Genomic DNA, 112974 nt, shown 5'->3' with positions numbered 1-112974 from the left:
CCTGTGGAGGAAGGCCGGGCGCAGGGGACCCGTGCGGCGGGCGGGGCCCGGCCGGAGGCCGCCATGGCCGCCCTCGCCGACCTGGCCCGCTTCGTCGCCGCCCGGCCCTCCACGACCGCCACCGACACGGTCGAGGGCGTCCACCTCTCCGCGTACGCCCTCGGCGGTGCCCAGGACGGCTTCGTCCTCGGCGTCGCCGCCCCGCACCGGGAGTCCGGGGACCACACGATCGCCTCGGTCGCCGCCGTGCTGCTCACCCTCCTCACCGGGGAGCAGCAGAGCGGCACCGGCGCGGCACGCTCCTCGGCCCTCGTCCGCCTCCTCCTGGGCGCGGCCCCGGAGGAGGCCGCACCGCTGCTCGGGGACGCCGGGCACTGGCACGTCGTGCACGCCCGCCCGAACCGCCCCACGGGCGCCCCCAGCGCCCTCCGCACCGACGGCACCGACGGCACCGAGCCCCCTCCCCCCGACCCCGTAGCCGCCTCCGCCCTGGGCGCCGCGCTCGGGTCGCCGCTGGTGGATGCCGCCGGGGACGTCGTGCGGGTGGTGCTGCCCGCCGGGCGGGAACCGGTGGCGCAGCCGGGGTGGACGCTGGGCGTCAGCGCCCCCGTCGCCCCGCGCGACTGGCCGGCCGCCGACGCGCAGGCGGCCCGTGCGCTGGCCCGCGCCCGCGCCACCCGCACCCCGCTGGTCCGCCACGCCGACCGGCCCGCCCTCGCCGACCTGCTCCCGGACGCGGAGGCCGAGGCGCACGCGCGGGCCCTGCTCGCGCCCCTCGCGGCCGTCCCGGCCCTCCCCGAGACGCTGCGCACCTGGCTCTCCCTGCACGGCAGCTGGGACCGCACCGCCGTCGCCCTGTCCGTGCACCGCAACACCGTCCGGCAGCGCATCACCCGCTGCGCGGCGCTGCTCGGCGCCGACCTGGACGACCCGGACGTCCGGATGGAGCTGTGGTTCGCGCTGCGGCGCGGCTGAGCGGGCGGCGCGGCTGAGCGGGCGGTGCGGGTGAGCGGGCGGTGCGGGTGAGCCGGCGGTGCGGCGCCGGCCGGGAGTGACGAGCGTTACCCGTCGCCCTCCCTGGACGCCCCTCCCTACCGGCGGGTACGGTGCAATCTGAGCAAGCGCTTAGACAGACGTACCGGTGGAGGTGGCGCTGTGCGCCGTACGGTGTTCAACGAGGATCACGAGGCGTTCCGGGAGACCCTGCGCGCCTTCATCGAGGCCGAGGTCGTCCCGGTCTACGACGAGTGGTTCGCCGCGGGCCAGGCGCCGCGCGAGTTCTACTACAAGCTGGCCGAGCTGGGCCTGTTCGGCATCAACGTCCCGGAGGAGTTCGGCGGCGCCGGCCTGGAGAGCCACAAGTTCGAGGCGATCCAGTACGAGGAGACCGCCCGCGCGGGCGTCAGCTTCGGCGGCTCCGGCGTGCACGTCCTGCTCGCCCTGCCCTACATCAAGATGCTCGCCAACGACGAGCAGAAGAAGCGCTACCTGCCGAAGTTCGTCTCCGGCGAGGAGATGTGGGCCATCGCGATGACCGAGCCGGGCACCGGCTCCGACCTCGCGGGCATGAAGTCCACCGCCAAGCTGAGCGAGGACGGCACGCACTACGTCCTCAACGGCGCCAAGACCTTCATCACCGGCGGCGTCCACGCCGACAAGGTCATCGTCTGCGCCCGCACCGCGCCGCCCACCGCCGAGGACCGCCGCCACGGCATCTCCCTGTTCGCCGTGGACACCAAGTCCGAGGGCTACTCGGTCGGCCGCAAGCTCGACAAGCTGGGCCTGCGCACCTCCGACACCGCCGAGCTGGCGTTCGTCGACGTCAAGGTGCCCGTCGAGGACCTGCTCGGCGAGGAGAACAAGGGCTTCTACTACCTGGGCGCCAACCTGCCCTCCGAGCGCTGGGGCATCGCCTACGGCGCCTACGCGCAGGCCAAGGCCGCCGTCCGGTTCGCCAAGCAGTACGTCCAGGACCGCACCGTCTTCGGCAAGCCGGTCGCCGCGTTCCAGAACACCAAGTTCGAGCTGGCCGCCTGCCAGGCCGAGGTGGACGCCGCCGAGGCGGTCGCCGACCGCGCCCTGGAGGCCCTCGACGCCGGTGAGCTGACGCCCGCCGAGGCCGCCAGCGCCAAGCTGTTCTGCACCGAGGTCGCCCACCGCGTCATCGACCGCTGCCTCCAGCTGCACGGCGGCTACGGCTACATGAACGAGTACCCGATCGCCCGCCTGTACGCGGACAACCGCGTCAACCGCATCTACGGCGGCACCAGCGAGGTCATGAAGATGATCATCGCCAAGGACATGGGTCTGTGAGGAGCCGGAAATAACTGGCCGGTACGACTGACCTCATGAGCGAGGCATTGCAGTCCCTGCTCGATCTGCTCGACCTGGAGCGGATCGAGCAGGACATCTTCCGCGGGCGGTCCCGGTCGGCCGTCGTCCCCCGCGTCTTCGGCGGGCAGGTGGCGGCCCAGGCCCTGGTGGCCGCCGGGCGGACGGTCCCCGGGGACCGGCACGCCCACTCCCTGCACGCGTACTTCCTGCGGCCCGGCGACCCGGACGCGCCGATCGTGTACGAGGTGGACCGGCTGCGCGACGGGCGGTCGTTCACCACCCGCCGCGTGGTCGCCGTCCAGCACGGCAAGCCGGTCTTCGGCCTGTCGGCGTCCTTCCAGACGTACGAGGAGGGCCTGGAGCACCAGGCCCCGATGCCGTCGGCGCCGGACCCGGCCACGCTGCCCACCGGCGAGGAGCGGTTGCGCGGCTACCCGCATCTGCCGGCCGAGACCGTCGAGCGGTTCATCGAGGCACGCGCGGCGGTCGACCTGCGCTACGTCGACGACCCGCCCTTCGGCAGCTTCGGCGAGGCGCGCGAACCGCACTCGCAGGTGTGGTTCCGCACCGACGGCAAGCTGTCCGACGACCCCCTCCTGCACGTCGTCCTCGCCACGTACGTCTCCGACATGACGCTGCTCGACTCGGTGCTGCTCGCGCACGGCCGGGGCGGCTGGGCCGTCGGGGACGTCGTCGGGGCGTCGCTGGACCACGCGATGTGGTTCCACCGGCCGTTCCGCGCCGACGAGTGGCTGCTGTACGACCAGCAGTCCCCGTCGGCGTCCGGCGGCCGGGGCCTGGGCCAGGCCCGGATCTACACACAGGACGGGCGGCTCGCCGTCTCGGTGATCCAGGAAGGCGTGGTGCGCGTCCCCCGGGAGCGCTGACCCCGGGAGCGCCGACCCCGGGAGCGCCGACCCCGGCAGACCTGGCCGGGGTCCGGTAAGGCCCGGTCAGGCCAGTCCCGCCTCCGCCAGCAGGTACGCCGTCATCGGGTCGTAGTGGCGGGGGCTGACCACGTGGTCGTCCAGCGGCACCGTGACCTGGACGGTGCCCTCGGACTCGGCGAGGAAGAGCGCCGGGTCGTTGCAGTCGGCGTAGCCGACGGAGTCGACGCCGTGCTGTCCGGCGTACCCGGCCCAGCCGTGGTCGGCGACGACCAGGTCGGGCAGCGGGCGGCCCTCGCGCTCCAGGCCGGTGAGGATCGCCTTCATCGGCTCGCCGGAGTGGGTGTGCCACAGCGTGGCGCCGTGTTCCAGCACCGCCACGTCCGCGAACTGCATCACATAGCCCTCGTCCGTCGACAGTCCCTCCGGGATGACGACGATCTCGCAGCCGGCGGCGCGCAGCGCGGCGGCCGTGGCCCGGTGCACGTCGAGCAGTCCGCCCGGGTGGCCGGTGGCGAACAGCACCCGCTGCCCGCCGTCGGCCGCCTTGCGCAGCCGCCCGGCCATGCGCTCCAGGGCGGCGACGGTCAGCTCCGGGTCGATGGTGTCCTGGCCGTACCGGTACTCCGGGTCGTCGTTGACGCCGACCCGTTCCGCCATCACCGCGAGGACGTCCTGCTCGTCGGTCCAGCGGTCGCCCAGCTCCAGGCCGAGCCAGTAGTTGCGGTCGCCGTTCGCGAGTTTGCGGTAGTGGGAGAGGTTGTTCTCGCGGGGTGTGGCCACGTCGCCCGCGATGCGGGTCCTGACCAGGTGTTCGACGAGTTCGGCGCGGCTGGGTGTCCCGGGTATCGGCATGCGTCCATTGTGAGGCAGCGTCCCGCGCGGGTCTTGGCCGTATCGCCCGCTGGGACGCGGGTCACGTCCTGCGCCCGGAACGCGCCCCCGCCCACGGCGGCCGGTTCCCCGCGCCCACCGCGGCCGGTCCCCCGTCCCTACGGCGCCCCGTCCGCCCCCGCCGCCGCGAACGCGCCCCGCGCCATCCGGTGCAGCAGCGCGGCCGTCGCGGCGCGGCCCGGCAGGGAGCCGGGGCGGCCCAGGTGGGGGGTGGAGTTCAGCAGGCCGAAGACGGAGTGGACGGCCGAGCGGGCGCTGGGCTCGCTCAGCTCCGGGTAGACCCGGCGGACCACCGACACCCACAGCTCGACGTACTGCCGCTGGAGCTGGCGGACCATCTTGCGGTCGCTGTCCCGGAGGCGGTCCAGCTCGCGGTCGTGCAGGGTGATGAGCGGGCGGTCGTCGAGCGCGAAGTCGATGTGCCCCTCGATCAGCGAGTCGAGGACCGCCCCGGGGGCCGCCCCGTCGGCGCCGTCCGCACGCTCGGCCTCCGCCAGGCGCCGCTTCGCACCTGTCAGGAGCTGACCGCTGATGCCCACCAGCAGCTCGGCGAGCATCGCGTCCTTGCCGGCGAAGTGCCGGTACAGGCCGGGCCCGCTGATGCCCACCGCCGCGCCTATCTCGTCCACGCCGACGCCATGGAAGCCGCGCTCGGCGAAGAGCCGGGCGGCCTCCTTGAGGATCTGCTCGCGGCGGGTGGGGGCGTCGGTTCTGGTGGCCATGGAGACGATTCTAGACAGGGAGGTTAGCGCTCGTTAACCTGAGGGGACATGCGTTAACGCTCATTAACAGGCACCACTGGGTGAGGGGACCGCAGGATGCATGAGGCACCGGAGCTGACGAGCGCGGCGGATCCCGCGTCGGAGGCCTTTCGGGCCAACGAGGAGGCGCACCGCGCCCTCGTCGAGGAGCTGCGCGCCAAGCTGGCCGCGGCCCGGCTCGGCGGCGGCGAGAAGGCCAGGGCCCGGCACACCGCGCGCGGCAAGCTGCTGCCGCGGGACCGGGTGGACGGACTGCTCGATCCGGGCTCGCCGTTCCTGGAGCTGGCGCCGCTCGCGGCCGACGGGATGTACGACGGGCAGGCCCCGGCCGCCGGAGTGATCGCCGGCATCGGCCGGGTCGCCGGCCGGGAGTGCGTGATCGTCGCCAACGACGCCACCGTCAAGGGCGGCACGTACTACCCGATGACGGTGAAGAAGCACCTCCGCGCCCAGGAGGTGGCGCTGGACAACCGGCTGCCCTGCCTCTATCTGGTCGACTCCGGCGGGGCGTTCCTGCCGATGCAGGACGAGGTCTTCCCCGACCGGGACCACTTCGGGCGGATCTTCTACAACCAGGCCCGGATGTCCGGCGCCGGCATCCCGCAGATCGCCGCCGTCCTCGGGTCCTGCACGGCCGGCGGCGCGTACGTGCCCGCGATGAGCGACGAGGCCGTGATCGTCCGCAACCAGGGCACGATCTTCCTGGGCGGCCCGCCGCTGGTGAAGGCCGCCACCGGCGAGGTGGTGACCGCCGAGGAGCTGGGCGGCGGCGAGGTGCACGCGCGGGTGTCGGGCGTGACCGACCACCTCGCGGAGAGCGACGCGCACGCCCTGCGGATCGTGCGGAACATCGTCGCCACGCTGCCCGGGCGCGGTCCGCTGCCCTGGTCGGTCACCCAGGCCGTCGAGCCGAAGGTCGACCCGTCCGGGCTGTACGGCGCGGTGCCGGTCGACTCCCGCACCCCCTACGACGTCCGCGAGGTCATCGCGCGCGTGGTGGACGGTTCCCGCTTCGCCGAGTTCAAGTCGGAGTTCGGGCAGACCCTGGTCACCGGCTTCGCCCGGATCCACGGCCACCCGGTGGGGATCGTCGCCAACAACGGCATCCTGTTCGCCGAGTCCGCCCAGAAGGGCGCCCACTTCATCGAGCTGTGCGACCAGCGCGGCATCCCGCTGGTGTTCCTCCAGAACATCTCCGGCTTCATGGTCGGCAAGGACTACGAGGCCGGCGGCATCGCCAAGCACGGCGCCAAGATGGTCACGGCGGTGGCCTGCACGCGCGTGCCGAAGCTGACGGTGGTGGTCGGCGGCTCCTACGGCGCCGGGAACTACTCGATGTGCGGCCGGGCCTACTCCCCCCGTTTCCTGTGGATGTGGCCGAACGCCAAGATCTCCGTGATGGGCGGCGAGCAGGCCGCCTCCGTGCTGGCCACGGTCAAGCGGGACCAGCTGGAGGCCCGCGGCGAGGACTGGCCGGCGCAGGAGGAAGAGGCGTTCAAGGCGCCGGTCCGCGCCCAGTACGAGCGGCAGGGAAACGCCTACTACGCGACCGCCCGCCTGTGGGACGACGGTGTGATCGACCCGCTGGAGACCCGTCAGGTGCTGGGCCTGGCCCTGACCGCCTGTGCCAACGCGCCCCTGGGTGACCCCCAGTTCGGCGTCTTCCGGATGTGAGGGGGAGTACGACGATGTTCGATACGGTTCTGGTGGCCAACCGCGGCGAGATCGCCGTCCGTGTCATCCGGACGCTGCGCAGGCTCGGGGTGCGCTCGGTGGCCGTCTTCTCCGACGCCGACGCCGACGCCCGGCACGTGCGGGAGGCCGACACGGCGGTGCGGATCGGGCCGCCGCCGGCCGCGGAGAGCTACCTGTCGGCGGAGCGGCTGCTGGAGGCCGCCGCCCGCACCGGCGCGCAGGCCGTCCACCCCGGGTACGGCTTCCTCGCGGAGAACGCGGAGTTCGCGCGGGCGTGCGAGGGGGCCGGGCTGGTCTTCATCGGGCCGCCCGCGGACGCCATCGCGCTGATGGGCGACAAGATCCGGGCCAAGGAGACGGTGAAGGCGGCGGGCGTCCCCGTGGTGCCCGGCTCCAGCGGCAGCGGGCTGACGGACGAGCAGCTCGTGGCCGCCGCCCGGGAGATCGGCACGCCGGTGCTGCTGAAGCCGTCGGCCGGCGGTGGCGGCAAGGGCATGCGGCTGGTGCGGGACGAGGCGGTGCTCGCCGACGAGATCGCCGCCGCCCGCCGCGAGGCCCGCGCCTCCTTCGGCGACGACACGCTCCTGGTGGAGCGGTGGGTCGACCGGCCCCGGCACATCGAGATCCAGGTCCTGGCCGACGGGCACGGAGGCGTGGTGCACCTGGGCGAACGCGAGTGCTCGCTCCAGCGCCGGCACCAGAAGATCATCGAGGAGGCGCCGAGCGTGCTCCTCGACGAGGCCACGCGGGCCGCGATGGGCGAGGCGGCCGTGCAGGCGGCCCGCTCCTGCGGCTACCGGGGCGCGGGCACGGTGGAGTTCATCGTCCCCGGCACCGACCCGTCCTCGTACTACTTCATGGAGATGAACACCCGCCTCCAGGTCGAGCATCCCGTCACCGAGCTGGTCACGGGCCTGGACCTGGTGGAGTGGCAGCTGCGCGTGGCGGCGGGCGAGCCGCTGGGGTTCGGGCAGGACGACGTGACGCTCACCGGGCACGCGGTCGAGGCCCGGCTGTGCGCCGAGGACCCGGCCCGCGGCTTCCTGCCCTCCGGCGGCACGGTGCTGCGGCTGCGCGAGCCCGAGGGCGACGGCGTGCGCACCGACTCGGGGCTGACCGAGGGCACGGAGGTCGGCAGCCTCTACGACCCCATGCTGTCCAAGGTGATCGCCTACGGCCCCGACCGCGCCTCGGCTCTGCGCAGGCTGCGGGCGGCGCTCGCGGAGACGGTGACGCTGGGCGTGCAGACCAACGCCGGGTTCCTGCGGCGGCTGCTCGCCCATCCGGCGGTCGTCTCCGGCGAGATGGACACCGGGCTGGTCGAGCGCGAGGTCGACTCCCTGGTCACGACGGACGTGCCCGAGGAGGTGTACGAGGCGGCGGCGGCCGTCCGCCTTCAGGCGCTGCGGCCGAAGGGCACCGGCTGGACGGACCCGTTCTCGGTGCCGAGCGGCTGGCGCCTGGGCGGCCGGCCCGAGCCCGTCGCCTTCCCCCTGAAGGCCGGCGCCGACGTCGTCGAGCACGCCCCGCGCGGCACCCACACCGTCACCGACGACACGGTCTCCGTCACCCTCGACGGCGTCCGGCACACCTTCCACCGCGCCGGGGACTGGCTGGGCCGCGACGGCGACGCCTGGCAGGTGCGCGACCACGACCCGGTCGCCGCCTCCCTCACCCGCGCGGCGCACGCGGGCGCCGACTCGCTCACCGCCCCGATGCCGGGCACGGTCACGGTGGTGAAGGTCGCCGTCGGCGACGAGGTGGCCGCCGGGCAGAGCCTGCTGGTGGTGGAGGCGATGAAGATGGAGCACGTCATCTCCGCCCCGCACGCCGGCACGGTCGCCGAACTCGACGTCACCCCCGGCACGGCGGTCGCCATGGACCAGGTCCTGGCGGTCATCGCGCCGGTGGAAGACCCGGCGCAGCGGACCACGGCCGCACAGGACAAGGCCCCACAGGACACGGCCCCACAGGACACGGCCTCACAGGACACGGCGGCGCAAGCCGCGGCGCCGGAAGCCACGGCCAGGGAGGCGACGGCATGACCGACGGACTGCCCATGACCGTCCCGGCCCCGGGACTGCCCGCCCGCGTCCGCATCCACGAGGTCGGCGCCCGCGACGGGCTCCAGAACGAGCAGACCACCGTCCCGACGGAGGTCAAGGCCGAGTTCGTCCGCCGGCTCGCCGGGGCGGGCCTGACCACCATCGAGGCGACCAGCTTCGTCCACCCCAAGTGGGTGCCGCAGCTCGCCGACGCCGAAGAGTTGTACCCGAGGGTCGCGGACCTTCCCGTGGACCTGCCCGTCCTGGTCCCCAACGAGCGCGGCCTGGACCGCGCGCTGGCCCTCGGCGCCCGGCGGGTCGCCGTCTTCGCCAGCGCGACGGAGTCCTTCGCCAAGGCCAACCTCAACCGCACGGTGGACGAGGCGCTGGCCATGTTCGAGCCGGTGGTCGCCCGCGCCAAGGCGGCCGACGGCCATGTCCGCGGCTATCTGTCGATGTGCTTCGGCGACCCCTGGGAGGGCCCGGTCCCCGTCGGGCAGGTGGTCCGGGTCTGCCGCGCCCTTCTCGGCATGGGCTGCGACGAGCTGAGCCTCGGCGACACCATCGGCGTGGCCACCCCGGGCCATGTCACCGCGCTGCTCACCGCCCTCGGCGAGGCCGGCATCGGCACCGAGGTGCTGGGCGTGCACTTCCACGACACCTACGGCCAGGCGCTCGCCAACACCCTCGCCGCCCTCCAGTACGGGGTCACGACCGTGGACGCCTCGGCGGGCGGCCTGGGCGGCTGCCCGTACGCCAAGTCCGCCACCGGCAACCTCGCCACCGAAGACCTCGTGTGGATGCTGCACGGCCTCGGCATCGACACCGGGGTCGACCTCGGCCGTCTCGTCGCCACAAGCGTCTGGATGGCCGGCCGGCTGGGCCGCCCCAGCCCGTCCCGCACCGTACGAGCCCTGGGGGGCTCCGACGCCGCCTCCCACAAGGAGCAGTGACAACCATGGACCACAAGCTCTCCCCCGAACTCGAGGAACTCCGCCGCACGGTGGAGGAGTTCGCGCACGACGTCGTGGCGCCCAAGATCGGCGACTTCTACGAGCGGCACGAGTTCCCGTACGAGATCGTCCGCGAGATGGGCCGCATGGGCCTGTTCGGGCTGCCGTTCCCGGAGGAGTACGGCGGCATGGGCGGCGACTACCTCGCCCTCGGCATCGCGCTGGAGGAACTGGCCCGCGTCGACTCCTCCGTCGCCATCACGCTGGAGGCGGGCGTCTCGCTGGGCGCGATGCCGCTGCACCTGTTCGGCACCGAGGAGCAGAAGCGCACCTGGCTGCCGAAGCTGTGCTCCGGCGAGATGCTCGGCGCCTTCGGCCTGACCGAGCCCGACGGCGGCTCGGACGCGGGCGCGACGCGGACCACGGCCCGGCTGGACGAGACGACGGACGAGTGGGTGATCAACGGCACCAAGTGCTTCATCACCAACTCCGGCACGGACATCACCGGCCTGGTCACCGTCACGGCGGTCACCGGCCGCAAGCCGGACGGCAGGCCGCTGATCTCGGCGATCATCGTGCCCTCCGGCACGCCCGGCTTCTCGGTCGCCCCGGCCTACTCCAAGGTCGGCTGGAACGCCTCCGACACCCGCGAGCTGTCCTTCGACGACGTACGGGTCCCGGCCGCCAACCTGCTGGGTGAACAGGGCCGCGGCTACGCCCAGTTCCTGCGCATCCTCGACGAGGGCCGCATCGCCATCGCGGCGCTGGCCACGGGCCTGGCGCAGGGCTGTGTGGACGAGTCGGTCAAGTACGCGAAGGAACGGCACGCCTTCGGCAAGCCGATCGGCGCCAACCAGGCGATCCAGTTCAAGATCGCCGACATGGAGATGAAGGCGCACACCGCCCGGCTCGCCTGGCGCGACGCGGCCTCCCGGCTGGTGACGGGCGAGCCGTTCAAGAAGGAGGCGGCGCTCGCGAAGCTGTACTCCTCGACCGTCGCGGTCGACAACGCCCGGGACGCCACGCAGATCCACGGCGGCTACGGCTTCATGAACGAGTACCCGGTGGCCCGGATGTGGCGGGACTCGAAGATCCTGGAGATCGGCGAGGGCACCAGCGAGGTCCAGCGGATGCTCATCGCACGGGAGTTGGGGCTGGTGAGCTGAGCCCACCGGCTCGGCCGGGCTGCGGACGGGCGGCGGAGCGCCCCCGCCCACTGGACAAGATCTGAGGTTAGGCTAACCTACCTTCGAACTGTCCCAGCGGACGCTCCGCCCCGTTCGAAAGCAGCCACGCCATGCCCAACGCCAGAGCTACCCTCCTGACCCGCCGCGGAATCCTCGCCGCGGGCGGCGCCCTCGGCCTCGGCGCCGTGCTCACGGCCTGCGGTGACGACGACGCGAAAAGCGGTGGCTCGGACAAGGACTCCGGTGCCGCCAAGTCCGGGCCCTGGTCCTTCAAGGACGACCGCGGCACGACCGTGAAGCTCGACAAGGTCCCCGCGAACATCGTCGCCTTCACCGGTGTCGCCGCCGCCCTGTGGGACTACGGCGTCCAGGTCAAGGGCGTCTTCGGCCCGACCACCACCAAGGACGGCAAGCCCGACGTCCAGGCCGGTGACATGGACGTCAGCAAGGTCACCGTCCTCGGCAACGAGTGGGGCAAGCTCAACGTCGAGAAGTACGCGGCCCTCTCCCCGGAGGTGCTGGTCACCACCACGTTCGACGACGCGGGCACCCTCTGGTCGGTCCCCGAGGAGTCCAAGGACAAGATCGCCCAGCTGGCACCCAGCGTCGCCATCTCCGTCTTCGACCGCCAGCTGACCCAGCCGCTCCAGCGCATGTGGGACCTGGCCGAGTCGCTCGGCGCGGACATGAAGGCCGACAAGGTCCTCCAGGCCAAGAAGGACTTCGAGGCCGCCGCCGAGCGGCTGCGCAAGGCCGCCAAGGCCCGCCCCGAGATCAAGGTGCTCGCCGGTTCCGCCAGCGACCAGCTCTTCTACGTCTCCGGCACCAACCTCTCGGTGGACCTGGAGTACTACAAGGCCCTCGGCGTGAACTTCGTGGAGCCCTCGGAGGAGGCCAAGAAGGCCACCGGCGGCTGGTTCGAGAGCCTGAGCTGGGAGAACGTCGACAAGTACCCGGCGGACGTCATCATCATGGACGACCGCTCCTCGACCATCCAGCCCGCCGACATCACCGAGGGCACGTGGAAGAAGCTGCCCGCGGTCAAGGCCGGGCAGGTCATCGCCCGCTCGCCCGAGCCGATCCTGTCGTACGACAAGTGCACGCCGCTTCTCGACAACCTCGCCGAGGCCATCGAGAAGGCGAAGAAGGTCAGCTGATCCCGGCCCACCCCGACTCGCAGGAGCCTTGAGTGACGACTGCCGTAGCCGCCCCGTTCCGTTTCTTCTCCCTCCAGGTCGTACGGACGAGGCGGCTCGGCCCGTCTCTGACGCGTGTCACCTTCGCGGGGCCCGACCTGGACGCCTTCCACTCCGACGGGCACGACCAGTCCCTGTCGCTGTTCCTGCCGCAGCCCGGCCAGAGCGAGCCCCGCGTTCCCCTGGAGCTGGGCGACGGCTGGTGGCAGGGGTGGCGGGAACTCCCGGACGACGTACGCGCGGTGATGCGCTCGTACACCCTCAGGTCGCTGCGCCGTGACGACCTGGGCCGCACCACCGAGATCGACATCGACTTCGTGCTGCACGGCGTCGAGCCCGGTGCCGACTTCGAGGCCGGGCCCGCCTCCCGCTGGGCCGCGCGCGCCTCGGCCGGCGACCGGGTGCTGGTGCTCGGCCCGGCGATCGCGGACAACCGGGCGATCCGCTTCCGGCCGCCCGAGGACACCGACCTGGTGGTGATGTGGGGCGACGAGACCGCCGTCCCCGCCGCCGCGGCCGTCGTCGAGGCGCTGCCGCCCGGCACCCGCGCCCGAGTCTGGCTGGAGGTGCCGCACGCCGAGGACGTCCAGGAGCTCACGACCGCGGCGGACGCCGAGATCACCTGGCTGGTCCGGGACGACCGCGAGGACTCCCCGGCGGCCCTCGACGCCGTCCGCGCCGCCGGACTCCCCGCCGCGCAGCGCCCGTACGTCTGGATCGCGGGCGAGTCCGGCCGTGTGAAGCAGTTGCGCCGGCACTTCGTGGGCGAGCGCGGCATCGACCGCCGGCGGGTCACCTTCGTCGGCTACTGGCGCCGTGGACTGACGGAGGAGCAGCTGCGCGAGCAGGGGTGAACTCCCGTGCCCGCGGGGGTGGTTGAGGGCACGTGACGCTAGTCACGCACGGCCCGCGTTTGCCCCCACTCTAGTTAGGTTAGGCTTGCCTAAGTTGAGCCCGCCGGGTCCGGCCGGAACTCCGCCCGGGCTCCGCCTTCTTCTCGTCCCTCACGGACCGTCCCCACCGGAGGACCCCCACATGCGCTCGCACCTGCTCAACGACACCACCGCGGAGCAGTACCGCCGCTCCGTGACCGAAGGAGTCGAGCGGGTGGCCGCCAAACTCGCCACCACCGACCGTCCGTTCACCGGCGTCACGGTCGACGCCCTGTCCCCCCGCATCGACGAGATCGACCTCGACGAGCCGCTGTACGACACGGCCGCCGTCCTCGACGAACTGGAGGAGGTCTACCTCCGGGACGCGATCTACTTCCACCACCCCCGCTACCTGGCGCACCTCAACTGCCCGGTCGTCATCCCGGCCGTGCTCGGCGAGGCGGTGCTGTCCGCCGTCAACTCCTCCCTGGACACCTGGGACCAGTCGGCCGGCGGCACGCTCATCGAGCGGAAACTGATCGACTGGACGGCCGCCCGCATCGGCCTCGGCCCCGCCGCCGACGGCGTCTTCACCTCCGGCGGCACGCAGTCCAACCTCCAGGCGCTGCTGCTGGCCCGCGAGGAGTCCAAGACCGACAGCCTGGCCAAGCTGCGGATCTTCGCCTCGGAGGTCAGCCACTTCAGCGTGAAGAAGTCGGCGAAGCTGCTCGGTCTCGGCCCGGACGCCGTCGTCCCGATCCCGGTCGACCACGACAAGCGGATGCAGACCGTGGCGCTCGCCCGGGAGCTCCAGCGGTGCGCGCAGGACGGCCTCGTCCCCATGGCCGTCGTCGCCACCGCCGGCACCACCGACTTCGGCTCCATCGACCCGCTGCCGGAGATCGCCGAGCTGTGCGGCCAGTACGGGGTGTGGCTGCACGTCGACGCCGCCTACGGCTGCGGGCTGCTGACCTCCCTGAAGTACCGGGACCGGCTCACCGGCATCGAGCGGGCCGACTCGGTCACCGTCGACTACCACAAGTCCTTCTTCCAGCCGGTGAGTTCCTCCGCGGTGCTGATCCGGGACGCCTCGACGCTGCGCCACGCCACCTACCACGCGGAGTACCTCAACCCGCGCCGCATGGTGCAGGAACGCATCCCCAACCAGGTGGACAAGTCCCTCCAGACCACCCGCCGCTTCGACGCCCTCAAGCTGTGGATGACGCTGCGCGTCATGGGCGCCGACGGCATCGGCGAGCTGTTCGACGAGGTCTGCGACCTCGCGGCCGAGGGCTGGAAGCTGCTCGCCGCCGACCCGCGCTTCGACGTGGTGGTCCAGCCGAGCCTGTCCACGCTGGTCTTCCGCTACATCCCGGCGGCCGTCACCGACCCCGCCGAGATCGACCGCGCCAACCTCTACGCCCGCAAGGCCCTGTTCGTCTCCGGCGACGCGGTGGTCGCCGGCACCAAGGTGGCCGGACGCCACTACCTGAAGTTCACCCTGCTCAACCCCGAGACGACGACGGCCGACATCGCCGCCGTCCTCGACCTGATCGCCGGCCACGCCGAGCAGTACCTGGGAGAGTCCCTTGACCGCGCTTGCTGAGTCCTCGATGAAGACCTACGACTTCGTGGGGATCGGGCTCGGGCCCTTCAACCTCGGCCTCGCCTGCCTCACCGAGCCCATCGCCGAGCTCGACGGTGTCTTCCTGGAGTCCAAGCCGGACTTCGAGTGGCACGCCGGGATGTTCCTGGACGGCGCCCACCTCCAGACCCCGTTCATGTCGGACCTGGTGACCCTCGCCGACCCCACCTCCCCCTACTCCTTCCTCAACTACCTGAAGGAGAAGGGCCGACTGTACTCGTTCTACATCCGCGAGAACTTCTACCCGCTGCGCGTCGAGTACGACGACTACTGCCGCTGGGCCGCGAACAAACTGACCAGCGTCCGCTTCGGCACGACGGTCACCGAGGTGACGTACGACGAGGGCGCCGAGCTGTACGCCGTGGAGACCACGACCGGTGCCACCTACCGCGCCCGCCACCTGGTCCTCGGCACCGGCACCCCGCCGCACATACCCGAGGCCTGCCAGGGCCTGGCCGGCGACTTCCTCCACAACTCCCGCTATGTGCAGCACCGCGCGGAACTGGTGCAGAAGGAGTCGATCACCCTGGTCGGCAGCGGCCAGTCCGCCGCCGAGATCTACTACGACCTGCTCGGCGAGATCGACGTCCACGGCTACCGGCTCAACTGGGTCACCCGCTCCCCGCGCTTCTTCCCGCTGGAGTACACCAAACTCACGCTGGAGATGACCTCCCCGGAGTACGTGGACTACTACCACGCGCTGCCCGAGGACACCCGCTACCGCCTCACCGCCCAGCAGAAGGGCCTCTTCAAGGGCATCGACGGCGACCTGATCAACGAGATCTTCGACCTGCTCTACCAGAAGCGGCTCGGCGGCCCGGTCCCCACCCGGCTGCTCACCAACTCCGCGCTCACCGAGGCCCGGTACACCGACGGCACCTACACCCTCACCTTCCACCAGGAGGAGCAGGGCAAGGACTTCGAGCTGCGCTCGGACGGCCTGGTCCTGGCCACCGGCTACCGGTACGCCGAGCCGGAGTTCCTCAAGCCCGTCCGCGACCGGCTGCGCTACGACGCCCACGGCAACTTCGACGTCGCCCGCAACTACGCCATCGACGTCACCGGCAAGGGCGTCTTCCTCCAGAACGCGGGCGTGCACACGCACAGCATCACCAGCCCCGACCTGGGCATGGGCGCCTACCGCAACAGCTACATCATCCGAGAGCTGCTCGGCACCGAGTACTACCCGGTCGAGAAGACCATCGCGTTCCAGGAGTTCGCCGTATGAACACCAGTCCCCCCGCCGTCGGCGCCCTCACCCTCCGCCCGCTCGACCCGACGAAGGACGCCGAGCTGCTGCACGGCTGGGTGACCCACCCCAAGGCCGCGTTCTGGATGATGCAGGACGCCACGCTGGTGGACGTCGAGCGCGCCTACATGGAGATCGCCGCCGACGAGCACCACCACGCCTACCTCGGCCTGCACGACGGCGCACCCGCCTTCCTGATGGAGAAGTACGACCCGGCCCACCGCGAGCTGGCCGGGCTGTACGAGCCGGAGCCGGGCGACGTCGGCATGCACTTCCTGGTCGCTCCCACCGACCGGCCCGTGCACGGCTTCACCCGCGCCGTGATCACCGCCGTGATGCGCCACCTCTTCGCGGACCCGGCGACCCGGCGCGTGGTCGTCGAGCCGGACGTGGCCAACAAGGCGGTGCACGCCCTGAACGAGGCCGTCGGGTTCGTCCCCGAACGCGAGATCCAGAAGCCGGAGAAGAAGGCGTTGCTGAGTTTCTGCACGCGCGAGCAGTTCGAGAGGGCGGTGGGAGCATGAGCCTCGCCGACGCCGTGGCCCACCTGACCCCCGAGCACTGGGACGAGGCCAACCGCCTGCTGATCCGCAAGGCGCTCGCCGAGTTCACCCACGAGCGGCTGCTCACCCCCGAGCGCGACGGTGCGCAGTACGTCGTCCGCAGCGACGACGGCCAGACCGCCTACCGCTTCACCGCCACCCTCCGCGCCCTGGACCACTGGCAGGTGGACGCCGGCTCCATCACCCGCCACCGCGACGGGGGCGAACTGCCGCTCGCCGCCCTGGACTTCTTCATCGAGCTGAAGGACTCCCTGGGCCTGAGCGACGAGATCCTGCCCGTCTACCTGGAGGAGATCTCCTCCACCCTCTCCGGCACCTGCTACAAGCTCACCAAACCGCGGGTCCCGGCCGCCGAGCTGGCCCGCGCCGGCTTCCAGGCGATCGAGACCGGGATGACCGAGGGCCACCCCTGCTTCGTCGCCAACAACGGACGCCTCGGCTTCGGCATCCACGAGTACCTGTCGTACGCGCCGGAGACCGCGAGCCCCGTCCGCCTGGTGTGGCTGGCCGCGCACCGCTCCCGCGCCGCGTTCACCGCGGGCGTCGGCATCGACTACGAGTCCTTCTTCCGGCAGGAGCTGGGCGAGGAGACCGTCGACCGCTTCCACGGCGTCCTGCGCGAGCGGGGCCTGGACCCGGCCGACTACCTGCTCATCCCCGTCCACCCCTGGCAGTGGTGGAACAAGCTGACCGTGACCTTCGCCGCCGAAGTGGCCCGGGGGCACCTGGTGTGCCTGGGCGAGGGCGACGACGAGTACCTGGCCCAGCAGTCCATCCGGACCTTCTTCAATACCTCCCACCCCGAGAAGCACTACGTGAAGACGGCCCTGTCCGTCATCAACATGGGCTTCATGCGCGGCCTGTCCGCCGCGTACATGGAGGCCACGCCCGCGATCAACGACTGGCTCGCCCAGCTCATCGAGGGCGACCCGGTGCTGAAGTCGACGGGCCTGACGATCATCCGGGAGCGGGCCGCCGTCGGCTACCGGCACCTGGAGTACGAGAAGGCCACCGACCGCTACTCGCCGTACCGCAAGATGCTGGCGGCCCTCTGGCGGGAGAGCCCGGTGGCGTCCCTCCGGGACGGCGAGTCCCTGGCCACGATGGCCTCCCTCCTGCACGTCGACCACGCGGGCGCGTCCTTCGCCGGCGCGCTGATCGAGCAGTCGGGCCTGGCGCCCACCGAGTGGCTGCGGCACTACCTGCGGGCGTACTTCACCCCGCTGCTGCACAGCTTCTACGCCTACGACCTGGTCTTCATGCCGCACGGCGAGAACGTCATCCTGGTGCTGAAGGACGGCGTCGTGCAGCGGGCGGTCTACAAGGACATCGCCGAGGAGATCGCGGTCATGGACCCGGACGCGGTGCTGCCGCCGGAGGTGTCCAGGATCGCGGTGGAGGTCCCCGAGGACAAGAAGCTGCTGTCCGTCTTCACGGACGTCTTCGACTGCTTCTTCCGCTTCCTCGCGGCCAACCTGGCCACCGAGGGCATCCTGGAGGAGGAGGACTTCTGGCGCACGGTCGCCGAGGTCACCCGCGAGTACCAGGCGTCCGTGCCGGAGCTGTCCGACAAGTTCGCCCAGTACGACATGTTCGCCCCCGAGTTCGCGCTGTCCTGCCTCAACCGGCTCCAGCTGCGCGACAACAGGCAGATGGTGGACCTGGCGGACCCGTCCGGCGCACTCCAGCTGGTGGGCAGCCTCAAGAACCCCATCGCGGGCCTGTAGGCCCACCCACGACGGACGGGCACCCCGCGGTACGGTCCTGCGGGGTGCCCGTCGAGCACGTCAGCCGTCGGTGGGCCAGGGCACCTGCGGCGACCGGTGGTAGCCGATGCCCATCGCCTCCCACCGCGGGCCCTGCGCGGCGAGCCGCACTTTGTAGTCGTCCCAGTCGTGGGCCGACGCCGGGGACCAGCCCAGCTCGGCGGCGCCGGGCAGGCGGGGGAAGGCCATGTAGTCGATGTGCGCGGAGTTCTCGACGGTCTCCGTCCACAGCGGCGCCTCGACACCCCGGATCGCGGACTCGGGGACCCCGGGCAGGTAGGCGCCCGGGTCCCAGTCGTAGGAGCGCCGCACCTCGACGTAGCCGGCCCAGGACAGACCCAGCGGGGTGTTCCGGTCGTACTTCATGTCGAGGTAGACCCGGTCCGCCGGGGACAGGATCAGCCCGGTGCCGTTGCGCGCGGCGGCGGCGACCTGTTCCTTCTCCCGGGCGCCGGTGGAGTCCAGCCCCCAGTACTGGGCGAGCGCTCCCTCGGCGGGGGTGGCGCCGGTGAGCTGGTGCCAGCCGACGACGGTCTTGCCGTACTTCGCGACGATCGGCTGGACGCGTTCCATGAACGCCACGTAGTCCTCGTGGCTGGTGGAGTGCGCCTCGTCGCCGCCGATGTGGAGGTACCGGCCGGGGGTGAGCGCGGCGATCTCGCGCACCACGTCGTCGACGAAGTCGTACGTGATCTCCTTGCCGACGCACAGCGAGCTGAAGCCGACCTCGGTGCCGGTGTAGAGCGGGGGCGCGACGCCGTCGCAGTTGAGCTCGGCGTAGGAGGCGAGGGCCGCGTTGGTGTGGCCCGGCATGTCGATCTCGGGGACGACCTCCAGGTGGCGGGAGCCGGCGTAGCGGACCAGTTCTTTGTACTCGGCCTTGGTGTAGTGGCCGCCGGGGCCGCCGCCGACCTCCGTGGACCCGCCGTGGGCGGCCAGGCGCGGCCAGGAGTCGATGGCGATGCGCCAGCCCTGGTCGTCGCTGAGGTGGAGGTGCAACTTGTTGATCTTGTACAGGGCGAGCTGGTCGATGTACCGCTTGACCTCGTCCACGGTCAGGAAGTGCCGGGCGACGTCCAGCATGGCGCCGCGCCAGCCGAAGCGCGGGGTGTCCTCGATGGTCCCGCCGGCCACCAGCCAGGGGCCGCGCTGCACGGAGTCCTCCTCGACGGCCGCGGGCAGGAGCTGGCGCAGGGTCTGCACGCCGTGGAAGAGGCCGGCGGGTGCGGCGGCGGTGAGGGTGACGCCCGAACGGCCGCTGTCCAGCCGGTAGCCCTCGGCGCCGTACGGTCCCTCGGAGAGCCGGAGCCGGATGCCGCCGCTGCCGTGGGAGACGACGGGGAGGCGGTAGCCGGTGGCGGGCCGCAGGACGTCCGCGAGGTACGCGCCGACCTCGCGGGCCCCGGGTGAGCCGTCGACCCGGATGCGGGTGCCGGGGGTGATGCGGTACGGGGGGCCGCCCGGGTCGGCCGAGGCGGGCGCCGGGACGATCCGGTCGAGCGGCGTGGGGGTGGTGCGGGTGTCGTCCCCTGCGGGGGCGGCGCCGGTGACGGAGGCGCCCAGGGCGGCGACGAGGAGCAGTGAACCGAGAAGACGGAGCGTTCTGTGGTGCTGTCTCACAACACGCTTCCTTCCGTGAGCCGTTGGAGCTCCAAGAGGTCTGAACCACTCTCAACCCGAACTGATGAAACAATCCCCCTCATGGCGGAAATCATCCAGAAGGACGGCACGTGGACGTTCGACGGCGACGCCCTGCGGCTGACTCCCGGACGGGACAAGAACGTCGGCCTGCTCCGCAGGGAACTGGGTGAACTCGTCGTCCCGCTGGCCGCGTTGGCGGGTGTGTCGTTCGAGCAGGGCAAGAAGTCCGGGCGGCTCAGGCTGCGCCTGCGCGACGGCGCCGACCCCCTGCTGCACGCCACCGGCGGCCGGCTGACCGAGCCCCACGACCCCTACCAGCTGGTGGTGGAGCCCGACCGGTACGGCGTCGCCGAGTACGTCGTGGAAGAGGTGCGCAACGCCCTTCTCCTGGAGCAGATCCCGTCCGACCCGGTCGACGGCTACCTGCTGCCGGGCCCGTCCGTGCCGCTGTCGGTGTCGGCCGGGGACGGCACGGCGAGCTTCGACGGCGAGCGGGTGCGCCTGGACTGGAACTGGAAGACGGAGGACGCCAAGGTCGCCGCCGGCACCCGCACCCTGGCCGTGGGCGACATCGCCGCCGTGGAGTGGCACCCGGCGGTCGGCCTGGACAACGGCTACCTCCGCTTCACGGTGAAGAACGCGCCGACCAAGGCCCCGCCGAAGTACGACCCGAACGCGGTGGAGCTGTGGGGATTCAAGAAGGACCCGCTGATGGCGCTGGTCGCCGCCGCCGTACAGGCCCGCCTGCCGCACCCGTCCGGCCCCGCCGCCGAGGGCGCCGCAGTCCCCGCCCCTCAGGCGCGGCCGGCCGCCGAGGACGGCCACGACGCCCTGCTGCGCCGCCTGCGCGAGCTGGGCGAACTGCACCGGACGGGCGTGCTGACGGACGACGAGTTCGCCCTGGCCAAGCAGGCGATCCTCAAGGGGATGTAACCTGCCCGGACCGGTTCCGCCGGCGAATGTGAGCAGAGTCCTGCCCGAAATCGGGCAGGCTCCTTGCGAAAGCGGCACCCTTACCCCAGGATCTACCGGGTGCACGACGAACTCGTTGATCATCTGACGCGGACCACCCCGCTGAGCCGGGGCGAGGCGCTGCGCGTGATCCAGGACGTGCTCGCCTACTTCGACGAGACGACCGAGGAGTACGTCCGTCGCCGCCACCGCGAGCTCCAGGCCCAGGGTCTGGTGAACGCGACGATCTTCGAGCGGATCGGGGCGGACCTGAAATACCGGGCGGTGGCACCGCCGGAGCTGACGCTCCGCCAGTTGCGCCGCATCGTCTACGGCTGAGGAACACCCATTCATGTGCGGAATCGTCGGATACATCGGCAAGCGTGACGTCGCCCCGCTGCTGCTCGAGGGCCTCCAGCGGCTGGAGTACCGCGGCTACGACTCGGCGGGCGTCGTCGTGACCTCCCCCAAGGCCTCCGGCCTGAAGATGGTCAAGGCCAAGGGCCGGGTCCGCGACCTGGAGGCCAAGGTCCCGGCGCGCTTCAAGGGGACCACCGGCATCGCCCACACCCGCTGGGCCACCCACGGCGCCCCCTCCGATGTGAACGCCCACCCGCACATGTCGGCCGACAACAAGGTCGCCGTCGTGCACAACGGCATCATCGACAACGCCTCCGACCTGCGCCGCAAGCTGGAGGCGGACGGCGTGGAGTTCCTCTCCGAGACCGACACCGAGGTCCTCACCCACCTCATCGCCCGCTCGGCGGCCGAGAAGCTGGAGGACAAGGTCCGCGAGACCCTCCGGCTGATCGAGGGCACCTACGGCATCGCCGTCATGCACGCCGACTTCCCCGACCGGATCGTCGTCGCCCGCAACGGCTCCCCGGTCGTCCTCGGCATCGGCGAGAAGGAGATGTTCGTCGCCTCGGACATCGCCGCGCTGGTCGCCCACACCCGCCAGATAGTCACGCTCGACGACGGCGAGATGGCCACCCTCAAGGCCGACGACTTCCGCACCTACACCACCGAGGGCACCCGCACCACCGCCGAGCCGACCACCGTGGAGTGGGAGGCGGCCTCCTACGACATGGGCGGCCACGACACCTACATGCACAAGGAGATCCACGAGCAGGCCGAGGCCGTGGACCGCGTCCTGCGCGGCCGGATCGACGACCGCTTCTCCACCGTGCACCTCGGCGGCCTCAACCTGGACGCCCGCGAGGCGCGCCGGATCCGCCGGGTGAAGATCCTCGGCTGCGGCACCTCCTACCACGCGGGCATGATCGGCGCCCAGATGATCGAGGAGCTGGCCCGCATCCCCGCCGACGCCGAGCCGGCCTCGGAGTTCCGCTACCGCAACGCCGTGGTGGACCCCGACACCCTCTACATCGCCGTCTCGCAGTCCGGTGAGACCTACGACGTGCTGGCCGCCGTCCAGGAGCTGAAGCGCAAGGGCGCGCGGGTCCTCGGCGTGGTCAACGTGGTCGGCTCCGCCATCGCCCGCGAGGCCGACGGCGGCATCTACGTGCACGCGGGCCCGGAGGTCTGCGTGGTGTCGACCAAGTGCTTCACCAACACCACGGTCGCCTTCGCCCTGCTCGCCCTCCACCTCGGCCGCACCCGCGACCTCTCCGTCCGCGACGGCAAGCGGATCATCGCGGGCCTGCGCAGGCTGCCCGAGCAGATCTCCGAGATCATGGAGCAGGAGGAGGAGATCAAGAAGCTGGCCCTGGAGTACGCCGAGGCCCGCTCGATGCTCTTCATCGGCCGCGTCCGGGGCTACCCCGTCGCCCGCGAGGCCTCCCTGAAGCTCAAGGAGGTCTCCTACATCCACGCCGAGGCCTACCCGGCCTCCGAGCTGAAGCACGGCCCGCTGGCCCTGATCGAGCCGGCCCTGCCGACGGTCGCGATCGTCCCGGACGACGACCTGCTGGAGAAGAACCGCGCCGCGATGGAGGAGATCAAGGCCCGCAGCGGCCGGATCCTCGCCGTGGCCCACCAGGACGAGGCGAAGGCCGACCACACCGTCGTCGTACCGAAGAACGAGGACGAACTCGACCCCATCCTCATGGGCATCCCCCTCCAGCTCCTCGCCTACCACACGGCCCTGGCCCTGGGCCGCGACATCGACAAGCCGAGGAACCTCGCGAAGTCGGTCACGGTCGAGTAGCGCCGCCCAGGGGGCGCGCGGAACTGCGCGCCGGGCCGGACCGCACCCGCAGCGGCCGGACAGCCGAACGGACCCCCACGTGTCGCCACCGGACACAGGGGGTCCGTTCTCATCGCCGGGGGCCGCCCAACCCCCGGCCGGCGGCAGCTAACCGGTGGCCGTCACACCCCGGCCCGCCCCGCGTCGCGCCACGGACGTCGGCCAGTGGGCCAGTGCCGCGGTCGCCGCGTACCAGGCCACCGCGCCCGCGGCGACCGCGAACCAGCCGCCCGCCTTGGCCAGCGCCCCGGCGTCGGCGAAGCGCGCGATGGCGATGAGCAGCAGGGAGACGAAGAGCAGCCCGTACGTGCCCTGCCCGAGCATGTCGCCACCGGCGACGGTCAGCGTCAGGGCCACGAGGGCGAACAGCAGCAGGAAGAGTCCGGCGGCGTTGGCTGAGGCCTGGCCGCCCGCCCCGACGGCCCAGGTGAACCAGAGGGCACCGAGCGCGGTGAACGCCGTCCCCGTGGCCGTGTCGCGGTCGCGGAACGCCATCAGGCCGGCGACGAAGAGCGCGACCCCGCCGACGTACTGGGCGACGGTCGTCGCGTCGGCCGCCGTCACGCCGTCGATGACGCCGGTGTGGCCGAGGCCGAAGGCCAACAGGGTGATGCCGAGGGCGAGTCGGCCGACGACGGAGGTCGTGGTGGTGCTTCCCGCGGAGACGTCGTTGTCCACGGCGGGCTCCCTTCTTGCATGTGCAGTGGTGCGGTGGTCCGTATATGCCCTTCACAAGGGCACAAACACCTCTACGGACCGGTATTTTCCGGGAGTTCGCAAGGGAGCCGGCCGTGCGTCGGCCGAAGAAGGGGAAAGCGGCGAACGGGTCAGGGAATGACCACGACGGGGCGCTGCGCCCGCTTGGCGAGGCGTCCGGCGACGGAGCCGAAGATCCGGCCCACGATGCCGTGCGTGGAGCCGACGACGATCGCGTCGGCCTCGTACTCCCGCCCCACCTCTTCGAGTTCGTGGCAGATGTCGCCGCCGCGCTCGACCAGGATCCACGGCACCTCGGCGAGGTAGTCCGCGCAGGCCAGCTCCAGCCCCAGGACCTCGGTGCGGTGGTCCGGCACGTCGACGAAGACCGGCGGCTCACAGCCCGCCCACACCGTGGTGGGCAGCCGGTTGGCCACGTGGACGATGATCAGGCCGGAGGCCAGGCGCCGTGCCATGCCGATGGCGTACGCCAGGGCGCGCTCACTGGACGTGGAGCCGTCGAAGCCGACGACGACCCCGTGCTTGAACGCGGGGTCGCACGCATGGCGTGGCTCCTCGGCCGCCAGAGGCTCGGCCGCCGTGTGGTCGGCGACGGGCCGCTTGCGGTCCGCGGGTTCGAAGAATTCGTGACCGGCCATGGCTGTCTCGGCGTTGTGATCCTTATACGGGTGGGACACGGTGAGCGGAGGAGCTGTGTCCGGGAATCGTCTTCCCAACCCCATACCCCCAAGGGTACGGCGACACTCCTCCTTCGCCCAGATCCCGCGGCCCTCCGGCGCGGGGTTCACCGGAGCATGCACGAGGGTGCGTCCGTAACGCAATGGTTGCTGCGCTGTACAGGCGGTTTAGACAGGATTCAACCTTCGGCCCACCGCTCGTGACCGACGGACCGGCACGGCGTTGTACCGCGTGACCCACCCCAGGGAGCACGCATGCCCGGACCCCGCCGCACCGCCGCCCGAGACGCCCGAGACGTCCGGGTCCGCAGGGGTGCCCGGGACCGGAGGGGCGACCGGCGCCACGGGGGCTCCCGGGACGAGGTCACCGATCTGCTCCGCTGGGCCGCCTTCAGCTGTCTGCTGGTCCCGGCCGTACTGCTGCTGTGCGGCGCCCCCCTGGCCGGCACGGCCGGCACCGCCCTCGGCCTGGCCGCCGTCACCGCCGCCTGCCGCCTGCTGCTCCGCCGGTCCGAGCGCAACGCCGCCCGGGCGCGCGCCCACCGGGGCGGCCGTCACGCCGAGGGAAGGACACCGGGCGGCTGACCGGTTTCTGCGCACGATCCCGTCTCTTTTCAGCCAACTTCTCGAAGGCGGGTATCACGGGCCCCAAGGACCCCCCAACCCCCGTTCCACCTGCACGGAAAGGGTCTCCGGGACCCTGCGCACCCTACGTGGATTGGCCACCGCCGCCAGGCGCACTTCCCTGTGACGCCCCGGAGTGCAACGCTTCGTGATCGAATGCTTTACGCCAAGTTGCCATGTCGACAATGTCCCAAGTGCCGAACCGGCCACCGGGGCGCGACACGACACAGTAGATTCGATCTTGACTGTCTACGGCGGGGGACTCGTGCAGGACCGAGGGGAAACGTGCAGGAGCGACACAACCGAGGAGCCGCGACCACCGAGGGGGGCTTAGCAGCCATGAGCCACGACTCCACCGCCGCGCCGGAAGCAGCGGCCCGGAAGCTCTCCGGGCGCCGCCGCAAGGAGATCGTCGCGGTGCTGCTGTTCAGCGGCGGCCCCATCTTCGAGAGCTCCATACCGCTGTCGGTGTTCGGGATCGACCGCCAGGACGCCGGCGTGCCGCGCTACCGACTGCTGGTGTGCGCCGGCGAGGAAGGCCCGCTGCGGACCACGGGGGGCCTCGAACTCACCGCGCCGCACGGGCTGGAGGCGATCTCCCGCGCGGGCACGGTCGTCGTGCCGGCCTGGCGCTCGATCACCTCGCCACCGCCCCAGGAGGCGCTCGACGCGCTGCGCCGGGCGCACGAGGAGGGCGCCCGCATCGTCGGGCTGTGCACCGGCGCCTTCGTGCTCGCCGCCGCGGGCCTGCTGGACGGCCGCCCGGCGACCACCCACTGGATGTACGCGCCGACGCTGGCCAAGCGCTACCCGTCGGTGCACGTCGACCCGCGGGAGCTGTTCGTCGACGACGGCGACGTGCTGACCTCGGCGGGCACCGCGGCAGGCATCGACCTGTGCCTGCACATCGTGCGCACCGACCACGGCAACGAGGCGGCCGGTGCGCTCGCCCGCCGCCTGGTGGTCCCGCCGCGCCGCAGCGGCGGTCAGGAGCGCTACCTCGACAGGTCTTTACCGGAGGAGATCGGCGCCGACCCGCTCGCCGAGGTCGTCGCCTGGGCGCTGGAGCACCTCCACGAGCAGTTCGACGTGGAGACGCTGGCGGCACGGGCGTACATGAGCCGCCGCACCTTCGACCGCCGCTTCCGCTCGCTGACGGGCTCGGCCCCCCTCCAGTGGCTGATCACCCAGCGGGTGCTCCAGGCGCAGCGGCTGCTGGAGACGTCGGACTACTCGGTGGACGAGGTCGCGGGCCGCTGCGGCTTCCGCTCGCCGGTGGCGCTGCGCGGCCACTTCCGGCGCCAGCTGGGTTCGTCCCCGGCGGCGTACCGGGCGGCCTACCGCGCCCGCCGGCCGCAGGGCGAGCGCCAGACGGAGCCGGCCGAGGCCGGTCCGGCGTCCGCCGCCCGGGCCGGGGCCCCGTCCGAGGGCCAGCAGTCCGTCGCGCTGCCGCCCGACCCGGCGGTCCCCTACCAGGCCCGCCGTGCGGCACCCGTGGTGCCGGCCTCGGCGGCGTCGGACCACGGGCGTGACGCCCGTGACGCCCGTGACGCCTACGTCCCGAGCCGGGCGAGCCTGCCGGGGCAGCGCAGCGGAGCATGATCGGACGGCGCCGGACGGGACACCCTCCCGTCCGGCGTCCCCGTCTTTGCTCGCCCCCGCCGCCCCTACCCGGTCCCGTCCCCGGGGGCTCCGCCCCCGGACCCCCGCTCCTCGAACGCCGGAGGGGCTGGAAATCCAGCCCGTCCGGCGTTTGAGGACGAGGCCGGCCAGGCCGAAGGGGGGGTCTGGGAGCGGCAGCGCCCAGCGAGGCCGGCACCGGCGCCGGAACCCGGTGGAGGGACCCCGGCATAAAGTGTTCGCATGAACGATCGCATGGTGTGGATCGACTGCGAGATGACCGGCCTCTCGCTGTCGGACGACGCGCTCATCGAGGTGGCCGCCCTCGTCACCGACTCCGAGCTGAACGTGCTCGGCGACGGCGTGGACATCGTCATCCGCCCGCCGGAGCGGGCCCTGGAGACGATGCCGGAGGTGGTGCGTCAGATGCACACCGCGTCCGGCCTGCTCGCCGAGCTGCCGAACGGCACGACCCTGGCGGACGCCGAGGAACGGGTCCTGTCGTACATCAAGGAGTACGTGAAGGAGCCCGGCAAGGCCCCGCTGTGCGGCAACTCCGTCGGCACCGACCGCGGCTTCCTCCTGCGGGACATGCCCACCCTCGAGGACTATCTGCACTACCGCATCGTCGACGTGTCCTCCGTCAAGGAGCTGGCCCGCCGCTGGTACCCGCGGGCGTACTTCAACAGCCCCGAGAAGAACGGCAACCACCGCGCGCTCGCCGACATCCGCGAGTCCATCGCCGAACTGCGCTACTACCGCGAGGCCGTCTTCGTGCCGCAGCCCGGACCCGACTCCGAGACCGCGAAGGCCATCGCCGCCAAGCACGTCCTGCCCGCCCAGTAGACGCCCCCGGACGGGGCGCCGCGCAAGACGTGCGCGAGCACCCCTTCGGACCCTGTACACTTTTTCTCGGCCGGTCAGGGAGATCCCGCGGATCACCTCGTCAGAGGTTCCGGAGACCGGTCGTGGTGGGTGTAGCTCAGCTGGTAGAGCACCTGGTTGTGGTCCAGGAAGTCGCGGGTTCAAGTCCCGTCACTCACCCTGAGCAGTCAGCCGGTGGCCTTGTGAAAGGTCACCGGCTGATCTGCGTTCAGCCCCGGGCGGCACCCTCAGGCGGCGCCCCTCCGCCGACCCCTCAGGCGGCATCTCCGGGCGGCCGTCGGAGCCGTGCGGACCCTCACCTCCGAATCGGCCCGCGCGTCACGACGACGTACGCGCCACCAGCTCCGTGGCCAGCACCACGTGCTGCCGCTCCAGCCCCCGGGACGCCGCCGGGCGGCGGTCCGCGATCTCCGTCAGCAGCAGGTCGATCATCGCCCGGCCCATCTCCTCTATGGGCTGGCGCACACTCGTCAGCGGCGGGTCCAGATGGCGGGCGATGGCCGAGTCGTCGTACCCGACCAGCGCCACGTCGTCCGGGATGCGCCGGCCCGCCTCCCGCAGGACCTGGCGGGCGCCCGCCGCGGTGACGTCCGAGGCGGCGAAGACCGCGTCCAGGTCGGGGCAGCGCTGGAGCAGCGCCGCCATCGCGCGCCGTCCGCCGTTTTCGGTGAAGTCCCCCGGCTCGACCAGGTCCTCGTCCACGCCCCGGCCCGCGTCCTCGAGGGCGTCGCGGTAGCCGTCGATGCGCCGCTGGGCGCCGTAGACGTCGAGCCGTCCGGTGATGTGGGCTATCCGGCGCCGCCCCCGGGCCATCAGGTGCTCGACGGCCGAGCGGGCGCCGCCGTAGTTGTCGGAGTCCACCGACGCCAGCGTCTCCCCGGCCGACCGCGGACCGCTGATCACCGCCGGTATCTCCAGCTGGGACAGCAGGTCGGGCAGCGGATCGTCGGCGTGCACCGAGACCAGCAGCACGCCGTCCACCCGGTGCGCGGCCAGGTACTGGGCGAGCCGCTGCCGCTCCCGGTCGCTGCCCGCGAAGATCAGCAGCAGCTGCATCTCGGTGTCGGACAGCTCCGAGCCGACGCCCTTGAGCATGTCGGAGAAGTACGGCTCGGCGAAGAACCGGGTCTCCGGCTCGGGGACCACGAGCGCGATGGCGTCCGTGCGGTTGGCGGCCAGGGCGCGGGCCGCCGTGTTCGGGACGTAACCCAGTTCCGCGACGGCCGCCTCGACCGCCGCCCGCGTCGCCTCACTGACCCGCGGCGAGCCGTTGATCACCCGGGAGACCGTCCCCCGGCCCACGCCGGCGCGTGCCGCCACCTCTTCGAGGGTGGGCCGGCCACCGCTCCGCCCGCGCCCTGTGTGGCTTGCCATGGGCTCCGCCTCCCGTCGAGACCCGCACTCTGCGGCCTGGCCTGGAATTTAACAGGCCGGTCGGGTCCCATGACCGGCCCCGGGCCACCACCACGGCACCGGGTGCCGCCCGCCCGGCCCCCTTGGGCCGCCAGTTAACAGGCAGATAACTGAACGCATCTCTCCGCGTCAGCTCCCTTGACACCCCCGCCCAGAGCTAGGACTCTTCAACACATCACCTGTGGGAGCGCTCCCACACTACTCGGCACGTACACATCCCGCACGTTCCCCGCCCGAGCCGCAGCGACGAACGATGATGAAGCAACGGGCCCAACCATGCAGTTGGCCGGGGGGTCGGCACGTCAGGGCAACAGGAGGACGCAATGCGAGCAGCACGTACCCTCCCCCTCTCTCGACTTCGTTCGAGCGGGGGGACCCCCATCGCCCGCAAGGCGGTGGTCATCGCGGCCGTCGCATCGCTGGGCGCCGGGCTGCTGGCCGGCTGTGCAGACGACGGCGGCGACGAGTCCGGCTCGTCGTCGGGCGGCGGTGAGGGCAAGACCACGATCACGATGGGCCTGTTCGGCACCATGGGCTTCAAGGAGGCCGGGCTCTACGAGGAGTACGAGAAGCTCAACCCCGATATCAACATCGAGGAAAACGTCATCGAGCGGAACGAGAACTACTACCCCGCTCTGGTCAACCACCTCACCACCGAGAGCGGCCTCCAGGACGTCCAGGCCATCGAAGTCGGCAACATCGCCGAGGTCGTGCAGACCCAGGCGGACAAGTTCGTGGACCTGGCCAAGGTCGAGGGCGTGAAGCCGGAGAACTGGCTGGACTGGAAGTGGAAGCAGGGCGTGACCGCGGACGGCAAGGCGGTCGGACTCGGCACCGACATCGGTCCGATGGCCATCTGCTACCGCAAGGACCTCTTCGAGAAGGCCGGGCTGCCCACCGACCGCGAGGAGGTCGGCAAGCTATGGGCGGGCGACTGGAACAAGCTCGTCGAGACCGGTGAGAAGTACAAGGAGAAGGCCCCCGACGGCACCGTCTTCATGGACTCCCCCGGCGGTCTGCTCAACGCCGTCCTCAGCAGCGAGGAGGAGAAGTTCTACAACTCCTCCGGCGAGGTCGTCTACAAGGACAACCCCGCCGTGAAGGACGCGTTCGACCTGACCGCCAAGGCCGCGGAGGCCGGGCTGCTCCAGGCGCAGACGCAGTTCCAGCCGGCCTGGGACACCACGATCTCCCAGGGCAAGTTCGCCACCGTCGCCTGCCCGCCGTGGATGCTCGGCTACATCAAGGGCAAGTCGCAGGCGGACGCGGCCGGCAAGTGGGACGTGGCCCAGGCGCCCAAGGCAGGCAACTGGGGCGGCACCTTCCTGGGCGTGCCGAAGAGCGGCAAGAACGTCGAGGAGGCGCAGAAGTTCGTCGCCTGGCTGACCGCGCCGGAGCAGCAGGCCAAGCTGTTCGCCGTGCAGGGCAGCTTCCCGAGCGCGCCGGGTGCGTACACGCTGCCGCAGGTGACGGGCGCCAAGAACGACATGACCGGTGAGGCGCCGATCGGCGAGATCTTCGCCAAGGCCGCCGAGGCCATCCCGGCGCAGGTGATCGGCCCGAAGGACCAGATCATCCAGCAGGGTCTGACGGACAACGGCGTCATCCTCGTCACCCAGGGCAAGTCTCCCGAGGAGGCCTGGGAGAACGCCGTGAAGACCATCGACAACAACCTGGACAAGTGACCGGAATGGCAACCGAGCACGACACCGCCGCGTCCCCCGTCAAGGGGGGCGCGGCCCCGGGCCGCCGGCCTCCGGACGGTGCTCTGTCCCCGGAGGCGGCGAAGAAGCGGGAGAGGCTGTCCCGCCGGTGGCAGCGCGACATGCGCTGGAGTCCGTACGCCTTCGTCACGCCGTTCTTCCTGCTGTTCATCGCGTTCGGGCTGTTCCCCCTGCTGTACACCGGCTGGGCCTCGCTGCACACGGTGGAGCTGACCGCGCCCACCGACATGGAGTGGGCGGGCCTGCACAACTTCACCCGGATCTTCGACGACGAGTTCTTCTGGAACGCGGCGTGGAACACGCTGATCATCGGCGTCATCTCCACGGTGCCGCAGCTGATGATGGCGATGGGCCTGGCGCACATCCTCAACTACCGGCTGCGCGCCTCGACCTTCTACCGCGTGATCATGCTCGCGCCGTACGCGACCTCGATCGCCGCCGCCTCCCTCGTGTTCGTGCTGCTCTTCGGGCGCGACTACGGGATGATCAACTGGGCGCTGGGGTTCGTCGGCATCGACAACATCGACTGGCAGAACGACCACTGGGCCTCGAAGATCGCCGTCTCCTCGATCGTGATCTGGCGCTGGACCGGCTACAACGCGCTGATCTACCTGGCGGCGATGCAGGCCATCCCGCAGGACCTGTACGAGTCGGCGGCGCTGGACGGCGCCAACCGCTGGCAGCAGTTCTTCCACGTCACGCTGCCCTCGCTGCGCCCGACGATCCTGTTCACCGTCGTCGTGTCGACCATCGGCGCCTCGCAGCTGTTCGGTGAACCGCTGCTGTTCGACGCGAACAAGGGTGCCTCGGGCGGTGCCCAGCACCAGTTCCAGACGCTCGGCCTGTATCTGTACGAGCAGGGCTGGGTCAACCAGCACCTGGGCCGCGCCTCCGCGATCGCCTGGACGATGTTCCTGATCCTCATCGTGATCGGCATCGTCAACTACGTCATCTCGCGCCGGCTGCGCGCCAGTAGTTAAGGAGAACCGGCCGTGACGACGACCCTGACGAAACCTCCGGCCGAACCGGCGCCCCCGCCGCCGAAGCGGCCCCGGCGCTCGAAGTCGGCGCGCGCGGGCGGGCAGTTGCACGCCGGTCCGATCGCCTACGTCATCCTCGCCCTGTTCACCATCGGCTCGCTCTTCCCGCTGGTGTGGACGGCGATCGCCGCGTCCCGCGACAACCAGCGGCTGGCGCAGACCCCGCCGCCGTTCTGGTTCGGCTCCAACCTGTTCGACAAGCTGGAGGTCGCCTGGACGGACGCCAACCTGGGCGAGGCGTTCCTCAACACCACCATCGTGGCGGGCATCTCGTCGCTCACCATCGTCTTCCTGTCGACGATCGCCGGGTTCGCCTTCGCCAAGCTGAAGTTCAAGGGCCGCGGCGCGCTGATGCTGATCGTGGTCGGCACGATGATGGTGCCGCCGCAGCTCAGCGTCATCCCGCTGTACATGATGGTCGCCAAGCTGGACTGGACCGACCAGCTCCAGGCGGTGATCTTCCCGTCGCTGGTGAGCGCGTTCGGGGTGTTCTTCATGCGGCAGTACCTGCTCCAGGCCCTGCCCGACGAGATCATCGAGGCCGCGCGGGTGGACGGCGCGAGCAGCTGGCGCGTGGTGTGGCACGTCGTCTTCCCGACGGCGCGGCCCGCGATGGCGGTGCTGGGCATGCTGATGTTCGTGCAGGTCTGGAACGACTTCCTGTGGCCGTTCCTGGTGCTGACGCAGAACGGCAACCCCACCGTGCAGGTCGCGGTGGCCGGCCTGGGCCGCGGCTACACCCCCGACCAGGCCCTCATCATGGCGGGCGCGCTGCTCGGCACCCTGCCGCTGCTGCTCGTCTTCGCGATCTTCGGCAAGCAGATCGTGGGCGGGATCATGCAGGGCGCCGTCAAGGGCTGACGCCCCGGTCACCCGGGGGCCGGGCCGCTGTCGCCCCGGCCCCCTCACGTCCCACTCTCCTCCCCCACTCCTTCCCCCCTCCTGTGCCGCCGGTGCCCCCGTGGCCCGTCGGTCTTCACGAACCTCCATTGGGAGCGCTTCCATGCCTGAGTCCGCAACGCCGGTGTCCCCGGTGACCTTCCCTCCCGCCTTCCTGTGGGGCGCCGCGACCTCGGCGTACCAGATCGAGGGCGCGGTGCGGGAGGACGGCCGCACCCCGTCGATCTGGGACACCTTCAGCCACACGCCGGGCAAGACGGCCGGCGGCGACACCGGTGACATCGCTGTCGACCACTACCACCGCTACCGCGACGACGTGGCGCTGATGGCGGAGCTGGGCCTGAACGCCTACCGCTTCTCCGTCTCCTGGCCCCGGGTGCAGCCGACCGGCCGGGGGCCCGCGGTCCAGCGCGGTCTGGACTTCTACCGGCGGCTGGTGGACGAGCTGCTCGCGCACGGCATCAAGCCGGCCGTCACCCTCTACCACTGGGACCTGCCGCAGGAGCTGGAGGACGCGGGCGGCTGGCCGGAGCGGGACACCGCGTACCGGTTCGCCGAGTACGCGCAGATCGTCGGCGAGGCGCTCGGTGACCGCGTGGAGCAGTGGATCACGCTCAACGAGCCGTGGTGCAGCGCGTTCCTGGGCTACGGCTCCGGGGTGCACGCCCCCGGCCGTACGGACCCGGTGGCGGCGCTGCGCGCGGCCCATCATCTGAACCTGGCGCACGGGCTGGGCGCGACGTCCCTGCGCGCGGCGATGCCGGCCCGCAACTCCGTGGCGCTCAGTCTCAACTCCTCGGTGGTGCGCCCGCTCTCGCAGCGGCCGGAGGACCTGGCGGCGGCGCAGCGCATCGACGACCTGGCCAACGGCGTCTTCCACGGGCCGCTGCTGCACGGCGCCTACCCGGAGTCGCTGCTGTCGGCGACGGCCTCGCTCACCGACTGGGCGTACGTCCAGGACGGCGATCTGGCGGCGATCCACCAGCCGCTGGACGCGCTCGGCCTCAACTACTACACGCCGGCCCTGGTCTCGGCGGCCGACACCGACGCGCGTGCTCCGCGCGCCGACGGCCACGGGGCCAGCGATCACTCGCCGTGGCCGGGGGCGGACGACGTGGCGTTCCATCAGACGCCGGGCGAGCGCACCGAGATGGGCTGGACGATCGATCCGACCGGCCTGCACGAGCTGATCATGCGCTACACCCGGGAGGCCCCGGGCCTGCCGCTGTACATCACGGAGAACGGCGCCGCCTACGACGACAAGCCCGACCCCGACGGCAGGGTCCACGATCCCGAGCGCATCGCCTACCTGCACGGCCATCTGTCCGCGGTCCGCCGGGCCATCGCCGACGGCGCGGACGTGCGCGGCTACTACCTGTGGTCCCTGATGGACAACTTCGAGTGGGCGTACGGCTACGACAAGCGGTTCGGCGCGGTCTACGTCGACTACGTCACCCTCGAACGCACCCCGAAGTCGAGCGCCCGGTGGTACGGGGAGGCGGCCCGGACGGGGACACTGCCTGCGGTGGAGACGGCGGAGTAGGAGACGACGGCGGGGTGGGCGACGGTGGGGGGACCTGCGTCCGGCCCCCGCCTCGCCGGTCCCCATGCCCCGGCCCCCGGGTCACGGTGCGCTCAGGGAAGCGACCGGGAGCGATTGAGCGTGGGCATCAGGCGGGGCTGCCGGCGGCGCACCGGGCCCCGGTGGCCGCGCCGGGCCGGGGCGGACCGGCCGTCGAGCTGGATCCAGATGCGCACCTCGGTGCCGCCCAGCACGGACGAGCCGATGCGCACGTCCCCGCCGGTCGACTCCGCGAGCCGGCGCACGATGTCCAGGCCGAGGCCGGTCGAGCCGTCGCTGCCCGAGCCCCGGCCGCGCGCCATCGCCGCCTCGGGGTCGGGGATGCCGGGTCCGGCGTCGGAGACGAGGACGATCACGGCGTCCTCGCCGTTGTGCAGGTCGACGGCGAAGGCGGTGCCCTCGGGGGTGTGCCGGAAGACGTTGCCGAGGAGGGCGTCCAGGGCCGCCGCCAGGTCCGCGCGGGCCACGGGTATGCGCACCGGCCGGTCGGCGCCGGCCACCCGCCACTTGCGGCCCTCGTCCTCGGCGAGCGCCGACCAGAACGCCATCCGCTCGCGGACGACCTCGGCCGCGTCGCACCCGGCGCCGGGTCCGGCCGCGGCCGTCCGCGGCTTGGCGTCCCGCGCCGTGCGGATGATGGTGTCGACCTCGCGCTCCAGCTGCTCGACGGCGGCCCGGGTCTGGTCGGCGGCCGGGCCGTCGCCGAGCGAGGCCGCGTTCAGCCGGAGGACGGTCAGCGGAGTGCGCAGCCGGTGCGACAGGTCCGCGGCCAGTTCCCGTTCGTTGGCCAGGAGCTGGACCACCTGGTCGGCCATGGAGTTGAACGCCACGGCGGCGAGCCGCAGTTCGGTCGGCCCCTGCTCGGGCACCCGGGCGCCGAGCCTGCCCTCCCCCAGTTCCCGCGCGCCCTTCACCAGGCGCTGGGCGGGCTGCACCATGCGCACCCCCAGCCGGTCGGCGACCGCGACGGAGCCGACGATCAGCGCGGCGCCGACCGCGGCGAGCACCGCCCAGGCCGTGCCGACGCCGTTGGTGACCTCGGACTCGGGGACGTAGACCTCGACCACGGCGATCTCGCCGGTGCTGAGGGCGACCGGCTGGAGCAGCGTGGACCCGCCGGCGACCTCCGTGGTGGAGGCGCGGCCCATGGCGCGGACGGCCGCGATGTCCTCGTCGGTGGCGCGCTGCCGCCCGATGTCGACCCGGTCGCCGTCCTGGCCGGAGGCGGGTATGTGCACGGCGAGGCCGGCGGCGCCGGAACCGGCGGCGGCGACGACCCGCTCCAGCTGGTCCCGGTCGGTGGTGATGGACAGGGCGGGAGCGACCGCCGCCGCCTCCCGCTCGGCGCTGGAGAACGCGCGGTCGCGGGCCATCTCGCGGATGACGAGCCCGAGCGGGACCGCGAAGGCCACGACGACCATCGCGGTGACCGCCAGCGACACCTTGACCAGGGCCCACCTCATCGCGGCGGCTCCAGCTTCACCCCGACCCCGCGCAAGGTGTGCAGATAGCGGGGGCGCGCGGCGGTCTCGCCCAGTTTCCGGCGCAGCCAGGACAGATGGACGTCGATGGTCTGGTCGTCGCCGTACGACTGCTGCCACACCTCCGCGAGCAGCTCCCGGCGGGGGACGACGACGCCGGGGCGGCGGGCCAGGAAGGCGAGCAGGTCGAACTCGCGGCGGGTCAGGTCCAGCCGGACGCCGTCCAGCTCGGCCTGGCGGCGCAGCGGGTCGACGGTGAGGCCGCCCACCCGGAGCACCGTCGCCGGCGGTGCCTCGCCGGTGCCGGACCGGGCGCGGCGCAGCACGGCCGCCATCCGGGCGGACAGGTGCTCCACGGAGAACGGCTTGGTGAGGTAGTCGTCCGCCCCGGCGTTCAGCAGCCGGACGATCTCCGTCTCGTCGTCCCGGGCCGTGGCGACGATCACCGGCACGTCGGTGATGCCGCGCAGCATCTTCAGGGCCTCGGAGCCGTCGAGGTCGGGCAGCCCGAGGTCCAGGACGACGACGTCGAACGGGAAATGGGCGACCTCGCGCAGCGCCTCCAGCGCCGTCCCGACACTGCGCACCGTGTGCGCGGCGTCGGTCAGGTGCCGGATGAGCGCCGAACGTACGAACTGGTCGTCCTCGACCACGAGAACACTTGCCATGGGCCGCACCGTACGCCATGCGGGCGAGCCCGGTGCGGGCCTGTGGACAACTCCGGGCCGCCCGCCCCGGCGTACCCACGCGGGCGACACGCGAGGGACGGGTGGGGCAGTATGGCGGGCGATGCGCAGAGGACTCGTACACGTACTGGCCTGGCTGCTCGCCACGGGCGCGGCGGTCACGCTGTCGTGGTGGGGCGTCCACACGGTCATGGCGGGCACGGCCTACGACCCGCCCCGCGCCCTGCCCATCAGGGCCGCCGAGGCCACCGCGCAGGGCTCGCAGCCGCCGTCCGCCACGGCCCGTCCGTCGGCCGGGCGGTCGCCGTCGCCGTCGCCGTCACCGAGCGGGACGCCCCGGCGCGAGCCCGCCCCGACGCCGTCCCGTACGCCGGGCACCACCGCGCCCGGGACCCCCGGCCCGACCGCCGCCGCCTCGGGCCGGGTCGAGGGCTACGACACCGACGGCGGACGCGCGGTCTTCGACCTCGGCAGGGCCTCCGCGACCCTGGTGTCCGCCTCGCCGGCGGCCGGCTGGTCGATGCAGCTGTGGAAGACGGAGTCGTGGATCCGGGTGGAGTTCACCTCGGGCGCGGACCGGGTGTCGGTGTTCTGCACCTGGCACGACGGACCACCACGGGTGGAGATCGGGAGCTACTGATCCTTCGGCGGCCGGCCGTGGCCCAGCAGAGCCGACCCGGCCGCGGCGTCCTACTCGAAGACGGAGGCCGGCGCCGCCGGTGAGGCCACCGCGACGGCGTCCGTCACGGGTGCCGCGCCGCCGGTGAAGTCGGTCAGCGCCCGGCCGTGCTCCACACGCGCCGGGTGCGGGTCGGAGGCGGCCCGGCGGGTGAGCTCGGCGACCGGCAGGGGGTGGCCGGAGGCGACGAGGACGGCGTTGCCGAAGCGTTTGCCGCGCAGCACGGCCGGGTCGGCGATCACGGCCAGTTCCGGGAAGCGGGCGGCGGCGGTGGCGATCTGGCCGCGCAGGTGGGCGAGAGGCGGTCCGTCGGCGTGGTTGGCGGCGAAGACCCCGCCGGGGGCGAGCGCCCGGCGGACCTCGTCGAGGAACTCGGCCGACGTCAGATGGGCCGGGGTGCGGGTGCCGCTGAACACGTCCGCGACGACGAGGTCGGCCCAGCCGTCCGGCACCTTGGCGAGCCCGGCGCGCGCGTCGGTGGCCCGCACCCGGACGCGGGCGCCCGCGTCCAGCGGCAGTTCCCGGCGGACCAGCTCGACGAGGGCGGCGTCCCGCTCCATGACCTGCTGGGTGGAGCGGGGGCGGGTGGCGGCGACGTAGCGGGCGAGGGTGAAGGCACCGCCGCCCAGGTGCACGGCGCGGACGGGCCTGCCCGGCGGCGCGGCCAGGTCGATGACGTGGCCGATGCGGCGCTGGTACTCGAAAGAGAGGTGGGTGGGGTCGTCGAGGTCGACGTGCGACTGCGGGGCGCCGTCGATCAGCAGGGTCCAGGCGCGGGCCCGGTCCCGGTCGGGCACCAGCTCGGCCCGCCCGCCGTCGACGTCCGCGACGACGGCCGCCGCGGCGCTGCGCCCGCGCCGTGAGCGACCGGTCCCCGCCTGGCCGGTCTTCCTGGACTTTCCCATCGGTCCATTATCAAGGGCCGCCACGGCCGTGGAGCCGCGGCGGTGGAGAGGCGGAAGCGGACCGCGGGCGGGACGGCGCCGCGGGTGCCGGCCGGGGTGACGATCCTCAGCGGCAGTTGTCCGCGGCCTTCAGCAGCCGGGCCGCCTCGCCGAGCGCGGCCCGCAGCACCGCCGGGTCGGTCGCCGGGTCGGCCTCGCCGGGCGGCACCAGCCAGTCCGAGCCCTCCACCGGAGGGCTGGGGGCGAGCCTGGTGCCGTGTCCGTCGGTTCTCGTGCACGTGCTCCCCGGCACGTCCCACGCGGCGGCCGTACCCGGCGGGACCAGGAAGCCGAGCGTGTCGCAGCCGTCGTCGTGCAGCACCGGCCCCACCGCGTCGCCGGCTCCGCGTCTGAGGATGTCGACGGCCTCCAGCCCCTGGCGCGTCGGCACGGTCACCACGTCACACGCGTCGCAGGCACTCAGGGAACCACGGGGACTGCTGATCCGTCCGGCATCCATCCCGGCCTCCACCACGACTCCTCCTAGGACGAGCAGCCGGGAGTCGGGGGCCTCCCGGTCCACCCTGTCCAACGCGGTGAACCGTCAACGGCTACGGCGCAAGTGGGCCGCAAAGGATGGCACTTCATGGCAGATCACGGATGAGATATCCGGTTTGTAGCCAAACACCGCGTGGCGGGTCCGTCACAGCAGGTACGTTCTTGCTCGCCGGAAACAGGGCGGCAAACGGGCCGATGATGCCGGTACCCGGACAACTCGCCCCGACTCCGGCATGGTTCGACGGTTCGCACGAGAGGGCCCGGCCATGGCGTCGTCAACGGTGACCTCCTCGCAGCCCGAGCGGCCACCGCAGCCGAACCTCGTCTTCCGGCAGTTGCGCGGACAGCGCTCGCCGGGCGAGTTCGCGGCGGCCGTCCGCCGGGCCGCGCGGGAGATCGGCGAGCGCGTCAGCTGTGACGCGCGCTACATCGGCCGCGTCGAGTCGGGTGAGATCCGCTGCCCCAACTACGCGTACGAACGGGTGTTCCTGCACATGTTCCCCGGCCGCACGCTGACCGATCTGGGGTTCGCGCCCCGCTCGTCGGTACGGGGGCGCCGGGGGCGCGTGAGCGGTGAGACACGCGCGGCGCCCGGGACGTATGACTCGCCGGACCCGTTCATCACGCACGACAACTTCGAGGAGAGCGACGTGCTGCGTCGCGCATTCATGACCGGCGGGGGCGCCACGGTGGCCGCCGCCACACTGGGCCCCCTGGGTCTCGCCAGGGAGGCCACCGCGGTTGCGGGCCAGGTCCGCCGCCCCGGGGCGAGCGACGCGGGCGCCCTGGAGGAAGCCGTCCGCCGGATCCGGCTGCTGGACGACCGGCACGGCGCCGACGGCCTCTACCGGCGCGCGGCGGCCCCGCTGCGCGCCGCGTACGCGCTGCTGGACGCCGGGGCGACCCGGCAGGCGACGGCGGACCGGCTCTACTCCGGCGCCGGTGAACTGGCCATCTCCGTCGGCTGGCTGGCCCACGACTCCGGGCGCTTCGACGACGCCCGCTCGCATTACGCGGAGGCGCTCGCGACCGCCCGGATGAACGGGGACCCGGGCCTGGAGGCGCACGCCTTCTGCAACACGGCGTTCCTCGCGCGGGACGCGGGCCGGCCGCGCGAGGCGGTACGGGCCGCGCAGGCCGCGCAACGCGCCGCGCGCCCGCTGGGGTCGGCCCGTCTGATGTCCCTGCTGGCGCTGCGCGAGGCGGGCGGCTGGGCGGGGCTGGCCGACCGGGCCGGCTGCACGCGGGCGCTGGCCCGGGCGCAGGCCCTCTTCGAGCGAGGCCCCTCGGACGCGGACCCCGAGTGGATGAGCTTCTACGGGCGGGCCGAGCTGGAGGGGCTGGAGGCGCAGTGCTGGTCGACGCTGGGCGACTGGCCGCGGGCGGCGCGGCACGCGCGGCGGGCCGCCGATCTCCAGGACCCGCACTTCACCCGGAACATCGCGCTGTACTCGGCCGAGCTGGCCGACGATCTCGCGCGCGGCGGTCGTCCCGACGAGGCGGCGGCGGCCGGGATGCGGGTGCTGGATCTGTTGGGGGAGGTGCAGTCTTCGCGGGTGCACACGATGTTGGGGGGGACGGCGCGGGTGCTGTTGCCCCACCGGCGGGCTTCGGGGGTGTCGGCGTTCCTGGAGCGCCATGAGGCGCTGCCGCGGCCGGTGTGAGCATGTGAACGTGCGTTCGCTTGAGGCGGGGGGCGTTGCGCAGCCCGGCGGTGCGGGGTGCCTCCCCCAGAGGGGGCGCCCCCAGCGCCCACCAGTGCCGCCCTGGGGGCACCTCCCAGGCCGTTCAGGCACTGGGGAGGCACGACTGCCCGCAGCTGCGGCGGCGCGAGTGCGCGCGGCTGCGGCTGTGGCAGCGCGGGTGTCCGGTGGCTGCGGCTACGCCGGGAGGTGGCCTATGTCGTTCCAGTTTTCGATGGCCGGTTCTCCGTAGGCCCAGCCCAGGACCGACAGTGACGTCGGGTTCAGGCGTATCCGCGCCGCGAAGTCCAGCGGCAGGCCCAGCCAGCGGGCGCCGATGGAGCGCAGGATGTGTCCGTGTGCGAAGACCAGCACGTCGCGGTCGGCGGCACGGGCCCACGCCACCACCTCGTCCGCACGTGCGGTGACGTCCGCCAGGCTCTCCCCCTCCGGGACACCGTCCCGCCAGATCAGCCAGCCCGGCCGGGCGGCCTGGATCTGGGCCGGGGTCATGCCCTCGTACGCCCCGTAGTCCCACTCCATCAGCGTGTCCCAGGTCTCGGCGCGGTCGCCGAACCCGGCGAGTTCGCACGTCTCACGCGCACGTACGAGCGGGCTGGTGCGCACCTCGGCGCCGGGCAGGCCGTCGAGCGGCGCGCGGTGCAGCCGCTCGCCGAGCAGCTTGGCGCCCCGGCGGCCCTCGTCCAGCAGCGGCACATCGGTCCGCCCGGTGTGCTTGCCGGACAGCGACCACTCCGTCTGTCCGTGCCGGGCCAACAGGATGCGCGGTGCCATGGAGGGGGCCTTCCGGAAGAAATGTCGAGCGGAACCCCTCCATCATCGCGCACGCTGTGCAGGAGCAACCCGGGGGGCGATCCCGGCGTCTATCAGGGCCGGGGGCGCACCGAGAGGAGGGCGCCCGTACGCCGTAGAGTGACACGCCCGGCTCCGCCGGGGCCCGGGACGAAGGGGGAGGGCGATCGGATGCGGGACACCGAGATACCGGGCACCGAGGCGACCGCCCCGCGTGCCCGGCCGCGTTGGTGGGCCGAGCTGCCGCTGATCGTCCTCGTCTACGCCTGCTACTCGGCCGGCCGTCTGCTCGTGCGCGGCGACGTCTCCGACGCCGTCGACCACGGCCTGGCGATCCTGCGCATCGAGAAGGCCCTGTACCTCAACGCCGAGCACCCGCTGAACCGTCTCTTCACCCGTGAGCCCTGGCTCGGGATACCCGCCGACTTCTGGTACGCGTCGCTGCACTACCTGCTGACCCCGGCGCTCCTGGTGTGGCTCTTCCGGTCCCGCGCGGTGCGCTACCGCGCCGCCCGCACCTGGCTGATGACCTCCACGTTCATCGGCCTGATCGGCTTCACGCTGCTGCCCACCTGCCCGCCCCGGCTGCTGGACGCCGGCCACGGCTTCGTCGACACCATGGCGTACTACAGCGCGTACGGCTGGTGGGGCGGCGAGGCGAGCGCGCCTCGCGGACTGGGCGGGATGACCAACCAGTACGCGGCCATGCCGAGTCTGCACGTCGGCTGGGCACTGTGGTGCGGCGTGATCCTGTGGCGCTACGGCGGCACGCGCGTGGCGAAGACGGCAGGTGTCGTCTACCCGCTGGTGACCACGATCGTGGTGATGGGCACCGCCAACCACTACTTCCTGGACGCCCTCGCGGGCGCCGTCGTGATGGGCGCGGGTCTGCTGCTGACGCCGTACGTCATGCGGTCCGCGGACCGGCTGTGGGCGGCGGTCGCCGGACTGGCCCGGAAGGAGCGCGGGGGCACGGCCGCCACGCCGGTCGCACCGGCCCCGGCCGACGCCGGTTCCCCGTTTGTCAGTGCCGGATGCCAGACTTCCGCGGGTGAGCGAATTCCACGGCAGCGCGACCAGCGGTTCCCGTCCGGAGCCGAGCCGGACACCGCACCCGCTCAAGCGGGGGACGGCACTCCGGCACCGGCTCGCTGAACTGCGTGGCCCCGACGTACCGGCCAAGGCGCTGGACGCCCGCGCCCTGGCCGCCCTCGCGGCGAACCCGGGTTGCCGACGGCGGGCGATCCTCGACGGCGCGGGGGTGAACAAGGCCGCACTGGCGAGCGCGCTGGGCGCGCCGTCGGTCTTCGGGCAGTCCCAGTTCGCGTTCGTGCGGGGCAACGCGTTCGAGGCCCGGGTCAAGGCGGACGGCGGCGCGGAGCTGCTGCGGCTGGTGCGCGAGAAGCTGGACCGGGGCGCCGGGCCGGCCGAGGGCGCGGCGGTGCCCGACCTGTCCGCGACCGGCCCGGAGGGGCGCGCCGCGCGGACGGCACTGGCGCTGCGGGAGGCGACGGCGTCCGGCGGCTGGACGCTGCTGGACCACCCGATGCTCGCCCTGGACGTCGCGGGCTCGCCCACGTTCCTGGAGCCGGACGCGGTGGTGGTGCACCCCGACGGCAGCTGGACGGTCGTGGAGATCAAGTCGTTCCCGATGCTGGACGGCTCCGCGGACCCGGCGAAGGTCGGCGCCGCGGCCCGGCAGTCGGCGGTGTACGTGCTGGCGCTGGAGGAGGTGGCCCAGAAGCTGGACCCCGCCCCGGCCGTCCGGCAGCGCGTCCTGCTGGTCTGCCCCAAGGACTTCTCCAACCTGCCCGCCGCGTCCGCCGTCGACGTGCGCAAGCAGCGCGCGGTGACCAGGCGCCAGCTGGACCGGCTCACCCGGATCGAGGAGATCGCCGACGCCCTGCCCGAGGGCACGTGCTTCTCCCCCGGCCTGCCCGCCGAGGAGCTGACGGCCGCGGTCGAGGCGGTCCCGGCGACGTACGCGCCGGAGTGCCTGTCGGCGTGCGAGCTGGCCTTCCACTGCCGCGCCCGCTCCCGCGAGGCCGGTGCGGTGACGGGCCTGGGCCGGCCGGTGCGGGCGGAGCTGGGCGGTCTGGCCACGGTGGACGACGTCCTGGCCGCGGCCCACGGCGAGGCCGGCGACCCGGACGACCCGGCGGTGGCGGCGCTCCGCCGGGCGGCGGCCCTGCGGGCGGAGGCGCTCCGGTCGGCGGGGACGGCGGCGTCGGGAGCCGCGGTCACGGAGGGGGCGGCATGTCGCTGATCACCACGCTCGCCCGGCTGGAGGCCGTGCGCGCGGGCCGTGCCCAGCCCGCCGCCACGGTCCGGCACCGGCACCTGTCCGACCGGCCGCTGGTGTTCGTGCCGCTCACCACCGCCGGTGAGGCCGGCGCCCCGCTCGGCGCCCTGGTCGGCACCGACCGGGACGCGCCGCGCCTGCTGGTGGTGCCGCAGCCCCGCGACCGCGACCTCCGGTTCGCGTTCCTGGCCGAGCTGGCGGACGTGGTCCTGCCGTACGTGGAGTCCTGCGCCGAGGCGGTGGAGACCGCCGAGCGCACCGAGACCTACCCGGACACCGGCAAACGGGTCAAGGTCGAGGTCGACCTGTGCGCGGACGCCGCGCAGCTGATCGTGCCGAGCCGGGCCGGCATCGAGTTCGTCCGGCTGCTCGGCCGCTCCATGCGCTTTCGGCGCACAGCGGAGCAGGACCCCGAGGCGCCGCACCCGGCGCCGCCGCGGGTGCCGCTGCTCGGCCGCTGGCTGACCCACTACGGGGAGCGGGCGAGGGTGCCCGGCTCCTCGCTGCTGCTGGCCATGACCGAGCTGCTGGGCCGGCACTGGGCGACCGGCCAGTCGACGCTGGAGGACCAGCACCTCGGGGCGCTGCTCGCCTGGATCGACCCGCCCGAGGGCGCCTCGGGTGCCGAGGAGGCGCTCAGGGCCGAGCTGGCGCGGGACGCCGACGGCCAGTTGCTGTGCCCGCCCGCGGGACCGGCGACCGACCCGGCCTTCGACAACAAGCGGCTGGCTCCGGCCGTCGAGCGCTACGACCGGGCCCGCACCGCGCTGGCCGCCGCCGAGGACGGGCTGGAGGCCGACGAGCGGCTCGGCGCGCTGACCGCCGCCGAGCGGGAGATCCGCACCCTGGTCGCGGAGCACACCCGGCCGGCCTGGGAGGCGGTGTGGCGGGGCCTGGACCTGCTGCGGGCGCTGCCCGAGGGCGCGCACGTCGAGGAGCGCTGGACCCGGGACCGCTGGTCGTTCACCGGGCACCGGGACCGGATCGCCGCGGGCGAGCCGCCGCAGCCCCGCCGTGACGACGCGGTGACGGCGGCGAACAAGCTGGCCACCCGGGAGCGCGAGCAGGCCCGGCTGGAGGCGCAGGAAGCCCTGGACGACCCGCTGGTGATGGCCGGGCGGCGGCTGGCCGGAGAGGCGTTCGCGGGCGAGGTCACGGACGTGGTCATGACGTACACGGAGAGCAGACGGCCCAGCCCGCGCCCGCTGGTCACGGTCCGCACGGACGACCGGCCGCACCTGGCCGAGGGGGCGCGGGTGTACCGGTCGCTGGCCGGCAGGCCGCAGGCCGCGGAGGTCGCCGGGCAGGAGGGCGAAGGGCTGCTGGTCCTGCGGATCGTCGACAGGATGGGCCGCGGCCGGGAACCGGAGGACGGATCGGTGCCGGAGAAGGGCGACCTCGTCTGCTTCACGCTCTTCGAGCACGAGCAGCGCGGTGGCCCGAGGCTCCCCGACCCGGAGCAGACGCCGTGGACCCATGGCGGGCCGCCGGGCGAGGACCCGGTTCCCGAGCCCGCCGACCCGACGACCGAGGAGGACGTCCTGTGACCGCGACCGCCGAGGCCGGCGCTGCCGCCCCGGGAGCCGCCGCCCCGGGAGCCGGCGCCGCGGGTGGCGCCTTCGACCCGGGCGCCGAGGCCGACCGGGCGACCGCCAGGATCCTGCACGACACCCTGCACGGCACCCAGCGCGGCGTCGTCGTCGACTCCCCGCCGGGCGCCGGCAAGTCCACCCTCGTCGTACGGGCGGCGCTGGAGCTGGCCGCGGCGGGGCGCCCGCTGATGGTGGTCGCGCAGACCAACGCGCAGGTCGACGACCTGGTGCTGCGGCTCGCCGAGAAGAACCCCGAGCTGCCGGTGGGCCGGCTGCACAGCAGTGACACGGACGCGTACGACAAGGCGCTGGACGACCTGCCGAACGTACGGAAGTCGGCGAAGGCCGCCGACCTGGCCGGGCTCGACGTGGTGCTGTCCACCGCCGCGAAGTGGGCGCACGTGAAGGTGGACGAGCCGTGGCGGCACGCGATCGTGGACGAGGCCTACCAGATGCGGTCGGACTCGCTGCTGGCCGTGGCCGGGCTGTTCGAGCGGGCGCTGTTCGTGGGCGACCCCGGGCAGCTGGACCCGTTCGCGATCGTGGGCAGCGAGCAGTGGGCGGGCCTGTCGTACGACCCGTCGGCGTCGGCGGTGACCACCCTGCTGGCCCACAACCCCGGCCTGCCGCAGCACCGGCTGCCGGTGTCGTGGCGGCTGCCGGCGTCGGCGGCGCCCCTGGTCTCCGACGCCTTCTACCCGTACACGCCGTTCCGCAGCGGCACGGGTCAGGATGATCGCCGGCTGGCCTTCGCCGTCCCGTCGGACGGGTCCGGGCCGGACCGGGTGATCGACGAGGCGGCCGGCTCCGGCTGGGGTCTGCTGGAGCTGCCCCCGGGACACACCCCGCGGACGGACCCGGAGGCGGTGCGCGCGGTCGCGGCGGTGGTCCGGCGCCTGCTCGACCGGGGCGGCGCGGCCGTCTCCGAGCGCTCGCCCGAACCGGCGCCGCTGACCGCCGGCCGGATCGCGGTCGGCACCGCGCACCGCGACCAGGCGGCGGCGGTGCGCGCGGCGCTGGCCGAGCTGGGGGTCACGGACGTGACGGTCGACACGGCGAACCGGCTCCAGGGCCGCGAGTACGACGTGACGGTCGTCCTGCATCCCCTCTCCGGCCGCCCCGACGCCACCGCGTTCCACCTGGAGACGGGCCGCCTGTGCGTCCTGGCCTCCCGGCACCGGCACGCGTGCGTCGTGGTCTGCCGCGCGGGGGTGGACGCCCTCCTGGACGACTACCCGTCCACGGAGCCGGTCCAGCTCGGCACGGTGGTGAAGTTCCCGGACGGCTGGGAGGCCAACCACGCGGTCCTCGCCCACCTCACCCGCCACCGGGTGAGGTGGGAGCCCTAGGGGCCGGTTGCGGGCGCCGCCCGCGGTCGACGCGCCCTTGCGCGGGCGCGGGACAATGGACGGTGGCCCACTTCACCGGGGCGCCCCCGCTTGAACCACCGCTCGCCGGGGCAGGGTCATGCGCGACGTACGAGTGAGGAGACGACATGGCGGAGCCAACGCCGCATCGGAGCGAACCGCGGCTGCGCCCCGCGCCCCTGCTCTTCGAGCCCGCGGCGGCGGGCGCCGATCCCGAGCACTTCTTCGACCTGGAGTCGATCGACGACCCACGGGCGCTGCTGGAGCGGGCGACGGAGCTGACGCAGGCGTTCCGCGCGGCGGCGGACCGGGCCATGGAGTTCCAGGCGCTGGCCGCGGCGCAGCTCGCCGACCCGCGGCGGTTCGACCGGCTGACGACCGCGGACATCGCCGAGCGGGCCGAGTGGACCGAGGACTACGCCAAGAAGATGGTGGAGTTCGGGCGGGACCTGATGCGCGGCGGCGAGGGCGGCCCGGGGTCCGTCGAGCCGGTCTGACTCCCGGACCAGGACCCGGGCCACGCCGCTCGGCATATGCCAGGCGGGCAAGATACCCCTCCGCTCCCCTTCCTGTCCCGGATTCCGGCAACTCAGCGGAACCGACCGCTCACGGCAGGTAGATGTAAACCCCATGAGCACCACACCGAACGTCTCCCACGTCACCTCGGACGGCGCCGCCTGGCTGGCCTCGGCGGGCCCGTACCCGCGCAGCACGCTCGCCCTCTGGGAGGAGCGGCCCGACGCCCCGGTGGTGCTGCCCTGCGGGTCCAGCTTCGACGTGGTCAGCGCCTCCGCGATGTTCGGCCGCCGGATGCTGGACCGGCTGTGGGCCGACGGCCCGGGTTCGGGCCCGGTGGCCGAGGCCCGGGGCCGGATCCTGCTGTTCGCCGCGCCCGGCACGGCCCAGCGGCTGCCCTCGCTGCTGGAGTGGGAGGAGTGGGGCGGCCGTACGGGCACGGTCCCGTCGCTGCTGTGCCACGGCACCGGGGACGCGGTGACCGTCCCGGCCGTCGCCGGCCGGAGCGAGCGTTCCGGTTCCGCTTCCCGCTGGCTGGTGGCCCCCGACACCCGGCAGCCCTGGCTGCCCGGCCCGGAGGTCCTGCTGTGGGCGGCCGTCCGGGCGGCCCGCGCGGCCGTGCGGATATCGATTTTTCCTCCCGCCGACCAGGATGCTAAGGTCTACGACGTCAGCAGGCGCCGCTAGCTCAGTTGGTTAGAGCAGCTGACTCTTAATCAGCGGGTCCGGGGTTCGAGTCCCTGGCGGCGCACGACACGGAAAGGCCCTCCGCGCAAGCGGGGGGCCTTTCCGCATGGGCCACACACTCCGCAACCGCGCTAGGCCGGCTGTCCGGGCGTGATCGTCACCGTCCACGCCCCCGACGCCGTACGCCCCGCCACCTCCACCCGCACGCCCTCCCCCGGCACCGTGAAGCTCTCCCCGAGCCCGACGGGCGCGTCCGCGAGCGGCGGGTAGACCGAGTCCTCCCAGCACGCCGAGGTGCGCGGATGGGCGTCGATCACCTCGATCGGCCCACCGCCGGACGCGGCCGTGCTCCGCACCCGGTACACCAGCACCCCGGCCCGGCAGGCGCCGATGTCGCTGCCCACCGGCCCGCGCGCCTCGAACGCGAGCGCGGTGTCGGCGCCGGTGCGCACCACCGCGAGCTTGGCGCCCCGGCCGAGTCCGAAGGCGGGCGCCCCCGCGGCCCCCGTCACCGGCACCCCCGGCCCCGCCCCCAGCGGCTCCAGCGTCAGCCGCACCGGCTCCGCGCCCCGCACACAGATCACCTGCCGGGGCTCCAGCCAGCCCAGCTTCCACTTGTGCCAGCCGAACAGGTCGGGAGCGAGCCCGAACTGGCTGCCCATCAGGTCCCAGTCACCGACGTGGGTGTCCCAGTCCCCCTTGCCGTCGGCCGGCCGGTGGTACAGGTCGGGCAGGTCGAGGACGTGCCCGGTCTCGTGGGCCAGCACCAGCCGGTCCGGCGGGTGGTTCTCGAAGACCGTGACGACCCGCCGGATGTCGGTGCCGTCGGCGCGCAGCGGGGTGTCGAGGTTGACGACCTTCGTGGCGTCCGAGTCCACGCCGGGCGCGTCCGGGTCGGCGACGAAGTAGACGATGTCGTAGCGGGAGAAGTCGACGTGCCGGTCCGCCGCGGCCAGCGCGTCGCGCAGGTAGGCGGCACGGTTCCGCGCCTCCCAGTCCCGCTGTATGGCGTACGCCGTCGAGGGGCGCGGCATGCCGATCCAGTGCCGCAGGGGGTGCGGGCGCAGCGTGAACCTGCCGTAGGAGGCCCGCTGGAAGAAGCGGGTGGTGACCGGGAAGTGGTCGGCGGCCAGTTCGGCCGGCGCGGTCAGCGGCTGGGAGTCGGGGAAGGACAGGAACACCATCACCGCGTCCAGCGCGCGGGACGGCCGCGGGTAGGCCGCGTTCCAGGTGTCCAGGCCCTCGGAGTGATGGGCGTCGGTGCGCTCCAGGGCGCAGGGCTCGGGCGAGAACGGCTCGGCGACCGAGGGCGCGGACACCAGCGAGGTCGCGGCGAGCGCCGACATGGTGGTGGCCACGGCCGCGGTGCTGCGCAGCCTGGGCCACGCCAGGCCGCCACCCGCCCGGCGCCCCGCCTCCGCGAGCCCCTTGAGGGCCTCGCGGGGAAGTCGCCTCAGGGGAAGCTGGCGCGGCACAGGGACCTCCGGAGCGGTTCGCGGGACACCGCACCCAGCTTGTGCATATTTGTCGTACTACGCCCTGTCCGGCTGCACCGGTCGGGTGAGTCACCCGGAATTCCCCCGCGGCTCCCCCTGCCGACGCCCCCGCGCCACTCACGGAACGTCACAACTGGTCGGAGGCGTTTAGAACCCGTCCAGGGGCGAGCAGAAACGATCTGGCAGGGTCTTCCGCCCGTCGCGGAGCGCGCGAAGCGGCTGGAAGGGCCTCGGGCCAGCCTCTATGATCGGCACACTTTCCGGCACGGACAGAGATCGAGTGCACTGCGGGAGCGAGCGGTGAGCGGAACGTCCGAAGGGCCGACGCCCGCGGCAGACCTCGACCGGTCGGCCGTCACAGAGAGTAACATCGACTTGGCGGCTCGTACCGGCCTCCCCGGCCGCGCGGAGGAGCCCGCCCCCTACCGGTCCGTGTTCACGGCGGCCCCGCTCGCCATGGCCGTCGTCGACCCGGAAGGCCTGGTCGTCAGCGCCAACGACACGCTCGGCGCGCTGCTCGGCACCACGCCCGAGGAGCTGGCGGGCCGCCCGGCGGCCGACCTGGTGGACCTCGCCTCCGACGCCCGCACCTGGGGCACGTACCGCGAGGTGCTGCGCGGCGACCGCCCCCGGCTGCGCTGCACCCGGCGCCTGAAACGCCCCGACGGGCACTCCCTGTGGGCGCAGGTCACGGTGGCGCCGCTGGCCGGGGACGCGCCCGGGCTGCTGCTGTCCGTCGCCGACATCAGCGCCCGTCGCGAACTCCAGGCCCGGCTGCGCCACTTGCAGATGCACGACCCGGTGACCCGGCTGCCCAACCGCTCCCTGTTCTTCGAGCGCCTCACGGCCGCCCTGGACCCGGAGTCGTACGAGCACGGCGGCAGCGGCCGGATCGGCCTGTGCTACCTGGACCTCGACGGTTTCAAGGCCGTCAACGACACCCTGGGCCACCGCGTCGGCGACCGGCTGCTGACCGCCGTCGCCGAGCGCCTCACCCGCTGCGCCGAGGAGGCCGCCCAGGTCCGGTCCGGCACCCCGCTGGTGGCCCGGCTCGGCGGCGACGAGTTCGCGCTGCTCGTCCAGGACTCCACCGGCACCGACCAGCTCGCCGACCTCGCCGAGTCCGTCCTCGCCGCCCTCCAGGAACCCTTCGACCTCTCCGGCCGCAGCCTGTCGGTCACGGCGTCGATCGGCGTCGTCGAGCGCCACGCCGCCGGCACCACCCCCACCGCCCTGATGCAGGCCGCCGACACCACGCTGTACTGGGCGAAGGCGGACGGCAAGGCCCGCTGGACGCTGTTCGACCCCGAGCGCAACGCCCACCGGATGACCCGCCAGGCCCTCGCCTCCACGCTCCGCCCGGCCATCGAACGCGGCGAGTTCGCCCTGGAGTACCAGCCGCTCGTCGGCATGGACGACGGCCGGCTGCGCGGCGTCGAGGCGCTCATCCGCTGGAATCATCCTCAGTTCGGCGTACTGGCGCCGAATCGGTTCATCGCACTGGCGGAGGAGGACGGTTCGATCGTTCCCCTGGGCCGCTGGGTGCTGCGCACCGCCTGCCGTCAGGCCCGCCGCTGGCAGCTGGAGCACCCCGGCGAGCCGCCGATCTTCGTCAGCGTCAACGTGGCGGTGCGCCAGGTCTGGGACTCGGACCTGGTGGCGGACGTGGCGGCGACGCTGGCCGAGACGGGCCTGGCACCCGAACTCCTGCAACTGGAACTGACCGAATCGGCGGTCATGGGCTCGGCCGGCCGCCCGCTCCAGGCGCTGAAGGCGCTCAGCGACATGGGCGTGCACATCGCCATCGACGACTTCGGCACGGGCTACTCGAACCTGGCCTACCTCAGCCGCCTGCCCGTCTCGGTCCTGAAGCTCGACGGGTCCTTCGTGCGCGGTTTCCAGTACGACGCCCGCAGCACCGAGCGGGACGCGGAGACGGACGCCGACCGCACCAGCCCGGCGGACGAGGTGATCGTCGAGGCGATGGTCCAGCTCGCCCACCGCCTCGGCCTCACCGTCACCGCGGAGTGCGTGGAGACCTCCGACCAGGCGACCCGGCTGCGCCGGATCGGCTGCGACACCGGCCAGGGCTGGCTCTACTCCCGCCCGGTCCCGCCCGACCGCATCTCCGAACTGCTGCTTCAGCCGGCCGTCGGCAACCCGTAGACGTCCGCGATCAGCTCGTACGACCGCAGCCGTACGTCACCGCTGTGCGCGTTGGCGGTGATCATCAGCTCGTCGGCGCCGGTGCGCTTCTGAAGATCGTCGAGCCCGGCGCGGACCTCGTCCGCCGTGCCGTGCACGACGTTCGCGTTCCAGGAGGCGACGAACTCCCGCTCCATCGGGCTGAAGTCGTACGCCTCGGCCTCCTCGGGCGTCGGCACGAGCCCCGGCCGCCCGGTGCGCAGCCGCACCATGCTCAGCGCGGCGGCGAGCACCTGCCGCCGCGCCTCCCTCTCGTCGTCCGCGGCGAGCGCGGACACGCCGATCAGGGCGTACGGCTCGGCAAGGACGGCGGACGGCCGGAAGGTCTCGCGGTACAGGTCGAGGGCGGGGATGGTGTTCTGCGCCGAGAAGTGATGGGCGAAAGCGAACGGCAGCCCGAGGGAACCGGCGAGGCGGGCGCTGAACCCCGACGACCCCAGCAGCCAGACCGGCGGCCGGTGCGGGGACTGCACCCCACCGGGGCTGGTGGCCTGCACCGGCCCGGGTACGGCGTGGATCCGCCGGTACGGGTGCCCGTCGGGAAAGTCGTCGTCCAGGAACCGGATCAGCTCGGCGAGCTGCTGCGGAAACTCGTCCGCCCCCTCACTGAGCCGCTCGGCCCGGCGCAGCGCGGCGGCGGTGGCCCCGTCCGTGCCGGGCGCGCGGCCCAGGCCCAGGTCGATCCGCCCCGGGGCCATGGCCTCCAGCGTCCCGAACTGCTCGGCGATCACGAGCGGCGCGTGATTGGGCAGCATGACCCCGCCCGACCCGAGCCGAATCCGCTCGGTGTGCGCGGCGAGGTGCGCGAGGATCACCGCCGGCGAGGAGGAGGCGACGCCGGGCATCGAGTGGTGCTCGGCGACCCAGTACCGGTGGAACCCGCGCCGCTCGGCGAGCCGCGCCATGTCGACGCTGGTCCGCAACGCGTCGGTGGCGGTCCGTCCGGCGCCGACGGTGACCAGGTCCAGGACGGAGAGGGGGACGGGGGCGGTGCCGTGGGCTGTGCCCTGGATCTCCTCTGCGGCGTCTTCGGACATGGGGGTGCCTCCTGGTTCACACGGCGCTGAGACGGTTGCGTTCGCGCCGGGGTCAACAGGAGGCGGGGGTGGGTTATTCCTGGTGGGGGGCCTTGAGGGAGGTGAGGAAGGCGACGAAGGCGGGGGCCGGGAAGGTGAGGACGGCCCGGGCGGGGGCCTTGGAGTCGCGGACGGCTATGCGGGGGTGGCGGTGGGCGATCTCCACACAGGCGTTGCCGTCGCCGCTGCCCGAGTAGGACGACTTGTGCCAGCGGAGGGCCTGGAGCGCACCCACGTCAGCCCTCCTGGTCCCGGACTTTGAGGGAGGCGAGGAAAGCGGTGAAAACCGGGGCCGGGAAGGTGAGCACGGCTCGGGCAGGGGCCTTGGAGTCGCGGACGGCTATGCGGGGGTGGCGGTGGGCGATCTCCACACAGGCGTCGCCTTGACCGCCGCCGGAGTAGGACGACTTCTGCCAGCGGACAGCTTGGAGACTCACGCTTCAGTCCTCCTGGTTCTGGGCTTTCAGGGAGGCAATGAACGCGGTGAAGCCGGAGGCCGGGAAGGTGAGGACGGCGCGGGCCGGCGCCTTGGAGTCGCGGATGGCTATGCGGAGGTGGAGGCTCGCGACTTCCACGCAGGTGTTGCCGTCACCCCCACCCGAGTAGGACGACTTGCGCCAGCGGATCGCCTGTGACATGCCGGTGCCCTCACAGTTCCTTCGTCATGCGGTGGATGAAGTCCCGCGTCGCCACGGGTTGCAGTGCTGCCTTCTCCACCTTATTGAGCAAGGCTCGGAACCGTGCCAACTGGGATTGAGCATCGATGAAGGCGGTACCGTGCGGCGCATCCCGCAGCACGGTGTCCAGCTGAGGAAGAGGCCCGCCAACATAGACCATCTCGAGCCCCGCCCCTGCGAATCCCTCCCGGTCAAGAGGGATGACCCTCACTGTTGCGCAACCGCTTTCGATGGCATTCAGGACCTCCTGCAACTGAGCCCGAGCCGCGCGCCGGTCGGCGACCAGGATGCGGAGTGCCGCTTCGTGCACGATGGTCTCGTATGGGGTGGCGACCTCACGTTCGAGGATGGACCGGCGGCGCATGCGGTGCTCGACCCTGGGCTCCAACTCGCTTGGGGGCAGTTCGGGCACCGTGTAGCCGAAGACCGCGCGGGCGTACTCCGGAGTCTGCAGAAGTCCGGGAACGTGGCTGGTTACCACTTCGCGCAGGAACGCCGCATGGTGCTCCGTCTCGGCCACGTCCAGGAACACCGGCGGCAGCACGCCCCGGTACTCCTCCCACCAACCCTGCGTGCGACTGGTGGCCATGGCGACAAGGGCTTCGATCAGTGCCTCGTCGGCGCAGGCGTAGTGGCTCGCGAGGCGGCGCACACGCTCCTCACTCACGCCGGCGAGCCCCGCTTCCACCTGACTCATCTGCGCCGAAGTCGAGTTGAGCAGCCCCGCCACCTCGCGCGCCTTGAGCCCTGCGGCCTCCCGCAGCCTCCGCAGCTCTGTCCCCAGACGAACCTGACGCGCCGTGGGTTGGCTCCGTGGCGCCATGGGTGCCTCCAGCCCTCAACCGTCCTACCGAAGTGGCTCGTTCGGGGGTCAGATTACGCCACTCACTTGCCCGAGCAAAAATTTTTGCTCTACCGTCGGTGACGCGACGCACACGCTGCGCGCACCGGACGTGCCGGAAGCACACCGCTCCGCCCTGCCACGACGGCTGCGGCACCGACACCGGACGCCCGCCCTACTCCAACTCCCCCTCACCGACGAGGAGCCCGCATGCCCGAAAACGAACCGTGGGAGTACTCCCTCTACATCCCCAACGACGTCCGCGCGGTCACGGTCTGCCGCCGCACCCTCCGTTTGATCCTCACGATCCACGGCCTGATCCGCCTCACCGACCTCGCCGAACTCCTGGCCACGGAACTGGTCACCAACGCCGTACGCCACACCAAAGGCCCGGCCGCCCTCCGCGTACGCTGGTCACCCCCGAGCACCCTCCGGATCGGCGCCTGGGACGCCGACCCCGAACCGCCCGTCCCGCCGACGCCCTTCGAGCAGGCGGTGGAACAGGAGGACGGCCGGGGCCTGGCCCTGGTGCGGGCCTGCGCCGACGTATGGGGCTGGCAACCGCTCGCCAGGAACGGCAACCGGGGCAAGTACGTGTGGTGCGAGGTCGGAACCCCGGCGGGGGCACCCTCACCGGCCGCCTGACGACGACGTCACCGTCGGGCCGCGACCGGCGCACCCCGGAGACGCCCCGCGCGCACCGCACCACCCACCACCCGACCGCCGCCAAACCCACCCGGCGTGCTGGCGAGGCGCTGACGCGCACCGCCGACGCCGGGCGCGGACGCAGCTGACGGGGGACCGCGAACCTACCCCGGCCACCCGCCTTTCCGGGCCGCTCGCTCGCTTCTCACCCGTGCTGGAACGGGCCGAGTCAAGGGGCGGCCGCAGGCCGGTCGCCGAAGGCGACGCGACCGCAGGGAGCGCCCTTTACTCGGGTCGTGGAAGCACGACACTGGCAAAGAAGCGGGCGGCCCCGACGGCCACGTCACCATCAAGCGGCACCCGCAACGCGGGTGCCCGGTTGACGCGCCACCGTAACTCGCGGTCAGGCCGCCGTGTCCCACTCGACTTCCCCGCTGTCCGCGTCGGGCGGCTCCTGCCCCCGCTTCTCGTACGCCCTGGCCACGGCCCACGCGAGCGCCGCCGGCGGCACGAGGCACCACGGAATCAGCCACAGGGTCTGCCACCAGGCGAACCGCGGCCCGATGACCGCTTCGGTGGCCGCCGTCACCATTGCGGTAGCCAGGCTCCAGCACAGCAGGCGCCCCGTGTACCGCACGGGACGGGTGGACTTGAGGGGCAGACAGCCGGGGCGGAGGAGACGGGACAAGGGCACGCACAGGCGTCTGCCCGGTCCGTACATCGCGGGAACGTCCTTCACGAGAGGGAGCGAAAGGGTGGCTGCCGCGGGTGGGGCCGGGCGCCGGACGCGGTAAGTGTGCATTCCGTGAAAGCGCGTGCACAGGGATGTCCGGGCGTCACCGAGACCAGCTCGGACAACTTTCCAGGCAGAAAAAACCACCCGCAAACGACCTATACCGCCGCATCACCTGCGGCCTCCTGAGCCCTGCCTCCATACCAACTTGGCCAGAACGCACCACTTGGAAAGGCCATTCATGCGCTATGGAGGCGTCTTCGCGCAATTTCAGTCATTCCGCTGGCACTTGCTGCCCTACTAGGCGTCACTTCCAGGCTGCGCGCATCAATATTGCCCCTCTTTACCCCCTTGGTCCTGCTGAACCGGTGGGGCTGATTCCAGCACGTATGCAACGTCAGTTCGGGGGGACGTCGCGCCGGTTCGTGTGCTTCTTGTGACAGCTTGTGCGTCGCCGGTGACCGCCGTGGTCACTGGCTATGACTGTCTGTCTGCCTTCCTGTGGGGGGAAGCTGATGCACAAGCGTGCTGGAAGCACGCCGTTTCGGCGTGCCCGGAGAACACACAGAACCGCTCTCATCTCGGCGATCACTGCCGCGGCTGTGGTGATGGCGGCGGCGCCCGGTCTCGCGGCGCCGCCTGAGCCGGAGCTGCCGAAGCCGGAGAGCCCGTGGACGAAGCCGACGAAGGTCGAGGCGCCCGCCACGCCGGCTGGGAAGACCAGGCCTGCGAAGTCTCAGCCGGAGGCCGGTCCGTCGGCCGAGGTCGCGGCCTGGAGGGCGGCGCAGAAGGCCCGCACGAGCGGCGGGAAGACCAAGGACTCCGCGTCCGTGGCGGCTGCTGACGCCGCCACCGACTACCTGCCCGAGGGCCAGGGCGAGGTCCCCTGGCACCAGATCCTCGACACCCGCCTCAACGACGCCCTCGTCGCCCGGGTAAACGTCTCCAACGGCAACCTGATGCTCGCCGCCACCGACTTCGACATCGCCGGTGTCGGCCAGAAACTCCAGCTCACCCGCACCTACAACTCCCTCGAAGCACCGTGGGGCAAGGTGTCGCAGCGCTGGTGGCAGGCTTACGAGCGCTATCTCCAGATCACCGACGGCGAGATCGCGGTCTTCGACACCACCGGCGAGCTGCTGCGCTTCACCGCCAACCCGGACGGCACGTACACCACCCCGACGGGTTACTCCAAGGACCTGAAGAAGAACCCGGACGGCACCTACACCCTCACCGACCGCAAGTCCGGCTCCAAGGACACCTACAGCGAGCACGGCACCCTGCTGAAGGTCACGGACAAGAACGACGGCACGATCACCGTCGACCAGCACGACGAGGGCGGTGAGCACAAGGGCTTCAAGCTGACCGAGACCCGCTCGGGCCGCTGGATCGACCTGGTCAAAACGTACGGCAACCAGTGGCAGGCCAAGGACCACACCGGCCGCACCGCCGTCTTCGACCTCGACGCGTCCGGCAACCTGGCCAAGGTCACCGACACCGCGGGCAAGGCCACGGTCTACGAGTACGACTCCTCCCGCCGCCTGACGAAGGTGACCACCCCCGAGGGCACGGTCACCGTCTTCACCTACGACGCCCACAACCGCGTCACCTCCATGCAACGCGCGACGGGCACGTCGTCCGGCGGGCACACGGGCCCGACCTGGCGCTACGACTACACCGCCGCCACCCCGCAGGACGCGGGCACGACGACGGTCACCGACCCCGACGGCGACGCCACGAAGTACGTCCACAACGCCGACGGTGAGGTCACCAAGGTCACCGACCCGCTCGGCCACTCCCGCCACGCCACGTACAAGAACCACCTGACCCAGACCGCGACCGACGCGATGGGCACCGGCTCGGACGGCACCGGCGGCAACACCACCACCTACGGCTGGGACTCCCGCAACAACCCCACCTCGGCGAAGCTGCCGATGGGCGCCACGGCGTCGGTCTCGGCGTACCAGACGATCGCGGGCACCGACCTGCCCAGCGACATGACCGGCGCCAACGGCCGCAAGGACACGTTCGAGTACGACACCAACGGCAACACCCTGTCGGTGACCACGTCGGGTACCGCGGGCGCCACCCGCGAGTTCACCTACAACAAGGACACACCCACCTGCGGCGGGTTCGAGGGCCAGCGCTGCACGGCGAAGGACGGCAACGGCAAGGTCACCTCGTTCACCTACGACGGCAAGGGCAACCTGACCAAGGTCGAGCCGCCCGCCCCGCTGGGGGAGACGACCTACACCTATGACGCGCTGGGCCGGGTGGAGACGGTCGCCGACGGCCGCGGCATCACCACCGTCTACGTCTACGACTCCCGCGACCGCGTCACCAAGGTGTCCTCCACGAACTCCACGGTCACCTACTCCTACGACGGCGACGGCAACGTGAAGTCCCGCACGGACGCCTCCGGCACCACGAAGTGGGACTACGACCAGCTCAACCGCGAAAGCGTGCGCACCCTACAGAACGGCGCACAGACCGCGCTCGCCTACACCCCGGGCGGCGATGTCGACTTCTACACCGACCCGACCGGCAAGACGGACTACACCTGGGACGCCGCGGGCCGCCTCGACTACCTGACAGCCCCCGACGGCAAGAAGACCGACTACACCTACGACAACAACGGCAAGCGCACCAAGACGGTCTACCCCGGCGGCACCACCCAGGCCGTGACGATGGACGACAACGGCCGCCCCCAGCGGATCAAAACGACGTCGGGCACGCAGACGTTCATCGATCTCTCCTACAGCTACGCGCACGCGGGCAAGGACACGACCAAGATCCGCACCCGCACCGACCACCTCACCGACTACACCACCACCTACACCTACGACTCCCAGGACCGCCTCACCTACGCCCGGGAAGCCGACTCCGCCGGCACCCGCAAGGCCTCCTGGCTGTACTGCTTCGACAAGGCAGGCAACCTCACCTCCCGCGACGGCAGCAAGAGCTCCTGCCCGGGCGGCACGACCTACACCTACAACGACGCATCGCAGCTGACCGGCAAGAACGGCTCCACCACCGGCTGGTCCTACGACAAGCTCGGCAACGAGACCGCCGCCGCCGGCAACACCCCCCGCACCGACGAGACCTGGACCGACTACAGCCAGCTGGCCGGCATCACCGCAGGCGGCAAGACCTACGACCTGGTCCACGCCGGCACCACCAACGCCGAGCGCACCAAGCTCGGCTCCACCTGGTTCCACCACACCGCCCTCGGCCTCGCCTCGACAACGACGAACGGCGTCGACACCGGATTCATCCGCGAGCCTTCGGGCACCTTGAATTCCATGACGACTGGGGGGAAGTCCTACTACTACCTCACCGACGCCACCGGCAACGTCCGCGGCCTCGCCGACGACACCGGCAAGCGGACGCACACCTACGCCTACGGCCCCACTGGCCTCCCGCGCACCACACCCACAGAGGCTGTCCCCCAGCCCTACCGCTACGCCGGCACCTACCTGGACCCGACCGGCCTGTACAAGATGGGCCACCGCTATTACGACCCCACCCTCGGCCGCTTCACCCAACCCGACCCCTCCGGCCAGGAAACCAACCCCTACCTCTACGCCGCCGGCGACCCCATCAACAACACCGACCCGACTGGCCTGGCACCTTCTGCTGGCGAGATCACTGTGGTCACTCTGGGCGTCATCAGTATGGCAACGGGGGTGGGAGGTGCCCTGGCGACGGGTGTCGTCGCAGCAGAAGTGCTTGGGGGCATCAGTCTCACGACCGGTATCGCAGGCGGGGTCGGTGGTGTCGCTTGTATGTTCTCGGACGGATGCTAGTCGTGAAGATCGCCAGCTACCTGTTGCTCGCGGTGTCCTTGATCGCCATGGCTGTGGCCAACGGTGTGGTAATAGCCAGTGAGCGAGGATCACCTCGCCGTCGGTCCGCACAGAAGGCGGCCCTGATCACCGCTCCGTTCGTCGCACTCGGTATCGTCGGCGTACTGGTGACCTAGACCTAGCAGGAACAGTCGGCACAGGTGTGCGCCGCCACGGACAACCGCGGCGCACACCTGCCCGTTTCCGCCGCTAACCCACCGCGAGAAGGCAGCGTCTCGCTGTGACGAGACAGCGCGAGACCCCGATGCCTGCGATAAACGTCTCGACCACACCAAGTGGCTGGCCTCTCAAGCAGGTTGGAGACGACTCAACGAGCTGAGGGCCGCCGTGTGGTGCAGTTACCCGAGGGGCGTGAACGGGTCCGAGAACGGGATCAGGTCGCTCACGCGAACCAGGCTGAGCTCGCTGGGTTCGACCTCGGAGCCGGACAGGACCACGTCAGTGCTCTCGACGCATCCCCGTGCGACCCAGTAGCGGTTGCTGCTGTTGCGCCAGAGTTCGAAGGTCGTGGGTTTCCCGTCTGTGGTGATGGTGACGGGTTCGGATGCCGGCAGGCTGGCTGGAGGTTCCTCGCCGGGGCGGTAGTAGATCTCGAAAGCCCGTTCCAGCGCCTCGCTGATCTCTGCATTGCCGGAGGAGGCGCTGAAGACCGTGACATGCTCGCCCTGGGGGTCGAAGTACGGAGAGCCGAACCACAGGTACACATGGATGTCGCCGGTGGCTCGGTTGTAGCCGTGACCCGTGACCTGCCGTGATTCCGGCCAGTTGGCGTCGACAGCGAAGACGCTGAAGCCTTCTGCCGAGCCGGGGATGCCCTGATCGTCCATGGGATCTCCCGCGTGCCCGTCCGTGATCAGGCATCCTGCCACCGCGAGAGAACCGGCGGGAACTCGAGGTCGGCATCCACGATTCGGGCCTGTTGGCTGGTCGGTGCACGCACACACGGTGCAGGACCACCCGCATCACCGGTGTGGTCAAGGCCGTCCTCACCCTTCACCTGACAACGGCAAGCTGAGGTTGGAAAAGGCTCCATGAGCCAACCCCTACCTCTACGCCGCCGGCGACCCCATCAATATCAGCGATCCGACCGGCCTTTACAGCATCGACGACCTGGTGACTGATATCAGCATCATCGGTGGATCTGCCGGTGCCGGAGCCGGTCTTGGGGGAGGCGCGTGCTTCTTCGGCCCTCACGCCTGCGGCGTCGGCGTCGGCGGTTTCATCGGCGGCGTCTTCGGGGTTGGGGTGGTAGTCGGGCGACACGTCGCAGACTGAGAACTTGTGGGGTGGAGGCGGCGCACGATCGCCCCCACCCCGCTGAGTCGTAGACCGTATGGTAAGAGTGAGGGGAAGCAGGTATGCGAAGCTCAGGCGATTTGCGAGAGAGCCGAACCTGGAAAGTCTGCATCTGGACGGTACTAGTTCTGTGCGTGATCTCTTCCGGAACCTCTCTTGCGACTGAACGTTGGGGCTTTCTAATCCTTAGTCTCGTAGGCGTGGCCGCAACAACGTTGGCGCTTGTTCAGTTTCGGCGCGGAAAATAGGCCAAAGCGTACGCCGAACGATTTACGGTTCCGCATCACGCCTCATCAAGACTCAGGGCGCGCGACACAGCCAGACCGATACCGCCAGCGACTGTCAGCGATGCACCGTCTGTCGGGATCGCCGTAACCAGGATGACCGTCGCAAAAGCAGACGCCTCGTCGCCGCCTGCGTCATGGTGACTCTCTACACGGTCCGTCGCCGCAAAAAGTGAAGTCTCCTGCTTTTTCTAGCCCCATCCATCTACGTCGAACTGGTGGTCGGCCCAGACGTAGCTCGCGGGCAGTAGTTCTGTGATGGGGACGGGGCGGGCGCCGGCGCTCGTGGGGACGATGACCGTGAGGGACGGGAAGTAGTCCAGGAGGACCTGGCGGCAGCGGCCGCACGGGGGGACGACGCCGCGGTCGCGGTCGCCCACGGCGACCATCGTGTCCAGGGCGTAGGCGCCCTGGGCCGCTGCCGTACCGATCACGACCAGCTCCGCGCAGGGGCCGCCCGTGAAGTGGTAGGCGTTCACCGCGGTGATGATGCGACCGTCCCGGGCGCGGGCCGCGGCGGCCATGGTGTGGTTGTCGCCCCGGCAGCGGGTGCGGGCGACCTGGGCCGCGGCCTCGATGAGTTCGTGGTCGACCGGTGCGTGGTCGGCGTTGTGGGGCTGCATGGCCATCCGGTTCTGCTGGTTGCGTGTCTCGGGTCGGAGTGCGGTACGATCATCTCGCACTGGTCGACGGGGCAACTCCCGGCAGCCGGTAGTGCGTTGGTGGTCCAAGGAAAGACGCCCCGCTTCCTGCGGGGAGATGCAGGTGCAAGGCCTGCCCGGCGCTCCGAGAGTGAGAACCCCGGTCCCGCATCAGCGGGGCCGGGGTTCTCTGTCGTGGTGGGAGCCGGCCCACGCGACCGGGCCCGCCCCCGGTCTACACCTGCACGACCGGCTCCCGGGTGAACAGCGCGCCCAGTTCCGGTGCGTTCACCCTGCGGTCCGCCAGGCGCAGGCCCTCCCAGACCGTCACCTGGTTGGCCGTCAGGACCGGCTTGCCCAGTTCCTTCTCCAGGGCCGGGATGTGGGCCGCCGTGTGCAGCGCGGTGTCGGGCAGGAGGATCACCTCCGCCTCCGGGTGGTCGGCAGCGCGGGCCAGCGCCAGGACCTCGGTCTCGGTCCAGGTGCCGACCTCCGCCGCCGTGATGATCCCCGAGCTGCGGACGCCGGCCACCTCCAGGCCGGCCGCGCGCAGGAAGTCGGCGAAGATCTGGGCCACGTCCTCCGGGTACGTCGCGCCGATCGCGACCCGGCGGACCTGAAGCTCCCGGACGGCGTGGACGAAGGCGAAGGACGTCGAGGAGGCGGGCATGCCGGCGGTCGCCGCCAGGGTGCGGACCTGCTCGTGGGCGCCGTCCCAGCCGTGCACGAAGCTGCCGCTGGTGCACGCCCACACCACCGCCTCGGCGCCCGCGTGCCGCAGCTCCTGCACGCCTGCCGCGAGCCGCTGCGGGGAGCCCATCTCGAGCAGCGCGTCCACCCGGTGCGCGTCCTCGCCGATGTCGGTGTGCACCAGGTCGACCCGGATGTCGCTGCCCAGGAGCTGCTCGATGCGTGGGTAGTCGTCCTCGCCGGAGTGACCCGGGTACAGGAATCCCAGTGCTGTCATGTCCACCCTTCCTGCTGCTGCTCTTCCTCCGGAAGCCCGGAGATACCCGAGATACCGGAGACGCCGGAGACCTCAGAGACCCCGGAGATACCGGAGACCCCGGAGACACCCGGAACTCCCGGCACACCGGGTACCCCCGGCAGGCCCGGGGCTCCCGGAGCCGCCTCGGGTACCTCCGGCACCACGGAGCCGAACCGTGCCGCCGGGTCGATCAGCGCCTGATACGGCCCCACGGCAGGGGTACCCAGCCGGCGCAGCGCAGCCCACATCGTCACTTGGTTGGCCGAGATCACCGGGATGCGCAGCTCGGCCTCGAGCTGCGGGATCACGTCGTAGGTCGGCAGGTTCGTGCAGGAGATGAACAGGGCGTCGGCCGCCCCGGGGCGGGGCACCGCCTGGTGGGCCATGTCGGCCACCTCCCGGTACCCGACCTTCCAGATGTGCCGGGTCAGCCCCATGAAGGCGCAGCCGGTGACCGTGACGCCGCCCTCGGCGACGTACTCCTCCAGGGACCGGGTGACGGAGACGGTGTACGGGGTGACCAGCGCGACCCGGCGTGCGCCCAGCTCGGCGAGGGCGTCCAGGAGCGCGCCGGAGGTGGTCAGCGACGGCGTCGCGCCGGCCCGGGTCATCGCCGCGCACATCGCGCGCTCGCCGGCGATGCCGCCGACGAAGCTGCCGGAGGTGCAGGCGTACGCGACGACCTCGGGGGCGATCGCGTTCAGGGTCCGGGTGGCCTCCTCCAGCGTCTCGTGCTCGCTGACCAGGCGTGCCAGGTCCAGACTGACCTCGACCGGCACGTACGGCGTTCGGGTCATATGGAGCGACACCTCGTCCGGTACCCAGCGCCACAGCTCGCGGTCGAGAGCGAAATCGAAGGGAGCGACGACACCGACCCCGCGTTGCGGGGAGGGTCCGCCGAGAAAGGAGATGTCCATGGCACGCACCGGCCTCACACTGAGGGAGGAGAGGACAACGCACCGTACGCACGGCCGTGTTGACGACGGTAGGTTCCGGTGCGAGCGTGGTCAATCCGCCCGCGTCACCAGCAGGTCAACAGCTGGTTAATCCGTCGTCAGCCCCGCGCCCCAGCCCTTGTGACCGGTCGGTCACCCCCGTTTGCCGCGGGACCGGCCCACGCCCCCCTCCCGGAGACACGCACCGCCGATGACCTCACCCGGACCCGCCCCCACGGCCACCCCCACCCTCCTCGTCCTCGACGCCGAGCCCCGCCCCCGGCTCGGCCGGCTGACCGGGCGCGCCCGGATCGAGTACGCGGACGAGTCGACGCTCGCCGAGCGGCTGCCCCACGCCGACGTGCTGCTCGTGTGGGACTTCACCTCGCACGCCGTACGGAAGGCCTGGCCCGGCGACGGGCCCCGGCCGCGCTGGGTGCACACCGCCAGTGCCGGGGTGGACCACCTGATGTGTCCGGAGCTGGCCGCCTCCCCGGCGGTGGTGACCAACGCCCGCGGCGTCTTCGACGAACCCATCGCCGAGTACGTCGCCGCGCTGGTGCTGGCGATGGCCAAGGACCTGCCGCTCACGCTGGAGCTCCAGCGGGAGCGGACCTGGCGGCACCGGGAGTCGCAGCGGGTGGGCGGCACCCGCGCGGTGGTCGTCGGCTCCGGGCCGATCGGGCGGGCGATCGAGCGCACCCTCAGGGCGCTCGGCATCACCACCGCGCTGGTCGGCCGCACCCCGCGCACCGGCGTGCACGGGCCCGGGGAGCTGGACCGGCTGCTGGCCCGCGCCGACTGGGTGATCGCGGCGGCCCCGCTGACCGAGGACACCCGCGGGATGTTCGACACCCGCCGGTTCGGCGTGATGCAGCCCTCGGCCCGGTTCGTGAACATCGGGCGGGGTCAGCTCGTGGTCGAGGAGGCGCTCGCCGAGGCGCTGGCCAAGCGCTGGATCGCGGGGGCCGCCCTGGACGTGTTCGAGGACGAGCCGCTGCCCGCGGGCAGCCCGCTGTGGCAGGTCCCGAACCTGATCGTCTCCCCGCACATGAGCGGGGACACCGTCGGCTGGCGGGACGAGCTGGGCCGGCAGTTCGTGGAGTTGTACGAGCGCTGGGCAGCGGGCAGGCCCCTGACGAACGTGGTCGACAAGCAGCGCGGGTACGTACCCGGGCACTGACATCCCTGGGAGGGTGGATGACCGACCTCACCGAGCTGACCGCCGCACAGCTCCTCGACGGCTACCGCAAGGGCGGATTCGGCCCCGTGGAGGCGACCCGGGCCGCGCTGGAGCGGGCCGAGCGCATCCAGCCGGAGGTGAACGCCTTCGTCCTGCTCACCGCCGAGGAGGCGCTCGAGCGGGCGCGGGAGTCGGAGCGGCGGTGGCGGCGCGGCGAGCCGTGCGGGCGGCTCGACGGCGTCCCGGCGACGGTGAAGGACATCCTGCTGATGCGGGGCCGTCCCACGCTGCGGGGGTCGCGGGCCGTCTCCCCGGACGGCCCCTGGGAGGAGGACGCGCCGTCGGTGGCCCGGATGCGGGAGCACGGCGCCGTCTTCATCGGCAAGACGACGACCCCCGAGTACGGCTGGAAGGGCGTGACCGACTCGCCGCTGTCCGGCGTGACCCGCAACCCGCACGATCCCTCCCGCACCGCGGGCGGCTCCAGCGGCGGAGCCGGGGCGGCGGTGGCGCTCGGCGCGGGCCCGCTCGCGCTCGGCACGGACGGCGGCGGCAGCGTGCGCATCCCGGCGTCCTTCTGCGGGATCTTCGGCCTGAAACCGACGTACGGCAGGGTGCCGCTGTACCCGGCGAGCGCCTTCGGCACGCTGGCGCACGTGGGCCCGATGACCCGGGACGCGACGGACGCGGCGCTGCTGCTGGACGTCATCGGGGTGCCCGACGCCCGCGACTGGTCGGCGCTGGGGCCGCCGCCGGGGTCGTACACGGATGCCCTGTCCGGCGGGGTGCGGGGCCTGAAGGTGGCGTACTCGCCGTCGCTGGGCGGGCAGGTGGCGGTGCAGCCGGCGGTGGCGACGGCGGTGCGGCGCGCGGTGGAGCGGCTCGCGGAGCTGGGGGCGTACGTCACCGAGACCGACCCGGACTTCGCCGAGCCGGTGGAGGCCTTCCACACCCTGTGGTTCAGCGGGGCGGCGCGCGTCGTCCAGCACCTCGGCCCCCGGCAGCGGGAGCTGCTCGACCCGGGGCTGCGCGAGGTCGTCGCCGCCGGGGCGCGGTACTCGGCGTTGCAGTACCTGGCCGCCGTGGACGTCCGGATGGAGCTGGGCCGCCGCATGGGCCGCTTCCACGAGGCGTACGACCTGCTGGTCACCCCGACCCTGCCGATCACCGCGTTCGAGGCCGGCGCGGAGGTGCCCAAGGGCTCGGGGCACCGGCGGTGGACGGGGTGGACGCCGTTCACCTATCCGTTCAACCTGACCCAGCAGCCGGCGGCGACGGTCCCGGTGGGGCGGGACGGCGACGGTCTGCCGATCGGCATGCAGCTCGTGGCCGCCCGGCACCGGGACGATCTCGTCCTGCGGGCGGCGCACGCGCTGTACGAGGCCGGGGTCGCCGGCCCGGGGGCTACACCCGGCGGAAGCTGAGCGACTCCCCCGCCGCGCCCGAGCGCCACAGGTCGTTGCAGCCCTCCGCCATGGCGTCCAGCCCCTCGACGACCTGGCCCCAGACGATGCCGGGGACCCAGCCGACATCGGCGTTGAGCAGCAGGTTGTTGCGCTCGTAGAACAGGGCCAGGTCGACGAGGGTGGTGCCCGGGCGGACCTCGCGGTCGTAGCCGTACGCCTTGGTGCCCAGCTCCGTGCCCGCGAAGGCGAAATAGCACAGGTCGCCCGGAATGGGGGTTACGGTCGGATTTTCCAGAGGTGGCTCTTTTTCCGCGAACGGCGGGAAAAGGGCGTAGATCTCATTGCGTGCGTACTTCGCGTGGTAGACGTCCCCGGCGAGCGGCAGTGCGTCCCAGACGGCCGCGCAGGTGAGCGGAGCGCGGTCGTCCAGCAGCCGGGCCGTGCAGCGGATGTCGCGTTTGACCAGCGAGACCTCGATGAAGCGATCAGCCATCCCCCCATGGCAGTGCCCAGGCACCGCGTGGTCAAGGGCGCATCGGCGCGATACCGGTCCGAAAAAGACCGGCATAACTCGAAGGGCTTCGGGTAGCCGCGCGCCCATGGCCTCTCCACCTTTCAGAATTCCGCCATCAGACAGGCGTGACCGCATATCCGGACCCACCCGCCGGTCGCTGCTCGCGGGGGTCGCGGCGCTCGGCGCGCTGGGTGCCGCCGGATGCTCGCGTGTGGCCACCGCCTCGGACACGGAGGGGGGTGAGCTGCTGGACCGGCTCCGGGCCCAGGGCGTCGCCCGGCTCGGTATCGCCGGGGAGATCCCGTTCGGGTACATCGACAAGAACGGCGAGCTGACCGGCGAGGCGCCCGAGCTGGCCAAGGTGATCTTCAAGCGGCTCGGAGTGGACCGGGTGCAGCCGGTGCCGACGGAGTTCGGCTCCCTCATCCCGGGCCTGAACTCGCAGCAGTTCGACATCGTGGCGGCCGGGATGTACATCAACCCCGAGCGCTGCCAGCAGGTCATCTTCTCCGACCCCGACTACCAGATGCTCGACTCGTTCATCGTGCGCAAGGGCAACCCGCTCGGTCTGCACGACTACCAGGACGTCGTGGAGAAGAAGGCGAAGTTCGCGACCGGCACCGGCTACGCGGAGATCGCGTACGCCGTGGAGGCCGGTTACCGGCGGGACGACATCCTGATCGTGCCGGACCAGGTGGCCGGTCTCAACGCCGTCGAGACCGGACGCGCCGATGTCTTCGCCGGCACGGCGCTGACCACCCGCGAGGTGGTGAAGAAGTCCACCAAGGCCGAGGTCACCGAGCCGTTCAAGCCCATCGTCAACGGCGAGCCCCACGTCGACGGCGGCGCCTTCGCGTTCCGCCCGGACGAGACCAACCTCCGTGACGCCTTCAACGTCGAGCTGCACAAGATGAAGAAGAGCGGCGAACTGCTGCGCATCCTGCGGCCGTTCGGCTTCACGGAGGAAGAGATGACCGATCTGACCGCGAAGGAGCTCTGCGGCGGATGACATCCGGACTCTGGGAACTCGTCGTCAGGGGCATCTGGACGACCATCCAGCTGCTGGTCTTCAGCGCGCTGCTGGGCGCCGCGGTGTCGTTCGTCGTCGGTGTCGCCCGCACCCACCAGTCACGCGTGGTCAGGTTCCTCGCGGCCCTGTACACCACGGTGTTCCGCGGGACCTCCGCGCTGATCATGATCTTCTGGATCTACTTCGTGCTCCCGCTCAGCTTCGGCTGGCAGCTGGTGCCGATGTGGGCCGGAACGCTCGCGCTGGGGCTCACGTACGGGGCGTACGGCGCGGAGATCGTGCGCGGTGCGATCGCGGCCGTCGATCCCGCGCAGAAGGAGGGCGGTATCGCCCTGAGCTTCACCCCCTGGCAGCGGATGCGGCTGATCCTGCTGCCGCAGGCGGTGCCGGAGATGATCCCGCCGTTCTCGAACCTGCTCGTCGAACTGCTCAAGGGCACCGCGCTGGTGTCCCTCATGGGCATGGGCGACCTGGCGTTCAGCGGCAACCTGGTGCGTCTCGCGCTTCAGGAGAGCGCGGAGATCTACACGTACATCCTGCTGATCTACTTCGTCATCGCCTTCCTGCTCACCCGGCTCATGCGGGGCCTGGAGAAGAAGCTGAAGGCCGGTGTGGGCAAAGCACCTCGGGCGGGCTCCGGCGCCGTCAAGCAGCCCGAGGTCACCGGTGTGGGAGGTGTCTCGTGAACTGGGACTGGAGCGCGGTGGCCGACTTCATGCCGCACTTCTGGGACGGTCTGCTGGTCACCCTGCAGATCCTGGTCATCGGTTCGGTGATCTCCTTCGTCCTCGGTCTGGTGTGGGCGCTGCTGATGCGGGCGCCCTCGCGCTGGGTGACCTGGCCGGTCGGTGCGATCACCGAGTTCATCCGGAACACCCCGCTGCTGGTGCAGCTGTTCTTCCTGTTCTACGTGCTGCCCGAGTGGGGCGTGACCGCCTCCGCCCTGACCACCGGTGTGGTCGGCATCGGCCTGCACTACTCCACCTACACGATGCAGGTGTACCGGGCCGGTATCGAAGCCGTGCCGGTCGGTCAGTGGGAGGCGGCCACGGCGCTGAACCTCCCCGTGCGCCGGACCTGGGCCGCGGTGATCCTTCCGCAGGCGATCCGCCGTGTCGTGCCCGCGCTCGGCAACTACGTCATCGCCATGCTGAAGGACACCCCGATCCTGATGGCGATCACCGTGCTGGAGATGCTCGGCGAGGCGCAGCTCTTCGCCCGTGAGCACTTCCAGTTCACCGAGCCCCTGACGGTGATCGGCGTGGCCTTCATCGTCATCTCCTACCTGGCCTCCCTTGCCCTGCGAGCCCTGGAGCGACGCCTTGTCCACTGACACCCCTGAGACCGTGCCCGGCCCCGAGAAGAAGGGCGGGGCGGCCACCCCGAGAAGCACCGGCGAGCTGATCCGGTTCGATCAGGTCACCAAGCGGTTCGGGGACAACACCGTCCTCGACCACCTGGACTTCTCCGTGGACGCCGGCAAGCACGTCACCCTGATCGGCCCGTCCGGCTCCGGCAAGACCACGATCCTGCGGCTGCTGATGACGCTGCTCAAGCCCGACGAGGGCACGATCACGGTCGACGGCCAGAAGCTGTTCCCGGCCTCCGACAAGGAGGTCCGCGAGGTCCGCAAGAAGATCGGGATGGTCTTCCAGCAGTTCAACCTGTTCCCGAACATGACGGTGCTGCGGAACATCACCGAGGCACCGGTCACCGTGCTCGGCCTGTCCAAGGACGAGGCGGTGGAGCGGGCCAAGGGGCTGCTGGAGATGGTCGGCCTGAGCGACAAGGCCGACGCGCACCCGGCGCAGCTCTCCGGCGGCCAGCAGCAGCGGGTGGCGATCGCCCGGGCGCTGGCGATGCAGCCCCAGGTGCTGCTGCTGGACGAGGTGACGTCCGCGCTCGACCCGGAGCTGGTCGCGGGCGTGCTGGACGTGCTGCGGGACATCGCGCGCAGCACGGACATCACCATGCTCTGCGTGACCCACGAGATGAACTTCGCCCGGGACATCTCGGACCAGGTCCTGATGTTCGACTCCGGCCGGGTCATCGAGGCCGGCACGCCGGAGAAGATCTTCAGCGAGCCGGAGAACGACCGGACCCGGGAGTTCCTGAGCGCCGTGCTCTGACGGCGAGCGGCGACCGGAAGTCGCGACGCGGGCCGTCCGCCCCGCCCGGCGAGAGCCGTGGCGGAGCGGACGGCCCGGTGCGTTTCAGTGAACGGCGCAGGCGTGAACGGCGCCGGCGTGAACGGGGCCGGTTCGGGGCTCGTTTCCATCGCCTTGTGGCTGACAAAGGCCTTATAGCCGTACAAACAGGGCTATAGCGTCATGTCCATGCAATGACCAGGTGCCTCCGGGCGCGCGCCCCCGCCCGACCGGAGTACCCGCCGGCCGCGGACCAGTCCCCGCCGGCCCGTCACACCCCAGGAGTGAGACACGCAGTGAAATTCACCGCCCCCGTGTTCGTCACCACCGGCGCGTTCGCCCTCGTCGCCTTCCTCGGCGGCTCCGCCTCCGCCGCCACGCTCCACACCGAGCGGGCCTCCGCCACGAGCACCACGCCGACGCTCGACGCGAACTGCAACGAGGTCACCGGCTACGAGAACCCGCGCGCGACGGCCGGACTGGCCTGCTTCCGGCCCTACGGCGACAAGTTCTACGTCCGGGACACGCTGGCCGACGGCCACCACATCGAGGTGCGCGGCACGGTGAACCGGACCGGCGACAACTTCCGCTGCTACGAGCACGGCGGATCGGCGGCGGGCTGGCAGGTGTGCGACGGCTTCCACGACGAGATCCCGGAGAACTCCACGATCTACTGGGAGATCGGCCTGTGGGAGGGCGGCACGCTCCTCGGCACCGGAGGCGACCCGAAGTTCAGCTCCACCTCCTGAGGGAGACCCTCTCCTGACGTGGCCGCACCGCTACCGGCCGTGTCCGCCCCAACGCCCGAGGTCCGGGCGTCGGGGCGTCCCTTTGGCATATGCCGCTGGCCATCGCCCCAGTTGAGGGGGCAACCAATCTCGTCAACGGCCGCTCCCCTGGGGCCTCTTGGCGGCTATCGTGAGAGGGATTCGCCGACCGGACTACGGCCCTACGAGCGAGCGCAGGGAGACCACCGTGGCGCTTCAGCACAAGCCGACCGCTCCGCACCACTCCGCCCAGGACGCCCTGCGAGTCCTGGAGGCCGTGGCACGGCACAGCACCGGCGTCACCGAGGGCGGACTCGCCCGGCACACCGGCCTCGCCCCCGAGCGGCTGACCGGCCTGCTGCGGATGCTGCGCCGGGAGGGCTACGTCGAGCAGATCGGCGAGGGCGCGCACGAGGGGGCGTACGTCACGGGGGAGGCGCTCACCCGGCTGGGCTCGGCGCACGGCCGCGAGGAGGCGGTGCGCGACCAGCTCCAGCGCACCCTGGACCGGCTGCGCGACCGCGTCGGCGCGGCCGTCTACCTCAGCCGGTACGTCGACGGCGAGGTCAGGGTCACCCAGTACGCCGACAGCCCGGCCGCGCCCAAGGTCAACGAGTGGGTCGACTTCCGCTGCTCGGCGCACGCCACGGCGGTCGGCAAGAGCCTGCTCACCCAGCTCGACCACGCCGGGCGCCGGGACCACCTGGCCCGGCACAAGATGGCGCGGCTCACCTCGCGCACGATCACCAGCGACAAGGTGCTGCTCTCCCGGCTGGAGGCCCAGCCGCCCTCGGTGCCCGTCCTCGACCTCCAGGAGTACGCGGTCGGCACGGTCTGCGCCGCCGTCCCGATCACGGCCGGCGCCTCCGCCGGCTGCCTGGCGCTGTCGATGCCGGTCGAGCACGCCCACCGGCTGCGCCGCGCGGCCGACACGCTGAACCGCAACGCGGCGCGGGTGCTGCTGTCGCTGGCGATCTAGGCGGCGCGGGGCCGGTCCCGGGGCGTGGCCGCTCCTCCGGCCGTGGTCGGAAGCACCCCCGCGGACCAGGTACTATTTTCTTCGTCGCCCCCCGCGAGAGACGGACATCGCGCGGTCGGCGGGAGTCATGCGCCGCTAGCTCAGTTGGTTAGAGCAGCTGACTCTTAATCAGCGGGTCCGGGGTTCGAGTCCCTGGCGGCGCACAAACGAAGGGGCCCCTCGGGGAATGCGAGGGGCCCCTTCCTCTGAGCCTCAGAAGGTGACGTCCGAGCACGCGTAGAACGCGTTGCCCGTGTCATGCACGGTCCACACCGCGAGGATGACGTGGTGCCCGCTCAGCCCGGACGGCAGCCGGCCGCTGTGGGAGAGCGTGGACGGCGGGCGCTGCCCGTTGTACGGCACCGTCAGGAACGGTGTGAGGTTGAGGTCCGACCGGGACAGCCTGTGGTTCTGGTTCCAGCCCGGCTTGGTGATGTAGTACCGGAAGTCGGTCGTGGCGTGCATGGCGGTGAACTGCCAGCGGAAGGTGTAGTTCTGCCCGCCGGAGACCCGGGTCGTCGGCCAGGCCCCGCCCGAGGGGGTCTTCGGGCTGTCGAGCTGGGAGAACCGCGTGTTGTTCGCGGAGCAGAGCTGCCCGTCGGCCGGTCCGCCCGCCGGGAAGCCCTTGGGGCCTTCCACGCTCTGCGGCTCCCACTGGATCGAACCGCAGTTGCTGACGGAGCCGTTCTGGCAGAGCTTCTGCCGGCTGATGGGCAGGTCGGTGTAGCCGTGACCGCTGGCACCGCCCGAGGAGAGCACCAGGGCGCCGGTGGTCGCCAGTCCCACCGCCCCGGCGTACAACTTGGTCCTTGTGCGCATACTGCCGCTCCTGTGACGTGGGGAGATTCAGTGAGCCGTGCAGGTCTAGACCAAGTCTCAGACTATTGCCGTTAGTTGAACATGTCCATACCAATCGAAGAACCTGTCCGCCGGGCCCTGGCGACGGCCCGCCCGACGGCCCGCCCGACGGCCTCGGGGGGCCGCCCGGCCCCTCCCGTCAGGGGCAGGTCTCGCCGCGGCCCGCGCAGAAGGCCACCGTCAGGTCCTTCACCAGCGCCTTGCGCTCGTAGTCGTCGAGCGTGACCAGCCCGCGCGTGGTCAGCCGGGTCACCGTGTCCTCCACCGAGTCCACGACCGAGCTGAGCACGCTGGCCCGGTGCCGGGCGTCCAGCGCCGCGATCCGGCGGCGGTGCATCGCCGCGGCGACCTCCGGCGCGTACTCCACCCGGGCCGGCCGCACCGAGAACACCTCCAGACCGACCGCCGCCGCCTCCGCCGCCACCAGCCGGGTCAGCGTCTCGGCCGCCGCGTCCGCCGCGCCCCGCGACCCGCCGGGCATCTCCAGCGGCACCCGGGCCAGCGCCGCCTCCACGCACTCGCGCAGGTACGTCTCGTGGTCCTCGACGCCCAGCGTGGCCCGCGCCGTGTCCCGCACCCGCCACACCACCAGCGTCACGGCCCGCAGCGCGACCCCGCTGCCGTCGGCGGCGGGCATCGGCTCGCTGCGCCAGTGCCGCAGCCGTACGTCCACCCGGCGGCGCAGCACCAGCGGGTTGACCCACATCAGACCGGTGCGCCGCACGGTCCCCCGGTAGCGCCCGAACAGACCGAGCACCCAGGCCTGGCCGGTCCGGCCCCGGGCCAGCCCGCCGAAGCCGAACAGCCCCAGCGCCCCGGCGGCCGCGTACGCCGCCCACTGTGCCGGCCCCAGCCCGGCCCCCGCGTACGCCGGCAGTGCCTGGGCCGCGATCGGCGGCAGGACGCCCGCCCACCAGGTGGTGACCGCACAGCCGAAGGCGCCGCAGGACCCGGCGAGCACGCCGGCCGCGCCGGGCAGCACCCGGGCCGGGCGCTCGACCAGGTCCGGGTCGGCCTGTGGCACGGGCCGGGGCCGGGCCGCCACCGGGCGGCGCAGCCGGGGCTGCTCGCCCGTGCCCTGCCGGCGGCCGACGACCGCCGGCCGCAGCGGCACCGGCGCCGGGTCCGGGTCGTCGCGGAAGAGCAGGTGGACGGGGATCTCGGTGGTGGACTCGTTCTGGATCAGCCGGACGGGCCGGGCCGCGCCCTCCGCGGGTCCGCTCGGCTCGGGGGTGGACGGGGTGGTCGTCGAAGAGGTCGTACTCATGCGTGCTCCAGCCTCCGCGCCAGATGCGTCATGAACGGGGGGTCGGCGAGTGCAGGGGTCCGAGGGGATGGGTGCCGGGCGGCGGGACAGGAGAGGGAGTGCCCGGCGAGGTCAGCAGAAGGAGTGCCCGGCGAGGTCGGGGGAGGAAGTGCCGAGCGGGACAGGAGAAGAAGTGCCCGGCGAGGTCAGGAGAACAGCCGCCGCCAGGTCTCCGGACCCGGATAGCCGTCGGCCGCTCCCCCGCGCCAGCCCTGGGCGCGCTGGAAGGCCTCGACGTTCCGCCGGTCCGCCTCGCCCCAGCGCGGCCCCGGCCCGGTCGTGTAGTGCTTGCCGAACCCCTTCTTCACCAGCTGCCTGCCCAGCCGGGTGACGTACGGGTTGTCCGCGCCCGGCCGGAACATCGCGCGGCCGGGGTAGCCGGGCACCCCGTGCGAGGCGGGGACCGGGGCGGGTGCGCCGGCACCCGCGGGCGGGATGTCCCTGCCCTTGCCGGTGACCAGCAGCTCCCAGGTGGCCGGGCCGGGCAGCCCGTCGGCGTCGGTACCCCGCCAGCCCTGGGCCTCCTGGAACGCCCGGGTGGCCCGGCGGTCGGCCTCCGACCAGCGGGGACCGGGCCCGTCGGTGTAGAAGCGCCGGCCGCCGCGCTCGACGAGCATCCGCCCCAACCGGGTGACGTGGGCGTTGTCCGCCCCCGGGCCGAAGGAGGACGCCCCCGGGTAGCGCGTCGTGGACGCGGCCTCGGGGCCCGCGGTGTCCGGGGTGGCGGACACCACGCCCTTGTACCGGTAGGGCAGGTAGCGGGAGGAATTGCTCCAGTAGGCGTAGGGGGTGGACTGCTTGCGGGTGTGCGGGCGGGTCTGCTCGTAGGCGGTGTAGGCGGTCCTGGTGTGGTCCGTCCAGCCGCCGAAAATCACCACGTGGGAGCCGGCGTGCGGGTCGGAGGTGTTGTGGAACAGCAGAATGTCCCCGGGCTGGAGCTCCTCCTTGGAAATGCGGTCCGCATAGTTCCCGAGGCTGCCGGTCCATTCGTTTCCGGGCAGGTTCCAGGCCATGGAGACATAACCCGAGCAGTCCTGCCGGTAACCGTCGGACCAGTAGGCGGTCATGCTGTACGGGACTTTCGCGGCGACCCACTTCTTGGCCCGGTTGATGATCTCCGTCCGGGTGGTCTCGGGGACCCGGGCACCGGCCGGCGGGAGCGCGGGCCGGCCGGCGGGGCCGTACAGCGGGGTCCGGCCGCCCTGTGGGGTTCCACCCTCGTCACCTGCGGGGACGTCGGGCCGGTCGGGGGCGTGGGCGGCGGCCGGAAGGGCCGCCGCCGGGCTGGCGGCGAGCGCGGCGGAGGCCGCGGTCGCCACGATCAGGGTCCGGTGTGCTGCCGGATGGGCGAAGCTTCGGCCGGACGGGGAATGCGGCAGGACGCGCCGCCAGTGCCGGCAACCCGGGCAGTCGCAGTCGCCCTCCGGGTCGAATTCCTCGAATACCGGAGTCTCCATGCGATTCCCCTCACACTCCTGGTGAAAATGTCCGCGGCGGTACACGTCCGTCAGTTTCTCAACTGTCTTCCGAGTGCGCATGCTGACGGTCCGAATGATGTACGCGGGGCCGGGACGGGCCGCCGGCGCCGGGGCCCGCCCCGGCCGGTGGTCCGGAGCACCCTCCGGGGTCGGGTAGAGTTGTCGCGTCAGCAGGCGCCGCTAGCTCAGTTGGTTAGAGCAGCTGACTCTTAATCAGCGGGTCCGGGGTTCGAGTCCCTGGCGGCGCACCGACAGCGAAGGCCCTCCGCTCACGCGGGGGGCCTTCGTCGTGCGCTCCCCGCTCGCCACAATGAACGCGTTTGACCGGTAAGCACCGGGTTTCGCATCTTGCGATCATGACGAACGCCGTAGAACCCTGGTCCAGTTGGGGGCTGGGAGGGCCGGTCGCCGGCACCACGGGGGTGAGGGGGCCCGTTCGTGGCCGGACACCGGGGGCGGCATCATGCAACCGGGAAGGTGTCGTTCCATGTCTATAAGGTGTGTGGACGACGTGGTGACAGCAGCCCACCACTGATACGCCTGTGAAGGTCGAGGGGGACCGGAAACGGGCGCAGGAAAGCGACGTAACACGCGGCCGACCGCGTGTGGGGGGATGACTCATGGCGTCGACGCCGACGGGCGACCGACAGGACTTCGATCCGTCCCGGACCACCCAGCTCAGGGTGCCCGCGCACCGGAACAGCACGACCGGCACGTTCCGGCGGATCAGGAAGAGCCTGCCGCGCTACGACTACGAGCACTACAGCCGGCTGGCGGGTCCCCTCACCCAGCCCGCTCCGGACAAGCCGTACAAGGTCCAGTACCGCTCGCTGATATCCCAGGAGCCCCACCGCATCCGGATCACCCTGATGCTGGTCGCGGCCCCGGTGCTGTCGCTGGTGCTGCTGTTCTGGCTGCTCCAGCCCGCGCACTGGACCGAGCGCGACTACCCCGCCTTCGACTGGCTGCCCGCCCTCGACGTCGTGATGCTGGTCTCGATCGGCCTGATCGAGTTCTTCCGCTGCATGAACGTGGTGTCGAACGCGCATGCGACGCTGGTGGCCCGCGACCCGATCCCGGTGGTGCCCGAGACCGGCACCCGGGTGGCCTTCCTCACCTCCTTCGTGCCCGGCAAGGAGCCGCTGGAGATGGTGACGAAGACCCTGGAGGCGGCCGTCAAGATCCGCCACCGCGGTCTGCTGCACGTCTGGCTGCTCGACGAGGGCGACGACCCCGAGGTGAAGGAGGTGTGCGCGCGCCTGGGCGTGCACCACTTCTCCCGCAAGGGCGTGGCGAAGTGGAACCGGAAGAAGGGCCCGCACCGCGCCAAGACCAAGCACGGCAACTACAACGCCTGGCTGGAGGCGCACGGCGACGACTACGACTTCTTCGCCTCGGTCGACACCGACCACGTGCCGCTGCCCAACTACCTGGAGCGGATGCTCGGCTTCTTCCGCGACCCCGACGTCGGCTTCGTCATCGGCCCGCAGGTCTACGGCAACTACGACAACTTCGTCACCAAGGCCGCCGAGTCGCAGCAGTTCCTCTTCCACGCCCTGATCCAGCGGGCCGGCAACCGCTACGGCGCGCCGATGTTCGTCGGCACCTCCAACGCCGTGCGCATCAAGGCGATCAAGCAGATCGGTGGCCTGTACGACTCGATCACCGAGGACATGGCGACCGGCTTCGAGATGCACCGCGCCAAGAACCCGGCGACGGGCCGCAAGTGGCGCTCGGTCTACACCCCGGACGTGCTCGCGGTCGGCGAGGGCCCGAACGCCTGGACGGACTTCTTCACCCAGCAGATGCGCTGGTCGCGGGGGACGTACGAGACGATCCTCAAGCAGTACTGGAAGGGCTGGTACTCGCTGCCGCCGAGCAAGCTCTTCAACTACACCATGATGATCATCTTCTACCCGATGTCGGCCCTGAACTGGATCCTGGCGGCGCTGAGCTGCGCGCTGTTCCTGGGCCTGGGCGCCTCGGGTGTGAACATCGACCCGGCGGTCTGGCTGATGCTCTACGGCAACGCCTCCGCGCTCCAGATCGGCCTGTATGTCTGGAACCGCCGCCACAACGTCTCCCCGCACGAGCCCGAGGGCTCCGGCGGTGTGGCCGGCATGGTGATGTCCGCGCTGTCCGCGCCGCTGTACGCCAAGGCGCTGATCGACTCGGTGCTGCGCCGCAAGAGCAAGTTCGTGGTGACCCCCAAGGGCGACTCGGCCAGCCCGGACCGGTGGCTGGGGACCTTCCGCTACCACTGGTACTTCATCCTGATCTTCGGCGGGTCGATCGTCGCCGGTCTCGTCCTCGGCAACTCCCACCCCGCGATGATCATCTGGGCGTCGTTCGCCATGCTGATCACCGCGACGCCGATCTTCGCCTGGCGGCACGCGCTGCGTCAGGCGCGGAAGCAGCCCGCCGCTCCGGCCGCCGCCGAGGTGCGGGACGCGACGCCCGCCGCGGCGTACGAACCGCCGGTCATCCCTCAGCAGGCGACCGGACCCGGGGCGCACGCGCCGCAGCAGCGTCCCACCTGGGCCGCCTCCCAGGGAGGCGGCCAGGGACACGCGGGCAACGGGGGCAACGGGGGCAACGGGGGCAACGACCAGACCATGCAGATCGCCCTGGGCGGACTTGGGGGACGTAAGGAATGAAAGACCGTGCCGGCCGCCGCCGGGCCCGTCGCTTCGCGATAGGTACGGCGGTGGTAGTCGCGCTGGCCGGGATGAACGGGCCGTGGCTGTATCGCTTCGGCACCGAGAAATACCACCAGTACAAGATCAACAAGCCGGAGTACAAGGCCGAGAACGGCAAGTGGGAGATCATCGAGTTTCCCGAGAAGTACCGGCAGAACACCATCCACGCGGCGCTGCTGCACACCGGCAAGGTGCTGCTCGTCGCGGGCTCGGGGAACAACCAGGACAACTTCGACGCCAAGCAGTACGACACCCGGATCTGGGACCCGGTCAAGGGCACCATCAAGAAGGTCCCCACCCCGACCGACCTGTTCTGCACCGGCCACACCCAGCTGCCCAACGGCAATCTGCTGATCGCGGGCGGTACCAAGCGGTACGAGAAGCTCAAGGGTGACGTGAAGAAGGCCGGCGGCCTGATGATCGTCCACAACGAGAACCCGGACAAGCCGATCACCCTGCCCGCCGGCACGAAGTTCACCGGCAAGCAGAACGGCAAGACCTTCGTCTCCAAGGACCCGGTCCTCGTCCCGCGCGCGAAGAAGAACTTCGACAAGGCGACCGGCAAGTTCCTCGGCAACACCCCCGGCTACGGCCGCGTCTACGTCGAGGCGCAGAAGGAGGGCCGCAAGTACCAGACCGGCACCCAGGACAACTACCGCATCCAGGGCCTGACGGGCGAGGACGCCCGCAACACGTACGGCATCGCGGAGAAGCTGGCGCTGGACAAGAAGGACTTCCAGGGCATCCGGGACACCTTCGAGTTCGATCCGGTCGCCGAGAAGTACGTCAAGGTCGACCCGATGCACGAGGCCCGCTGGTACCCGACGCTGACCACGCTCAGCGACGGCAAGATCCTCAGCGTCTCCGGCCTGGACGACATCGGCCAGCTGGTCCCGGGCAAGAACGAGATCTACGACCCGAAGACCAAGGAGTGGACGTACACCGAGGAGGAGCGTCAGTTCCCGACGTATCCCGCGCTGTTCCTGATGCAGAACGGGAAGATCTTCTACTCGGGGTCCAACGCGGGCTACGGCCCCGACGACGTGGGCCGCGACCCGGGCATCTGGGACGTGGAGACCAACACGTTCACGAAGATCCCCGGCATGAGCCACCCCGACCGGCTGGAGACCTCCGGCACCGTGCTGCTCCCGCCCGCACAGGACGAGCGGTACCTGGTGATCGGCGGCGGCGGGGTCGGCGAGTCCAAGCTGTCCAGCGCCAAGACCCGGCTGGTCGACCTCAAGGACGACAACCCGCGCTTCGTGGACGGCCCGTCGCTGGAGAAGGGCACCCGCTACCCGCAGGCCTCGATCCTGCCCAACGACGACGTGCTGGTCTCCGGCGGCTCGGAGGACTACCGGGGCCGCAGCGACTCCAACATCCTCCAGGCGCGGATCTACGACACGGAGAAGAACGCGTTCAAGCGGGTCGCCGATCCGTTGGTCGGCCGCAACTACCACTCGGGGTCGATCCTGCTGCCCGACGGCCGCGTGATGTTCTTCGGCTCCGACTCGCTCTTCGCCGACAAGGCCAACACCAAGCCGGGCAAGTTCGAGCAGCGGATCGAGATCTACACGCCGCCCTACCTGTACGGCGAGGATCGGCCGGACCTGTCCGGCGGGCCGCAGACCATCGCGCGCGGTGAGTCGGGGACGTTCACCTCGAAGACGGCCTCCTCGATCGAGAAGGTGCGGCTGATCCGGCCCAGCGCCTCCACCCACGTCACCGACGTCGACCAGCGGTCCATCGCGTTGGACTTCACGACCTCCGGGGACCGGGTGAAGGTGACCGTGCCGGAGAACCGGAACCTGGTGCAGGCCGGGTGGTACATGCTGTTCGTGACGGACAAGAACGGGGTGCCCAGCAAGGCCCAGTGGGTGAAGGTCCCCTAGCCCCTCCCGGCCGCCGCGCCCCGGCAGCCCCTGTCACGGCGCTCCCGCCGTCCCGGATCCCGGGCGCGGGAGCGCCGCGCTTTCCCGCAGCGCCCGTCCCTGACGCACCGTCGGCGCCTGATGGGCCCCCGTTCGGGCCGGGTTTTGCCAGCGCTTTACAGTGAGTGGCATGCGCATATCCAAGATCGCCCCAGCTGTCGTGGCCGCGCTCCTGCTCACCGCGGGGTGCAGTTCCGGCGGGGACGGCGGCAACGGGGACAACGGGGACGACAACAGCCGGAGTTCGGCCGGGAGCGGCTCGCAGGAGCAGCGGCCGGAGAGCAAACCGCTCGCCGTCGACATCACGGGGGCCCAGCCCGACGTCGTCCAGGACTACGACGACCTCAAGACGCCGCAGCCCGAGCCCGACAGCGGCTCGGAGTTCACCGAGAAGGTCGAGCACCGGCTGCGCGAGGACCTGCTGCGGGCCGCGAAGGTGAACGGCGAGACCACCGCCGACTGCCCGGACGGCGTCACCCTCGAGGCGTCCGCGACCAGCACCTGCACGGCCACCTACGAGGGCGTCGAGATCCCCTTCACGGTGAAGATCGCCGACGACTACAAGGAGGGCGCCTTCCTGATCCGGTACGACGCCGAGCGGGGGAAGGACCTCCTCGTCGCCAAGCGCGTCCACCAGGAGTTCTGGGAGCGCCACAAGGACAGCGGCGGCTACGAGCAGAAGCTGACGTGCGACGAGATCCCGGCCGTCAAGGCCGTCGCGAAGGGCGCCGACACCGGTTACAGGTGCCAGGTGTGGCACGAAGCGGGCAACCGCACCACGAACTTCTCGGTGGTGATGGACACCTACGGCTACTCGTTCGACTCCGTCGACAGCTGACCGACCGGGCCGCTCCCACCCGTGCCGGGCCGTCGCCTCGCGCGACGGGCCGGCCGGGGACCGCCCCGGACCGCCAGACGGCCCGCGGGCCTCAGCGCGTCGAGGCCTCGGCCAGTTTCAGGGCGTAGTCCTGCCACCACTGGCCCGCCTTCGGGCCGCCCTTGCACTCGCCGTCCGACTCGCCGGGACGCTTGATCCACAGGTAGGCGTCGACCAGCGGGTCGGCGGTCTTCGTCGTCGGGGTCTCGCCGAGGGCGCGGCCCGGCGGGTTGCACCAGCGCTCGCCCGGGGCGCCCTCGGTGTAGGGGCCGTTGCCGTTGCGGCTGGTGTCGATGACGAAGTGCTTGCCGCCCACCTTGGCGGACAGCTCCTTGCCGTAGGCGATGGAGTCCTCGGTCGTGTAGAAGTTCGAGACGTTGACCGCGAAGCCGTCGGCCTGGTCGATGCCCGCCCACTTCAGCGGCTCGAAGATCTGGTCGGGGTGGCCCCAGCCGGCGTTGCCCGCGTCCAGGTAGACCTTGGTGTTCTTCAGCGACTTCAGCTTGGCGATGGCGCCCTTGAGGAGGTCGTAGCGCTCCTCGTGGTACTCCTCCGGGGTGCAGCCGTCGACCAGGTGCAGCACCGCGTCCGGCTCCAGGACGACCGTGGCGGAGCGGTCGCCGATGCCCTTGGCCACGGCGTCGACGAAGGCGCGGTACTCGTCGCCGTCGGCGGCGCCGCCCTGGGAGTACTGGCCGCAGTCGCGGTGCGGGATGTTGTAGAGGACGAGCAGCGCGGTGCGGCCGGCCTCGTCGGCGGCCTCGGTGAAACCGCGCGCCTGCTCCTGAGGGTTCTCCGGGCTGATCCACTCGGCGACCGGCTGCTGGGCGATCTCGCGGATCTGCTCGGCCTGCGCGTCCTTGCCCTCCTGCTTCAGCTCGGCCATGTGCCGGGCCGCGGTGCCCTCCGGGTTGACCCAGAACGGCGAGGCGTCCTTGGGCTGCTGGGTGATCCCGGCGCCCGCGCTCGTGCCCGGGTCCTTCTCCTCGCCGTCCCCGGAGGAGGAACAGCCGGCCAGCAGCAGTGCCACTCCCAGCACCGCCGCGGACGCCTTGGTCGCGGCAAACGTTCCGGCCCCCCTGCTGCCGTACATCCAACCCCCCTCTGATGCCTGTTCGGAGGCTCAATCCTGACATACGGCCCCGGCACCCACGAGGGCCCTGGGGCCGGGGGCGGGGAGCCGTCACAGGCCGGTTCCGGTGAGGTAGGCCGAGACCACCACGTTCGCCGTGTAGGCGTTGCTCGCCTCGTCGAAACCGCCGCCGCAGGTGATCAGCCGCAGTTCGGCGCGGCCGGTGCGGTGCGGCCCGTAGGCCTGGTGGGCGTCGAAGGAGTCGCGGGTGAGGACCTGGACGTCGTCGACGGTGAACTCGGCGACCCGGGCGTCCTCGCGGAGCACCCGGATCGTGGCGCCGGGCTCCAGGGTGCTGAGCTTGTAGAAGACGGCCGGCCGGGTCTCGGTGTCGACGTGGCCGACCATCAGGGCGGTGCCGGCCTCCCCCGGGGTCGCGCCCGCCGCGTACCAGCCGACCGAGCCGGCCCGGTCGAAGGGCGGTGCGGCCAGCGCGCCCTCGGCGTCCAGGCCGCGGGCCATCACCGGGGCCTGGACGCCGAGTTCGGGCACGTCCAGGCGCTGCGGCAGCGCGGCTCCGAGCGGCCGGTGGGCGGGCGGGAGGTCGATGTGCGGGGGTCGGCCGGCCGCCGCCATGTCGCCGGTGGCCGGCCCGGTTATGCCCTCGGGTACGTCGGTGGCCTCGCGGCCCCACAGCCACAGCCCGAGGAGCAGCACCACCCAGGCGATGCCGGTCACCAGGCGGCCACTGCCCGCGGGGCGTTCCTGTTCGGACATGGTCGGCTCAGTCCGTTCCGCGGCTCCGGCGGGCGCTGCGCAGCGCCACGGCCACCGCGGCGACGCCCGCCAGGACCAGGCCGGTCACCGCGTGGGCGGTGCCGGGGCCGTCCGCCCGGGCGTCGTCGTCCCGGCCCTCGCCGGCGGCCAGGTGCGCGGTGCCGCCGCCGCCCGCGTCGACCGGGGCGACGGGAGAGGCGTGGGCGGTGGGCCCGGCCGACGTGCCGGCCGAGGGCCGGGCGCGCTCGACGACGGTGAGGGTGCCGGTGCGTTCGGCGCCGCCGCAGCGGACCTTGACCGCATAGGCGCCCGCGGTGACCGTGGACTTCACGCGGCTGGAGCCGACGAGCGCGCCGTCGGTGCTGGCGAGGGAGAGCCGGGCGTCGGTGACGAACGCCGCGGAGACGGCGACGGCCGTCTTCTCGGTGCAGTCGGGCACCCGGAGCGTGACGTCGGTGCCGGGTGCGGGGCTGGCCGGGGTCACCGCGACCGCGCCGCCGTCCGCCGCGTACGCCGCTGGGCCGAACACCGCGGCGAGCGCGGCCCCGGCACAGAGAGTGACTTTCAGTGGGCCCATCGTGTACCTCCAGTTACCTGGAGGCTCCCCCGTGGGCCCGTCCCCCGCATCCGGCGCCGCGCCGCGGCTACGCCGACCGGGTGACGGGGGCCGGGCCGTAGCCCGGTGGGCACGGGCTCGGCGGCGCCGGGGTCAGACGCGGTCCACCAGGTCCGCGATCGAGTCGACGACCTGGGACGGGCGGTACGGGAAGCCCTCCACCTGGTCGGGACGGGTCACGCCGGTGAGGACCAGGAAGGTCTGCATGCCGGCTTCCATGCCGGCCAGCACGTCGGTGTCCATCCGGTCGCCGATCATGGCGCTGGTCTCGGAGTGGGCGCCGATGGTGTTCAGGCCGGTGCGCATCATCAGCGGGTTCGGCTTGCCGGCGAAGTACGGCTGCCTGCCCGTCGCCTTGGTGATCAGCGCGGCCACGGCGCCGGTCGCCGGGAGCGGGCCCTCGGTGGAGGGGCCGACCTCGTCGGGGTTGGTGCCGATGAAGCGGGCGCCGTCGTTGATCAGCCGTACCGCCTTGGTCATGGCCTCGAAGGAGTAGGTACGGGTCTCGCCGAGGACGACGTAGTCCGGGTCGTGGTCGGTGAGGACGTACCCGATGTCGTGCAGTGCCGTGGTCAGTCCGGCCTCGCCGATGACGTACGCCGAACCGCCCGGCCGCTGGTCGTCCAGGAACTGGGCGGTGGCCAGCGCGGAGGTCCAGATGGACTCGATCGGCACGTGCAGGCCCATGCGGTTCAGCCGGGCGTGCAGGTCGCGCGGCGTGTACATCGAGTTGTTGGTGAGGACCAGGAAGGGCTTGCCGGACTCGCGCAGCTTCTTCAGGAAGGCGTCGGCGCCGGGGATCGGGACGCCCTCGTGGATGAGCACGCCGTCCATGTCGGTGAGCCACGACTCGATGGGCTTGCGGTCTGCCATGTGCTTCGAACTCCTGGAAGTCGTGCGGGCAGGACTGGGGCGCCGGAACCACGGCGTACCGACGCCCCACAGCCTAATCAGGAGGTGCTGGTCCTGACCCCGTCGATCACCCAGTACCAGTTGTTGGACCCGGTGTACCGGGGCGGCGACGGGCTCAGCTGCCGGTGGCCGACTTCCAGGCGTCGACGTACTCCGTGAGGTTCTGCTCGATGTCGTTCCAGTCCGGCTCGAAGACCTCGACGCCCGTCATGATCTTGTCGAGTTCGACGGCGTTGGCGTCGGTGGCCTCGATGTCCTGGCGGGCCGCGAAGCCGCCGCCGATCTCGCTGACCTGGGTCTGTGCCGTGCGGCTGAGCAGGTGGTCGAGGAGCTTCTTGCCGTTCTCGGTGTGCGGGGCACCGGTGACCAGGCCGGCGGCGTAGGGCAGGGCGAAGGTGGTGGGCCTGCCGCCCTCGCGGGCCGGGAACCAGATGCCGAGGTTGGGCATGGACCTGGACTGGGCGAAGTTCATCTGCACGTCGCCGTTGGCGACCAGCAGTTCGCCCTTGTCGACCTTGGGGGCGAGCTTGCCGGTGGAGGCGGACGGGCCGACGTTGTTGGCCTGGAGCTTCTTCAGGTACTCCATGGCGGGCTTCTCGCCGCCGAAGTCGTGCATGGCCTTGATCAGGACGGCGGTGCCGTCGCCGGCGACGCCGGGCGTGGAGTACTGGAGCCGGTTCCGGTACCGGGGGTCGAGCAGGTCCTCCCAGGTGGTGGGGGGCTGCTTCAGCTCCTTGTCGTTGCGGATGAAACCGAAGTAGTTGTTGACGACGGCGGTCCAGGTGCCGTCGGCCGCCTTGTCCCCGGTGCCGACCTGGTCGGCGCCCTTCGGCGTGTACTTCGCCAGCAGGCCCTTGGTGCCGGCCTGCTGGATGAACGGCGGGAGGGTGACGAGCACGTCGGCCTGCGGGTTGCGCTTCTCGCGGGCGGCGCGCTGCACCATCTCGCCGGAGCCGCCCTCGACGTACTCGACCCTGATGCCGGTCTGCTTCTCGAAGTCCTCGAAGACGCGGTCGTACCAGCCGTCGCCCTTCTCGCCCTTGAGGCCGTCGGCGCTGTAGACGGTGACGACGTTCTCGTCGGAGGCGGCGGAGTCGCCGCCGCAGGCGGTCAGCGGGAGGGCGAGCAGGCAGACGGCGGTGAGCGGCAGGAGGCGCTGTGCGGGCATGGCGGGGGAACTCCTTGCGGGGAGGGGGTGGTGGTGTCAGCGGTTCTCAGCGGTAGGAGGCTCTGGTGCGGACCCGGGAGACGGCGAGCAGCACCAGCAGCGTGGCCGCCATCAGGACCACGGCGACCGCGGACCCGGTGAACAGCGCGCCGCGGTCGGTGGCGGCGTGGATCAGGACCGGCAGCGGGGTCCAGTCGGGCGGGTAGAGCATCATCGTGGCGCCCAGCTCGCCCATGGACAGGGCGAAGCACAGGCCGCCGGCGGCGGTGAGGGAGGGCAGCAGCAGCGGCAGCCGCACCCGCCACAGGACGCGGGCGGGCGAGGCCCCGAGGGACGCGGCGGCCTGTTCGTAGGCCGGGTCGAGGCGGGCGATCGCGGCGGCAACGGACTGGTACGCGAAGGCGGTGACCAGCACGGCGTGGGCGGCGATCACGATCCAGCGGGTGCCGTTGAGCAGCAGCGGCGGCTGGGAGAAGGCGACCAGGATCGCCAGGCCCACGACGACGGAGGGCACGGCGACGGGCAGCACGAACAGGGCGTCCATGACCTTGCGGCGCCGCCTGCCGAGCGCGGCGGCGGCGAGCGCGGCCCAGGTGCCGGCGGCCAGTGCGACGAGGCTCGCGGTGAGGGCGGTGACCAGGCTGGTGGTGAGCGCCTGGAGGGCCTCGCCGCGGGTGGCGGCCCGGTAGTGGGCGGTGGTGAGGCCGGAGGGCAGGACGCTGGACCAGTGGGTGGCGAAGGAGGCGCCGAGGACGACGAGGAGGGGCAGGGCGAACAGGGGGACGAAGAGCAGGAGGAAGAGCACCCACAGGGCCCACCTCGCCTTGCGGCTATGCACCAGCACGGCGGCTCACCACCCGGTAGAGGCCGTAGAGGCCGACGGAGATCAGGACGTTGACGACGGCGACGACACAGGCGCCCGGGTAGTCGGATTCCAGGATCGCCTTGCCGTAGACCAGCATCGGCAGCGTCGTGACGTCCTTGGCGCCGGTGAAGAGCACGATGCCGAACTCGTTGAGGCACAGGACGAGGACGAGGCTGCCGCCGGCCGCGAGGGCGGGCAGCGCCTCCGGCAGGATGATCTGCCGGACGATCCGCGGGGCGCGGGCCCCGAGCGAACTGGCCGCCTCCAGCTGGGCGGTGTCCAGCTGGGAGAACGCGGCGAGCAGCGGGCGCATCACGAACGGCGTGAAGTACGTGATCTCGGCGAGCAGCACGCCCCAGGGCGTGGTGAGGAACCGGAAGGGTCCCTCGGCGGATCCGGTGAGGTCCGTCCACAGTCCGTTGGCCATGCCGACCGTGCCGTAGACGAACAGCAGGGCCAGCGTGATCAGGAAGGACGGGAAGGACAGGAAGACGTCGATGAACCGCGACACCGCCCGCGCCCCCGGGAAGGGGACGAACGCGATGATCAGCGCGAGGACGAACCCGAGGACGAGACATCCGGCGGTCGATGCGACGGCCAGCCACACGGTCGTCCACAGGGCCTCCCGGAAGGCGGGGGAGGCGAAGACGTCGGCGTAGGGCTGGACGGACGTCCCTCCGCCGTCCGGCTGGAGGGACTGCTGGACGACGAGGGCGAGGGGGTAGAGGAAGACGAGAGCGAGCAGCAGCACGGGGGGAAGGGCCCACACGAGCGCCCCGAAGGGGCGCGGGGTGCTGCGCGACCGGCCACGGTACGCCCGCGGACGTTCCACGACCTCAGCCACGGCCCACCCCCGCGGGCAGCAGCACCGCGTCGTCCGCCGCGAAGTGCAGCGTCACCGTCTCGCCGAGCACCGGCGGGTCCCGCAGCTCGCGCAGGTCGGCCATGACCCGGTGGCCGTCGACGTCGACGTACAGCCGGTGCGTGGCCCCGCGCCACTGGATCTCCGCCACCGTGCCGGTGAGCCGGTTGGGCCCGTCGCCGAGCCCGACCAGGTGCGGGCGTACGCACAGGGTCGCCGTCGCGCCCGGCGCGACCCCCTCCGTGTCGACCTTGATCTCCGCGTCCCCCAAGGACGCTCCCCCGGCCCCCACGGTCACCGGCAGGAGATTGGCGCCGCCCACGAAGGACGCCGTGAACTCGTCCGCGGGCGCCCGGTACAGCTCCCTCGGTGTCCCGCACGCGCGCAGCCGCGCCCGGTCCATGACGGCGATCCGGTCGGCGAGGGTGAGCGCCTCGACCTGATCGTGGGTGACGTACAGGATCGACACGTCCGGCAGTTCGCGGTGGAGCCGGGCCAGTTCCGCGAGCATCCCGGAGCGCAGCTGGGCGTCCAGCGCGGACAGCGGCTCGTCGAGCAGCAGCACGTCCGGCCGGATGGCGAGCGCGCGGGCGATGGCGACGCGCTGCTGCTGGCCGCCGGACAGCTCGCGCGGGTGGCGCCGGGCGTAGGCGGCCATGCCGGTCATCTCCAGCGCCTCGGCGACCCGGTCCCTGATCTCGGCCCTGGGCGTCCTGCGGGCCCGCAGCCCGAAGGCCACGTTGTCCTCGACGCGCAGGTGCGGGAAGAGCGCGTACTGCTGGACGACCATGCCGATGCCCCGCCGGTGCGGCGGCAGGCCGGTGACGTCGCGGTCGCCGAGGAAGACCCGTCCCGAGACGGGCCGGACGAACCCGGCGACCGCCCGCAGCGCGGTGGTCTTGCCGGACCCGGACGGCCCGAGCAGCGCCATGACCTCGCCGCGTGCGACGGTGAGGTCGAGGGCGTCGAGGACGACGTTGCCGTCGTAGGCCACGGTGACCGCATCGAAGCGGATGCCGGTGGCGGCCATCAGCCGGCTCCCCGCAGGAGGGCGGGCAGGCCGGCGACCGAGTCCAGGACGTGGGTGGCGCCCGCCTCGCGGAAGGCGTCCTCGCCGTGCGCCCCGGTGCGCACGCCGGCGACCAGGCCGGCTCCGGCGCGCACCCCGCTGAGCACGTCGTAGGAGGTGTCGCCGACGACGGCGACCTGGCGTACGTCGTCGGCGGCCCCCGTCCGCAGGAAGGCCTCCAGCACCAGGTCCGGGTACGGCCGTCCGCGTCCGCCGGCGTCGGCGGGGCACAGGGTGAGCGGCACCAGGCCGTGCCAGCCCAGCGCGTCGAGGATCGCGTCCTGGGTGGCGCGGGCGAAGCCGGTGGTCAGGACGACGGTGCGGCCACCGGCGAGGAGTTCCTCGATCGCCTCGCGGGCACCGGGGACGGGGGCGGTCAGGCCGCCGTCGACCAGTTCGCCGTAGGCCTTCTCGAAGGCGGTGTTGGCCCGCCGGGCGCGGTCCTCGTCGCCGAACAGGTGCCGGAAGACGGAGATCTTGGACTCGCCCATGGTGGCGCGGACGTGGGCCAGCTTCCTCGCGTGGTCGTCGGTGCCGGGTTCGACGCCCAGTTCGCGGGCGGCGGTGTCGAAGGCGCGCTCGACGAGGCCGCCGTCGGCGACGGTGGTGCCGGCCATGTCGAGGACGACGAGGCGGATGTCCGTGTTCGGGTCGGTCGTGGTCATGGGTTCACCAGCCAAGTTGGTTCGCGGTGGTCTCGGCGATCGCGGGCGAGCAGGTCATGCCGCGCCCGCCGGGCCCGGTGACCAGCCAGACGCCGTCGCGGACCCGCTGCCGGTGCACGACCCGGCCGGGGTCGGTGCACTGGGCGTACACCCCGGCCCAGCGGCGCCGGACCTTCGGCAGCGGGCGGCCGAGCAGGGACTCGACGACGCCGGTGAGGTGGTCGTAGGGGTCCTCGACGGTGTCGAAGGCGAAGGGGTGGTCGTACTCGTGGGTGTCGCCGATGGTCAGTCCGCCGTCGGCGCGCTGCACCATGAGCAGCTGCATCCGGTGCTCGGCGGCCGTCGGCGCCTGCGGCTGCCGGGCGTTCAGCTCCTGGAGGGCGGGTGAGCGGTACGCCGGGTAGTAGCGGAAGCTGTCGGCGTCGGCGACCGAGGTGGTCAGCGGCTCGCCGAGCGGGTCGGTCTGCATCATCTGGAGCCGGACCCGGCGCACCGGCAGCTCGGGGCCGGCCAGTTCGCGGACCAGGCCGCCGAGCCAGGCGCCGGTGCACAGCAGGACCACGTCGCCGGTGTGCACGTCCCCGTGGTCGTCGCGGACGGCGCTCTCGCCGACCACGTCACGGACCTCGCGCCCGGGCAGGAACGTGTAGCGGGGGGAGGTGAGCAGCTCGGCGCGGAGGGCGAGCTGCGCGGTGCGCGGCTCGACGGCCGCGTCCCGCTCGCAGTACAGGGCGGCGTCGAACGCGCCCCGCAGGGCGGGGTTGAGGGCGCGGGCCTCACCGGGGGTGAGCAGCTTGTGGCCGCGGGCCGCGGCGTCCGGCCGGGCCACGGCGGCCTCGGCCACGGCGATCTCCAGCTCCCCGCGGAGCGGGGTGAGGGAGCCGTTGGGGCGGAAGCCGAGGGCAGGGACCCGGGCGCCGATCTCCTCCCACAGCTCCCGGGCGCGCAGCGCGGTCTCCAGCTCCGCACCACCCGCCCGGCCACTCACCCAGATCTGGCCGAAATTGCGCAGTGAGGCGCCGCGGGCCTCGGTCTCGCGCTCGATCTGTACGACCTGATGGCCGCGCTTCACTGCCTGCCAGGCGTGCATGGTGCCCACCACGCCGCCTCCGACGACTGTCACTCTCACGTTGCTCACGCTCCTGGGCATCGGGGAACCGGAGGAATCCGGCCGACGACGAGAGCGTGAACTGGTCATCACGTTTGGGCTAGACCCGTTATCTTTTCGTGATGAGACTGGGGTGCCCGTCGGGGGTCGCGAGGGCGTTTTTCAGCCGCCGAGGCGGGTCGTGAAGGAGAACCGGTCTCCCCGGTACAGCGTCCGCACCCGCTCCAGGGGGCGGCCGTCGGCGTCCCGGGAGACGCGGTGGATCAGCAGCATCGGCAGGGCCGGCGGGGTGCCGATGAGCAGGGCCTCGCGCGGAGTGGCCAGCACGGTCTCGATGCGCTCGTCGGCGCTGCCGAAGACGATGCCCCTGCCCTCGAGGTAGGCGTAGAAGGAGGAGTCCGGGTCGAAGTCGGCGTCCAGGTCGGGGACCCGGGCCACGGCGACGTAGGTGCTCTCCAGGCCGACCCGCTCGTCGTCGGCGAGCAGCACGCGCTCCAGGTGCCAGACGGGCTCACCGCGGCCGAGGCCGGTCTCGGCGGCGAGCGCGTCGGGGCAGGGGAAGCGGTCGAGGCCCACGAGGGTACGGCCCGGGGTGCGGCCCTGGCGGCGCACGCCCTCGGTGTAGCTGGCGAGGGACAGCGGCTGCTCCAGCTTCGGTCCCGCGACGACCGTGCCGCGGCCCCGCCGGCGCAGCTTGCCCTCCAGCACCAGCTCGCGCAGCGCCTGCCGGACCGTCTCGCGGGCGACGTCGTACCGCTCGGAGAGGTCGCGCTCGGTGGGGATGGCCGCGCCCTCCCCCAGTTCGCCGACGAGCCGGTCGATGCGCGCCTTCACGGCGTAGTACTTGGGCACGCGGCCGTGTTCCGGGATGCCGGAGCGGACGGGGGCGCCGGGGGCCTGGTCGTTCGGGTAGTCCACGCAGGGATCGTCGCAGACGGGGGCGGCGGGCGGGTCGGCGGTGCCCGCGCCGCCCCGGAGACGGGGGAGGTGGACGGATCAGCGGTGCCCGCGCCGGCCCAGCAGTACGGCGCCGGCGCCCGCGGCGACCAGCAGGCCGGCGACCGCGAGGGCGGCGACCGTGCGGCTCTGCCCGGTGCCGGCGAGTTCCTCGGCCGGCGTCGGGTCGCCGGTGGGGGCGGGGGAGGCGGTGGCGTCCTGGCCGGTGCCCCGGTCCGCGTCCGTCCCACCGCCGCCCTCGGGGCGCGTCGTCCCGGCGTCCGGGTCACCCCCGGTGTCGCCGCCGGTGCCGGCGTCCGCGCCGGTGCCCGGCCCGTCGGCGGCGACGCGGAAGCGGTAGTCGTTGGACTGGCCGATCCACTCGCCGTCGCCGGCCCGGCGCTGGACCACGGCGGCGTTGGCGGTGACCTCGTTGGGCACGGCGTCCGAGGTGAGGGCGAGCCGCACGGTCACGGTGAGGGTCCGTCCGGGGCCGACGGTGAAGCCGGGGAACGCGTCGTCCTCGCCGGTGAAGACACCGACCAGTTCGTCCGCGTCGGTCGCCTCGAAACGGACGGCGTGCGGGCGGCCGTCGGCGTAGAACTCCAGCCGGGGCTGGTCCGGTTCCAGGGCGCGCTCCTCGTCGACCAGGACGACGACGGGGTGGATGCCGGCGCAGGTCCGGTCGGTGGTGTTGGTCAGGTCCAGCCGCCAGGTGCCGTAGCCGCCGCCCGGTTCGTAGTGGGCGGGGCCGCCGTGGACGCGGGTGGTCAGGGGGAAGGTGTGGTCGTCGGGGGCGGTGCACGCGGGCAGCGGCGCGGGCGGGTCGGCGTGCGGCTGCGCCACGGCCGGCACGGCCGCGGACGCGGACCCGGCCAGGAGGGCGGCTGCGGCCAGCAGACGGGGCAACGAGGGCGTAGACGGTCGCATGAACACATGAGCGTGCCGGTCGGGGACCGCCGGGCACACCGCCATTCGTGCCATGGGGCCCGCGCGGGGGGCGTTTGCGTCCGGCCGGCGGTACCCGGTGTGCGGCAGCGCATGGTTTGCGCCAGGCGGCGCGAAAGTGGCGTGATCGGGCGTTGCCGGTTCCGTTTCACGGCCCGCAGCCTTGGGGGCGTACGGAGTGCGGGAGCGCTCCCACGCACCGCGCCCCGCACCCCTGCCCGCCCCCACGGCGGCACCGGCCCGCCGTGCACACCTCGCGGAAGAGAGACCATGGATTGTCATATACATGACTACAACGTGCGGCATCGTGCGACGCGCATGCTGACCGTGCTCCTTCTCGCGCTGCCCGCCCTCCTGCTGACCCTCCTCGCCCCGTCGCCCGCCACCGCCGCCGGTGACGACAGACCACCTCGCACGGACCCGGGGAAGGCCGCCGCCTCCGTACCGCTGCCGTCGGTCGCCGCGACCACCACCCAGGTCGCCTCCGGGCTGCGCCGCCCCACCGCGCTCGTCGCGCCCGACGACGGCACGGACCGCCTGTTCATCACCGAGAAACGCGGCACCGTCCGCGTCTACCACCCGGACACCGGTCTGGCCTCGGCGCCGCTGCTCGACATCACCTCCGCCGTGGACGAATCCGGCAACGAGCGCGGCCTGCTGGGCATCGCGCTCCCGTCCGACTTCGCCACCAGCCGCACCCTGTACCTGGCGTACACGGCCCTGCCCGACGGTGCCGTCACCCTCGCCCGCTACCGGCTCCAGGAGCAGCGCCTGGAGGTCCTGCTCGCCCAGGAGCACGCCGAGTACAGCAATCACAACGGCGGCCAGCTGGCGTTCGGCCCCGACGGCCACCTCTACTGGAGCATCGGCGACGGCGGCGGCTCCGGGGACCCCTTCGCCGCCGGCCAGCGGCTGGACACCCTGCTGGGCAAGATCCTGCGCATCGACGTCGGCCGGGCCTGCGCCCCGCTCGCCTACTGCGTCCCCGACGACAACCCCTTCGTCGGCACGCCCGGCGCCCGGCCGGAGATCTGGCACCACGGCCTGCGCAACCCCTGGCGGTTCTCCTTCGACCGCGCCGACGGCTCGATGTGGATCGGCGACGTCGGTCAGGGCCGGTGGGAGGAGATCGACCATCTCCCCGCGGGCCGGGGCGGGCTGAACCTGGGCTGGTCCTGCTACGAGGGGCTGGAGAGGTTCGAGGGGGGCCACTGCACACCGGGCGCGACGTACACCGAGCCGGTGTTCACGTACTCCCCCTACACCGGCGGCTGCTCGGTCATCGGCGGGCACGTCTACCGGGGCCGCCAGTACGCCGACCTGGTCGGCGGCACGTACATCGCCACCGACTACTGCTCGTCCACGGTGTGGGCGCTGCGTCCCGACGGGAGGGGCGGCTACGAGCAGGCGGAGATCGGCCGGATGCCCACGCAGGTGACGTCGGTCGGCACGACGGCCGACGGGGAGTTCTACGTCGTCAACGACCTGCCGGGCGGTCTGCACAAGGTGTCGTTCGCGCAGGAGGAGCCCACCTGCCGGGTGGAGCGCACCGTGACGTCCTGGGGCACCGGCACGACCGTCGACCTCACCGTCACCAACACCGGTGACACCCCGGTGGACGGCTGGGAGCTCCGGTTCCCCCTGGCCCTCGGGCAGAGTGTCGTCTCCGACTGGAACACCGACCTGATCCAGCTCAGCAACACGATCAGGGCGTCCAACGCCCCGCACAACGCCCGGATCGCGCCGGGCGCGAGCGTCACGCTGGGCTACCTGGCCGACCACACGGGCGACGCGTCGCCGCCGCCGCGGTTCACGCTCAACGGTGAGGCCTGCGCGGTGGTGCGCTGAGGCGACGGACCGGCGTCGGGTGGAGGCAGGGGGCCGGCCTCGGGAGGAGCGGGGCCGGCGCCGGGAGGAGCGGGGTCGACCTCGGGAGGAACACGGGGTCGGCGTCGGCGGCGCCGGGAGGGGCACCGGGTCGGCGTCGTGGAGTGGTGCCGTGCCGCGTGTCAGGCGGTGCCCCGTTGTCAGGCCGTGCCGCGTGTGTCAGGCGGTGCCGCGTCCGAACAGTGGCGCCAGCAGCAGCTGGGCGGCGCCCTCGGCGACCCCGCGCTCCCCGCCCGGCGCGATCCGCACCGGTACGGCGCCCTCCTGCCCGCCCTCGCGCCGGGCGCGCGCGTCCAGGACGGCGCCGACACCGCCGACGAAGGCCTCGGGTGCGGCGGCGACGGTACGGCCGCCGAGCAGCACCAGGTCGATGTCCAGCAGCCCGGCGAGGTTGGCGGCGCCCGCGCCGAGCACCCTGGCCGCCTCGTCCAGGTCGCCGCGGGCGACGGCGCCCAGGCACAGCGCCTCGACACAGCCGCGGGCGCCGCAGGTGCAGGGCGGCCCGTCCAGCTGGACGACCTGGTGCCCGAACTCACCGGCCCCGGTCCGCGCCCCCCGGTGCACCGCCCCGCCGATGACCAGGCCGGCGCCGAGGCCGGTACCGAGGTGCAGGTAGGCGAAGGAGCCACCCGGAGCGACGCCCGCGGCGCCGCTGGCGCCCCGGGAACCCCGGGAACCCCGGGAACCCTGGGAGTCCCCAGCACCCCCGGCACGCCCGCCCACGGCCCCCGCGGCCCCCACGGCCCCCACGGCGAGTCCCAGCGCCGCCGCGTTGGTGTCCTTGTCGACGACGACCGGCACCCCGAGCCGCCGCGCCAACGCGTCCCGCAGCGGGAAGCCGTCCCACTCCGGGAACCCCGTGACCCGGTGCAGCACCCCCCGGGCGTGGTCCAGCGGACCGGGCAGGGCGACGCCCAGGCCGAGCAGGGTGGGCGCACCGGCGAGGGACGCCCACAGGTCCTCCGCCACCCGGGCCACCCCGTCCAGTACCGTCGCCGAACCGGCGCCGAGGTCCAGTGGGCGGCGGCGCTCCCCCACCACGGCACCGTCGAGGTCGACCAGGACCGCCCGCAGTTCGTCCCGGTCCAGGTGCACCCCGAGCGCGTGCCCGGCCTCGGGCACCAGCCGCAGCACCGTACGGGGCTTGCCGCCCGTGGAGGCGCGGCGCCCCGCCTCCGCCACGAGGCCCTCCTGCCGCAGCCGGGCGGTGATCTTGCTGACGGCCTGGGGGGTGAGCCCGGTCCGTTCGGCCAGCTCCAGCCGGCTGATGCCCTCCGCACCGGCGGTGCGCAGCAGGTCCAGCACCAGCGCGGTGTTGTGGCTGCGCAGGGCGAGCAGATTGGCGCCGCCCGGCGCACCCGCACCGGCGCCCACACCCGCCCCCGCCGTCACCCTCGCTCCCGCGCCCCGCAGGCCGCCGCCACCACCGTCAGTCCTGTTCACGCCGCCCATTGTCCCCGCTGCTTGCACTTTGGCAACAGCGTTGCGAAAGTGGACGCATGACTCGTACACCTCCCGGCACCCCGCTCCGCGTGGGACTCGTCGGCTACGGCCTCGCGGGCTCCGTCTTCCACGCGCCGCTGATCGCCGCCACCGAGGGCCTGGCCCTGGACACGGTGGTCACCTCCCACCCCGACCGGCAGCGGCAGGCGCGCGCCGAGTTCCCCGACGTGCGGACCGTCGCGACACCGGACGAGCTGTTCGACCGCGCGGACGAGCTGGACCTGGTCGTCGTCGCGTCCCCGAACAAGACGCACGTGCCGCTCGCCACCACCGCCCTGAAGGCCGGCCTGCCGGTCGTCGTGGACAAGCCCCTCGCGGGCACGGCGGCCGAGGCGCGCGAGCTGGCGGCGCTGGCCGAGGAGCGCGGGCTGCTGCTCTCCGTCTTCCAGAACCGCCGCTGGGACAACGACTTCCTCACCCTGCGGGCGCTGCTCGCCGAGGGCGCCCTGGGCGACGTATGGCGCTTCGAGTCCCGTTTCGAGCGCTGGCGGCCGAAGCCGAAGGGCGGCTGGCGCGAGTCCGGCGACCCGGCGGAGATCGGCGGCCTGCTCTACGACCTCGGCAGCCACGTCGTCGACCAGGCGCTGGTGCTGTTCGGCCCGGCCGCGCAGGTGTACGCCGAGTCCGACGTCCGCCGGCCGGGCGCGGAGGCGGACGACGACACCTTCATCGCGCTCACGCACGCCAGCGGCGTCCGCTCCCACCTCTACGTCTCGGCGACCACCGCCCAGCTCGGCCCCCGCTTCCGGGTCCTCGGCTCGCAGGCCGGCTATGTGAAGTACGGCCTGGACCCGCAGGAGGCGGCGCTGCGCGAGGGCAAGCGGCCCGGCCCCGGCTGGGGCGAGGAGGACGAGTCGCTGTGGGGCCGCGTCGGTGCGGGAGAGTCCCCGCTGACCGGCGGGGGACGTGTGGAGCCGACCCGGCCGGGCGACTACCCCGCCTATTACGCGGCCGTGGCGAAGGCGGTGCGCGAGGGCGCCCCCAACCCGGTGAGCGCGCACGAGGCGGCGGCGGCCCTGGACGTGCTGGAGGCCGCCCGCCGTTCGGCCCGAGACGGAGTGACGGTGACGCTGTGACGACACACGGGACGACGGGGTCCGCCCCGAAGAGGACGACGGGGCCCGCCCCGAAGACGGCCGGCGACCAGGCCCCGAGCCTGGAGGAGCTCCAGGCGCAGGAACGGCGCCTGGTCTTCCGCTCGTTCACCCACGACGACGCGTGGGCGCTCGGCTCGCTGCTGGTGGAGCTGGCCCGCGAGCGGCGGGCGCCGGTGGCCATCGACATCCACCGCGCCGGCCAGCAGCTCTTCCACGCGGCCCTGCCCGGCTCCACGCCCGACAACGACGCCTGGATCGCCCGCAAGCGCCGGGTGGTGGAGCGCTACGGCTCCGCGTCGTACCTGGTCGGTGCCCGTTTCCGGGCCAAGGGCACGACGTTCGAGGAGTCCTCCCGCCTCGACCTCGACACCTACGCGGCGCACGGCGGCTCCTTCCCGCTCACCGTGGAGGGCGCCGGAGTGATCGGCGCGGTGACGGTGTCCGGCCTGCCGCAACTGGAGGACCACCGGCTGGTGGTGGAGGCACTGGAGCGGTTCCTGGCCGAGCGGGGCGCGTAGCCCGGCCGCACACCCGGCACTCGTCCTGCCGGACGCCCGGCATTCGTCCGGCAGGACGCCCGGCACTCGCCCGGCCGGACGCCGCCGGGAATCACCGGCGCCCCGCACTGGTTGGCAGGCGACGTAGGAGTGACGATCATGCCCACCAGTGAAGGGATCGCACCCATGCGCGACGCGACGAGCGCCCTGAAGGAATCCGTCGGACGGTACGGCGTCTGGAGCGTCGGCCTGCGCTCCGAGGACCCCGGCGGGCGTGCCGAACGGGCGGAGGCGACGGCCGAGTTGGAGGAGCTCGGCTACGGGGCGCTGTGGCTCGGCGGCAACAGCGACGCCGGCCACGCCGCCCCGCTCGTCGCGGCGACCTCGCGGATCACGGTCGGCACCAGCATCCAGAGCATCTGGGAGCACGAGGCCTCCGCCACCGCGGCCCGCTTCGCCGAGCTGGAGGTGGCGCACCCGGGCCGCTTCGTCCTGGGCCTGGGCGTCAGCCACGGCCCGCGGGTGCGGGCGTACGGCCGCCCGTACTCGACGATGGTCGAGTACCTCGACGCCCTGGACAAGGCGGGCATGCCCGCCCACCGCCGGGTGCTGGCCGCGCTCGGCCCGAAGATGCTGGAGCTGTCCCGGGACCGGGCGGCAGGCGCGATCCCGTACCTGGTCACGCCCGAGCACACCGCGCAGGCGCGGGAACGGCTGGGCGAGGGCCCGCTGCTGGCCCCGGAGTTCAAGGTCGTCCTCGAGTCCGACCCGGCCCGCGCCCGCGCCACCGCCCGCGACTACCTGGCCCGCTATCTGGAGCTGCCGAACTACACGCAGAACTTCCTCCGCCTGGGCTTCACGGAGGACGACGTCACCGGGGGCGGCAGCGACCGACTGATCGACGCGGTCTTCGCCTGGGGCGACGAGACCGCCGTCCGCCGCCGGATCGCGGAGTTCCACGAGGCCGGCGCCGATCACGTCGCCCTCCAGGTGGTGGAGGGCACGGACCAGAACGTCCTGCCGCGGGAGGGGTGGCGCCGGCTCGCTTCCCTGCTGGCGTAGGGCCGCCGCGCCGGGGGCCGGGGGCCGATCCCCCGGCGCCCCGGCGGGCGGTCCCCTCAGGCGTCCTTGAGTTCCTGCCGCTGCCTGCCCAGCCCCTCGACCTCCAGCTCCACGACGTCCCCGGCCCGCAGATACGGCTTGGGCTCCGGCTGCCCCATGGCCACCCCCGCGGGCGTCCCCGTGTTGATGACGTCACCGGGGTAGAGCGTCATGAACTGGCTGACGTACCGCACGACCTCCCCCACCGGGAAGATCTGGTCGGCGGTGGTCCCGTCCTGCTTCAGCTCGCCGTTCACCCACAGCCGCAGGCGGAGCCGCTGCGGGTCGGGCACCTCGTCGGCGGTCACCAGCCACGGCCCCAGCGGATTGAACGTCTCGCAGTTCTTGCCCTTGTCCCAGGTCCCGCCGCGCTCGATCTGGAACTCCCGCTCGGAGACGTCGTGGGCGACGGCGTACCCGGCGACCGAGGCGAGTCCGGCCTCGGCCGACTCCAGGTACCGGGCCGTGCGTCCGACCACGACGGCCAGCTCGACCTCCCAGTCGGTCTTGACCGAGCCCCGCGGCACGAGCACGGTGTCGTGCGGCCCGACGACGGTGTCCGCCGCTTTGAAGAACACGACCGGCTCGGCGGGCGGTTCGGCGCCGGTCTCCCGGGCGTGGTCGTGGTAGTTCAGCCCGATGCACACGACCTTGCCGATCCGCCCGACCGGCGGCCCGATCCGCAGCCCGGTCGCGTCCAGCGCGGGCAGCTCACCGGCCTCGGCTGCGCCCCGTATCCGGCCGAGCGCGGCGTCGTCGGCGAGCAGGCTCCCGTCGATGTCCGGTACGAGACCCGACAGGTCCCGCAGGGTGCCGTCGGCGTCGAGCAGCGCGGGCCGCTCGGCCCCCGCCGCACCGACTCGCAGCAGCTTCATGATCCCCAACTCCCTCACGTCGCGGGTGCCCCGCCCGATGAGGTGCGACTGGGTGCGGCCGGCGCAGCCATCGGAGGACTTGGTCGATCCTCCAAGGCGGGGGTCCACTCCGCAATACCCCGTTCACGTACTGGACCGTAGGCACCTCTGGTGGCGGCGCGTCCGCCCCGCCCCGCTCCGCCCCGCCTGCGGCGCGGGACGCGGGGCTCACGGCACACGGCGCACCGCGGCCGTCCGGCTACGGCGCCGGTCGCCGTCCGGATACAGCCGTGGTTGCCGTCCGGCTACAGCGGTGGTTTACGGGCGATCCGCTTCCCGCGGGATGCCCGAGCCACGCGGACTTCCTAGCTTGGGCGCACCGGCGCAGCAGGCGCCGGCTCTCACAGGGGAGGGACGCACATGTCCTCGAGGACACCGGGAAGACCCGCCCGCACCCGGGCGTTACGCACCACCGCGTCACCGAGAGCGACGAAGACCTGGCTGGCGCTGTCGGCCGTACTCGCCACGCTGCTGACACCGCTGACCATGGCCACGCCGTCGGCCGCCGCGCCCGCGACACCCGGCGCCGCACCCGCGGCGGCGCAGGCCGACACCTTCGACGGCCGGCCGGTGCAGTACTGGAACTCGGTCCTGCTGGAGGTGTTCCAGCGCCAGCGCGGGGTCGGACCGGGCCCGCTCGCGCGCGCGGCGGCGATGATGAACGCCGCGATCTACGACGCGGAGAGCGCCTACCAGCGCACCTGGCACACGCTGAAGTTCGAGCCCTACCTGGAGGCGCCCAAGTACTCCGGGGCACCGCTGCGGGAGGGCCCCCAGGAGGAGGAACGCCTCATCGGGCACACGGCCCGCAACCTCCTGGTACGCCTGTTCCCCGGCCAGGCCACCTTGATCAACACGCGGTTCACGGAGCGCTTCGGCCACGAGTGGACCGACTTCGACATCCTCAAGCCGCTGGCGGCCGAGCCGATCGCCGACCGGATCTGGAACACCCGCTACGAGGACGGGTCCCGCGAGACCGAGTCCTACCGGCTGGACGGCGAGCCCGGCGCCTGGCGTCCGACCGGCAACCCCGGCTGCACGGCCGAGAGCGACGCCGTCGACCCGCACTGGGGGAGGGTACGGCCGTTCACCCTGCCCTCCGGCGACCTGTTCCGGCCCGCGACACCCGAGACGTACGGCACGTACGAGGCCCTGCTGGCCAGCCCGGAGTACCGGGAGCAGGTGGCGGAGGTCCGCAGGCTGGGCGGGGCGGGCTCCACCGCCCGCACCACCGAACAGACCGCCGCGGCCTGGTTCTGGGCCAACGACGCCGACGGCACCTACAAGCCGCCCGGCCAGTTCCTCGAGCTCACCGGCACCCTGGCCGACCTGCGCAGGGTGGACACGTACCGCACGGCCCGCATGTACGCCCTGGTCTCGCTGGCGATGGCGGACGGGGCGATCGCCGAGTGGGACGTGAAGTACGGCACTCCCGTCGACCTGTGGCGCCCGGTGTCGGCGATCCGGGAGGGCCTGAACGACCCGGACTGGCGGCCGCTGGGCCCCAGCCCCTGCTTCCCCGCGTGGGCGTCGGGCCACGCCACGTTCGGCGGAGCCTGGCAGTCGGTGATGAACGAGGTCTTCGGCACGGACCGCATCACCTTCACCGCGAGCACCGACGACCCCAAGGCCCCGGTCAAACACCGGACGTTCGACAGCTTCAGCGCCGCCGCCGAGGAGAACGCCGACAGCCGCCTCTGGCTGGGCGTCCACTACCCATGGGACGCGGTGGACGGCCTGGAACTGGGCCGGGACGTCGGCGGCTACGTCGCCGCGAACGAGCTGCGGAGGCTGTGACGCGGGGCGGTGCCGCCCGCCGCGGGGGCTGTGACGCGGAGGCGGTGACGCCCGGTCGCGGGGACCGCAGCCCCTGATGAGGACCGGGGGTCCGCTGCTCGGACCCCCGGTCCATGGCCCTCACCGGTACAGCACGGCCCGCTCGACGGCGCTCCACGTCGTGCTGGTGACGACGTACAGCGCGGCGGCGAGGGGCACGACCGCGACGGTGACGAGGGTGAAGAAGGACAGGAACGGCATGACCTTGCCGACGGCACCCAGGCCGGGCACGTCCTCACCGGTCACGGGCCGGTCGGCCATCGTCCGCCGGGTCCGCCGGCAGGTGAACGCGGCGACGGCGGCCACGACGGCGAACAGCCCCAGATACACGAGCCCGGCCCCGCCGACGACGCCGCCCGCGCCCAGGGCGTCGGCCCACCGCCCGCCGAGGGGCGCGGCGAACAGCCGGTGGGACAGCAGTTCGTTGGCCCGCCCGCCGATCGAGGAGCTGGAGAACAGGTGGTAGAGGAGGAAGAAGGCGGGCAGCTGGCAGAGGCTCGGCAGGCATCCGGCCAGCGGCGACACCTTGTGCTCGGCGTGCAGCTCCAGCACGGCCCGTTGCAGCCGCTCGGGGTTCTTCCCGTGCCTGCGCCGCAGCTCGGCGATCTTCGGCTGAAGTTCGGCGCGGGCCTTCTGCCCGCGGGCGGCGGCGAGGGACAACGGCAGCACCAGCAGCCGTACGACAGCGGTGAACACCACGATGGCGGCGGCAGCGGAGGAGGCGCCGAACAGCGGCTGAAGCAGCTCGGCGAGCCGCTCGACCAGACCGGCGAAACCGGCGAAGAAGGATGACACGGACATGGGTGGGTGAGCCCTCCGGGGTCTCGTCGTGCCGGACGAAGAAGGTGTGCGGCATGACGACCCGCCCGCGCGGGGCCTGACTGCTTGCTCTGGGGAGGGGCCCTACGCGGCGGTCGCCGGGAGGGCCGACCCGGGCGCTCGGGGCCGGCGGCGGCCCGCGGCGTCGGGATCGCGTTGGGGCAGGAAAGCGGTACGCCGGTCCCGGTCGCGGATGGCCGTGCGCACCCGGGTGGGCGGCACGACGGGCGCGCAGCGCGCGGCGATCACGGCACAGGCGGCGAGCGCGGCCCCGGCCGCGGCGGTGGCGGCGAGGGCGACGGCGGCGGGAAGACCGCCGGCGTCGAGGAGGGCGAGCTGGAGGAAGAGAACCGGCAGCACGGCGAGGAAAGGCATCCGCAGCCCACGCGACTCAGCCACCACCCCCCGCATCTCCTCTCCCCTCCCCCTCTTCCCTCTCACACAGCAGAACCCCAGACTCACACAGCAGAACCCCAGAAGCCCGTCCGCCGGACACCCGTACACCGGAGCCGACGAGCCGCGGCAGGGTCCCACTCGGAGGACGCGGCAGGCGCCCGCCGGGTTCCCCACCGCCTGACCTTCGTCACCTGACGGCAGTACGGTGTCCCTCATGCGCCCCGACACGCCTGCCGAGAACGTCGACCACACCGCGGAGGCGGCACGCCTGGAGCGGACCGCCGGCCTCTACCCCGAGGACGCCGAGGCCCTGCTGCTGCGGGCCGCGGCCCACCTGGAACTGTCCGGCGACCGCCCCGCCGCGAGCACCCTCTACGACCGCCTGCTGTCCTCGCCGGACGGGCTGGAGAACCCGGCCCTGGTCCGCGCCCTGAAGGCGTCGAACCTGTGGGAGTACGGCCACGAGGCCGAGGCCCGGGCGATCATCGACGGCGTCCGCGCGGCGTCCCCGCGCGACGCGGCGCCCTGGGTCATCGCGGCGGAGGCGCTGGAGGCGCACGACGAGCTGGAGGCGGCCCACGAGACGTTCACGGAGGGCGCGCGCCTGCTGCTGGCGGACGTGCCGGAGCCCCCGCGCCCGACCCGCCCCCTCCTCATCGGCCGCCACCGGGTCCGTCGGATGCTGGGCCTGCCGCACGACGACTGGGACGCCCTGGCCGACACGGTCCACTCGATGCCGGTGACCCTGGACGAGTTGCACGACCCGTCCCGCGTCTGGTCCCTGGGCTCGGACAATCCCGCGGACCTCCAGGCGGAGATCTCCCGCCTCCGCGCCGAACTGGGCGCCTACCGCGAGGCCCTCTCCCGCCCCTTCCCGGTGGCGATGCTCCACTGGCCGGCGGGCGAACTGACGGAACTGCTCGAGGCGTACCCGTCCCTGTCCGCCGAGTACCCCTCCTACGAGGAGCACGTCGCGACGACGGAGGCGGCCCTGCGCGAACTGGCCGCGTCCGGCACCCCGAACCTGGGCGTCGTCCGCGGCACGGTCCCCTCCTACGAGGCGTTCGCGGCATCGGAGGGCTCCTCCCCGGACGACGCGACGCTGCTCCCCCAGTACGCGACGACCCTGGCGGCCCGGGGCCGCGCAACGGAGTGGCCGCCGGAGCGGGGGGCTGCGTGCTGGTGCGGGTCGGGGCGGGGTTATGGGGAGTGTCACGGGGCTCAGGGCGTCTGACGGGCCGAGACCGTCCGCGTCGCCGCCTTCGTTCCCCGAAGCGCCGTCCGGTACGCACGGCCCCATTTCTTCCGAACCCACTACTCCTTCACAATCGCAGGCGCTAACGTCGCAGACGACCAGCTGAACTGGCATGTCCCTCAGACACCCGGGGCATGTCCCGGCCCGCGAGGAACGCCTGCATGCCGCCGTACCAGCCGTCTTCCGACTGGCAGTTCGACGTACCCACCATCGGGAGCAAGCGGCTGCCTCCGACGGCCAGGTCGTTCGACTCGCTCGCGCACCAGGGATACAGCTTCGAGGCGGCCATCGCCGACCTGATCGACAACTCCATAGATGCCGGGGCCCGCAACATCGTCGTGAGCTTCCTGCGGGACACCGGTGAGCGAGGCTGCCGCGACCGCCTCGTCGGTCTGCTCGTCGTCGACGACGGCCACGGCATGGACGAGTCGGGGTTGGACACGGCGATGACCGTCGGCGGACGTGCGGAGTACGCCCCCGGCGCCCTCGGGCACTTCGGCGCCGGGCTGAAGGCCGCCTCGCTCTCGCACGCCGACGCCCTCACCGTGATCAGCAGGACCAAGCGGAGCCCGTCGGCCGGTCGGCGCTGGCTCACCGCCCGCGCACAGGCCGGTTTCACCTGCGACATCGTGGACTCGACGTACTGCCAGGACCTGGTCGACCGCTACGACGGCGTCATCGGCTGGCACGGCACCATCGTGCGCTGGGACCAGGTCCGCGCGTTCGAGACGATCACAGAAGGCCAGACCGATCGCTATCTCAACGACGCGATCGAACGGCTCGAGACCCATCTGGGCCTCTTTCTCCACCGCTTCCTCGCCCGTGAGGGCTTCCACATCGACATCGTCGTCGAGGACGTCCACACCCGGGAGGAGCTGGACCACCGGGGCGTGGAGCCCATCGACCCGTTCGGCTACCGGGTCCCGGGCCGGGCCGGCTACCCCCGCACGTACCTCGCTCCCGTCGAGGGGGTCGGCGACGTGCCGCTGGTCGCGCACATATGGCCGCCCAAGTCCCCGCTGGTGGCGTACCGCGGCATCGGGTCGCTCGCGGAACGTCAGGGGTTCTACCTCTACCGCAACGACCGCCTCGTCCAGGCCGGCGGCTGGAACGACACCCGGAGCGCGGAGGCCCACCTCGCCCTCGCCCGCATCTCCGTGGACCTGCCTTCCGAACCCAACGAGGTGTTCGCGCTGACCGTCAAGAAGGACGGGGTCCAGGTCACCCCGGCCTTCGCACGAGGACTCGAGAACGCGAAGCATCCGGAGACCGGTCACTGCTTCGCCGCATACGTGCAGGAGGCGGAGGCCACCTACCGGGAGGCCGCACGGCGTCGTACGGAGGTCAAGCGCAAGGCCGTCATTCCGCCGGGCAAGGGCCTCGACCCGAAGCTGAAGCGGACGCTGCGGGACGAGCTGCCGCAGCTGGAGGGCGAGGAGCCCATCACCTTCACCTGGGCCCGGCTCGACGTGCCGGCCGGTGTCGCCCCCTCCGACCTGCTGTTCACGATCGACCACAAGGAGCGCAGGGTCGTTCTCAACAAGGACTACCGGCACGTCTTCAACGGCACCCGGCGTGGCGGATCCAACGACGCCCCGGTCCTGAAGAGCCTCCTCTACCTGATGCTGAACGAGATCTTCCAGAAGGAACGGGTCTGGGCCAACCAGACCGACCGGATCGCCCTGTGGAACAGCGTGCTCGTCACCGCGGTCCGGGCCGAACTGGCCCGCGCCGAGGCTTAGGCCACGCCACCGTCCACCCGTACGCCAGAAAGAGTCTCCCCGTCGCCGTGACCGAGAACCCGTACGCTGCCGACCGTCTCACCGACCTCCACGGCGAGGTTCTCGACGCGATGAGCCGGCGTGGCCCCAGGCACTTCGCCAAGCTGGCCTTCGCCCTCGCGGACACCGACGAGCCGGCGGACATGGACATGTCTTGTCTCTGCGACCGCATCCTGACCGCGGACTCCGCGGACGGCCTGATCACACTCTGGCGGCGCAGGCTCACCGCCTGGGACTTCGAGCAGTCCCCCGCCTGGTCGACCACCGCCCCGCGCACTCCGCAACGTCGCGCCGAGATCTACGACAAACTCGCGTTCGCCCCGGAGCTGCGCAAGGCGTTCGACGCCGCCGTCCCGGTCCACACGGAACCCGGCCCCGTCACCATCAGCCGCGAATTCCGGCCCTGGTACACCCGGGAGCTGGCGGCGAACCGCTCCTTCTACTGGACCTCTTACGAGCAACTGTTGCGTCGCAAGGGCTGGAACGACGCGGCGATCTCCGATCTGGACGAGGCGGCCCACGCGGTCGTGGAGCGCCTGGCCGACCCCACCCGTGACGACCCCTACGGTGCGCGCGGCCTGGTCGTCGGCTACGTGCAGTCCGGAAAGACCGCGAACTTCACCGGTGTCACGGCGAAGGCGATCGACGCGGGCTATCGGCTGGTGATCGTCCTCGGAGGCACGCTGAACCTGCTGCGCGGCCAGACCCAGCGCCGCCTCGACATGGAGCTGATCGGCCGGGAGAACATCCTGGGCGCCGCCGACCCGAACGACCCGGACGCCCTGGTCGACATCGACTACCAGGACGACGGGGACTGGCCGGAGAAGTTCGTCTCCTTCGGTGCCCGCCCGTCCACACTCGGAGCCTTCGACATCGAGCGCCTGACCTCCCGCGACCGTGACTACATGGCGCTGGAACGCGGCATCAGCGCGCTGGAGTTCGAGAAGCCGGACCGCACCCGTCCCCTCCACGACCCGGCGAACCTCCATTCGGCACGCGCGCGCGTCATGGTCGTCAAGAAGAACAAGTCGGTGCTCGAGAAGCTGGTCAAGGACCTCAAGAAGATCGGCCCGATCCTCGGTGAGATCCCGGCCCTGATCATCGACGACGAGTCGGACCAGGCTTCCGTGAACACCACGGATCCGAAGAAGTGGGAAGCCGGCAGGGTCACCCGTTCCGCGATCAACGGGCAGATCAGCAAGCTCCTCAAACTCCTGCCCCGTGCCCAGTACGTGGGGTACACCGCGACGCCGTTCGCCAACGTCTTCGTCGACCCGGGGGACGAGGAGGACATCTTCCCGCGCGACTTCCTGATCTCCCTGACCCGTCCCACCGGGTACATGGGGGTGCAGGACTTCCACGACCTGGACGGTGTCGAGGACGGCGCGGTCGGGGCCGAGGAGAAGCACGTCCGCGGCGTCCATGACTCCACGGGCGACCGCCTCCGGGAGGCCCTTGACGCTTTCGTCCTGACAGGAGCCCTGAAGCTCTACCGCGCCGACCACGGTGTGCCCGACGAGCCGTTCCGTCACCACACGATGCTCGTGCACGAGTCGGTCCGCATGGCGGAACACACCGCGCTCGCCCAGCGCATCCGCGCCCTGTGGGACAACTCCGCGTACACCGGCCCTGAGGGCCACGCGCGCCTGTCGTCGCTCTTCGAGAAGGACTTCCGCACCCACGCGGACGACTCCCTGCCCACTCCCGAGACATACACGGACCTCAAGCAGTACGTCCATGACGCCCGCCGTCTCATCAACAGGGGCGGCACCCCTGTCATCGTCGTCAACGGTGAGAGCGAACGCGACTACGCCCAGCCCGATCTGGACTTCGACCGCACCCCGAACGTCTGGAAGATCCTCGTGGGCGGCACCAAGCTCTCCCGCGGCTTCACGGTCGAGGGCCTCACGGTCACGTACTACCGCCGCACGACCCGGCAGGCCGACACCCTGATGCAGATGGGGCGCTGGTTCGGGTTCCGGCCCGGGTACCGGGATCTGGTACGGCTCTACATCGGCCGTGAGGAACAGCTCGGCAACGGCCGCGCCGCGAAGACCGTCGACCTGTACGAGGCCTTCGAGGCGATCTGCCGCGACGAGGAACTCTTCCGCGCCGAGCTGGCCCGCTACGCGCCCTTGGTGGACGGCCGCCCACAGGTCACCCCCGCCCAGATCCCGCCGCTCGTCGCCCAGCACCTGCCATGGGTGAAGCCGTCGGCCCGCAACAAGATGTTCAACGCGGAGCTGGTGGAGGTGCGGTCGCCGGGCGTCTGGGAGGAGCCCACGGCCTATCCCGAGGACCCGGAAGCGCTGCGTCACAACACGGAATGCTGGGCTCCGATCCTCGAGGCCCTGCCCGGCGCGCCCGTCACCCTGGGCGTGGACGGTGGACCGCAGTACGACGCGCGCGTGGGCATCGTGTCCCACCAGGAGCTGCTCAGTGTGCTGTGCGACCTGCGCTGGTCCGCTCCGCAGCAGTTCTCGCCGCACCTCGAGTTCCTGCTGGACGCCGGCAAAGAGCCGGGCACGATCGACGACTGGTCCGTGATCGCTCCGATGCAGACGTCCGCTCGCCGGAACGAGGCACGCATCCTGGGACACGGGCCCTTCTCGCTGGCCCGCCGACAGCGACGCCGCGGCCCCCTGTTCGGCGCGATCCGCGACCCCAAGCACGTCGCGGCGGCGAAGCGCCTGGCCGGGGCGACGGGCCCGACAGGGAACGCGACCGTCGAGCGGCATGTTCGCCCACGGCGGGGTGCGCTGGTGCTCTACCCCGTGGTGGAATCCGAACCCCGGATCATGTCCGACGGTTCCGTCGATCCACGTGACCTCGTGATGGCGTTCGCCTTCGTCGCGCCGCCGTCGACAGCGCGGGACGATCGTCCGTTGGTGCGGTTCCGCGCGATCGACTCGACCAGAGCGGACGAGGCGATCATCAATCGTGACGACACCCGTTCGTGAGGCTCGACGACAGTGAACAGCATGACGCCTTCCTCCCCCGGCGTCTCGGCCCGCATGAGCCGGCAGGCGAGCAAGGACACCGGGACGGAGCTGGCCGTTCGACGGCTCCTGCACGCCGCCGGGATGCGCTACCGGGTGGAGTATCCGGTGCCGGGTATGCCGCGCAGGCGCATGGACGTTGCGTTCCCTCGGCTGAGGGTCGCCGTCCTGATCGACGGCTGCTTCTGGCACGGCTGCCCACAGCACGCCACACAGCCCAAGGCCAACGCGGAATGGTGGCGCAGCAAGCTCGACCGGAACATGGCCCGTGACCGTGAGACGACGGAGCATCTGATCGCGGAGGGGTGGACGGTGCTGCGGTTCTGGGAGCATGAGGCCCCCGAGGACGTGGCCGTACGGGTGGCGGCGGCCGTGGAGCGGCGCAGGGCGGAACTGAGCAGGGGGAGAACGAAGTGAGACCACTGACCTTCGTGGACGTGTGCTCCGGCGCGGGTGGCCTGGCCCTCGGGTTGGAGCAGGCAGGCTTCGAGCCCCGCCTGCTGCTGGACCACGACGAGCTCGCGGTCACCACGCTGCGGACGAACCGTCCGCGGTGGAACGTGCTCGACGCCGATCTGTCGGACTTCGACCCGACGGAACACCCCGTGAGCTACAACGTGGATCTCCTGGCGGCGAGCCCACCCCGGGTGAAGTCGAGTGCGACCGTCGGACGCGCGGACTCGGGCGTGGAGGAGCGGCTGTTGGAGGCCACCGTCTATCTCGCCCACGCGATCCGCCCCCGCGCGGTGCTCATCGAGAACGTGCCCGGCCTCGCGCACTCGGACGTGTACCAGCCGTTCCGTGACTTCGCTCGGGCGGAACTCGTGCACCTGGGCTACGAGTTGACGTGGTTCGTGGTGAACGCCGCCGACTTCGGCGTGCCGCAGAATCGCAAACAAGGGGTACTGGTGGCCGTCGAGCGAGGCCGGGCGCGGGAGTTCCGACCGCCGACGCCCACCGTTCAAGAGCCGACGACCGTCGGTGACGTCCTGGGCCCCTCCATGGCCGCGCGCGGTTGGCCCGACGCCGCGCGCTGGGCCGCCCGGGCCGATCAGCCGGCTCCGACCCTGGTCGGGGGCTCGAAGAACCGGGGCGGCGCCGACCTCGGCCCGACCGGGGCCAAGCGGAAGTGGGCCACCATGGGCGTCGACGCCCACACGGTGGGCAACGAGGTTCCGGGACCCGACTTCGTCTGGGCCCCCAGCCTCGGCCGGGATCATATGGTGAAAATCACAGTCGAGCAGGCGGCGTTGTTGCAGGGATTCCCCGAGTCGTGGGAGATCGCCGGCCGGAAGACCGCCCGATACCGCCAGGTCGGGCACGCGACACCACCGCCCGTCGGTCGGGCGCTTGGACGGTCCGTCGCCGAAGCGCTGTACGGGGAACCGGCGCCCTCCGCGGCCGGCTAGACTTCCGCCACATGACCAGCACGCCGCCCCACACGTCCATCCTCGAAAAGCCCCTTGTCCTGGACCTCTTCGCGGGGCCGGGCGGGTTGGACGTCGCCGGGCACGTGCTGGGTGTCCCGAGTCTCGGCATCGAGTGGGACAGGAGCGCGTGCCTGACGCGGTACGCGGCCGGCCTGGACACCCTCCACGCCGACGTGAGCGCGGTTCGCAGGGAGTCCTTCGAGTCGCTCCCCCCGGAGATCAACGTGCTCGCCGGCGGTCCGCCGTGCCAGACGTACTCGGTGGCGGGGCGCGGGGCGGGGCGCAAGGCGCTGGAAGAGGTCAAGGAATTCATCAGGCGGCTGATGGCGGGCGCCCCCGACGAGGAGATCGACTCGGAACTGAAGAAGCTCAGCGACCCGCGTACCGCTTTGGTCCTCGAGCCTCTCCGGTACGCGATCCAGGCGACCAGGAGCCCCAACCGGGGGCACCGGCCGTACGACGTCATCGTCCTGGAGCAGGTCCCCGCGGTCGTGGAGGTCTGGCGGCACTACGCCGCGGCGCTGCGGGGCCCGGGCCTTCCCGACGGAACGACGTACGAGGTCGACTTCGGGGTCCTCGCCACCGAGACCTACGGGGTGCCGCAGACCCGGTCCCGCGCCGTGCTGATCGCCCGTCGCAAGGGGCTCGGTAGGCCCAGGCTGCCCAAGCCGACCCATCGGGCCTACGAGGCGAAGGAGTGGAACCGCAGGAACGGCGCCGTCCCCGCTCAGGGCCAGGCGACTCTCGACGAGCTCTGCGCCCAGGAACCCCCGTCCCGCCCCCCGAAGGACGACGAACCCGAGCACTGGCTGTCGATGCGCGACGCTCTCGCCGAAGAGGTGGGCACGCATCCGGGTCGCAAGCGGCCCTTCCTGGTCCGGTCGAACTACGGCAGCTCCGGCATCCCGGGACGGCGCGGCGTGCGGACCGACCAGCAGCCCGCCACCACCGTCACCGGCCGCATCTCCCGCTTCGTGGTCTTCGAGCACCTCGACGACCACACCGTCTACGAGGGCCCACGGTTCAGCATGAACGAAGCGGGGATGCTGCAGAGCTTCCCGCCGGACTACCCGTGGTCGGGTACGGCCCAGGCCCAGCAGGTGGGCAATGCCGTGCCGCCCTTGTTCGGGGCGCACCTCCTGAGCGCCGCGCTGGGTCTCCCCGCGCCCACACCGGAGATGCTGCGGAAGCCGTGGGTGCCGGCCACCGAGGAGCAGCGCGCCAAGCTGCGGAGCCACGGCTGCGGGGCGGCGGACGGCTGCACCGCCCGCTGCCCGCGCCCCGAGGAGCAGACACCTCCTCGGTCCGCGCCCCCACGGCCACGCAAGAGCAGGTAGCTCTGCGCCGCCGTGTCAGTCCTCACTCTTCCGGCCTCTGACCGGCGCGGTTTCGAACAGTTCGGCGAAATAGTCGGTAAGCGCGGCCACGGACGTCTCGGGGACGGGGTCCTCATCTGGGCCCTCCGGGAGTCCGTGGCGTGAGACCGGTGGCGCCGACTGGGCCTCCGCGATCCAGTCGCGCAGCCGGGCGGGGTCCCTGGGCTCGTCGGGTGCCAGGACGTCGTAGATCAACGTCGCTCCGGCCGCGTTGACGGCCACGCTCAGACCGTCGATCTCCCGCCCGCCCGTGACCTTTCCGTCCTTCAGCAGGCGGACCAGGGCCTGAGCGGTGGGGCGGTGGTCGACCAGGTCCTTCCGGAGAACGGTGTGGATGAGGTACTGATTGCCGCACGCGACCTCGACCGGCTCATAGTCCGGCCCGTTCCGGAAGAGTTCGGCCGCCCACCACAGGCGGGAGAAACACTGCCGGTCCCCGGGGCCCCGGAAGCGCTCCACCGCGACGCGTCCTCCTGGCTCCGAGAGGTGCCGCCACACGACATAGTCAGGCGCGACGGCCAGCGCCAGGTGGTTCCACAGACGCTTGTCCGCCGCCTCCCGACGCGTCAGACGCAGGGTGGCGTGGAGCCGTGGCGCGAGCCAGGCGTCGGCCTTGGTGCGTTCCTTGTCGAAGGCGAACATGGCGTCCTCGACGAGACTGCGAACCGGCTCGACCCACCATCTGGCGTCGTCCTCGGGGAGCGGCTCGACGACCTTGGCGAGGTCGATGCCGCTGTGTACCTCTTCGCCTCTGAGCAGGCCCTCGGTGAGGAAGGGGTCCGCGGCCGAGTTGGAGAGCAGCGCCAGACGTTCCGGCGCGTGATGGGGCTGGGTGATCACGTCTCGCTCTCCCTGTTCGTCCGTTCCAGAGCGCGGATGGCGAAGCCCACCGCCCTGGCGGCCTCCGCGCGCCGGACCGCCGCGTAATGGACGCGTGTCTGCAGCTCACCCCAGCCCGACTCGCCGGTGCGTCGGCGGTGGACCTGTCGCAGAGCCTCCTCGACGTGCACACCCGGGACGACGTCCGGGAGCATCTCCCGCAGCACCTCGCCCTGCCAGTCGGTGGGGAAGACCGGGCCGCCACCGGGTTCCACCTCCAGGTCGCCGATGGCGCCGTGGAACACCGCCGTCCAGACGTCCGTGGCCATCTGGGCGACGAGGAGGTCACGCACCTTGCTCTCCACACCGGTGCCGCCGCTGTCCAAGAGCCCGTCGATCCCGTCGATGTCGGTGTTGACGAACACGGTGGGGACGCGCGCCGTGGTGTCCACGAGCCAGGGGGCGTCGGCGTAGGCGCGCAGCCATTCCCTGGAGCTCTTGCTGAACGACGCCTTGCGGACGTCCAGTCGCAGACCACTGACCGGCTCGTCGGAGACCGTGTCGACGACCCAATTCCGGTCGGTCTCGGCGATCGACCGTCCCCGTACGCCGTCGACCGTCCCGACGGCGTACGCGCCGAGGGACGCACGTCCCAGGTGGTCGTCGCGCAGCACCTCCAGGGAGCCCGACCAGTCGTGGCCGCCCTCCGTGTCACGCGTGAGGGCCGTCGAGGTGCGGACGTTGGTCTCCCCATCGGTCAATACGGCGAGGACACGCAGATCGGACCAGGCGGCGTCGGGGGCGTCGGCACCGGGCGGCAGCGTGGCGGAGAGACCGATCGTGGCACTCACCCAATCCGCGTGCCCCGCGACCCCGAGGGCGACGGCCTGCTCCTGGGTCGAGTAGGCGCTGGTGTCCAATGGGTCACGGGTGCCGTCGGCGAGCTTGAGGGAGACCGATGTCACTCTGAGCGTGATCGGGCGGTTGAGCCGCTTGTACGGGTAGATCTTCACGCGTCACGCCCCCTTGCCGGCGTGCAGCTCGACGACGAGGCGGGTGAGTGTGGTCCGCACCGGATGACTGGAGACGTCGGTGGCTCCTCGGAACCTCGCTCGGCGGGTGCCGGGCGGGAAGCGCAGCACACCGTCCTCCACTTCGCAGCCCTCGACGGCCACGAGTTCCGCCCAGTCGAGTCGCGGGCGTCCGCCGGAGCGGACATCCAGCTGGGCGACCGGCACCATCTGGACGATCTCGTCGCCGCGCGGGATGGTCACCTCCGCGGTGATCAGCCACTCCCCTCGGTCACCGACCGTCGCATCCAGCCCGTTCAGCACCGGGACGACCGGCCCGGAGGGCACCTTCGCCTTGGGTCGGCTCCTGACGGTCAGCGCCTTGCGCAGCGCCTCACCGCCCTCGTGCCTGCCGCGCTTCGGGCGGGCGACGAGTTCCCTGACCGCGCTGTTGGCTTCGGAAGTCAGGCTCTTGATCCGCCGGTGGGCCGAAGGCGACCAGCGCAGGGACAGCTCCTCCGTCTGCCCCCAGCGGTCGTGCTCGGGCGGTTCCGCGGCACGCAGGAACTCCTCGGCCTCCTTCGCGAAGGGGGCCGACTCGCCGGCAGCCTCGCCGACGAGGAGGACGGCCTGGAACGGGTTGGTGCCGAGCGGAAGGTTCGGCACCGTGGCCTTCTTGACCGTCATACGGTTGCCGCGCAGCGAGTGCAGCTGGTTCGTCGGTGTGTCCTTGTCGTTGGCGGCCTCGGTGACCAGCAGGACCGCCTGATGGGTACCGAGCGTGCCGCGGGCGCCCCCGGACAGCGGCAGCTTCAGCGGAACGTTTCTGGAAGCCACCTGACCGGCCTCGGTGAGGCGGTCCACCGTCGTGCCTTCGTAGTGGGCCCGCAGGGCGCGGGTTCGGGAGGGCTGCTCGACGGACGGATCCACCTTCGTGTCCGGGATCACCTCCTCGCCGTTGCGCAGAGCCCGGACCGAGACCTCCAGCAGCGGAAGTCGGCCGCCGCCACCGATCATGGCGGCCCAGAAGTCACGGCCCAGCGCCTCGACCAGCCGGCTGTGCATCCTGCCGATGTCGCGGG

103 protein-coding genes and 4 tRNA genes (2 of these 107 only partly in view) are annotated in these 112974 nt (G+C 72.1%); 61 read left to right on the top strand and 46 right to left on the bottom strand.

Annotated elements, in window-relative coordinates; all coding sequences use genetic code 11:
• The 3 genes from ACZ45Q_RS04755 to ACZ45Q_RS04745 form a co-directional block, all read left to right on the top strand.
• Nucleotides 1-975, top strand: the 3' portion of a protein-coding gene (locus ACZ45Q_RS04755) for a PucR family transcriptional regulator (RefSeq protein ID WP_468254866.1). It extends 738 nt beyond the left edge of the window; only the last 975 of its 1713 coding nucleotides appear in the window; its start codon lies beyond the left edge, outside the window; the stop codon is at nt 973-975.
• 180 nt (nt 976-1155) lie between these two features.
• Nucleotides 1156-2313 carry an acyl-CoA dehydrogenase family protein gene (locus ACZ45Q_RS04750; RefSeq protein ID WP_468254864.1) on the top strand — a complete coding sequence of 386 codons (1158 nt, stop codon included), beginning with the start codon at nt 1156-1158 and terminating at the stop codon, nt 2311-2313.
• 35 nt (nt 2314-2348) lie between these two features.
• Nucleotides 2349-3221 carry an acyl-CoA thioesterase gene (locus ACZ45Q_RS04745; protein ID WP_468254861.1) on the top strand — a complete coding sequence of 291 codons (873 nt, stop codon included), beginning with the start codon at nt 2349-2351 and terminating at the stop codon, nt 3219-3221.
• 66 nt (nt 3222-3287) lie between these two features.
• On the opposite strand, the gene ACZ45Q_RS04740 is transcribed toward ACZ45Q_RS04745, so the two are convergent.
• Together ACZ45Q_RS04740 and ACZ45Q_RS04735 are read right to left on the bottom strand one after the other, a co-directional pair.
• Nucleotides 3288-4076, bottom strand: coding sequence for a phosphatase (locus ACZ45Q_RS04740; RefSeq protein ID WP_468254858.1), 789 nt, complete (start codon nt 4074-4076; stop codon nt 3288-3290).
• A 137-nt stretch (nt 4077-4213) separates the two neighbouring features.
• The gene (locus ACZ45Q_RS04735) at nt 4214-4837 is read right to left on the bottom strand and encodes an SACE_7040 family transcriptional regulator (RefSeq protein ID WP_468254855.1); all 624 of its coding nucleotides are present in this window, start codon (nt 4835-4837) and stop codon (nt 4214-4216) included.
• Between the two features lie 96 nt (nt 4838-4933).
• Here ACZ45Q_RS04735 and ACZ45Q_RS04730 point away from each other — a divergent pair, with 96 nt between their 5' ends.
• The 10 genes from ACZ45Q_RS04730 to ACZ45Q_RS04685 all read left to right on the top strand — a co-directional run bounded on the left by ACZ45Q_RS04730 (nt 4934) and on the right by ACZ45Q_RS04685 (nt 18008).
• On the top strand, nt 4934-6550 hold the full coding sequence (locus ACZ45Q_RS04730) for a carboxyl transferase domain-containing protein (RefSeq protein WP_468254852.1): 1617 nt from the start codon (nt 4934-4936) through the stop codon (nt 6548-6550).
• Nucleotides 6551-6564: 14 nt separating this feature from the next.
• Nucleotides 6565-8616, top strand: a complete 2052-nt coding sequence (locus ACZ45Q_RS04725; protein ID WP_468254849.1) for an acetyl/propionyl/methylcrotonyl-CoA carboxylase subunit alpha — start codon at nt 6565-6567, stop codon at nt 8614-8616.
• Nucleotides 8613-9569 (top strand): hydroxymethylglutaryl-CoA lyase, encoded by a 957-nt coding sequence (locus ACZ45Q_RS04720; protein ID WP_468254846.1) that lies wholly within the window; start codon nt 8613-8615, stop codon nt 9567-9569. The genes ACZ45Q_RS04725 and ACZ45Q_RS04720 overlap by 4 nt, the downstream gene beginning before the upstream one ends.
• A gap of 5 nt (nt 9570-9574) precedes the next feature.
• Nucleotides 9575-10735: an acyl-CoA dehydrogenase family protein gene (locus ACZ45Q_RS04715; protein WP_468254843.1), complete on the top strand. Its 1161-nt coding sequence runs from the start codon at nt 9575-9577 to the stop codon at nt 10733-10735.
• 131 nt (nt 10736-10866) lie between these two features.
• Nucleotides 10867-11913, top strand: a complete 1047-nt coding sequence (locus ACZ45Q_RS04710) for an ABC transporter substrate-binding protein (RefSeq protein ID WP_468254840.1) — start codon at nt 10867-10869, stop codon at nt 11911-11913.
• Nucleotides 11914-11945: 32 nt separating this feature from the next.
• Nucleotides 11946-12806 carry a siderophore-interacting protein gene (locus ACZ45Q_RS04705; protein WP_468254837.1) on the top strand — a complete coding sequence of 287 codons (861 nt, stop codon included), beginning with the start codon at nt 11946-11948 and terminating at the stop codon, nt 12804-12806.
• Between the two features lie 181 nt (nt 12807-12987).
• On the top strand, nt 12988-14430 hold the full coding sequence (gene desA / locus ACZ45Q_RS04700) for a lysine decarboxylase DesA (protein ID WP_468254834.1): 1443 nt from the start codon (nt 12988-12990) through the stop codon (nt 14428-14430).
• Nucleotides 14414-15697: a lysine N(6)-hydroxylase/L-ornithine N(5)-oxygenase family protein gene (locus ACZ45Q_RS04695; RefSeq protein WP_468254832.1), complete on the top strand. Its 1284-nt coding sequence runs from the start codon at nt 14414-14416 to the stop codon at nt 15695-15697. Before desA ends, ACZ45Q_RS04695 begins: the two co-directional genes overlap by 17 nt.
• A complete protein-coding gene (locus tag ACZ45Q_RS04690) occupies nt 15694-16242 on the top strand; it encodes a GNAT family N-acetyltransferase (RefSeq protein ID WP_468254829.1) in 549 nt (182 codons plus the stop codon). Before ACZ45Q_RS04695 ends, ACZ45Q_RS04690 begins: the two co-directional genes overlap by 4 nt.
• Nucleotides 16239-18008 (top strand): IucA/IucC family protein, encoded by a 1770-nt coding sequence (locus tag ACZ45Q_RS04685; RefSeq protein ID WP_468254826.1) that lies wholly within the window; start codon nt 16239-16241, stop codon nt 18006-18008. Before ACZ45Q_RS04690 ends, ACZ45Q_RS04685 begins: the two co-directional genes overlap by 4 nt.
• Before the next feature lie 60 nt (nt 18009-18068).
• Here the strand turns inward: ACZ45Q_RS04685 and ACZ45Q_RS04680 are convergent, their stop codons facing one another.
• Nucleotides 18069-19667, bottom strand: coding sequence for a beta-N-acetylhexosaminidase (locus ACZ45Q_RS04680; protein ID WP_468254823.1), 1599 nt, complete (start codon nt 19665-19667; stop codon nt 18069-18071).
• Nucleotides 19668-19748: 81 nt separating this feature from the next.
• Between ACZ45Q_RS04680 and ACZ45Q_RS04675 the strand changes: the two genes are divergently transcribed.
• The 3 genes from ACZ45Q_RS04675 (at nt 19749) to glmS (ending at nt 22809) form a co-directional block, all read left to right on the top strand.
• Nucleotides 19749-20621, top strand: a complete 873-nt coding sequence (locus tag ACZ45Q_RS04675) for a DUF4429 domain-containing protein (protein ID WP_468254820.1) — start codon at nt 19749-19751, stop codon at nt 20619-20621.
• A gap of 99 nt (nt 20622-20720) precedes the next feature.
• Nucleotides 20721-20978 (top strand): hypothetical protein, encoded by a 258-nt coding sequence (locus tag ACZ45Q_RS04670; RefSeq protein WP_468254817.1) that lies wholly within the window; start codon nt 20721-20723, stop codon nt 20976-20978.
• A gap of 13 nt (nt 20979-20991) precedes the next feature.
• Nucleotides 20992-22809: a glutamine--fructose-6-phosphate transaminase (isomerizing) gene (glmS, locus tag ACZ45Q_RS04665; RefSeq protein WP_468254814.1), complete on the top strand. Its 1818-nt coding sequence runs from the start codon at nt 20992-20994 to the stop codon at nt 22807-22809.
• Nucleotides 22810-22956: 147 nt separating this feature from the next.
• On the opposite strand, the gene ACZ45Q_RS04660 is transcribed toward glmS, so the two are convergent.
• Together ACZ45Q_RS04660 and ACZ45Q_RS04655 are read right to left on the bottom strand one after the other, a co-directional pair.
• A complete protein-coding gene (locus ACZ45Q_RS04660) occupies nt 22957-23526 on the bottom strand; it encodes a GPR1/FUN34/YaaH family transporter (RefSeq protein ID WP_468254812.1) in 570 nt (189 codons plus the stop codon).
• A gap of 149 nt (nt 23527-23675) precedes the next feature.
• The gene (locus tag ACZ45Q_RS04655; protein WP_468254810.1) at nt 23676-24203 is read right to left on the bottom strand and encodes a universal stress protein; all 528 of its coding nucleotides are present in this window, start codon (nt 24201-24203) and stop codon (nt 23676-23678) included.
• 294 nt (nt 24204-24497) lie between these two features.
• Between ACZ45Q_RS04655 and ACZ45Q_RS04650 the strand changes: the two genes are divergently transcribed.
• From ACZ45Q_RS04650 to ACZ45Q_RS04635, 4 genes are all read left to right on the top strand, one after another.
• Nucleotides 24498-24827: a hypothetical protein gene (locus ACZ45Q_RS04650; protein ID WP_468254807.1), complete on the top strand. Its 330-nt coding sequence runs from the start codon at nt 24498-24500 to the stop codon at nt 24825-24827.
• A 378-nt stretch (nt 24828-25205) separates the two neighbouring features.
• Nucleotides 25206-26468: a helix-turn-helix domain-containing protein gene (locus tag ACZ45Q_RS04645; RefSeq protein WP_468254804.1), complete on the top strand. Its 1263-nt coding sequence runs from the start codon at nt 25206-25208 to the stop codon at nt 26466-26468.
• Nucleotides 26469-26729: 261 nt separating this feature from the next.
• On the top strand, nt 26730-27332 hold the full coding sequence (gene orn / locus ACZ45Q_RS04640) for an oligoribonuclease (RefSeq protein WP_468254802.1): 603 nt from the start codon (nt 26730-26732) through the stop codon (nt 27330-27332).
• 125 nt (nt 27333-27457) lie between these two features.
• A tRNA-His gene (locus tag ACZ45Q_RS04635) sits at nt 27458-27530 on the top strand.
• 159 nt (nt 27531-27689) lie between these two features.
• Here the strand turns inward: ACZ45Q_RS04635 and ACZ45Q_RS04630 are convergent.
• On the bottom strand, nt 27690-28745 hold the full coding sequence (locus tag ACZ45Q_RS04630) for a LacI family DNA-binding transcriptional regulator (RefSeq protein WP_468254799.1): 1056 nt from the start codon (nt 28743-28745) through the stop codon (nt 27690-27692).
• Between the two features lie 362 nt (nt 28746-29107).
• On the opposite strand from ACZ45Q_RS04630, the gene ACZ45Q_RS04625 reads away from it, so the two are divergent.
• The 4 genes from ACZ45Q_RS04625 to ACZ45Q_RS04610 all read left to right on the top strand — a co-directional run bounded on the left by ACZ45Q_RS04625 (nt 29108) and on the right by ACZ45Q_RS04610 (nt 33991).
• Complete coding sequence (locus tag ACZ45Q_RS04625; RefSeq protein WP_468254797.1) at nt 29108-30469, top strand: ABC transporter substrate-binding protein; 1362 nt, start codon at nt 29108-29110, stop codon at nt 30467-30469.
• 5 nt (nt 30470-30474) lie between these two features.
• The gene (locus ACZ45Q_RS04620) at nt 30475-31488 is read left to right on the top strand and encodes a carbohydrate ABC transporter permease (protein WP_468255333.1); all 1014 of its coding nucleotides are present in this window, start codon (nt 30475-30477) and stop codon (nt 31486-31488) included.
• A gap of 12 nt (nt 31489-31500) precedes the next feature.
• Nucleotides 31501-32409, top strand: coding sequence for a carbohydrate ABC transporter permease (locus tag ACZ45Q_RS04615; RefSeq protein ID WP_468254794.1), 909 nt, complete (start codon nt 31501-31503; stop codon nt 32407-32409).
• A 142-nt stretch (nt 32410-32551) separates the two neighbouring features.
• The gene (locus ACZ45Q_RS04610; protein ID WP_468254792.1) at nt 32552-33991 is read left to right on the top strand and encodes a GH1 family beta-glucosidase; all 1440 of its coding nucleotides are present in this window, start codon (nt 32552-32554) and stop codon (nt 33989-33991) included.
• A 92-nt stretch (nt 33992-34083) separates the two neighbouring features.
• On the opposite strand, the gene ACZ45Q_RS04605 is transcribed toward ACZ45Q_RS04610, so the two are convergent.
• Both ACZ45Q_RS04605 and ACZ45Q_RS04600 read right to left on the bottom strand, forming a co-directional pair.
• A complete protein-coding gene (locus tag ACZ45Q_RS04605; protein WP_468254789.1) occupies nt 34084-35493 on the bottom strand; it encodes a sensor histidine kinase in 1410 nt (469 codons plus the stop codon).
• A complete protein-coding gene (locus ACZ45Q_RS04600; protein WP_468254787.1) occupies nt 35490-36179 on the bottom strand; it encodes a response regulator transcription factor in 690 nt (229 codons plus the stop codon). Before ACZ45Q_RS04600 ends, ACZ45Q_RS04605 begins: the two co-directional genes overlap by 4 nt.
• A 121-nt stretch (nt 36180-36300) precedes the next feature.
• Here ACZ45Q_RS04600 and ACZ45Q_RS04595 point away from each other — a divergent pair, with 121 nt between their 5' ends.
• Complete coding sequence (locus ACZ45Q_RS04595; protein ID WP_468254784.1) at nt 36301-36837, top strand: hypothetical protein; 537 nt, start codon at nt 36301-36303, stop codon at nt 36835-36837.
• Between the two features lie 50 nt (nt 36838-36887).
• Here ACZ45Q_RS04595 and ACZ45Q_RS04590 read toward each other — a convergent pair whose 3' ends face one another.
• Together ACZ45Q_RS04590 and ACZ45Q_RS04585 are read right to left on the bottom strand one after the other, a co-directional pair.
• Complete coding sequence (locus ACZ45Q_RS04590; protein ID WP_468254781.1) at nt 36888-37781, bottom strand: spermidine synthase; 894 nt, start codon at nt 37779-37781, stop codon at nt 36888-36890.
• Nucleotides 37782-37887: 106 nt separating this feature from the next.
• Complete coding sequence (locus ACZ45Q_RS04585) at nt 37888-38280, bottom strand: hypothetical protein (RefSeq protein ID WP_468255331.1); 393 nt, start codon at nt 38278-38280, stop codon at nt 37888-37890.
• Nucleotides 38281-38584: 304 nt separating this feature from the next.
• On the opposite strand from ACZ45Q_RS04585, the gene ACZ45Q_RS04580 reads away from it, so the two are divergent.
• Nucleotides 38585-39982: a hypothetical protein gene (locus ACZ45Q_RS04580; protein WP_468254778.1), complete on the top strand. Its 1398-nt coding sequence runs from the start codon at nt 38585-38587 to the stop codon at nt 39980-39982.
• A gap of 216 nt (nt 39983-40198) precedes the next feature.
• Here the strand turns inward: ACZ45Q_RS04580 and ACZ45Q_RS04575 are convergent, their stop codons facing one another.
• Nucleotides 40199-40795, bottom strand: a complete 597-nt coding sequence (locus tag ACZ45Q_RS04575; RefSeq protein WP_468254776.1) for a histidine phosphatase family protein — start codon at nt 40793-40795, stop codon at nt 40199-40201.
• Nucleotides 40796-40984: 189 nt separating this feature from the next.
• Between ACZ45Q_RS04575 and ACZ45Q_RS04570 the strand changes: the two genes are divergently transcribed.
• From ACZ45Q_RS04570 to ACZ45Q_RS04540, 7 genes are all read left to right on the top strand, one after another.
• The gene (locus ACZ45Q_RS04570) at nt 40985-41968 is read left to right on the top strand and encodes a phosphatase PAP2 family protein (protein ID WP_468254773.1); all 984 of its coding nucleotides are present in this window, start codon (nt 40985-40987) and stop codon (nt 41966-41968) included.
• The gene (locus ACZ45Q_RS04565) at nt 41865-43079 is read left to right on the top strand and encodes a hypothetical protein (RefSeq protein ID WP_468254771.1); all 1215 of its coding nucleotides are present in this window, start codon (nt 41865-41867) and stop codon (nt 43077-43079) included. The genes ACZ45Q_RS04570 and ACZ45Q_RS04565 overlap by 104 nt, the downstream gene beginning before the upstream one ends.
• Nucleotides 43070-44662: a hypothetical protein gene (locus tag ACZ45Q_RS04560; protein ID WP_468254769.1), complete on the top strand. Its 1593-nt coding sequence runs from the start codon at nt 43070-43072 to the stop codon at nt 44660-44662. The genes ACZ45Q_RS04565 and ACZ45Q_RS04560 overlap by 10 nt, the downstream gene beginning before the upstream one ends.
• Before the next feature lie 110 nt (nt 44663-44772).
• Nucleotides 44773-46056 carry an AAA domain-containing protein gene (locus ACZ45Q_RS04555; RefSeq protein ID WP_468255328.1) on the top strand — a complete coding sequence of 428 codons (1284 nt, stop codon included), beginning with the start codon at nt 44773-44775 and terminating at the stop codon, nt 46054-46056.
• 146 nt (nt 46057-46202) lie between these two features.
• Complete coding sequence (locus ACZ45Q_RS04550) at nt 46203-46571, top strand: hypothetical protein (protein WP_468254766.1); 369 nt, start codon at nt 46203-46205, stop codon at nt 46569-46571.
• A 133-nt stretch (nt 46572-46704) separates the two neighbouring features.
• Nucleotides 46705-47277 (top strand): bifunctional DNA primase/polymerase, encoded by a 573-nt coding sequence (locus tag ACZ45Q_RS04545; protein WP_468254764.1) that lies wholly within the window; start codon nt 46705-46707, stop codon nt 47275-47277.
• A tRNA-Lys gene (locus ACZ45Q_RS04540) sits at nt 47268-47341 on the top strand. Before ACZ45Q_RS04545 ends, ACZ45Q_RS04540 begins: the two co-directional genes overlap by 10 nt.
• Nucleotides 47342-47408: 67 nt before the next feature.
• Here the strand turns inward: ACZ45Q_RS04540 and ACZ45Q_RS04535 are convergent.
• The gene (locus ACZ45Q_RS04535) at nt 47409-48752 is read right to left on the bottom strand and encodes a M6 family metalloprotease domain-containing protein (RefSeq protein ID WP_468254761.1); all 1344 of its coding nucleotides are present in this window, start codon (nt 48750-48752) and stop codon (nt 47409-47411) included.
• A gap of 321 nt (nt 48753-49073) precedes the next feature.
• Here ACZ45Q_RS04535 and ACZ45Q_RS04530 point away from each other — a divergent pair, with 321 nt between their 5' ends.
• Nucleotides 49074-50939 carry a putative bifunctional diguanylate cyclase/phosphodiesterase gene (locus ACZ45Q_RS04530; RefSeq protein WP_468254758.1) on the top strand — a complete coding sequence of 622 codons (1866 nt, stop codon included), beginning with the start codon at nt 49074-49076 and terminating at the stop codon, nt 50937-50939.
• Here the strand turns inward: ACZ45Q_RS04530 and ACZ45Q_RS04525 are convergent.
• The 5 genes from ACZ45Q_RS04525 to ACZ45Q_RS04505 all read right to left on the bottom strand — a co-directional run bounded on the left by ACZ45Q_RS04525 (nt 50915) and on the right by ACZ45Q_RS04505 (nt 53554).
• Entirely contained in the window at nt 50915-52015 is a 1101-nt protein-coding gene (locus ACZ45Q_RS04525) for an LLM class flavin-dependent oxidoreductase (RefSeq protein WP_468254755.1), read from the bottom strand. The genes ACZ45Q_RS04530 and ACZ45Q_RS04525 overlap by 25 nt on opposite strands.
• Before the next feature lie 73 nt (nt 52016-52088).
• Entirely contained in the window at nt 52089-52289 is a 201-nt protein-coding gene (locus ACZ45Q_RS04520) for a DUF397 domain-containing protein (RefSeq protein ID WP_468254752.1), read from the bottom strand.
• Between the two features lies 1 nt (nt 52290).
• The gene (locus ACZ45Q_RS04515; RefSeq protein WP_468254749.1) at nt 52291-52491 is read right to left on the bottom strand and encodes a DUF397 domain-containing protein; all 201 of its coding nucleotides are present in this window, start codon (nt 52489-52491) and stop codon (nt 52291-52293) included.
• Nucleotides 52492-52494: 3 nt separating this feature from the next.
• A complete protein-coding gene (locus ACZ45Q_RS04510) occupies nt 52495-52692 on the bottom strand; it encodes a DUF397 domain-containing protein (RefSeq protein ID WP_468254746.1) in 198 nt (65 codons plus the stop codon).
• Nucleotides 52693-52702: 10 nt separating this feature from the next.
• On the bottom strand, nt 52703-53554 hold the full coding sequence (locus ACZ45Q_RS04505; protein ID WP_468254743.1) for a helix-turn-helix domain-containing protein: 852 nt from the start codon (nt 53552-53554) through the stop codon (nt 52703-52705).
• A 228-nt stretch (nt 53555-53782) separates the two neighbouring features.
• On the opposite strand from ACZ45Q_RS04505, the gene ACZ45Q_RS04500 reads away from it, so the two are divergent.
• Complete coding sequence (locus ACZ45Q_RS04500; protein WP_468254740.1) at nt 53783-54217, top strand: ATP-binding protein; 435 nt, start codon at nt 53783-53785, stop codon at nt 54215-54217.
• Nucleotides 54218-54620: 403 nt separating this feature from the next.
• Here the strand turns inward: ACZ45Q_RS04500 and ACZ45Q_RS04495 are convergent, their stop codons facing one another.
• Complete coding sequence (locus tag ACZ45Q_RS04495) at nt 54621-54956, bottom strand: hypothetical protein (RefSeq protein WP_468254737.1); 336 nt, start codon at nt 54954-54956, stop codon at nt 54621-54623.
• A gap of 602 nt (nt 54957-55558) precedes the next feature.
• On the opposite strand from ACZ45Q_RS04495, the gene ACZ45Q_RS04490 reads away from it, so the two are divergent.
• Together ACZ45Q_RS04490 and ACZ45Q_RS04485 are read left to right on the top strand one after the other, a co-directional pair.
• Nucleotides 55559-58756: an RHS repeat-associated core domain-containing protein gene (locus ACZ45Q_RS04490; RefSeq protein WP_468254735.1), complete on the top strand. Its 3198-nt coding sequence runs from the start codon at nt 55559-55561 to the stop codon at nt 58754-58756.
• The gene (locus ACZ45Q_RS04485; protein ID WP_468254732.1) at nt 58750-58932 is read left to right on the top strand and encodes a hypothetical protein; all 183 of its coding nucleotides are present in this window, start codon (nt 58750-58752) and stop codon (nt 58930-58932) included. The genes ACZ45Q_RS04490 and ACZ45Q_RS04485 overlap by 7 nt, the downstream gene beginning before the upstream one ends.
• 222 nt (nt 58933-59154) lie before the next feature.
• Here ACZ45Q_RS04485 and ACZ45Q_RS04480 read toward each other — a convergent pair whose 3' ends face one another.
• From ACZ45Q_RS04480 to ACZ45Q_RS04460, 5 genes are all read right to left on the bottom strand, one after another.
• The gene (locus ACZ45Q_RS04480) at nt 59155-59643 is read right to left on the bottom strand and encodes a hypothetical protein (RefSeq protein WP_468254729.1); all 489 of its coding nucleotides are present in this window, start codon (nt 59641-59643) and stop codon (nt 59155-59157) included.
• Nucleotides 59644-59809: 166 nt separating this feature from the next.
• Entirely contained in the window at nt 59810-60079 is a 270-nt protein-coding gene (locus tag ACZ45Q_RS04475) for a hypothetical protein (protein ID WP_468254726.1), read from the bottom strand.
• A 508-nt stretch (nt 60080-60587) separates the two neighbouring features.
• On the bottom strand, nt 60588-61025 hold the full coding sequence (locus ACZ45Q_RS04470) for a cytidine/deoxycytidylate deaminase family protein (RefSeq protein WP_468254723.1): 438 nt from the start codon (nt 61023-61025) through the stop codon (nt 60588-60590).
• 247 nt (nt 61026-61272) lie between these two features.
• The gene (locus tag ACZ45Q_RS04465) at nt 61273-62004 is read right to left on the bottom strand and encodes a maleate cis-trans isomerase family protein (protein ID WP_468254720.1); all 732 of its coding nucleotides are present in this window, start codon (nt 62002-62004) and stop codon (nt 61273-61275) included.
• On the bottom strand, nt 62001-62942 hold the full coding sequence (locus ACZ45Q_RS04460; RefSeq protein WP_468254717.1) for a maleate cis-trans isomerase family protein: 942 nt from the start codon (nt 62940-62942) through the stop codon (nt 62001-62003). Before ACZ45Q_RS04460 ends, ACZ45Q_RS04465 begins: the two co-directional genes overlap by 4 nt.
• A 229-nt stretch (nt 62943-63171) precedes the next feature.
• On the opposite strand from ACZ45Q_RS04460, the gene ACZ45Q_RS04455 reads away from it, so the two are divergent.
• Both ACZ45Q_RS04455 and ACZ45Q_RS04450 read left to right on the top strand, forming a co-directional pair.
• Nucleotides 63172-64143: a D-2-hydroxyacid dehydrogenase gene (locus ACZ45Q_RS04455; RefSeq protein ID WP_468254714.1), complete on the top strand. Its 972-nt coding sequence runs from the start codon at nt 63172-63174 to the stop codon at nt 64141-64143.
• A 17-nt stretch (nt 64144-64160) separates the two neighbouring features.
• Entirely contained in the window at nt 64161-65567 is a 1407-nt protein-coding gene (locus ACZ45Q_RS04450) for an amidase (protein WP_468254712.1), read from the top strand.
• Here ACZ45Q_RS04450 and ACZ45Q_RS04445 read toward each other — a convergent pair.
• A complete protein-coding gene (locus ACZ45Q_RS04445) occupies nt 65548-66042 on the bottom strand; it encodes a DUF3830 family protein (RefSeq protein ID WP_468254709.1) in 495 nt (164 codons plus the stop codon). The two genes, ACZ45Q_RS04450 and ACZ45Q_RS04445, sit on opposite strands and share 20 nt — an antisense overlap.
• 106 nt (nt 66043-66148) lie before the next feature.
• On the opposite strand from ACZ45Q_RS04445, the gene ehuB reads away from it, so the two are divergent.
• The 7 genes from ehuB to ACZ45Q_RS04410 all read left to right on the top strand — a co-directional run bounded on the left by ehuB (nt 66149) and on the right by ACZ45Q_RS04410 (nt 71189).
• Nucleotides 66149-67072 (top strand): ectoine/hydroxyectoine ABC transporter substrate-binding protein EhuB, encoded by a 924-nt coding sequence (ehuB, locus tag ACZ45Q_RS04440; RefSeq protein WP_468254706.1) that lies wholly within the window; start codon nt 66149-66151, stop codon nt 67070-67072.
• Nucleotides 67069-67779, top strand: a complete 711-nt coding sequence (gene ehuC / locus ACZ45Q_RS04435) for an ectoine/hydroxyectoine ABC transporter permease subunit EhuC (protein WP_468254703.1) — start codon at nt 67069-67071, stop codon at nt 67777-67779. Before ehuB ends, ehuC begins: the two co-directional genes overlap by 4 nt.
• Nucleotides 67776-68426 carry an ectoine/hydroxyectoine ABC transporter permease subunit EhuD gene (gene ehuD, locus ACZ45Q_RS04430; RefSeq protein ID WP_468254700.1) on the top strand — a complete coding sequence of 217 codons (651 nt, stop codon included), beginning with the start codon at nt 67776-67778 and terminating at the stop codon, nt 68424-68426. Before ehuC ends, ehuD begins: the two co-directional genes overlap by 4 nt.
• Nucleotides 68416-69222: an ectoine/hydroxyectoine ABC transporter ATP-binding protein EhuA gene (gene ehuA / locus ACZ45Q_RS04425; protein ID WP_468254697.1), complete on the top strand. Its 807-nt coding sequence runs from the start codon at nt 68416-68418 to the stop codon at nt 69220-69222. Before ehuD ends, ehuA begins: the two co-directional genes overlap by 11 nt.
• A 314-nt stretch (nt 69223-69536) precedes the next feature.
• The gene (locus ACZ45Q_RS04420) at nt 69537-69989 is read left to right on the top strand and encodes a hypothetical protein (RefSeq protein WP_468254694.1); all 453 of its coding nucleotides are present in this window, start codon (nt 69537-69539) and stop codon (nt 69987-69989) included.
• A 226-nt stretch (nt 69990-70215) separates the two neighbouring features.
• A complete protein-coding gene (locus ACZ45Q_RS04415; protein WP_468254691.1) occupies nt 70216-70986 on the top strand; it encodes an IclR family transcriptional regulator in 771 nt (256 codons plus the stop codon).
• Nucleotides 70987-71115: 129 nt separating this feature from the next.
• Nucleotides 71116-71189, top strand: a tRNA-Lys gene (locus tag ACZ45Q_RS04410).
• Nucleotides 71190-71238: 49 nt separating this feature from the next.
• Here ACZ45Q_RS04410 and ACZ45Q_RS04405 read toward each other — a convergent pair.
• From ACZ45Q_RS04405 to ACZ45Q_RS04395, 3 genes are all read right to left on the bottom strand, one after another.
• Nucleotides 71239-71844: a lytic polysaccharide monooxygenase auxiliary activity family 9 protein gene (locus tag ACZ45Q_RS04405; RefSeq protein ID WP_468254688.1), complete on the bottom strand. Its 606-nt coding sequence runs from the start codon at nt 71842-71844 to the stop codon at nt 71239-71241.
• Between the two features lie 178 nt (nt 71845-72022).
• Entirely contained in the window at nt 72023-73150 is a 1128-nt protein-coding gene (locus tag ACZ45Q_RS04400; protein ID WP_468254685.1) for an SPFH domain-containing protein, read from the bottom strand.
• Nucleotides 73151-73335: 185 nt separating this feature from the next.
• Nucleotides 73336-74646, bottom strand: coding sequence for a peptidoglycan-binding protein (locus ACZ45Q_RS04395; RefSeq protein WP_468254682.1), 1311 nt, complete (start codon nt 74644-74646; stop codon nt 73336-73338).
• Between the two features lie 195 nt (nt 74647-74841).
• On the opposite strand from ACZ45Q_RS04395, the gene ACZ45Q_RS04390 reads away from it, so the two are divergent.
• From ACZ45Q_RS04390 to ACZ45Q_RS04375, 4 genes are all read left to right on the top strand, one after another.
• Nucleotides 74842-74915 (top strand) — tRNA-Lys (locus ACZ45Q_RS04390).
• Between the two features lie 372 nt (nt 74916-75287).
• On the top strand, nt 75288-77324 hold the full coding sequence (locus ACZ45Q_RS04385; RefSeq protein WP_468254679.1) for a glycosyltransferase family 2 protein: 2037 nt from the start codon (nt 75288-75290) through the stop codon (nt 77322-77324).
• The gene (gene glxA, locus ACZ45Q_RS04380; protein ID WP_468254676.1) at nt 77321-79258 is read left to right on the top strand and encodes a radical copper oxidase GlxA; all 1938 of its coding nucleotides are present in this window, start codon (nt 77321-77323) and stop codon (nt 79256-79258) included. Before ACZ45Q_RS04385 ends, glxA begins: the two co-directional genes overlap by 4 nt.
• 169 nt (nt 79259-79427) lie before the next feature.
• Nucleotides 79428-80135, top strand: a complete 708-nt coding sequence (locus tag ACZ45Q_RS04375) for a hypothetical protein (protein WP_468254674.1) — start codon at nt 79428-79430, stop codon at nt 80133-80135.
• Nucleotides 80136-80226: 91 nt separating this feature from the next.
• On the opposite strand, the gene ACZ45Q_RS04370 is transcribed toward ACZ45Q_RS04375, so the two are convergent.
• The 12 genes from ACZ45Q_RS04370 to ACZ45Q_RS04315 form a co-directional block, all read right to left on the bottom strand.
• Nucleotides 80227-81267, bottom strand: coding sequence for a glycoside hydrolase family 6 protein (locus ACZ45Q_RS04370; RefSeq protein WP_468254671.1), 1041 nt, complete (start codon nt 81265-81267; stop codon nt 80227-80229).
• 90 nt (nt 81268-81357) lie between these two features.
• Nucleotides 81358-82023, bottom strand: a complete 666-nt coding sequence (locus ACZ45Q_RS04365; protein WP_468254669.1) for a class F sortase — start codon at nt 82021-82023, stop codon at nt 81358-81360.
• A 7-nt stretch (nt 82024-82030) separates the two neighbouring features.
• Nucleotides 82031-82600: a hypothetical protein gene (locus ACZ45Q_RS04360; RefSeq protein ID WP_468254667.1), complete on the bottom strand. Its 570-nt coding sequence runs from the start codon at nt 82598-82600 to the stop codon at nt 82031-82033.
• Nucleotides 82601-82732: 132 nt separating this feature from the next.
• On the bottom strand, nt 82733-83512 hold the full coding sequence (locus ACZ45Q_RS04355) for an HAD-IIA family hydrolase (protein ID WP_468254664.1): 780 nt from the start codon (nt 83510-83512) through the stop codon (nt 82733-82735).
• Nucleotides 83513-83666: 154 nt separating this feature from the next.
• Nucleotides 83667-84719, bottom strand: coding sequence for a 2-aminoethylphosphonate ABC transporter substrate-binding protein (locus tag ACZ45Q_RS04350; RefSeq protein ID WP_468254660.1), 1053 nt, complete (start codon nt 84717-84719; stop codon nt 83667-83669).
• Nucleotides 84720-84765: 46 nt separating this feature from the next.
• Nucleotides 84766-85563, bottom strand: coding sequence for an ABC transporter permease (locus tag ACZ45Q_RS04345; RefSeq protein WP_468254657.1), 798 nt, complete (start codon nt 85561-85563; stop codon nt 84766-84768).
• Entirely contained in the window at nt 85550-86416 is an 867-nt protein-coding gene (locus ACZ45Q_RS04340) for a 2-aminoethylphosphonate ABC transporter permease subunit (RefSeq protein ID WP_468255326.1), read from the bottom strand. The genes ACZ45Q_RS04345 and ACZ45Q_RS04340 overlap by 14 nt, the downstream gene beginning before the upstream one ends.
• 4 nt (nt 86417-86420) lie before the next feature.
• A complete protein-coding gene (locus ACZ45Q_RS04335) occupies nt 86421-87476 on the bottom strand; it encodes an ABC transporter ATP-binding protein (protein ID WP_468254654.1) in 1056 nt (351 codons plus the stop codon).
• Nucleotides 87476-88180 carry a phosphonatase-like hydrolase gene (locus ACZ45Q_RS04330; protein WP_468254651.1) on the bottom strand — a complete coding sequence of 235 codons (705 nt, stop codon included), beginning with the start codon at nt 88178-88180 and terminating at the stop codon, nt 87476-87478. Before ACZ45Q_RS04330 ends, ACZ45Q_RS04335 begins: the two co-directional genes overlap by 1 nt.
• A 4-nt stretch (nt 88181-88184) precedes the next feature.
• Nucleotides 88185-89330: a TIGR03364 family FAD-dependent oxidoreductase gene (locus tag ACZ45Q_RS04325; RefSeq protein WP_468254649.1), complete on the bottom strand. Its 1146-nt coding sequence runs from the start codon at nt 89328-89330 to the stop codon at nt 88185-88187.
• Nucleotides 89331-89450: 120 nt separating this feature from the next.
• The gene (locus tag ACZ45Q_RS04320) at nt 89451-90206 is read right to left on the bottom strand and encodes a GntR family transcriptional regulator (protein ID WP_468254646.1); all 756 of its coding nucleotides are present in this window, start codon (nt 90204-90206) and stop codon (nt 89451-89453) included.
• A gap of 78 nt (nt 90207-90284) precedes the next feature.
• Complete coding sequence (locus ACZ45Q_RS04315; RefSeq protein WP_468254643.1) at nt 90285-91154, bottom strand: hypothetical protein; 870 nt, start codon at nt 91152-91154, stop codon at nt 90285-90287.
• Between the two features lie 336 nt (nt 91155-91490).
• Here ACZ45Q_RS04315 and ACZ45Q_RS04310 point away from each other — a divergent pair, with 336 nt between their 5' ends.
• Nucleotides 91491-93020, top strand: a complete 1530-nt coding sequence (locus ACZ45Q_RS04310; protein WP_468254641.1) for a PQQ-dependent sugar dehydrogenase — start codon at nt 91491-91493, stop codon at nt 93018-93020.
• Nucleotides 93021-93218: 198 nt separating this feature from the next.
• Here ACZ45Q_RS04310 and ACZ45Q_RS04305 read toward each other — a convergent pair whose 3' ends face one another.
• Nucleotides 93219-94511: an ROK family transcriptional regulator gene (locus ACZ45Q_RS04305; RefSeq protein ID WP_468254639.1), complete on the bottom strand. Its 1293-nt coding sequence runs from the start codon at nt 94509-94511 to the stop codon at nt 93219-93221.
• A gap of 47 nt (nt 94512-94558) precedes the next feature.
• On the opposite strand from ACZ45Q_RS04305, the gene ACZ45Q_RS04300 reads away from it, so the two are divergent.
• From ACZ45Q_RS04300 to ACZ45Q_RS04290, 3 genes are all read left to right on the top strand, one after another.
• Nucleotides 94559-95638 carry a Gfo/Idh/MocA family oxidoreductase gene (locus ACZ45Q_RS04300; protein ID WP_468254636.1) on the top strand — a complete coding sequence of 360 codons (1080 nt, stop codon included), beginning with the start codon at nt 94559-94561 and terminating at the stop codon, nt 95636-95638.
• A gap of 80 nt (nt 95639-95718) precedes the next feature.
• A complete protein-coding gene (locus tag ACZ45Q_RS04295; RefSeq protein WP_468255323.1) occupies nt 95719-96177 on the top strand; it encodes a heme-degrading domain-containing protein in 459 nt (152 codons plus the stop codon).
• Between the two features lie 165 nt (nt 96178-96342).
• On the top strand, nt 96343-97218 hold the full coding sequence (locus ACZ45Q_RS04290) for an LLM class F420-dependent oxidoreductase (RefSeq protein WP_468255321.1): 876 nt from the start codon (nt 96343-96345) through the stop codon (nt 97216-97218).
• Between the two features lie 56 nt (nt 97219-97274).
• Here ACZ45Q_RS04290 and ACZ45Q_RS04285 read toward each other — a convergent pair whose 3' ends face one another.
• Entirely contained in the window at nt 97275-98132 is an 858-nt protein-coding gene (locus ACZ45Q_RS04285; protein ID WP_468254633.1) for a fumarylacetoacetate hydrolase family protein, read from the bottom strand.
• Nucleotides 98133-98531: 399 nt separating this feature from the next.
• Between ACZ45Q_RS04285 and ACZ45Q_RS04280 the strand changes: the two genes are divergently transcribed.
• Nucleotides 98532-99968: a vanadium-dependent haloperoxidase gene (locus ACZ45Q_RS04280; RefSeq protein WP_468254632.1), complete on the top strand. Its 1437-nt coding sequence runs from the start codon at nt 98532-98534 to the stop codon at nt 99966-99968.
• A 120-nt stretch (nt 99969-100088) separates the two neighbouring features.
• Here ACZ45Q_RS04280 and ACZ45Q_RS04275 read toward each other — a convergent pair whose 3' ends face one another.
• Both ACZ45Q_RS04275 and ACZ45Q_RS04270 read right to left on the bottom strand, forming a co-directional pair.
• The gene (locus ACZ45Q_RS04275; RefSeq protein ID WP_468254630.1) at nt 100089-100808 is read right to left on the bottom strand and encodes a YidC/Oxa1 family membrane protein insertase; all 720 of its coding nucleotides are present in this window, start codon (nt 100806-100808) and stop codon (nt 100089-100091) included.
• A gap of 102 nt (nt 100809-100910) precedes the next feature.
• Nucleotides 100911-101201, bottom strand: a complete 291-nt coding sequence (locus ACZ45Q_RS04270) for a DUF6412 domain-containing protein (RefSeq protein WP_468255319.1) — start codon at nt 101199-101201, stop codon at nt 100911-100913.
• Nucleotides 101202-101436: 235 nt separating this feature from the next.
• Here ACZ45Q_RS04270 and ACZ45Q_RS04265 point away from each other — a divergent pair, with 235 nt between their 5' ends.
• From ACZ45Q_RS04265 to ACZ45Q_RS04240, 6 genes are all read left to right on the top strand, one after another.
• On the top strand, nt 101437-102456 hold the full coding sequence (locus ACZ45Q_RS04265) for an SEC-C metal-binding domain-containing protein (RefSeq protein WP_468254628.1): 1020 nt from the start codon (nt 101437-101439) through the stop codon (nt 102454-102456).
• Between the two features lie 182 nt (nt 102457-102638).
• Nucleotides 102639-104219, top strand: a complete 1581-nt coding sequence (locus ACZ45Q_RS04260; RefSeq protein WP_468254626.1) for an ATP-binding protein — start codon at nt 102639-102641, stop codon at nt 104217-104219.
• A 110-nt stretch (nt 104220-104329) separates the two neighbouring features.
• A complete protein-coding gene (locus ACZ45Q_RS04255; protein WP_468255316.1) occupies nt 104330-107218 on the top strand; it encodes a Z1 domain-containing protein in 2889 nt (962 codons plus the stop codon).
• A 54-nt stretch (nt 107219-107272) separates the two neighbouring features.
• Entirely contained in the window at nt 107273-107674 is a 402-nt protein-coding gene (locus ACZ45Q_RS04250; protein WP_468255313.1) for a very short patch repair endonuclease, read from the top strand.
• A complete protein-coding gene (locus tag ACZ45Q_RS04245; protein WP_468254624.1) occupies nt 107671-108666 on the top strand; it encodes a DNA cytosine methyltransferase in 996 nt (331 codons plus the stop codon). Before ACZ45Q_RS04250 ends, ACZ45Q_RS04245 begins: the two co-directional genes overlap by 4 nt.
• An 11-nt stretch (nt 108667-108677) precedes the next feature.
• Nucleotides 108678-110024 (top strand): DNA cytosine methyltransferase, encoded by a 1347-nt coding sequence (locus ACZ45Q_RS04240; RefSeq protein WP_468254622.1) that lies wholly within the window; start codon nt 108678-108680, stop codon nt 110022-110024.
• 15 nt (nt 110025-110039) lie between these two features.
• On the opposite strand, the gene ACZ45Q_RS04235 is transcribed toward ACZ45Q_RS04240, so the two are convergent.
• The 3 genes in view from ACZ45Q_RS04235 to ACZ45Q_RS04225 are tightly spaced (at most 3 nt apart) and all read right to left on the bottom strand, a layout consistent with a single transcriptional unit that may run on beyond the window.
• The gene (locus tag ACZ45Q_RS04235; protein WP_468254620.1) at nt 110040-110903 is read right to left on the bottom strand and encodes a DUF6339 family protein; all 864 of its coding nucleotides are present in this window, start codon (nt 110901-110903) and stop codon (nt 110040-110042) included.
• Entirely contained in the window at nt 110900-111895 is a 996-nt protein-coding gene (locus ACZ45Q_RS04230; protein WP_468254619.1) for a hypothetical protein, read from the bottom strand. The genes ACZ45Q_RS04235 and ACZ45Q_RS04230 overlap by 4 nt, the downstream gene beginning before the upstream one ends.
• A 3-nt stretch (nt 111896-111898) precedes the next feature.
• Nucleotides 111899-112974 carry the 3' portion of a helix-turn-helix transcriptional regulator gene (locus ACZ45Q_RS04225; RefSeq protein WP_468254616.1) on the bottom strand. 1069 nt of this gene lie beyond the right edge of the window, so only the last 1076 of its 2145 coding nucleotides appear in the window; its start codon lies off the right edge, out of view — the gene reads right to left on this strand; its stop codon occupies nt 111899-111901.

It is taken from the genome of Streptomyces sp. NPDC031049 (assembly GCF_055571015.1).
Note: the sequence above shows the minus strand (reverse complement) of the source record. Positions and strands in the feature narration are given on the sequence as shown.

Coding starts and splice junctions, on each gene's coding strand:
- ACZ45Q_RS04595 (WP_468254784.1), top strand. CDS start 36,301: ATGCGCAGAGGACTCGTACACGTACTGGCCTGGCTGCTCGCCACGGGC.
- glxA (WP_468254676.1), top strand. CDS start 77,321: ATGAAAGACCGTGCCGGCCGCCGCCGGGCCCGTCGCTTCGCGATAGGT.
- ACZ45Q_RS04710 (WP_468254840.1), top strand. CDS start 10,867: ATGCCCAACGCCAGAGCTACCCTCCTGACCCGCCGCGGAATCCTCGCC.
- ACZ45Q_RS04325 (WP_468254649.1), bottom strand. CDS start 89,330: ATGCCCAGGAGCGTGAGCAACGTGAGAGTGACAGTCGTCGGAGGCGGC.
- ACZ45Q_RS04485 (WP_468254732.1), top strand. CDS start 58,750: ATGCTAGTCGTGAAGATCGCCAGCTACCTGTTGCTCGCGGTGTCCTTG.
- ACZ45Q_RS04620 (WP_468255333.1), top strand. CDS start 30,475: ATGGCAACCGAGCACGACACCGCCGCGTCCCCCGTCAAGGGGGGCGCG.
- ACZ45Q_RS04480 (WP_468254729.1), bottom strand. CDS start 59,643: ATGGACGATCAGGGCATCCCCGGCTCGGCAGAAGGCTTCAGCGTCTTC.
- ACZ45Q_RS04445 (WP_468254709.1), bottom strand. CDS start 66,042: ATGGCTGATCGCTTCATCGAGGTCTCGCTGGTCAAACGCGACATCCGC.
- ACZ45Q_RS04490 (WP_468254735.1), top strand. CDS start 55,559: ATGGCGGCGGCGCCCGGTCTCGCGGCGCCGCCTGAGCCGGAGCTGCCG.
- ACZ45Q_RS04740 (WP_468254858.1), bottom strand. CDS start 4,076: ATGCCGATACCCGGGACACCCAGCCGCGCCGAACTCGTCGAACACCTG.
- ACZ45Q_RS04395 (WP_468254682.1), bottom strand. CDS start 74,646: ATGGAGACTCCGGTATTCGAGGAATTCGACCCGGAGGGCGACTGCGAC.
- ACZ45Q_RS04460 (WP_468254717.1), bottom strand. CDS start 62,942: ATGGACATCTCCTTTCTCGGCGGACCCTCCCCGCAACGCGGGGTCGGT.
- ACZ45Q_RS04675 (WP_468254820.1), top strand. CDS start 19,749: ATGGCGGAAATCATCCAGAAGGACGGCACGTGGACGTTCGACGGCGAC.
- glmS (WP_468254814.1), top strand. CDS start 20,992: ATGTGCGGAATCGTCGGATACATCGGCAAGCGTGACGTCGCCCCGCTG.
- ACZ45Q_RS04335 (WP_468254654.1), bottom strand. CDS start 87,476: ATGGCCGCCACCGGCATCCGCTTCGATGCGGTCACCGTGGCCTACGAC.
- ACZ45Q_RS04690 (WP_468254829.1), top strand. CDS start 15,694: ATGAACACCAGTCCCCCCGCCGTCGGCGCCCTCACCCTCCGCCCGCTC.
- ACZ45Q_RS04655 (WP_468254810.1), bottom strand. CDS start 24,203: ATGGCCGGTCACGAATTCTTCGAACCCGCGGACCGCAAGCGGCCCGTC.
- ACZ45Q_RS04400 (WP_468254685.1), bottom strand. CDS start 73,150: ATGAGTACGACCTCTTCGACGACCACCCCGTCCACCCCCGAGCCGAGC.
- ACZ45Q_RS04315 (WP_468254643.1), bottom strand. CDS start 91,154: ATGCGACCGTCTACGCCCTCGTTGCCCCGTCTGCTGGCCGCAGCCGCC.
- ehuC (WP_468254703.1), top strand. CDS start 67,069: ATGACATCCGGACTCTGGGAACTCGTCGTCAGGGGCATCTGGACGACC.
- ACZ45Q_RS04645 (WP_468254804.1), top strand. CDS start 25,206: ATGAGCCACGACTCCACCGCCGCGCCGGAAGCAGCGGCCCGGAAGCTC.
- ACZ45Q_RS04735 (WP_468254855.1), bottom strand. CDS start 4,837: ATGGCCACCAGAACCGACGCCCCCACCCGCCGCGAGCAGATCCTCAAG.
- ACZ45Q_RS04715 (WP_468254843.1), top strand. CDS start 9,575: ATGGACCACAAGCTCTCCCCCGAACTCGAGGAACTCCGCCGCACGGTG.
- ACZ45Q_RS04545 (WP_468254764.1), top strand. CDS start 46,705: ATGAGCACCACACCGAACGTCTCCCACGTCACCTCGGACGGCGCCGCC.
- ehuB (WP_468254706.1), top strand. CDS start 66,149: ATGGCCTCTCCACCTTTCAGAATTCCGCCATCAGACAGGCGTGACCGC.
- ACZ45Q_RS04375 (WP_468254674.1), top strand. CDS start 79,428: ATGCGCATATCCAAGATCGCCCCAGCTGTCGTGGCCGCGCTCCTGCTC.
- ACZ45Q_RS04255 (WP_468255316.1), top strand. CDS start 104,330: ATGAGCCGGCGTGGCCCCAGGCACTTCGCCAAGCTGGCCTTCGCCCTC.
- ACZ45Q_RS04300 (WP_468254636.1), top strand. CDS start 94,559: ATGACTCGTACACCTCCCGGCACCCCGCTCCGCGTGGGACTCGTCGGC.
- ACZ45Q_RS04590 (WP_468254781.1), bottom strand. CDS start 37,781: ATGGGAAAGTCCAGGAAGACCGGCCAGGCGGGGACCGGTCGCTCACGG.
- ACZ45Q_RS04730 (WP_468254852.1), top strand. CDS start 4,934: ATGCATGAGGCACCGGAGCTGACGAGCGCGGCGGATCCCGCGTCGGAG.
- ACZ45Q_RS04505 (WP_468254743.1), bottom strand. CDS start 53,554: ATGGCGCCACGGAGCCAACCCACGGCGCGTCAGGTTCGTCTGGGGACA.
- ACZ45Q_RS04250 (WP_468255313.1), top strand. CDS start 107,273: ATGAGCCGGCAGGCGAGCAAGGACACCGGGACGGAGCTGGCCGTTCGA.
- ACZ45Q_RS04600 (WP_468254787.1), bottom strand. CDS start 36,179: ATGGCAAGTGTTCTCGTGGTCGAGGACGACCAGTTCGTACGTTCGGCG.
- ACZ45Q_RS04630 (WP_468254799.1), bottom strand. CDS start 28,745: ATGGCAAGCCACACAGGGCGCGGGCGGAGCGGTGGCCGGCCCACCCTC.
- ACZ45Q_RS04625 (WP_468254797.1), top strand. CDS start 29,108: ATGCGAGCAGCACGTACCCTCCCCCTCTCTCGACTTCGTTCGAGCGGG.
- ACZ45Q_RS04570 (WP_468254773.1), top strand. CDS start 40,985: ATGCGGGACACCGAGATACCGGGCACCGAGGCGACCGCCCCGCGTGCC.
- ACZ45Q_RS04350 (WP_468254660.1), bottom strand. CDS start 84,719: ATGCCCGCACAGCGCCTCCTGCCGCTCACCGCCGTCTGCCTGCTCGCC.
- desA (WP_468254834.1), top strand. CDS start 12,988: ATGCGCTCGCACCTGCTCAACGACACCACCGCGGAGCAGTACCGCCGC.
- ACZ45Q_RS04365 (WP_468254669.1), bottom strand. CDS start 82,023: ATGTCCGAACAGGAACGCCCCGCGGGCAGTGGCCGCCTGGTGACCGGC.
- ACZ45Q_RS04550 (WP_468254766.1), top strand. CDS start 46,203: ATGGCGGAGCCAACGCCGCATCGGAGCGAACCGCGGCTGCGCCCCGCG.
- ACZ45Q_RS04285 (WP_468254633.1), bottom strand. CDS start 98,132: ATGAAGCTGCTGCGAGTCGGTGCGGCGGGGGCCGAGCGGCCCGCGCTG.
- ACZ45Q_RS04265 (WP_468254628.1), top strand. CDS start 101,437: ATGCGCCCCGACACGCCTGCCGAGAACGTCGACCACACCGCGGAGGCG.
- ACZ45Q_RS04270 (WP_468255319.1), bottom strand. CDS start 101,201: ATGCCTTTCCTCGCCGTGCTGCCGGTTCTCTTCCTCCAGCTCGCCCTC.
- ACZ45Q_RS04275 (WP_468254630.1), bottom strand. CDS start 100,808: ATGTCCGTGTCATCCTTCTTCGCCGGTTTCGCCGGTCTGGTCGAGCGG.
- ACZ45Q_RS04355 (WP_468254664.1), bottom strand. CDS start 83,512: ATGGCAGACCGCAAGCCCATCGAGTCGTGGCTCACCGACATGGACGGC.
- ACZ45Q_RS04610 (WP_468254792.1), top strand. CDS start 32,552: ATGCCTGAGTCCGCAACGCCGGTGTCCCCGGTGACCTTCCCTCCCGCC.
- ACZ45Q_RS04525 (WP_468254755.1), bottom strand. CDS start 52,015: ATGTCCGAAGACGCCGCAGAGGAGATCCAGGGCACAGCCCACGGCACC.
- ACZ45Q_RS04280 (WP_468254632.1), top strand. CDS start 98,532: ATGTCCTCGAGGACACCGGGAAGACCCGCCCGCACCCGGGCGTTACGC.
- ACZ45Q_RS04455 (WP_468254714.1), top strand. CDS start 63,172: ATGACCTCACCCGGACCCGCCCCCACGGCCACCCCCACCCTCCTCGTC.
- ACZ45Q_RS04725 (WP_468254849.1), top strand. CDS start 6,565: ATGTTCGATACGGTTCTGGTGGCCAACCGCGGCGAGATCGCCGTCCGT.
- ACZ45Q_RS04305 (WP_468254639.1), bottom strand. CDS start 94,511: ATGGGCGGCGTGAACAGGACTGACGGTGGTGGCGGCGGCCTGCGGGGC.
- ACZ45Q_RS04290 (WP_468255321.1), top strand. CDS start 96,343: ATGCGCGACGCGACGAGCGCCCTGAAGGAATCCGTCGGACGGTACGGC.
- ACZ45Q_RS04510 (WP_468254746.1), bottom strand. CDS start 52,692: ATGTCACAGGCGATCCGCTGGCGCAAGTCGTCCTACTCGGGTGGGGGT.
- ACZ45Q_RS04685 (WP_468254826.1), top strand. CDS start 16,239: ATGAGCCTCGCCGACGCCGTGGCCCACCTGACCCCCGAGCACTGGGAC.
- ACZ45Q_RS04385 (WP_468254679.1), top strand. CDS start 75,288: ATGGCGTCGACGCCGACGGGCGACCGACAGGACTTCGATCCGTCCCGG.
- ACZ45Q_RS04240 (WP_468254622.1), top strand. CDS start 108,678: ATGACCAGCACGCCGCCCCACACGTCCATCCTCGAAAAGCCCCTTGTC.
- ACZ45Q_RS04310 (WP_468254641.1), top strand. CDS start 91,491: ATGCTGACCGTGCTCCTTCTCGCGCTGCCCGCCCTCCTGCTGACCCTC.
- ACZ45Q_RS04465 (WP_468254720.1), bottom strand. CDS start 62,004: ATGACAGCACTGGGATTCCTGTACCCGGGTCACTCCGGCGAGGACGAC.
- ACZ45Q_RS04745 (WP_468254861.1), top strand. CDS start 2,349: ATGAGCGAGGCATTGCAGTCCCTGCTCGATCTGCTCGACCTGGAGCGG.
- orn (WP_468254802.1), top strand. CDS start 26,730: ATGAACGATCGCATGGTGTGGATCGACTGCGAGATGACCGGCCTCTCG.
- ACZ45Q_RS04360 (WP_468254667.1), bottom strand. CDS start 82,600: ATGGGCCCACTGAAAGTCACTCTCTGTGCCGGGGCCGCGCTCGCCGCG.
- ACZ45Q_RS04500 (WP_468254740.1), top strand. CDS start 53,783: ATGCCCGAAAACGAACCGTGGGAGTACTCCCTCTACATCCCCAACGAC.
- ACZ45Q_RS04330 (WP_468254651.1), bottom strand. CDS start 88,180: ATGACCACGACCGACCCGAACACGGACATCCGCCTCGTCGTCCTCGAC.
- ACZ45Q_RS04580 (WP_468254778.1), top strand. CDS start 38,585: ATGGCGTCGTCAACGGTGACCTCCTCGCAGCCCGAGCGGCCACCGCAG.
- ACZ45Q_RS04575 (WP_468254776.1), bottom strand. CDS start 40,795: ATGGCACCGCGCATCCTGTTGGCCCGGCACGGACAGACGGAGTGGTCG.
- ACZ45Q_RS04470 (WP_468254723.1), bottom strand. CDS start 61,025: ATGGCCATGCAGCCCCACAACGCCGACCACGCACCGGTCGACCACGAA.
- ACZ45Q_RS04560 (WP_468254769.1), top strand. CDS start 43,070: ATGTCGCTGATCACCACGCTCGCCCGGCTGGAGGCCGTGCGCGCGGGC.
- ACZ45Q_RS04370 (WP_468254671.1), bottom strand. CDS start 81,267: ATGTACGGCAGCAGGGGGGCCGGAACGTTTGCCGCGACCAAGGCGTCC.
- ACZ45Q_RS04605 (WP_468254789.1), bottom strand. CDS start 35,493: ATGAGGTGGGCCCTGGTCAAGGTGTCGCTGGCGGTCACCGCGATGGTC.
- ACZ45Q_RS04650 (WP_468254807.1), top strand. CDS start 24,498: ATGCCCGGACCCCGCCGCACCGCCGCCCGAGACGCCCGAGACGTCCGG.
- ACZ45Q_RS04260 (WP_468254626.1), top strand. CDS start 102,639: ATGCCGCCGTACCAGCCGTCTTCCGACTGGCAGTTCGACGTACCCACC.
- ACZ45Q_RS04450 (WP_468254712.1), top strand. CDS start 64,161: ATGACCGACCTCACCGAGCTGACCGCCGCACAGCTCCTCGACGGCTAC.
- ACZ45Q_RS04405 (WP_468254688.1), bottom strand. CDS start 71,844: ATGCGCACAAGGACCAAGTTGTACGCCGGGGCGGTGGGACTGGCGACC.
- ACZ45Q_RS04720 (WP_468254846.1), top strand. CDS start 8,613: ATGACCGACGGACTGCCCATGACCGTCCCGGCCCCGGGACTGCCCGCC.
- ACZ45Q_RS04585 (WP_468255331.1), bottom strand. CDS start 38,280: ATGGATGCCGGACGGATCAGCAGTCCCCGTGGTTCCCTGAGTGCCTGC.